This window comes from Mesorhizobium sp. WSM4814 (assembly GCF_055811595.1).
In genome coordinates, this window is record NZ_JBVVQT010000003.1 from 1 (window position 1) to 114,646 (window position 114,646).

102 protein-coding genes (1 of these 102 cut by a window edge) are annotated in these 114,646 nt (G+C 61.6%); 64 read left to right on the top strand and 38 right to left on the bottom strand.

The features are described from left to right. Nucleotides 1-189: 189 nt before the first annotated feature. Nucleotides 190-1,290 carry a 3,4-dihydroxy-2-butanone-4-phosphate synthase gene (ribB, locus tag AC0L2V_RS06435; protein WP_128245615.1) on the top strand — a complete coding sequence of 367 codons (1,101 nt, stop codon included), beginning with the start codon at nt 190-192 and terminating at the stop codon, nt 1,288-1,290. 62 nt (nt 1,291-1,352) lie between these two features. Here the strand turns inward: ribB and AC0L2V_RS06440 are convergent, their stop codons facing one another. After that, the gene (locus tag AC0L2V_RS06440) at nt 1,353-2,576 is read right to left on the bottom strand and encodes an MFS transporter (RefSeq protein WP_473519701.1); all 1,224 of its coding nucleotides are present in this window, start codon (nt 2,574-2,576) and stop codon (nt 1,353-1,355) included. A gap of 119 nt (nt 2,577-2,695) precedes the next feature. On the opposite strand from AC0L2V_RS06440, the gene AC0L2V_RS06445 reads away from it, so the two are divergent. From AC0L2V_RS06445 to dxs, 6 genes are all read left to right on the top strand, one after another. Beyond that, nucleotides 2,696-3,340, top strand: a complete 645-nt coding sequence (locus AC0L2V_RS06445; protein ID WP_473519702.1) for a TetR/AcrR family transcriptional regulator — start codon at nt 2,696-2,698, stop codon at nt 3,338-3,340. 181 nt (nt 3,341-3,521) lie between these two features. Then, on the top strand, nt 3,522-4,448 hold the full coding sequence (locus AC0L2V_RS06450) for a histone deacetylase family protein (protein ID WP_473519884.1): 927 nt from the start codon (nt 3,522-3,524) through the stop codon (nt 4,446-4,448). A gap of 3 nt (nt 4,449-4,451) precedes the next feature. After that, a complete protein-coding gene (locus AC0L2V_RS06455) occupies nt 4,452-4,703 on the top strand; it encodes an exodeoxyribonuclease VII small subunit (protein ID WP_023799340.1) in 252 nt (83 codons plus the stop codon). 110 nt (nt 4,704-4,813) lie between these two features. After that, the gene (locus tag AC0L2V_RS06460; RefSeq protein WP_023799339.1) at nt 4,814-5,080 is read left to right on the top strand and encodes a DUF2277 domain-containing protein; all 267 of its coding nucleotides are present in this window, start codon (nt 4,814-4,816) and stop codon (nt 5,078-5,080) included. A 10-nt stretch (nt 5,081-5,090) separates the two neighbouring features. After that, nucleotides 5,091-6,011 (top strand): pirin family protein, encoded by a 921-nt coding sequence (locus tag AC0L2V_RS06465; protein ID WP_473519703.1) that lies wholly within the window; start codon nt 5,091-5,093, stop codon nt 6,009-6,011. A 209-nt stretch (nt 6,012-6,220) separates the two neighbouring features. Then, nucleotides 6,221-8,161 carry a 1-deoxy-D-xylulose-5-phosphate synthase gene (gene dxs / locus AC0L2V_RS06470; RefSeq protein ID WP_473519704.1) on the top strand — a complete coding sequence of 647 codons (1,941 nt, stop codon included), beginning with the start codon at nt 6,221-6,223 and terminating at the stop codon, nt 8,159-8,161. A 100-nt stretch (nt 8,162-8,261) separates the two neighbouring features. Here the strand turns inward: dxs and AC0L2V_RS06475 are convergent, their stop codons facing one another. Next, complete coding sequence (locus AC0L2V_RS06475) at nt 8,262-9,125, bottom strand: LysR family transcriptional regulator (RefSeq protein WP_473508709.1); 864 nt, start codon at nt 9,123-9,125, stop codon at nt 8,262-8,264. Between the two features lie 98 nt (nt 9,126-9,223). On the opposite strand from AC0L2V_RS06475, the gene AC0L2V_RS06480 reads away from it, so the two are divergent. After that, nucleotides 9,224-9,886, top strand: coding sequence for an FMN-dependent NADH-azoreductase (locus tag AC0L2V_RS06480; protein WP_473508708.1), 663 nt, complete (start codon nt 9,224-9,226; stop codon nt 9,884-9,886). Nucleotides 9,887-10,006: 120 nt separating this feature from the next. Here the strand turns inward: AC0L2V_RS06480 and AC0L2V_RS06485 are convergent, their stop codons facing one another. After that, nucleotides 10,007-10,408: a GFA family protein gene (locus tag AC0L2V_RS06485; RefSeq protein ID WP_287178261.1), complete on the bottom strand. Its 402-nt coding sequence runs from the start codon at nt 10,406-10,408 to the stop codon at nt 10,007-10,009. A gap of 173 nt (nt 10,409-10,581) precedes the next feature. Between AC0L2V_RS06485 and AC0L2V_RS06490 the strand changes: the two genes are divergently transcribed. The 4 genes from AC0L2V_RS06490 to AC0L2V_RS06505 all read left to right on the top strand — a co-directional run bounded on the left by AC0L2V_RS06490 (nt 10,582) and on the right by AC0L2V_RS06505 (nt 13,570). Beyond that, entirely contained in the window at nt 10,582-11,376 is a 795-nt protein-coding gene (locus tag AC0L2V_RS06490; RefSeq protein ID WP_473519705.1) for a TlyA family RNA methyltransferase, read from the top strand. Beyond that, on the top strand, nt 11,373-12,614 hold the full coding sequence (locus AC0L2V_RS06495) for a class I SAM-dependent RNA methyltransferase (RefSeq protein WP_473519706.1): 1,242 nt from the start codon (nt 11,373-11,375) through the stop codon (nt 12,612-12,614). The genes AC0L2V_RS06490 and AC0L2V_RS06495 overlap by 4 nt, the downstream gene beginning before the upstream one ends. 85 nt (nt 12,615-12,699) lie before the next feature. Then, nucleotides 12,700-13,071, top strand: a complete 372-nt coding sequence (locus AC0L2V_RS06500) for an antitoxin Xre/MbcA/ParS toxin-binding domain-containing protein (RefSeq protein WP_027152353.1) — start codon at nt 12,700-12,702, stop codon at nt 13,069-13,071. Further along, the gene (locus tag AC0L2V_RS06505) at nt 13,037-13,570 is read left to right on the top strand and encodes an RES family NAD+ phosphorylase (protein WP_473519885.1); all 534 of its coding nucleotides are present in this window, start codon (nt 13,037-13,039) and stop codon (nt 13,568-13,570) included. The genes AC0L2V_RS06500 and AC0L2V_RS06505 overlap by 35 nt, the downstream gene beginning before the upstream one ends. 125 nt (nt 13,571-13,695) lie before the next feature. On the opposite strand, the gene AC0L2V_RS06510 is transcribed toward AC0L2V_RS06505, so the two are convergent. From AC0L2V_RS06510 to AC0L2V_RS06520, 3 genes are all read right to left on the bottom strand, one after another. Next, on the bottom strand, nt 13,696-13,977 hold the full coding sequence (locus AC0L2V_RS06510) for an AbrB/MazE/SpoVT family DNA-binding domain-containing protein (RefSeq protein WP_473519707.1): 282 nt from the start codon (nt 13,975-13,977) through the stop codon (nt 13,696-13,698). 43 nt (nt 13,978-14,020) lie between these two features. Further along, nucleotides 14,021-15,433: a metalloprotease TldD gene (gene tldD, locus AC0L2V_RS06515; protein WP_473519708.1), complete on the bottom strand. Its 1,413-nt coding sequence runs from the start codon at nt 15,431-15,433 to the stop codon at nt 14,021-14,023. Between the two features lie 242 nt (nt 15,434-15,675). Further along, the gene (locus AC0L2V_RS06520) at nt 15,676-16,317 is read right to left on the bottom strand and encodes an invasion associated locus B family protein (protein ID WP_473519709.1); all 642 of its coding nucleotides are present in this window, start codon (nt 16,315-16,317) and stop codon (nt 15,676-15,678) included. A gap of 354 nt (nt 16,318-16,671) precedes the next feature. Here AC0L2V_RS06520 and coxB point away from each other — a divergent pair, with 354 nt between their 5' ends. From coxB to rnhA, 11 genes are all read left to right on the top strand, one after another. After that, a complete protein-coding gene (gene coxB, locus AC0L2V_RS06525) occupies nt 16,672-17,550 on the top strand; it encodes a cytochrome c oxidase subunit II (protein WP_473519710.1) in 879 nt (292 codons plus the stop codon). Nucleotides 17,551-17,587: 37 nt separating this feature from the next. After that, complete coding sequence (gene ctaD, locus AC0L2V_RS06530) at nt 17,588-19,237, top strand: cytochrome c oxidase subunit I (RefSeq protein ID WP_419696255.1); 1,650 nt, start codon at nt 17,588-17,590, stop codon at nt 19,235-19,237. A 76-nt stretch (nt 19,238-19,313) separates the two neighbouring features. Further along, nucleotides 19,314-20,258 (top strand): heme o synthase, encoded by a 945-nt coding sequence (locus AC0L2V_RS06535; protein ID WP_023799324.1) that lies wholly within the window; start codon nt 19,314-19,316, stop codon nt 20,256-20,258. Between the two features lie 2 nt (nt 20,259-20,260). Then, on the top strand, nt 20,261-20,422 hold the full coding sequence (locus tag AC0L2V_RS06540) for a hypothetical protein (RefSeq protein WP_077381685.1): 162 nt from the start codon (nt 20,261-20,263) through the stop codon (nt 20,420-20,422). A gap of 8 nt (nt 20,423-20,430) precedes the next feature. Continuing rightward, nucleotides 20,431-21,072 (top strand): cytochrome c oxidase assembly protein, encoded by a 642-nt coding sequence (locus AC0L2V_RS06545; RefSeq protein ID WP_091596178.1) that lies wholly within the window; start codon nt 20,431-20,433, stop codon nt 21,070-21,072. A gap of 1 nt (nt 21,073) precedes the next feature. After that, nucleotides 21,074-21,955 carry a cytochrome c oxidase subunit 3 gene (locus AC0L2V_RS06550; RefSeq protein ID WP_027152361.1) on the top strand — a complete coding sequence of 294 codons (882 nt, stop codon included), beginning with the start codon at nt 21,074-21,076 and terminating at the stop codon, nt 21,953-21,955. A gap of 186 nt (nt 21,956-22,141) precedes the next feature. Then, entirely contained in the window at nt 22,142-22,528 is a 387-nt protein-coding gene (locus AC0L2V_RS06555; protein ID WP_287236991.1) for a DUF983 domain-containing protein, read from the top strand. After that, nucleotides 22,525-23,280 carry an SURF1 family protein gene (locus tag AC0L2V_RS06560; protein ID WP_473519711.1) on the top strand — a complete coding sequence of 252 codons (756 nt, stop codon included), beginning with the start codon at nt 22,525-22,527 and terminating at the stop codon, nt 23,278-23,280. The genes AC0L2V_RS06555 and AC0L2V_RS06560 overlap by 4 nt, the downstream gene beginning before the upstream one ends. A 97-nt stretch (nt 23,281-23,377) precedes the next feature. Beyond that, nucleotides 23,378-24,388: a 4-hydroxy-3-methylbut-2-enyl diphosphate reductase gene (gene ispH / locus AC0L2V_RS06565; RefSeq protein WP_027152363.1), complete on the top strand. Its 1,011-nt coding sequence runs from the start codon at nt 23,378-23,380 to the stop codon at nt 24,386-24,388. Nucleotides 24,389-24,393: 5 nt separating this feature from the next. Beyond that, nucleotides 24,394-25,356 carry a homoserine kinase gene (locus AC0L2V_RS06570; protein ID WP_023799317.1) on the top strand — a complete coding sequence of 321 codons (963 nt, stop codon included), beginning with the start codon at nt 24,394-24,396 and terminating at the stop codon, nt 25,354-25,356. Next, a complete protein-coding gene (gene rnhA, locus AC0L2V_RS06575; RefSeq protein WP_023799316.1) occupies nt 25,353-25,886 on the top strand; it encodes a ribonuclease HI in 534 nt (177 codons plus the stop codon). Before AC0L2V_RS06570 ends, rnhA begins: the two co-directional genes overlap by 4 nt. A 53-nt stretch (nt 25,887-25,939) precedes the next feature. Here the strand turns inward: rnhA and AC0L2V_RS06580 are convergent, their stop codons facing one another. From AC0L2V_RS06580 to AC0L2V_RS06590, 3 genes are all read right to left on the bottom strand, one after another. Beyond that, on the bottom strand, nt 25,940-26,419 hold the full coding sequence (locus AC0L2V_RS06580; protein WP_473519886.1) for a DUF2938 domain-containing protein: 480 nt from the start codon (nt 26,417-26,419) through the stop codon (nt 25,940-25,942). 117 nt (nt 26,420-26,536) lie between these two features. Further along, on the bottom strand, nt 26,537-27,037 hold the full coding sequence (locus tag AC0L2V_RS06585; RefSeq protein WP_128179878.1) for a peroxiredoxin: 501 nt from the start codon (nt 27,035-27,037) through the stop codon (nt 26,537-26,539). Nucleotides 27,038-27,158: 121 nt separating this feature from the next. Further along, entirely contained in the window at nt 27,159-27,965 is an 807-nt protein-coding gene (locus tag AC0L2V_RS06590; protein ID WP_473519712.1) for a protein-disulfide reductase DsbD domain-containing protein, read from the bottom strand. A gap of 168 nt (nt 27,966-28,133) precedes the next feature. Here AC0L2V_RS06590 and AC0L2V_RS06595 point away from each other — a divergent pair, with 168 nt between their 5' ends. Next, nucleotides 28,134-28,742 carry a YqgE/AlgH family protein gene (locus tag AC0L2V_RS06595; protein ID WP_023799312.1) on the top strand — a complete coding sequence of 203 codons (609 nt, stop codon included), beginning with the start codon at nt 28,134-28,136 and terminating at the stop codon, nt 28,740-28,742. A gap of 152 nt (nt 28,743-28,894) precedes the next feature. Here AC0L2V_RS06595 and AC0L2V_RS06600 read toward each other — a convergent pair whose 3' ends face one another. The 4 genes from AC0L2V_RS06600 to AC0L2V_RS06615 all read right to left on the bottom strand — a co-directional run bounded on the left by AC0L2V_RS06600 (nt 28,895) and on the right by AC0L2V_RS06615 (nt 33,218). Further along, on the bottom strand, nt 28,895-29,920 hold the full coding sequence (locus tag AC0L2V_RS06600) for a transglycosylase SLT domain-containing protein (protein ID WP_473508697.1): 1,026 nt from the start codon (nt 29,918-29,920) through the stop codon (nt 28,895-28,897). A 441-nt stretch (nt 29,921-30,361) separates the two neighbouring features. Continuing rightward, the gene (locus AC0L2V_RS06605) at nt 30,362-31,150 is read right to left on the bottom strand and encodes a class I SAM-dependent methyltransferase (protein WP_473519713.1); all 789 of its coding nucleotides are present in this window, start codon (nt 31,148-31,150) and stop codon (nt 30,362-30,364) included. 409 nt (nt 31,151-31,559) lie between these two features. Beyond that, nucleotides 31,560-32,003, bottom strand: coding sequence for a nuclear transport factor 2 family protein (locus AC0L2V_RS06610; protein WP_473519714.1), 444 nt, complete (start codon nt 32,001-32,003; stop codon nt 31,560-31,562). Between the two features lie 336 nt (nt 32,004-32,339). Continuing rightward, on the bottom strand, nt 32,340-33,218 hold the full coding sequence (locus tag AC0L2V_RS06615; RefSeq protein WP_473519715.1) for a LysR family transcriptional regulator: 879 nt from the start codon (nt 33,216-33,218) through the stop codon (nt 32,340-32,342). A 151-nt stretch (nt 33,219-33,369) separates the two neighbouring features. Here AC0L2V_RS06615 and AC0L2V_RS06620 point away from each other — a divergent pair, with 151 nt between their 5' ends. Then, nucleotides 33,370-33,633, top strand: coding sequence for a DUF4242 domain-containing protein (locus tag AC0L2V_RS06620; protein WP_091595957.1), 264 nt, complete (start codon nt 33,370-33,372; stop codon nt 33,631-33,633). 134 nt (nt 33,634-33,767) lie between these two features. Continuing rightward, entirely contained in the window at nt 33,768-34,790 is a 1,023-nt protein-coding gene (locus AC0L2V_RS06625) for an oxygenase MpaB family protein (protein WP_091595955.1), read from the top strand. 145 nt (nt 34,791-34,935) lie between these two features. On the opposite strand, the gene AC0L2V_RS06630 is transcribed toward AC0L2V_RS06625, so the two are convergent. The 5 genes from AC0L2V_RS06630 to thrC all read right to left on the bottom strand — a co-directional run bounded on the left by AC0L2V_RS06630 (nt 34,936) and on the right by thrC (nt 41,827). Beyond that, the gene (locus tag AC0L2V_RS06630) at nt 34,936-35,343 is read right to left on the bottom strand and encodes a DoxX family protein (protein ID WP_031254957.1); all 408 of its coding nucleotides are present in this window, start codon (nt 35,341-35,343) and stop codon (nt 34,936-34,938) included. A gap of 276 nt (nt 35,344-35,619) precedes the next feature. Beyond that, the gene (locus AC0L2V_RS06635; RefSeq protein WP_128245649.1) at nt 35,620-38,508 is read right to left on the bottom strand and encodes an EAL domain-containing protein; all 2,889 of its coding nucleotides are present in this window, start codon (nt 38,506-38,508) and stop codon (nt 35,620-35,622) included. A gap of 2 nt (nt 38,509-38,510) precedes the next feature. Beyond that, a complete protein-coding gene (locus tag AC0L2V_RS06640; RefSeq protein ID WP_473519716.1) occupies nt 38,511-39,107 on the bottom strand; it encodes a GNAT family N-acetyltransferase in 597 nt (198 codons plus the stop codon). 15 nt (nt 39,108-39,122) lie between these two features. Further along, nucleotides 39,123-40,415 carry a M16 family metallopeptidase gene (locus tag AC0L2V_RS06645; protein WP_023799302.1) on the bottom strand — a complete coding sequence of 431 codons (1,293 nt, stop codon included), beginning with the start codon at nt 40,413-40,415 and terminating at the stop codon, nt 39,123-39,125. Between the two features lie 14 nt (nt 40,416-40,429). After that, nucleotides 40,430-41,827, bottom strand: a complete 1,398-nt coding sequence (gene thrC, locus AC0L2V_RS06650; RefSeq protein ID WP_473519717.1) for a threonine synthase — start codon at nt 41,825-41,827, stop codon at nt 40,430-40,432. Between the two features lie 126 nt (nt 41,828-41,953). On the opposite strand from thrC, the gene AC0L2V_RS06655 reads away from it, so the two are divergent. Further along, nucleotides 41,954-42,628, top strand: coding sequence for a hypothetical protein (locus AC0L2V_RS06655; protein ID WP_027152380.1), 675 nt, complete (start codon nt 41,954-41,956; stop codon nt 42,626-42,628). Between the two features lie 38 nt (nt 42,629-42,666). Here AC0L2V_RS06655 and AC0L2V_RS06660 read toward each other — a convergent pair whose 3' ends face one another. Continuing rightward, nucleotides 42,667-43,356 carry an HAD family hydrolase gene (locus AC0L2V_RS06660; RefSeq protein ID WP_473519718.1) on the bottom strand — a complete coding sequence of 230 codons (690 nt, stop codon included), beginning with the start codon at nt 43,354-43,356 and terminating at the stop codon, nt 42,667-42,669. 175 nt (nt 43,357-43,531) lie between these two features. Here AC0L2V_RS06660 and AC0L2V_RS06665 point away from each other — a divergent pair, with 175 nt between their 5' ends. Continuing rightward, the gene (locus AC0L2V_RS06665; protein WP_023799298.1) at nt 43,532-44,665 is read left to right on the top strand and encodes a site-specific DNA-methyltransferase; all 1,134 of its coding nucleotides are present in this window, start codon (nt 43,532-43,534) and stop codon (nt 44,663-44,665) included. A gap of 236 nt (nt 44,666-44,901) precedes the next feature. Here AC0L2V_RS06665 and AC0L2V_RS06670 read toward each other — a convergent pair whose 3' ends face one another. Then, nucleotides 44,902-45,114, bottom strand: a complete 213-nt coding sequence (locus AC0L2V_RS06670; protein ID WP_287217479.1) for a type II toxin-antitoxin system VapB family antitoxin — start codon at nt 45,112-45,114, stop codon at nt 44,902-44,904. Nucleotides 45,115-45,298: 184 nt separating this feature from the next. On the opposite strand from AC0L2V_RS06670, the gene AC0L2V_RS06675 reads away from it, so the two are divergent. Further along, nucleotides 45,299-46,090 (top strand): transporter substrate-binding domain-containing protein, encoded by a 792-nt coding sequence (locus tag AC0L2V_RS06675; RefSeq protein WP_473519719.1) that lies wholly within the window; start codon nt 45,299-45,301, stop codon nt 46,088-46,090. Nucleotides 46,091-46,163: 73 nt separating this feature from the next. Here AC0L2V_RS06675 and AC0L2V_RS06680 read toward each other — a convergent pair whose 3' ends face one another. Next, nucleotides 46,164-46,775, bottom strand: a complete 612-nt coding sequence (locus tag AC0L2V_RS06680) for an HAD family hydrolase (RefSeq protein ID WP_473514673.1) — start codon at nt 46,773-46,775, stop codon at nt 46,164-46,166. 46 nt (nt 46,776-46,821) lie between these two features. After that, complete coding sequence (gene mutY, locus AC0L2V_RS06685; protein ID WP_287299186.1) at nt 46,822-47,958, bottom strand: A/G-specific adenine glycosylase; 1,137 nt, start codon at nt 47,956-47,958, stop codon at nt 46,822-46,824. A 55-nt stretch (nt 47,959-48,013) separates the two neighbouring features. Here mutY and AC0L2V_RS06690 point away from each other — a divergent pair, with 55 nt between their 5' ends. The 9 genes from AC0L2V_RS06690 to AC0L2V_RS06730 all read left to right on the top strand — a co-directional run bounded on the left by AC0L2V_RS06690 (nt 48,014) and on the right by AC0L2V_RS06730 (nt 61,548). Then, nucleotides 48,014-48,514, top strand: coding sequence for a DUF721 domain-containing protein (locus AC0L2V_RS06690; protein WP_473519720.1), 501 nt, complete (start codon nt 48,014-48,016; stop codon nt 48,512-48,514). 130 nt (nt 48,515-48,644) lie between these two features. Continuing rightward, on the top strand, nt 48,645-49,391 hold the full coding sequence (locus AC0L2V_RS06695; protein WP_091595939.1) for a DsbA family protein: 747 nt from the start codon (nt 48,645-48,647) through the stop codon (nt 49,389-49,391). A 117-nt stretch (nt 49,392-49,508) separates the two neighbouring features. Continuing rightward, on the top strand, nt 49,509-52,967 hold the full coding sequence (gene smc / locus AC0L2V_RS06700) for a chromosome segregation protein SMC (RefSeq protein WP_473519721.1): 3,459 nt from the start codon (nt 49,509-49,511) through the stop codon (nt 52,965-52,967). Nucleotides 52,968-53,139: 172 nt separating this feature from the next. Further along, complete coding sequence (locus AC0L2V_RS06705) at nt 53,140-54,126, top strand: NAD-dependent epimerase/dehydratase family protein (RefSeq protein ID WP_473519722.1); 987 nt, start codon at nt 53,140-53,142, stop codon at nt 54,124-54,126. 323 nt (nt 54,127-54,449) lie between these two features. After that, on the top strand, nt 54,450-54,746 hold the full coding sequence (locus tag AC0L2V_RS06710) for a hypothetical protein (protein ID WP_473519723.1): 297 nt from the start codon (nt 54,450-54,452) through the stop codon (nt 54,744-54,746). After that, nucleotides 54,746-56,272 (top strand): Wadjet anti-phage system protein JetA family protein, encoded by a 1,527-nt coding sequence (locus tag AC0L2V_RS06715; RefSeq protein WP_473519724.1) that lies wholly within the window; start codon nt 54,746-54,748, stop codon nt 56,270-56,272. The genes AC0L2V_RS06710 and AC0L2V_RS06715 overlap by 1 nt, the downstream gene beginning before the upstream one ends. Then, nucleotides 56,262-56,918: a DUF4194 domain-containing protein gene (locus AC0L2V_RS06720; protein WP_287327594.1), complete on the top strand. Its 657-nt coding sequence runs from the start codon at nt 56,262-56,264 to the stop codon at nt 56,916-56,918. The genes AC0L2V_RS06715 and AC0L2V_RS06720 overlap by 11 nt, the downstream gene beginning before the upstream one ends. Beyond that, entirely contained in the window at nt 56,915-60,358 is a 3,444-nt protein-coding gene (locus AC0L2V_RS06725; protein WP_473519725.1) for an SbcC/MukB-like Walker B domain-containing protein, read from the top strand. Before AC0L2V_RS06720 ends, AC0L2V_RS06725 begins: the two co-directional genes overlap by 4 nt. Beyond that, on the top strand, nt 60,355-61,548 hold the full coding sequence (locus AC0L2V_RS06730) for a Wadjet anti-phage system protein JetD domain-containing protein (protein WP_473519726.1): 1,194 nt from the start codon (nt 60,355-60,357) through the stop codon (nt 61,546-61,548). Before AC0L2V_RS06725 ends, AC0L2V_RS06730 begins: the two co-directional genes overlap by 4 nt. 124 nt (nt 61,549-61,672) lie before the next feature. On the opposite strand, the gene AC0L2V_RS06735 is transcribed toward AC0L2V_RS06730, so the two are convergent. The 10 genes from AC0L2V_RS06735 to AC0L2V_RS06780 all read right to left on the bottom strand — a co-directional run bounded on the left by AC0L2V_RS06735 (nt 61,673) and on the right by AC0L2V_RS06780 (nt 73,143). Continuing rightward, nucleotides 61,673-62,503 carry a BtpA/SgcQ family protein gene (locus AC0L2V_RS06735; RefSeq protein ID WP_473519727.1) on the bottom strand — a complete coding sequence of 277 codons (831 nt, stop codon included), beginning with the start codon at nt 62,501-62,503 and terminating at the stop codon, nt 61,673-61,675. After that, nucleotides 62,500-63,408 (bottom strand): PfkB family carbohydrate kinase, encoded by a 909-nt coding sequence (locus AC0L2V_RS06740; RefSeq protein ID WP_473519728.1) that lies wholly within the window; start codon nt 63,406-63,408, stop codon nt 62,500-62,502. Before AC0L2V_RS06740 ends, AC0L2V_RS06735 begins: the two co-directional genes overlap by 4 nt. A 3-nt stretch (nt 63,409-63,411) precedes the next feature. Further along, nucleotides 63,412-64,182, bottom strand: coding sequence for a glutamine amidotransferase (locus AC0L2V_RS06745; protein WP_473519729.1), 771 nt, complete (start codon nt 64,180-64,182; stop codon nt 63,412-63,414). A gap of 37 nt (nt 64,183-64,219) precedes the next feature. Then, the gene (locus AC0L2V_RS06750) at nt 64,220-65,311 is read right to left on the bottom strand and encodes a phosphotriesterase family protein (RefSeq protein WP_473519730.1); all 1,092 of its coding nucleotides are present in this window, start codon (nt 65,309-65,311) and stop codon (nt 64,220-64,222) included. Nucleotides 65,312-65,315: 4 nt separating this feature from the next. Next, on the bottom strand, nt 65,316-66,326 hold the full coding sequence (locus AC0L2V_RS06755; RefSeq protein ID WP_128172070.1) for an ABC transporter permease: 1,011 nt from the start codon (nt 66,324-66,326) through the stop codon (nt 65,316-65,318). Beyond that, complete coding sequence (locus AC0L2V_RS06760) at nt 66,323-67,120, bottom strand: ATP-binding cassette domain-containing protein (protein WP_287327587.1); 798 nt, start codon at nt 67,118-67,120, stop codon at nt 66,323-66,325. The genes AC0L2V_RS06755 and AC0L2V_RS06760 overlap by 4 nt, the downstream gene beginning before the upstream one ends. Before the next feature lie 74 nt (nt 67,121-67,194). After that, nucleotides 67,195-68,133 (bottom strand): ABC transporter substrate-binding protein, encoded by a 939-nt coding sequence (locus AC0L2V_RS06765; protein ID WP_292407422.1) that lies wholly within the window; start codon nt 68,131-68,133, stop codon nt 67,195-67,197. 116 nt (nt 68,134-68,249) lie between these two features. Continuing rightward, nucleotides 68,250-68,861 (bottom strand): cupin domain-containing protein, encoded by a 612-nt coding sequence (locus AC0L2V_RS06770; protein WP_128188114.1) that lies wholly within the window; start codon nt 68,859-68,861, stop codon nt 68,250-68,252. A 301-nt stretch (nt 68,862-69,162) separates the two neighbouring features. Then, nucleotides 69,163-70,917: a right-handed parallel beta-helix repeat-containing protein gene (locus tag AC0L2V_RS06775; protein ID WP_473519731.1), complete on the bottom strand. Its 1,755-nt coding sequence runs from the start codon at nt 70,915-70,917 to the stop codon at nt 69,163-69,165. A gap of 279 nt (nt 70,918-71,196) precedes the next feature. Beyond that, the gene (locus AC0L2V_RS06780) at nt 71,197-73,143 is read right to left on the bottom strand and encodes an acyltransferase family protein (RefSeq protein WP_473508673.1); all 1,947 of its coding nucleotides are present in this window, start codon (nt 73,141-73,143) and stop codon (nt 71,197-71,199) included. 540 nt (nt 73,144-73,683) lie between these two features. Between AC0L2V_RS06780 and AC0L2V_RS06785 the strand changes: the two genes are divergently transcribed. The 16 genes from AC0L2V_RS06785 (at nt 73,684) to AC0L2V_RS06860 (ending at nt 91,873) form a co-directional block, all read left to right on the top strand. After that, nucleotides 73,684-74,508 carry a class I SAM-dependent methyltransferase gene (locus tag AC0L2V_RS06785; RefSeq protein ID WP_473519732.1) on the top strand — a complete coding sequence of 275 codons (825 nt, stop codon included), beginning with the start codon at nt 73,684-73,686 and terminating at the stop codon, nt 74,506-74,508. Between the two features lie 4 nt (nt 74,509-74,512). Further along, complete coding sequence (locus AC0L2V_RS06790; protein WP_473519733.1) at nt 74,513-75,490, top strand: NAD-dependent epimerase/dehydratase family protein; 978 nt, start codon at nt 74,513-74,515, stop codon at nt 75,488-75,490. Beyond that, nucleotides 75,487-76,662, top strand: coding sequence for a glycosyltransferase family 4 protein (locus AC0L2V_RS06795; protein WP_473508670.1), 1,176 nt, complete (start codon nt 75,487-75,489; stop codon nt 76,660-76,662). The genes AC0L2V_RS06790 and AC0L2V_RS06795 overlap by 4 nt, the downstream gene beginning before the upstream one ends. After that, nucleotides 76,659-78,899, top strand: coding sequence for an AGE family epimerase/isomerase (locus tag AC0L2V_RS06800; protein ID WP_473508669.1), 2,241 nt, complete (start codon nt 76,659-76,661; stop codon nt 78,897-78,899). The genes AC0L2V_RS06795 and AC0L2V_RS06800 overlap by 4 nt, the downstream gene beginning before the upstream one ends. 113 nt (nt 78,900-79,012) lie before the next feature. Further along, nucleotides 79,013-79,486 (top strand): hypothetical protein, encoded by a 474-nt coding sequence (locus AC0L2V_RS06805; protein ID WP_287232607.1) that lies wholly within the window; start codon nt 79,013-79,015, stop codon nt 79,484-79,486. 100 nt (nt 79,487-79,586) lie between these two features. Continuing rightward, nucleotides 79,587-80,360 carry a hypothetical protein gene (locus AC0L2V_RS06810; RefSeq protein ID WP_473508668.1) on the top strand — a complete coding sequence of 258 codons (774 nt, stop codon included), beginning with the start codon at nt 79,587-79,589 and terminating at the stop codon, nt 80,358-80,360. Nucleotides 80,361-80,721: 361 nt separating this feature from the next. After that, nucleotides 80,722-81,531 (top strand): tyrosine-protein phosphatase, encoded by an 810-nt coding sequence (locus AC0L2V_RS06815; protein WP_473508667.1) that lies wholly within the window; start codon nt 80,722-80,724, stop codon nt 81,529-81,531. Between the two features lie 47 nt (nt 81,532-81,578). Beyond that, a complete protein-coding gene (locus AC0L2V_RS06820; RefSeq protein ID WP_473508666.1) occupies nt 81,579-82,319 on the top strand; it encodes a polysaccharide biosynthesis/export family protein in 741 nt (246 codons plus the stop codon). Between the two features lie 51 nt (nt 82,320-82,370). After that, nucleotides 82,371-84,743, top strand: coding sequence for a GumC family protein (locus tag AC0L2V_RS06825; RefSeq protein ID WP_473508665.1), 2,373 nt, complete (start codon nt 82,371-82,373; stop codon nt 84,741-84,743). Further along, complete coding sequence (locus AC0L2V_RS06830) at nt 84,631-85,890, top strand: tetratricopeptide repeat protein (protein WP_473508664.1); 1,260 nt, start codon at nt 84,631-84,633, stop codon at nt 85,888-85,890. The genes AC0L2V_RS06825 and AC0L2V_RS06830 overlap by 113 nt, the downstream gene beginning before the upstream one ends. Next, nucleotides 85,887-87,200: an O-antigen ligase family protein gene (locus AC0L2V_RS06835; RefSeq protein WP_473519734.1), complete on the top strand. Its 1,314-nt coding sequence runs from the start codon at nt 85,887-85,889 to the stop codon at nt 87,198-87,200. The genes AC0L2V_RS06830 and AC0L2V_RS06835 overlap by 4 nt, the downstream gene beginning before the upstream one ends. A gap of 237 nt (nt 87,201-87,437) precedes the next feature. Then, nucleotides 87,438-88,343 (top strand): sulfate adenylyltransferase subunit CysD, encoded by a 906-nt coding sequence (gene cysD / locus AC0L2V_RS06840; RefSeq protein ID WP_473519735.1) that lies wholly within the window; start codon nt 87,438-87,440, stop codon nt 88,341-88,343. A gap of 2 nt (nt 88,344-88,345) precedes the next feature. After that, on the top strand, nt 88,346-90,283 hold the full coding sequence (gene cysN, locus AC0L2V_RS06845) for a sulfate adenylyltransferase subunit CysN (protein WP_473508661.1): 1,938 nt from the start codon (nt 88,346-88,348) through the stop codon (nt 90,281-90,283). A 10-nt stretch (nt 90,284-90,293) separates the two neighbouring features. Then, nucleotides 90,294-91,109 (top strand): 3'(2'),5'-bisphosphate nucleotidase CysQ, encoded by an 816-nt coding sequence (gene cysQ, locus AC0L2V_RS06850; protein WP_473491839.1) that lies wholly within the window; start codon nt 90,294-90,296, stop codon nt 91,107-91,109. Between the two features lie 96 nt (nt 91,110-91,205). Then, a complete protein-coding gene (locus AC0L2V_RS06855) occupies nt 91,206-91,445 on the top strand; it encodes a type II toxin-antitoxin system VapB family antitoxin (protein WP_473491668.1) in 240 nt (79 codons plus the stop codon). Then, entirely contained in the window at nt 91,445-91,873 is a 429-nt protein-coding gene (locus AC0L2V_RS06860; RefSeq protein ID WP_473508660.1) for a type II toxin-antitoxin system VapC family toxin, read from the top strand. Before AC0L2V_RS06855 ends, AC0L2V_RS06860 begins: the two co-directional genes overlap by 1 nt. Nucleotides 91,874-91,923: 50 nt before the next feature. Here AC0L2V_RS06860 and AC0L2V_RS06865 read toward each other — a convergent pair whose 3' ends face one another. From AC0L2V_RS06865 to AC0L2V_RS06880, 4 genes are all read right to left on the bottom strand, one after another. Then, entirely contained in the window at nt 91,924-93,066 is a 1,143-nt protein-coding gene (locus AC0L2V_RS06865; protein ID WP_473508659.1) for a DegT/DnrJ/EryC1/StrS family aminotransferase, read from the bottom strand. A gap of 255 nt (nt 93,067-93,321) precedes the next feature. After that, the gene (locus AC0L2V_RS06870) at nt 93,322-94,245 is read right to left on the bottom strand and encodes a carbohydrate kinase family protein (protein WP_473508658.1); all 924 of its coding nucleotides are present in this window, start codon (nt 94,243-94,245) and stop codon (nt 93,322-93,324) included. After that, entirely contained in the window at nt 94,242-94,688 is a 447-nt protein-coding gene (locus AC0L2V_RS06875) for an RbsD/FucU family protein (protein ID WP_473508657.1), read from the bottom strand. The genes AC0L2V_RS06870 and AC0L2V_RS06875 overlap by 4 nt, the downstream gene beginning before the upstream one ends. Nucleotides 94,689-94,691: 3 nt before the next feature. Next, the gene (locus tag AC0L2V_RS06880; RefSeq protein WP_473519737.1) at nt 94,692-95,918 is read right to left on the bottom strand and encodes an ROK family transcriptional regulator; all 1,227 of its coding nucleotides are present in this window, start codon (nt 95,916-95,918) and stop codon (nt 94,692-94,694) included. Between the two features lie 268 nt (nt 95,919-96,186). Between AC0L2V_RS06880 and AC0L2V_RS06885 the strand changes: the two genes are divergently transcribed. From AC0L2V_RS06885 to bglA, 10 genes are all read left to right on the top strand, one after another. Beyond that, entirely contained in the window at nt 96,187-97,164 is a 978-nt protein-coding gene (locus tag AC0L2V_RS06885; protein ID WP_236388945.1) for a sugar ABC transporter substrate-binding protein, read from the top strand. A gap of 158 nt (nt 97,165-97,322) precedes the next feature. Then, nucleotides 97,323-98,387, top strand: coding sequence for an ABC transporter permease (locus AC0L2V_RS06890; protein WP_236388051.1), 1,065 nt, complete (start codon nt 97,323-97,325; stop codon nt 98,385-98,387). Between the two features lie 2 nt (nt 98,388-98,389). Then, complete coding sequence (locus AC0L2V_RS06895; protein ID WP_023802796.1) at nt 98,390-99,172, top strand: ATP-binding cassette domain-containing protein; 783 nt, start codon at nt 98,390-98,392, stop codon at nt 99,170-99,172. Between the two features lie 317 nt (nt 99,173-99,489). Further along, nucleotides 99,490-101,952, top strand: a complete 2,463-nt coding sequence (locus AC0L2V_RS06900) for a glycogen/starch/alpha-glucan phosphorylase (RefSeq protein WP_473519738.1) — start codon at nt 99,490-99,492, stop codon at nt 101,950-101,952. Nucleotides 101,953-102,010: 58 nt separating this feature from the next. Then, nucleotides 102,011-104,224: a 1,4-alpha-glucan branching protein GlgB gene (gene glgB / locus AC0L2V_RS06905; RefSeq protein ID WP_473519739.1), complete on the top strand. Its 2,214-nt coding sequence runs from the start codon at nt 102,011-102,013 to the stop codon at nt 104,222-104,224. A 36-nt stretch (nt 104,225-104,260) separates the two neighbouring features. After that, the gene (gene glgC / locus AC0L2V_RS06910; protein ID WP_077381220.1) at nt 104,261-105,529 is read left to right on the top strand and encodes a glucose-1-phosphate adenylyltransferase; all 1,269 of its coding nucleotides are present in this window, start codon (nt 104,261-104,263) and stop codon (nt 105,527-105,529) included. Then, complete coding sequence (gene glgA, locus AC0L2V_RS06915; RefSeq protein ID WP_287172733.1) at nt 105,530-106,972, top strand: glycogen synthase GlgA; 1,443 nt, start codon at nt 105,530-105,532, stop codon at nt 106,970-106,972. A 3-nt stretch (nt 106,973-106,975) separates the two neighbouring features. Beyond that, nucleotides 106,976-108,604: an alpha-D-glucose phosphate-specific phosphoglucomutase gene (locus AC0L2V_RS06920; protein ID WP_473519740.1), complete on the top strand. Its 1,629-nt coding sequence runs from the start codon at nt 106,976-106,978 to the stop codon at nt 108,602-108,604. A gap of 226 nt (nt 108,605-108,830) precedes the next feature. After that, on the top strand, nt 108,831-110,843 hold the full coding sequence (gene glgX / locus AC0L2V_RS06925) for a glycogen debranching protein GlgX (protein WP_473519741.1): 2,013 nt from the start codon (nt 108,831-108,833) through the stop codon (nt 110,841-110,843). Beyond that, nucleotides 110,833-112,509, top strand: coding sequence for a beta-galactosidase BglA (bglA, locus tag AC0L2V_RS06930; protein ID WP_473519742.1), 1,677 nt, complete (start codon nt 110,833-110,835; stop codon nt 112,507-112,509). Before glgX ends, bglA begins: the two co-directional genes overlap by 11 nt. Here the strand turns inward: bglA and AC0L2V_RS06935 are convergent. Then, on the bottom strand, nt 112,469-114,253 hold the full coding sequence (locus AC0L2V_RS06935; protein ID WP_473519743.1) for a pilus assembly protein TadG-related protein: 1,785 nt from the start codon (nt 114,251-114,253) through the stop codon (nt 112,469-112,471). The two genes, bglA and AC0L2V_RS06935, sit on opposite strands and share 41 nt — an antisense overlap. After that, nucleotides 114,254-114,646 carry the 3' portion of a TadE/TadG family type IV pilus assembly protein gene (locus tag AC0L2V_RS06940; protein ID WP_473519744.1) on the bottom strand. Its footprint extends 87 nt past the window's final position, so 393 of the gene's 480 nt are visible here — the last part of the coding sequence; its start codon lies beyond the right edge, outside the window; it ends in the stop codon at nt 114,254-114,256. It abuts the gene before it with no gap.

Here is a 114,646-nt window from a genome sequence, read left to right on the forward strand (position 1 = left end):
CGGGGGCTACCGCGTAACACTTTTGGGGGCTTGGGGCCCCGCGGGGGAGGGGTGTTGGGTCTTCGGGAAATAGGGGAGTAGGGGAGTATGTTAAGCGACCTGCCGAGGTGACAAACTTTCTTCTTTTCCCTATTCCCCTACTCCCCTACTCCCCTACTCCCCTACTCCCGCGAGCGAAGCGAGCACCTTATGCCTTACGACCAGAAGAAGATCGTCGAAGCCCTGCGCGCCTTCGAACGCGGCGAGATTGTCGTCGTCATGGACGATGACGGGCGCGAGAACGAGGGCGACCTGATCGTCGCCGCCGTCCATTGCACGCCGGAAAAGATGGCGTTCATCGTCCGCAATACCTCTGGTATCGTCTGCACGCCGATGCCGCGCGAGGAGGCCAAGCGCCTCAACCTGTCGCCGATGGTCGCCGACAATGACTCGGCCCACACCACCGCCTTCACCGTCAGCGTCGATTTCAAGCACGGCACCACGACCGGCATTTCGGCCGACGACCGCACATTGACCGTGCGCAACCTTGCCAACGGCAATGTCGGCGCCTCCGATTTCGTCCGCCCCGGCCACATCTTTCCGCTGATTGCGCGCGAAGGCGGTGTGCTGATGCGTTCGGGCCATACCGAAGCCGCGGTCGATTTGTGCAAGCTTGCCGGCCTGCCGCCGGTCGGTGTCATTTCCGAGCTGGTCAATGATGACGGCACCGTGATGCGCGGCCCGCAGGTGCAGGCCTTCGCCGAAAAGAACGGTTTGAAGCAGATTTCGGTCGCCGACCTCATCGCCTATCGGCAGCGCAAGGAAACACTGGTCGAGCGTGTCGCCTGTTCGGAGATCGACACGCCCGGCGGCAAGGCGCAGGTCTTCACCTACACGCTGCCCTGGGACTCGATGCACCATGTGGCGATCGTCTTCGGCGACATCCGCGACGGCGAGGAGGTGCCCGTGCGACTGCATTCCGAGGATGTTGTGACTGACGTCTTCGGCACCGGCCACAGGCTGGACGGCATCATGAAATCGATGGGCGAGCGCCGGCGCGGCGTCATCGTCTATCTGCGCGAAGGTTCCGTCGGCGTCGCCCATCAGGAACGCAACCGGCCGGCCGCCGGCGACCGCGAGGACCATGAAGAGGCGCGCCGCCGCGAAAGCGAATGGCGCGAGATCGGCCTCGGCGCGCAAATCTTGAAGGACCTGGGCATTTCCTCGATCAACCTGATTGCCTCGCGCGAACGCCACTATGTCGGCCTCGAAGGTTTTGGCATCCATATCGCCAAGACCGAGATTCTTTAAAACCGGTCTGGCGGCGCTGGCATACGTCCGGCCCCGCCGGGACCGGACGTAGAGGCGGACATTTATTCGGCAGGAACCGCGGCTGCGTCGCGCGCGGAGATGTCACTATCCGCCGTGGCAAGGCTGCGCATTCCGAGCAGCACGGTGACCAGCGCGACAGTGCCCGCCGCCACCGACACCAGGAAGCCGCTCTGTGCACCGAAGGCGTCCACCACCCATCCGGCGGCAAAGGAGCCGAGCGCCATGCCGATGCCAATGCCGGTCATGACCCAGGTCACGCCCTCGGTCAGCATCGCCTCCGGCACGCGCCGCTCGATCAGGCCGAATGCCGTGATGAAGGTCGGCGAGATCGCCACACCGCTAACGAAGACAGCCAGCGCCAGAAGCGGCACCGTGTCTGCGACAAGCAGCGGCAGCGTGGTGAGCGCGATGATGGCGATCGCGATGGCAAGCTGAATTTGCAGCGGTGTTTTCAGGTTCAGAGCGCCGAGGACGATGCCGACGACGAACGATCCGAGGGCATAGACGCCGATGACGAGGCTGGCGGCGCCCGGCTGGCCGAGCTCCTTGGTGATCGCCACGGTGCTCACCTCGGTGGTTGCGAAGGTCGCGCCGATGAAGATCAGGGCCAAGGTGATGATTTGGACGGGCCGCAGGCGGATTGCCGATCCGCGCGAACCCTGGTCGACCGGTCGCACGCGCGGCTCGGTCGAGCGCTGCAGGATGAGAGCTGTCGAGCCGAAGGCGAGGAACAATGTGCTCGCCAGCATTCCCGCTTCCGGGAAAAGCGCGACGCTCAGGCCAACCGACAGCGAAGCCCCGGCGATGTAGACCAGCTCGTCCGCCGCCGACTCGAAGGCGAACGCCGTGTTCATCTCGGGGCGATCCCGGAAGAGCTCTGTCCAGCGCGCGCGCACCATCGCTGGGATGCTGGGCATTGCGGCGGCCAGCAGCGCTGACACGAACAGTGTCCATATCGGCAAGTCCTGATTGGCCGCCGTAATCAGCACTACGAAGGCGAGCACGGAAATAACGGTGGTGGGCGCCACAATCCGCGCCTGGCCGAGGCGGTCCACCAGCCGCGATATCTGCGGCGCGACAAAAGCATTGGCCAGCGCATATGTCGCGGAGACGGCGCCGGCCAGCCAGTACTCGCCATGCGTCTGCGACAGCATGGCGACGATTCCGATCGGAGCCATGGCCATCGGCATCCGGGCGACGAAGCCGGCTGCAGCGAAGCCCTTGGCTCCCCTTGCCTTGAATATTTCGCGATAAGGATTGGGCATGGGAACACTCCTGGATTTTTGAGGCCGAGCCACTTATATACGCGGCGTATGCAAATCAGATAATGACATACGACGCGTATGTCAAATAATATACGAGACGTATGTGAAGGAATGAGCGAATGGGGCACAAACCACGCAGGGAGATGATCGCCGAAACCCGCGCCAAACTGGTCGCGGCGGCGCGCCATGCCTTTGGCACTGTCGGCTATGCCGAGGCCTCGATGGACGACTTCACCGCATCGGCCGGGCTGACGCGCGGCGCGCTTTATCATCACTTCGGCGACAAGAAGGGCCTTCTCCAGGCGGTCATCGCCGAGATCGACGCGGAGATGTTGGCCCGGTTGAAGATCGTCTCAGTCAGGGCGGACACTCTCTGGCAGGGCTTTGTCGACGAATGCACCGCCTATATCGAGATGGCGCTGGAGCCGGAGATCCAGCGTATTGTCCTTCGCGACGGACCGGCGGTGCTCGGCGATCCTTCGCAATGGCCGAGCCAGAACGAATGCATCCGCTCGATGAGCGAGAACCTTCAAAAGCTGAGGGACGAGGGAACCATCGTTGCCGTTGATCCCGAAGCCGCAGCAAGGCTGGTCAGCGGCGCCTCGCTACATGCCGCGCAGTGGATCGCAAACTCGGAAAATCCAGAAGCGACGTCGAAAAAGGCGGTGAAGGCGTTCAACGTGCTTTTGGAGGGACTGCTCAGGCAAGGCCGCAGCACTGGCGGTCCACAAGCACCGGTTGAGGTGGACAAATCGCCGGCCTGAGCCTGTATCAAGACCGCCAAAGGCAAGGCGCGACCTCGAATGGGACGGGCGAAGCGCGCCTCAAGATTCGGGCAGCTCGCGCCGGACCCAACCAGCACCCAACGCCTAAACCCTGTTGAACGTCTGCCTTTGGCGGTTGCAAAACATGGTCAAAGCCGCCGGGCGCGCCTATATCGGGGGCATGGTCACAAGGCTTTATACCCACCCGATCTTTCTCGAGCATATAACGCCGCCCGGTCATCCGGAGCGGCCGGACCGCCTGCGCGCCATCGAGCGCGTGCTCGACGACGAGGTCTTTGCGGCCCTCGATCGTGTCGAGGCGCCGGAAGGCGACGAGGCCACCATCCTCTACGCACACCCGCAGGAATTCGTCGAACGGGTCCGCGCCATGATACCGGACATCGGTATCGCTCGTGTTGACGCCGACACCACCGCCAGTCCGAAAAGCTGGCAGGCGGCCGTGACGGCGATCGGCGCTGCCAACGCCGCCGTCGACGATGTCTTTCGGGGCGACGTGGCCAATGTCTTTGTCGCCGCCCGGCCGCCCGGCCACCACGCCGAAAAGACCACGTCCATGGGCTTCTGCCTGTTCAACACCGCGGCGATCGCGGCGCGCTACGCGCAACGGCAGCACCAGGCCGAGCGTGTTGCCATCGTCGACTGGGACGTCCACCACGGCAATGGCACGCAGGATATTTTCTGGGACGATCCGTCGGTGCTCTATTGCTCGACGCACCAGATGCCGCTTTACCCGGGGACCGGGGCGGTGAGCGAAACCGGCGCCGGCAACATCGTCAACGCGCCGCTGGCGCCACAGACCGGCAGCGAGGTTTTCCGCGACGCTTTCCTGTCGCGGATCTTGCCGGCGCTCGACAATTTCGCGCCCGACCTCATCATCATTTCGGCTGGCTTCGACGCGCACCACCGCGATCCGCTGGCCGAGATCAACCTGACCGAGGACGATTTCGACTGGGCAACCGGCCAGTTGATGCAGCGCGCCGGTCGCCACAGCGGCAACCGGCTCGTCAGCCTGCTCGAGGGCGGCTACGATCTGCAGGGATTGGCATTTTCGGTCGCCGCCCATGTCGGGCGACTGATGAAAGGATAGACGATGGCTGGTGAGAGCAACGAAGACGTCAAGGCGATGAGCTTCGAGCAGGCGCTCGACGCGCTGGAGAAAATCGTCGATGATCTGGAGCGCGGCGACGTGCCGCTCGACCAATCGATCCGCATCTATGAGCGCGGCGAGGCGCTAAAACTCCATTGCGACCGGCTGCTCAAGGCGGCCGAGGACAAGGTCGAGAAGATCAGGCTTTCGCGCGACGGCAAGCCGGTGGGGACCGAGCCGCTGGATGCGGAGTAAGGCACGGTCCCGGACGATAATTTCGCCGTGCGGCTTTTCGACATGATCATGATTGAGGATAATACTCATCCCGCTTGAAACGGCTCCAGGACGAGAGGAGATTGCGAACGATGTGCAGAAACATCAAGACCCTGTTCAATTTCGATCCGCCGGCAACCGATGACGAGGTCCGCGATGCCGCACTTCAGTTTGTCCGCAAGCTGAGCGGAACGACACGGCCGTCGAAACAGAACCAGCATGCGTTCGATCACGCCGTCGAGGCCATAGCCGCGTCTGCGCGCGAATTGCTGGACAGCCTCGAGACGACACAGCATCCGCGCAATCGCGACGAGGTGGCGGCCAAGGCGAAAGCCAGGTCTGCACTCCGCTTCGCCTGAGGAAGACCGCATGAGCTTCTTCCCCGGAAACGACCCTCTGCCCGGTGACGCCTTCGCCAGCGACCAGATCGAGCTGATGGTTATTCCGAACGCCAAGGACATTGGCGGCTTTCAGGTTCGCCGTGCCTTGCCGACCGCCAGGCGTCGGCTGGTCGGTCCGTTCATCTTCTTCGATCGCATGGGACCGGCGATTTTGCGGGCCGGCCAGGCGCTCGATGTCCGCCCGCATCCCCATATCGGCCTGTCGACGGTCACTTACCTGTTCGACGGCAAGATCAGGCATCGCGATTCGCTCGGCACCGAAATGGTCATCCAGCCCGGCGACGTAAATTTGATGACCGCCGGTCGCGGCATCGTCCATTCCGAGCGTACGCCGCAGGAGCTGCGCGGTGCGCCGATGTCGGTTTCCGGCCTGCAGACATGGCTGGCGCTGCCGGACGATAAAGAGGAGGTCGACCCGATCTTCGAGAATACCGCGGCCATGCGTCTGCCCGAGATCGACGCTGAAGGCGTCAGCGGACGCGTTGTCATTGGCGCGTTTTCCGGGTTGCGGTCACCGGTCGTGACCGCTTCGGACACGCTCTATGCAGACCTCAGCCTGGCGCCCGGCGCCAGCGTGAAAATCCCAGCCGATGCCGAGGAGCGCGCCATCTATACGTTGGAAGGCGAGGTTTCGATCTCCGGTGACCGCTTCCCGGCAGAGCGGCTGCTGGTGTTCCGGCCCGGCGACGAGATCGTCGTGTCGTCGGAGGGTGGAGCGCATTTCATGCTGTTCGGCGGCGCCTCGCTCGGCTCCAAGCGCTACATCTGGTGGAATTTCGTGTCATCGTCGAAGGAACGCATCGAACAGGCGAAAGAAGAATGGAAGACAGGCCGTTTCGATATCGTTCCGGGGGATGAAGAAGAGTTCATTCCGCTGCCGAACGATTAATGCATGTCGCGCAAAAGTGTGCAGCGGTTTTGCGATAACGACATGCATAAAACAACAACCTAAAGCGCGTCGCGTGAGGTCGGTCGAACGCGACGCGCTTTAGAGCGCCGCGCGTCCTTTTTGACGCGTAAACGAAACCCTAACAGTTTGAAGCTATGCCGCGTCACTCGCACGCATTTACATTCGCCGGCCAGCAGCCTATTTCGCAGATGAATAAAAAGCAGGCCCCAGCACCAGTGAACGCAAAGCTCCATACGCCACTTCTCGACAAGGTCCGCATCCCGGCCGACCTCAGGACGCTTGACGAACGTCATCTGCCGCAATTGGCATCGGAGCTTCGCACCGAGTTGATCGATGCCGTGTCGCATACCGGCGGACATCTCGGTGCCGGGCTTGGCGTGGTCGAACTGACGGTGGCACTGCACTATGTCTTCAACACGCCAGACGACCGGCTGATCTGGGATGTCGGTCACCAGGCCTATCCGCACAAGATCCTGACCGGCCGCCGCGACCGTATCCGCACGCTGCGGCAAGAGGGCGGCCTGTCCGGTTTTACCCAGCGCGCCGAGAGCGAATACGATCCGTTCGGCGCCGCCCACTCCTCGACCTCGATTTCCGCCGGCCTCGGCATGGCAATGGCACGCGATCTCTCCGGGGGCCGCAACAATGTCATTGCCGTTATCGGCGACGGCGCCATGTCGGCCGGCATGGCCTATGAGGCGATGAACAATGCCGGCGCGCTCGATGCCCGGCTGATCGTCATCCTCAACGACAACGACATGTCGATCGCTCCGCCGACCGGGGCGATGAGCGCCTATCTGGCCCGCCTGGCGTCGGGCAAGGCCTATCTGGGCTTGCGCGATTTCGGAAAGAAGCTGACCTCCTATCTCGGCGAGCGCGCCGATCGCGCCATCAAGCGGGCGGTCGAGCATGCGCGCGGTTACGTCACCGGCGGCACGCTGTTCGAGGAAATGGGTTTTTATCACATCGGCCCGATCGACGGTCACAATCTCGAGCACCTGATCCCGGTGCTGAAGAACGTCCGCGACAATGCCGACGGTCCGGTGCTGATCCACGTCGTGACCCAGAAGGGCAAGGGCTATGGACCGGCCGAGGCGGCCGCCGACAAATATCATGGCGTCAACAAATTCGACGTCATCACCGGCGCGCAGGCCAAGGCGCCGGCCAACGCGCCGAGCTACACGAAAGTCTTTGCCGACAGCCTGATCCAGGAAGGCCGCGAAGATGATCGCATCGTCGCCATCACCGCCGCCATGCCGAACGGCACCGGCCTCGACCTCTTCGGCGAGGCGTTCCCGGCGAGGACTTTTGATGTCGGTATCGCCGAGCAACATGCGGTGACTTTTGCCGCCGGCCTTGCCACCGAAGGCTTCAAGCCTTTCGCGGCGATCTATTCGACCTTCCTGCAGCGTGCCTACGACCAGGTCGTCCACGACGTGGCGATCCAGAAACTGCCGGTGCGCTTCCCGATCGATCGCGCCGGCTTCGTCGGGGCCGACGGGGCGACCCATTGCGGCGCCTTCGACACGACTTTTTTGGCGACGCTGCCCGGTTTCGTCGTCATGGCCGCGGCAGATGAGGCGGAACTGCGACACATGGTGCGCACGGCGGCAAGCTACGATGACGGCCCCATCGCCTTCCGCTACCCGCGCGGCAACGGCGTCGGCGTCGACCTGCCGGAGCGTGGCTCGGTTCTCGAAATCGGCAAGGGCCGTATCGTCAGGGAGGGCACCAAGGTTGCGCTGCTTTCCTTCGGCACGCGGCTGCAGGATTGCCTGGCTGCGGCCGAGGAACTCGGCGCGGCAGGGCTTTCCACTACGGTCGCCGATGCTCGTTTCGCCAAGCCGCTTGACGAGGACCTGATCCGGCGCCTGGCCCGTTCGCACGAAGTGTTGGTGACAGTGGAAGAGGGCGCGATCGGCGGCTTCGCCAGCCACGTGCTGCAATTCCTGGCCCATGAAGGGCTGCTGGAAAACGGCCTGAAGGTACGCCCGCTTGTGTTGCCCGACAGCTTCGTCGATCACGCCAAGCCCGAAAAGATGTATGCCGACGCCGGGCTAGATGCCGCCGGCATCGTGCGCACCGTCTTTGTGGCGCTGGGACGCACCGCCAGCGCGCAAAGCGCCTGAATCAAAATCTCAAAGGCTTGCATCAGTTTGACGACCGGCGGTCGTAACTGACTGTTTGCGTTGTCATTTGGCATTCGCCTACGCAAGCGTTTGTGCGAGTTCAGGATCCGCCAGCGTGCCTTCGAGGAACGGCATTCATGATGGCCTCCGCCAGTCCTTCGAGGACGGAAGTATCGCCTTTCGATGCGGCAAATAGCCTGAACTGCGCTTCTGGCAACTCTGGCAGACCGTAGCTTTCGGGTACCCTGACCAGGCCGTTTCTCAGCTGACTGACGATCATCGGCGCTACAGCGAAGCCTGACATGGCAGCCGCCCTCAGGCTGGCGTTGCTGGTGCATATCATCACCGTGCGCTGGCTGATCCCGGCCTTGGCAAGCCGTTCAAGAGCAACTTCCCTGTAGGGGCAGGGTACCGGCAACACGGCCAATGGCAGCGGGTCCGGAAGATCCACGCCGGTATGATCCGCCCATGCCCAGACAAGAGGCTCGCGCCACAGGAGGCGCCCCATCTCCTCACCCTCACACTGGGATCCGAGCACCAGTTCGATGTTGCCCTCCTTCATCTTCGAGAGCAGCGCACCCGGAATCCCGACTTGCACCTCGACCTGCAATCCGGGGCGATCAGCGCCGAATGCCTGCAAGGCGCGAAGGATGGGGACCTGTGCGAAGTCTTCCGAGAGGCCGACGCGAACTCTGCCGTGAAAGGGTGCCTGCGCCAGATCGGCCAAAGCATCCCGGTTAAGGGCGAGCATCGCCCTTGCATAGGCGAGCAGGCGCTCGCCATCTTGTGTTATCTCAAACGAGCGCGTCGTCCTTTTGAGTAACGGCTTTCCGACCTGCTCTTCGAGACGACGCAGGTGCCCACTGACGGCCGACTGCGTAAGGTTCAGTCGCGCCGCTGCCCGACTGAAGCCGCTTTCGTCGAACACGGCGACGAACGTCCTGAGCAGGACTAATTCCAGCATATATTCTGATCCATGATGAATACTGTCGATAATCTCAATTTTTATATCGAATTAAAATATGACGCAATACGGTTCGTCACAATGAGCAAGGATGATCCATGACCAAGGTGCTGCATATCGTTTCCTCGCCCCGTAAAGAGCGTTCCGCCTCGCGTGAGGTCGCCGAGGCCTTTGTTCAAAGCTGTCGTGCTCGGCGACCCGACCTGGCGATTTCAACGCTCGATCTATGGGATGTCGACCTCCCCGAATTCGGTGAGGACGCGATGTTGGCCAAATATGCCGGGCTCAGCGGCACGCCGCTTACCCCTTCTCAACAGCAGGCATGGGCCACATTGCAAGAATTGGCGCAACAACTGCACTGGGCGGATATTGTCCTGCTGTCGACGCCCCTGTGGAATTTCAGCATTCCCTACAAACTCAAGCACTTCATCGACCTGGTATCGCAGAAGGACATCCTTTTCTCGTTCGACCCTGAACACGGGTTCGCAGGACTGCTCCGGGATAAGACCGCCGTGGTCGTCCATGCGCGAGGTCTCGACTATGCGGCGCAATCCATCACGCCGGCGCAGCGCTTCGACTTTCAAAAACCCTATGTAGAAGCGTGGTTGCGCTTCATCGGTATCGAAGATGTCCGCAGTCTAATCATCCAGAAAACCCTCTTTGGACCCGATATTGACCATGCGGCTCGCCAAGATGCACGGGCGGCCGCGTTACAGCTGGCGGAAGACCTGCTGTCGCAGACAACAGAGGCGATTGCATGATTACGAAGCGCTTGCTGCGGACAAGAAGGGCGGCTCTGGAGACTCGCCGGGAAGGTCGCCTTATGGTGCGACGGAGCACCCTCGGTTCGAGCCCGAGGGCATGTTTTCGCGCGACATGCACTAGAACCACATATCGCGCACGCAGCGACCATCGCCAGGCAGGTCCTCGAACGTGTGGAGACCATCGAAATGGTCGATTGGCAAGTCGGCGACGGTGTCAGGCGGCGCAAGCCTCACATTGACGGCGATCCGAGTGCGACCGGCGGCACTGGCGCGCAAACCACGCCAGGCCAGCACACAGGCGCATGTCGGACAGAACAGGATCTCGAGCGACGGGGCATCCTTTCCGGAGCGCGTATAAGCACTTGTCGGTCCCGCAAGACGGATGCGTTCGTCGACATAATCGTAAGCCCACAGCGCGCCATAGCGGCGGCAAAGCGTGCAGTTGCAGGCTGTGATCGAGCCGGGATCGCCTTCCAAAATCCAGTGGGCCGCGCCACAATGGCAGGTTCCGGTCAGCATTCGTCCTCCTCACGTTCTGGCAGCAACACGAGCATTGTTCCCAACATTGTGCCGGACCCAGTGCGATATTCAACAGTTTGTGGCGCGGCCTGATGCGCTCGCCGCTTTGGCGAGATGTTCGTTGTCTTCCCCAATATCCTTGCCTTCGTGACAGGCTTTCGCCATGAAGGCCGATGAACTCCCGTTTGCCAGCCAGCACACGCCAGCGGCTCGACGAAGTCCTCGTCGCGCGCGGCCTGTTTCCCAGCCGCTCTCGCGCCCGCGACGCGATCGAGCGCGGCACCGTGATGGTTGACGGCGTCATCGCCCGCAAGCCCGGCCAGACCGTCCGGGCTGATTGCCTCATAGAAGTCGATGATCCGGCGCAGGGCTATGTGTCCCGTGCTGCGCTGAAGCTGATCGCCGGGCTCGACTATTTCGACCTCGATCCAGCCGGCAGCGAAGCGCTCGACGTCGGCGCCTCGACCGGAGGCTTCACTCAAGTGCTGCTCGGACGTGGCGCGGCGCATGTCACGGCGATCGATGTTGGGCATGGCCAGATACATCCGGATATCGCCGGCGATCCGCGTGTGACTGTTATCGAGGGATTGAACGCCCGTGATCTTTCGACCGCCGATCTTGCCGATCGAATTCCGGATTTTATCGTCTCCGACGTCAGCTTCATCTCGTTGAAACTGGCGCTGCCGCCGGCGCTCGCCATTGCCAGGAGCGGCGCCAAAGCAATATTTCTGGTCAAGCCGCAATTCGAGGCGGGCCGCGAGGCGATCGGCAAGGGCGGCTTGCTGAAAGACCCATACGATGCCGCGCGGGTTGCCGGCCTGCTGCAGGATTGGCTGGACGGCGTCCCCGGCTGGCGCTCGCTCGGACTGCATCTGTCGCCGATCGAAGGCGGCGACGGCAACCGCGAGTTCCTGCTCGCCGGGATCAAGGACGCCGGTATCGAGAACAGGGGGATCGGAGGCCGATGACCGCGCGCTTCACGATCACACGGCTGGGCTCCCAGGGCGACGGCGTCGCCGAGACCGGAACCGGCGAGCTTTTCATTCCGTTCACGCTGCCCGGTGAAACCGTCACCGCCGCGCGCGAAAGGGACCGTGCCACGCTGATGTCGGTGCTGGAGGCTTCGGCGCTTCGCATCGACCCTGCCTGTCGGCATTTCACCGAATGCGGCGGCTGCGCCATCCAGCATCTCGAGGCCGAAGCCTATCATCGGTGGAAGCATGACAAGGTTGCGCATGCGCTCAACAGCAGGGGCATCAGTTGCGACATTGACGCGCTGGTGCCGTGCGCGCCGCAGACGCGCCGGCGCGTCGTGTTCACCGCCCGGCGCAGCGAGGCCGGCATGCTGCTCGGCTTCGTTCGGGCGTTGTCGTCCGAGATCATTTCCATCGAGGAATGCCCGATCTCGCTGCCGGAGATCGTTTCAATGCTCGACCGTCTGAGAGCACTCGCCGAACTGGTTTGCGCAACGACGAAATCGTTCCGCATGACGGTCACGGTAACCGGTTCCGGCCTCGATGTCGCGGTTCACGAGTCCGGCAAGCTCGGCGAGAACCAGCGCCGCGTCGCCTCCAATTTCGTCATCGCCCAGGGATTGGCCAGGCTTTCGATCGATGGCGAGATCGTCATCGAGCCCAAAAAGCCAGTTGTCACGTTCGGCAGCGTCGCCGTCGCGGTGCCGCCGGGCGCCTTCCTGCAGGCGACCGAGGCCGCCGAGCAGGCGATGGCCGACATCGTCGGCCGGCACCTCGCGCGTGCCAAAAAAATCGCCGATCTCTTCGCCGGCTGCGGCAGCTTCGCGCTGCGTCTCGCCGCCAAGTCGGAAGTCCATGCGGTGGAGGGTGACGCGGCAGCGCTTTCGGCGCTCGACCGGGCATTCCGTTTCGCCAGCGGTCTGAAGCGGGTGACCAGTGAACGCCGCGACCTGTTTCGGCGGCCGCTCACATTCAAGGAGTTGAATGCCTTCGATGGCGTCGTCTTCGATCCGCCTCGCGCCGGCGCCGAAGACCAGTCGAGGCAGATTGCCCGTTCCGACGTGCCGCTTGTCGCCGCGGTTTCCTGCAATCCGGTTACGCTGGCGCGCGACTTGCGCATCCTCGTCGACGGCGGCTACGCCCTGAAAAGCGTGACGCCGATCGACCAGTTCCTGTGGTCGCCGCATGTTGAGGCCGTCGCGCTTCTGGAGAAGCCGAAGCGAAGGCGGTAGCGAGTCCGCACTTGTTGAGCTTGAATTTCGCGTAAAATGAGCATACTTTGAACGTGTTCTGTTCAAAATGTGCGGGGAAACTGTTATGAATACCGCAGCTCTCGATATCAGAGCATCGCGCTTTGGCGACGAGCGGACGCCATTTCTTTCGGCAAGACGGGTGGCTGAACTGCTGGGCGTCAATCTGACCGAACTGGCGGGCCTGATCGGCGTCGCGCGCAACACGCTTGCCGCCAAGACCGGCGCGCGCAAGGTCGACGCCGCATTGAGTCCGATTGTCCGTATCCTTGCGATGGCAGGCGAGATGGCCGGCGATGAACAGCGTGCGGCGATCTGGTTCAAGCATCAGCCGATCCCCGGCTGGGCGGGAAAGACCGCCTACGATCTCGTTCGAGAGGGCAAGACGGACAAGGTGCTTGCCTATCTGGAGGCAGTCCGCTCCGGCATCTATGCCTGAAAACAGACTGAGCCTATGGCGCGCCTTCGTGCCGCGTTGGGCGCATCTGCCGCCTTCCGGCGAAGGAGCAGCCCGCTTTGGCGGTCGCTGGAATCCAGTGGGCGCCACGACGATCTATGCCGCGGGCGAGTTGTCCACTGCTTGGGCGGAGTACAATCAGGGCTTTGTCCAGCATCCGGCGCTGATTGCTAAGCTCGAACTTTCAGGCGCGCGGCTGGCCGACCTGACGGACGCTGATGTGCTGATCAAGCTCGGCGTCACGGCAGACATTCACCGATGTGAATGGCGCGACATCATGGATCAAGGCCTGGTGCCTGAGACGCACACGCTGAGAGATCGCCTGATTGCCGATGGGCAGCATGGCGTGATCTACCCCGCCTTCATGTCCCCCGGCGGCACATGCGTCGCGCTGTGGCGATGGAACGAGAGCAACACACCCCGTCTGAAGGTCATCGATCCCGACGATCGCTTGCCGAAAACGGCGGCTTCATGGCTTTAATGCATGTCGCGCAAAAGCATGCCCTTGGGCCTGGACCCGAGGGTGTGAAGCGGTTTTGCGATAACGACATGCATAAAACAACACCCTAAAGCGCGTCGCATGGGGCCGGTCAAACGCGACGCGCTTTAGGGCAGTTCGAACCGGCCGCGCCGCCGCGCTTCGGCCAGCACACCCGCGTCCATTTCTTCCAACGTCTTCGGCCTGTCTCTACGGGGCAGGGATCCAAACACGTCTTCTGGCCGTGTCTCGGCGAAGTCTGGTGCAGGCTTCAGTAGCACGCCCTGCGGAGTATCTTCGACCAGAAGACGTGTGCCGGCGTCCCATTCCCTCCGCTTGCGGATCGCGCTGGGCAGGGTGACCTGCCCCTTGGTCGAGACAGTGGTTACGAGTCTTTCCGGGTTGGCCATCGCGGCGCATCCTCTGAATGTAAGACAAAAACCGCAGCTTCTATCAAACCCGCGTTCCGCCAACCGTCATCTGGTTCATCCTGAGGTGCGGCTGGCCAACGCCGACCGGCACGCCCTGGCCGGCCTTGCCGCACATGCCGATGCCGGTGTCGAGCTTCATGTCGTTGCCGATCATCGCAACCCGATGCATGGCATCCGGCCCATTGCCGATCAGCATGGCGCCCTTGATCGGCTGCGTCACCTTGCCGTTCTCGATCATGTAGGCCTCGGTGCAGCCGAACACGAATTTTCCCGAGGTGATGTCGACTTGGCCGCCGCCGAAGGAGACGGCATAGATGCCGTTCTTGACCGAGGCGATGATTTCGTCCGGCTCCATGTCTCCTGAAGTCATATAGGTGTTGGTCATGCGCGGCATCGGCTGGTGCGCGTAGCCTTCGCGCCGTCCGTTGCCGGTGGCGTTCATGCCCATCAGCCGGGCGTTCTGGCGATCCTGCATATAGCCGACAAGCTTGCCGTCGTCGATCAGCACATTGCGGGCCGACGGCGTGCCTTCATCGTCGACGGTCAGCGAGCCGCGCCGCTCGGCCATGGTGCCGTCGTCGACGACGGTGACACCTTTTGCTGCCACCTGCTGGCCCATCAGCCCGGCGAAGGCCGATGTCTTCTTGCGGTTGAAGTCGCCTTCCAGCCCGTGGCCGACGGCCTCGTGCAGCATGACGCCCGGCCAGCCGCTGGACAGCACGATGTCAAAGGTGCCGGCGGGGGCCGGAATGGCCTCGAGGTTGACCAGCGCTTGCCGCAGCGCCTCCTTGGCGGCGTGTTTCCAGCTGTCCTCGACCAGGAATTCGCCAAACCCTTTGCGTCCGCCCATGCCGAAGGAGCCGCTCTCCTGGCGGTCGCCGTTGCCGACCACCACCGACACGTTGATCCTGACCAGCGGGCGGATGTCGCGCACCATCTGGCCGTCGGCACGCACGATCTCGACATGCTGCCAGGAGGCGGCGAGCGACGCCGTCACCTGCCGCACGCGCGGATCCTCGGCTCGCAGCCACGCATCGATTTCCTGAAGGAGCTTGGCCTTGGCCTCGAAGGAGGGCGAGGGGATCGGGTTGTCGTCGCCATAGAGATGGCGGTTGGTGCGGGCGGGAGCCGCAGCAAGCGTGCCGGAATAGCCGCTCTTGACGGTTGACACAGCGTCGGCCGCGCGCAGCAGCGATGCTTCCGAAAGATCGCTGGAATGCGCGTAGCCGCTCGCTTCGCCGGCGACCGCGCGCAGGCCAAAGCCTTGGTCTGTGTTGAAATTGGCGGTCTTCAGCCGGCCATTGTCGAACATCAGCGCTTCGCTCTCGCTGTATTCGAGGAACAACTCGCCGTCGTCGGCGCCGTTGATGGTCTCGGCGACGATCTGCTTGATGCGATCGTCGGAAATGTCGAATTGGCCGATCAGGCTGTTCATGGCGCGGTCCGTCCGTGGAAAGAGATTGTCCTCACGATGTAGGCGCGAAGGTGCGTCCAGACAATCGGCAATGACCATTGTCTGTGCATGACCCCGAAAATCGGAATCGATTTGCGGAAAGGATCATGCGCAAAATCGAAGCGCTACAGCGTCCTTTGCGCGTCCTTGAATGCGCGGCGCTGTAGCCAAAGGCGGTCCCAATCTCATTTTCGTCAGCAGGGTTTTGGGCCTCTCGCCCCGTCTCAAGGCAGCGCGGCGAAACCGTCGGCGAAACCCTTGAGCTCGACCGGAATGCCGATGCCTTCCTCCGGCGTCTGGAAGACGATGAAGGTGGCCGACGTTCCGGTTTTCAGCGTGTCGAGCAGCGGCTTTTCGAGAATGACCTCGGCATAGCAGCCGTCCTGGAAGCAGCGCACGAAATAGGCCCGGCCGATGTCCTTGCCGTCGACATTGAGGCCGAGCCCGTTGGGCAGCAGCACGCCGAGCGGCGCCAGCACGCGCAGGATTTCGGCCTTGTTGTCGGCGGTGCGCAGCACGACGACGGAAAGCCCCATCTCGGGACGGTCTTCGGCGACGACGTTCTGCATCATCACGCATTGTTCCGATGTGGCGCCAGCCGGCGTGTCGCAGATGATCGACCATGCGCCATGCGTCGTCCGCACCTTGCCGCTTGGCTGCGCGGCATTGGCCTGGCTGACGCCAAACGCGCCAACATAGGACAAGCCGATCCCAGCAAGGCCAACGCTAGACACGGCAGCGAGAAGGATGACTTTCGACAAGCTTCTCGAAAGCCCAAGTTTCGAAAGCCCAAGTTTCGAATGCCCAAGCCTCGAAAGCCCAAGTCCCCAAAGCCAAGAGTTCATGACGGCTCCATTGCGAATCACGGCACTTTAAGCCGCGCCAAGGGCAAGTAAAGGATGAGACCACTGCCGGCCTGCCTCGACCAAGGCAATTGTGCGCTTTTCCGTGCCAAATTCGCCCGAATTGCGACGGCCCGGCGCATTTTGCCGGGACACTCCGCCGCTCGGGCATTCGCGGGTCCGACACCGCCGCGGCCGCCGCCACAAGGCGCAGCCGCGCTTGCGCGCAAAAATGCCGCACGGTTTCCCCCGCTCCTTTCTTGCAGAGGCAAATAGAGTATGGTTTGAACCAGCCTCGGGACTATCCGGGATTCCCGTCCCGGCGTTGTTCGATATTCTTGCGGTCCGATCGCGAGGAACTGGGAGATAATGACGGCAATGAGAAAATTCCTAGCAGGCGCCAAACTCCTGGCAAGCGCTGCCGCCACACTGTTCACCGGTGCATCCGCCCATGCGGCCCAGCCTGCGCCGTGGGAGATGACCTTCCAGCCCGCAGCCACCGACATGATGCGGCAGATCGCCCGGTTCGAGGGCTATACGCTGTTGTTCATCGTGCCGATCACCCTCTTCGTGCTCTTTCTCATCGCCTATTGCATCCTGAAGTTTCGCGCGAGCGTCAACCCGACCCCGTCGCGCACCAGCCACAACACGTTGATCGAGGTGATCTGGACGGTTGGGCCGGTCGTCGTCCTGCTCCTGCTCGCCATCCCCTCGTTCCAGCTCCTGACCGCGCAATATACACCGCCGGAGGAAGCCAAGCTGACCGTCAAGGCGACGGGAAACCAGTGGAACTGGGACTACGAATACCAGACCGAAAACACGCTTTCCTTCAACTCGGCGATCCTGGCGGATACTGACCGCGCCGCGGCCGGCAAGGAGGACCGCGGCGCTTATCCGCGCCTGCTCGCCGTCGACAACGAGATGGTGGTGCCGGTCAACACCATGACCCGGGTACTGGTGACGGCGGCAGACGTGATCCACGCCTTTGCCATGCCGTCCTTCGGCATCAAGACCGACGCGGTTCCGGGTCGCATCAACGAGGTCTGGTTCAAGGCGGAAAAGGAAGGCCTCTATTACGGCCAGTGCTCGGAGCTCTGCGGCAAGGACCACGCCTTCATGCCGATCGCGATCCGCGTCGTCTCCGACGCCCAGTACAAGACCTGGCTGGCAGCAGCCGGCACCGACCTTCCCGGCGCCAACAAGGCGCTGATGGCCGAGGTCGACGGCAAAGACAAGGTAGCGGCCGCCGGCAACTGATGCCGCGACCAGAAAAGATCAGGGAACGGAGCCGAACATGGCAGACGCTGCAGCTCACGACCACGACCACAAGCCGTATCATGGCTGGGTGCGGTGGGTGTATTCGACCAACCACAAGGATATCGGCACACTCTACCTGATCTTCGCGATCATGGCGGGCTGCGTCGGCGCTGCCCTTTCGGTCGTCATGCGTATGGAACTGCAGGAGCCTGGGATCCAGATTTTCACCGGCCTGGCGCAGATGGTCTACGGCTTGAACGCCGACGCTGCGCTCGACGGCGGCAAGAACATGTACAATGCCTTCACCACCGCCCATGCGCTGATCATGATCTTCTTCATGGTCATGCCGGCGTTGATCGGCGGCTTCGCCAACTGGATGGTGCCGATCATGATCGGCGCGCCGGACATGGCATTCCCGCGCATGAATAACGTCTCGTTCTGGTTGCTGCCACCGGCTTTCATCCTGCTGATCATCTCGGCCTTCGTGCCGAGCGCGCCTGGCGCCTACGGCGTCGGCGGCGGCTGGACGATCTATCCGCCGCTATCGACCTCGGGCCAGCCCGGACCGGCGATGGATCTTGCGATCCTGTCGCTGCACATCGCCGGCGCCTCATCGATCCTCGGCGCCATCAATTTCATCACCACCATCTTCAACATGCGCGCGCCTGGCATGACGCTGCACAAGATGCCGCTGTTCGCCTGGTCGGTGCTGATCACCGCTTTCCTGCTGCTGCTGTCGCTTCCGGTTCTGGCCGGCGGCATCACCATGCTTTTGACCGATCGCAATTTTGGCACCACCTTCTTCGCGCCCGACGGCGGCGGCGACCCGATCCTGTTCCAGCACCTGTTCTGGTTTTTCGGGCACCCGGAAGTCTACATCCTGATCCTGCCGGGCTTCGGCATCGTCAGCCACATCGTCTCGACCTTCTCCAGGAAGCCTATCTTCGGCTATCTCGGCATGGCCTATGCCATGGTGGCGATCGGGGCGGTCGGCTTCATCGTCTGGGCGCACCACATGTACACGACCGGCCTGTCGCTCGACACGCAGCGCTATTTCGTCTTCGCCACGATGGTTATCGCGGTGCCGACGGGCGTGAAGATATTCTCGTGGATCGCCACCATGTGGGGCGGGTCGATTTCGCTCAAGACCCCGATGCTGTGGGCGATTGGCTTCATCTTCCTGTTCACCGTCGGCGGCGTTACCGGCGTCCAGCTTGCCAATGCCGGTCTCGACCGCCCGCTGCACGACACCTATTACGTGGTCGCGCATTTCCATTATGTGCTGTCGCTGGGCGCGGTCTTTGCCATCTTCGCCGGCTGGTACTACTGGTTCCCGAAGATGACCGGCTACATGTATTCGCCTGTCATCGCCAATACCCACTTCTGGGTTACCTTCGTCGGCGTCAACCTCGTCTTCTTCCCGCAGCATTTCCTCGGACTTTCAGGCATGCCGCGCCGCTACATCGACTATCCGGATGCGTTTGCCGGCTGGAACATGGTGTCGTCCTACGGCTCGTATATTTCGGCCGTCGGCGTGGTCATCTTCCTCTATGGCGTGTTCGAGGCCTTCCAGAAGAAGCGGGTGGCCGGCGCCAATCCATGGGGCGAGGGTGCGACGACGCTTGAATGGCAGCTGCCTTCGCCGCCGCCCTTCCACCAGTGGGAACAGCTGCCGAAGATCAAATAGGCTTCTGCCTGGGCGAATACTGAATCGCCGGTTCGCCCGGCGGTTTGGCCAACGGAATGATGGACTTTAAGTACGCATGGCCCTTGTCGACGACACCTTGACTGACGAACCGGGCTTTCGCATGTCGGAAGCGACGGCGGGCGATTTCTTCGCACTGTTGAAGCCGCGTGTCATGTCGCTGGTGGTGTTCACCGCCTTTGTCGGCCTGGTCGCGGCACCTGTGGCCATCAATCCGCTTCTGGCGGTGATCGCGATCCTCGCTATTGCCATTGGTGCTGGCGCGTCCGGCGCGCTCAACATGTGGTATGACGCCGATATCGATGCGGTGATGACCAGGACCGCCAGCCGTCCGGTGCCGGCCGGCCGCATCCGGCCAGGCGAGGCGCTGAGTTTCGGCCTGGTGCTGTCGGTGCTGTCGGTGATGACGCTCGGCGTGCTGGTCAATTGGTTGTCGGCGACGCTCCTGGCCTTCACCATCTTCTTCTATGCCGTCGTCTACACGATGTGGCTGAAGCGCTGGACCCCGCAGAACATCGTCATCGGCGGTGCTGCCGGCGCCATTCCGCCGGTGATCGGCTGGGCCGCGGTGACCGGAACCGTCAGCCTGGAAAGCGTCGTCCTGTTCCTGATCATCTTCCTGTGGACGCCGCCGCATTTCTGGGCGCTCGCCCTCTTCAAGTCCGAGGACTATGCCAGGGCCGGCATCCCGATGATGCCGAATGTCGCCGGCCAGGCTTCGACCCGACGCCAGATCTTCGCCTATGCGCTGATCCTTGCGCCGGTTGGCGTGCTGCCATGGGCGCTCGGCTTCACCACACCCGTCTATGGCGTCCTTGCGGTGCTGCTTGGCGCCGGCTTCGTCTGGTATGCGTGGCAGGTGCTACGGATGGCGGATGACGACCATGTGATGAAGCCAGCCAAGGCATTGTTCGGCTATTCGCTGCTCTACCTCTTCGCCATCTTCGCCATCTACCTTGCCGACTGCGTTGTCGGGCGCGCGCTGGCCACGGGCGGAGCATGACCATGGCCGACAAGAAGCTTGAACTCGTCACGCTGACGGAGCGCCAGCAGAAGGCCCGGCGCAACCGCTCGGTAGCCATCGGCTTGGCGCTGGCGGTGCTTGTCGTCATCTTCTACATCGCGACCGTCGTGAAATTCGGTCACAACCTCACCGGAACCATGTGAGGCTCAAGATGAACCGCCAAACAGTGACCAATCCTCAAAAGAAGAACACCAACCGCGTTGTCGCCGGCGTCTGCATCGCCTTTTTCGGCGGCATGATCGGGATGGCCTATGCCGCGGTGCCGCTCTACGCGATGTTCTGCCAGGCGACCGGTTACGGCGGCACTGTGAAACGCGCAACGCAGCAATATGCCGACCGGGTGCTCGACCGCGATATCACCATCCGTTTCGACGCCAACACGGCCGGCGTGCCCTGGCAGTTCGAGCCGGTCGCCCGCTCCGTCACCATCAAGATAGGCGAGACGGCGCAGGCGCATTATAGCGCCACGAACAAATTCGTCCGCGCCACCACGGCCCGCGCGACCTTTAATGTGCAGCCGGAATTTGCGGGATCCTACTTCAACAAGGTCGAGTGTTTCTGCTTTACCGATACGACGCTGAAGCCTGGCGAGACGCTGGACATGCCGGTCGTGTTCTATGTAGATCCCGACATCGTCAACGCGCCGGAATTGAAGGACCTGAAGACGATTACCCTGTCCTACACGATGTTCCCGGTCGAGAAGAACGAGAAGAAGAAGCCGGTCGTGTCGTCAGTGCCGGCCGAAGGCACAAGCAACAAAGTTTCACATACCGAACGAAGCCTCGGGGGTTGATATGGCAGACGCGCACGCAAAACCACAACATGACTACCATCTCGTCGACCCGAGCCCGTGGCCATTCCTCGGATCGGTCGGCGCGTTGGTCACCGCGATCGGCGGCGTCTGTTACATGCAGTATCTCAAGGGCGGCGATTTCCCGATCTTCGGCTTCAACATCGCCAATCCGTGGCTGTTCTTCATCGGCCTCTTGATCGTCATCTACACCATGTACGCCTGGTGGTCGGATACCATCAGGGAAGCGCATGAAGGCCACCACACGCGTGTTGTGTCGCTGCATCTGCGCTACGGCATGATCATGTTCATCGCTTCCGAGGTGATGTTCTTCGTCGCCTGGTTCTGGGCTTTCTTCGACGCCAGCCTGTTTCCCGGCGAGGCACAGCAATATGCCCGCGCCACCTTCACCGGCGGTGTCTGGCCGCCGAAGGGCGTTGAGGTCCTCGACCCCTTCCACCTGCCGCTCTACAACACCGTCATCCTGCTTCTGTCGGGCACTACGGTGACCTGGGCGCACCACGCGCTGCTTCATGGCGACCGCAAGGGGCTGATCAACGGCCTGGTGCTGACCGTCGGTCTCGGCATCCTGTTCACCATGGTGCAGGCTTACGAATACATGCACGCGCCGTTCGGCTTCAGGGATTCGATCTACGGCGCCACTTTCTTCATGGCGACCGGCTTCCACGGCTTCCACGTCATCATCGGCACCATCTTCCTGCTGGTCTGCCTGGTCCGCGCGATGAAGGGCGACTTCACGCCCAAGCACCATTTCGGCTTCGAGGCCGCCGCCTGGTACTGGCACTTCGTCGACGTGGTCTGGCTGTTCCTGTTCGCGTCGATCTATGTCTGGGCCTCGAGCGGCGCGGTCATCGAAGGCCACTGAAATCTTCCTGAGGAAATCGATGAGGCGGCTGCGGCGACGTGGCCGCCTTACCTTTTGGGGTGAAGGGCATTAAAGCGCGTCGCGGCTGAATGGATTCATGCGACGCGCTTTAAGTTCTTGTTTTTATGCATGTCGTTATCGCAAAACCGCTGCGCACTTTTGCGCGACATGCATTAAGGTATCGGAATGAGCGACGACAAGGCGATCTGGCCAGCAATCGATCCGATTTCGGCTGGCCTGCGCGGCCGCTGCCCGCGCTGCGGCGAGGGCCGGCTGTTTTCCGGCTTCCTCACCGTCGGCGAACGCTGCGCCAATTGCGGCCTCGACTATTCCTACGCCGATGCCGGCGACGGTCCGGCGGTGTTCGTCATCCTGATCATCGGCTTCATCGTCGTCGGTCTGGCGCTGTGGATGGAGGTGACGCTCAGCCCGCCACTCTGGCTGCACTTCCTGCTGTGGATACCGCTGACGCTGGTGCTTTGCCTGGGCGCGCTCAGGCTGATCAAGGGTGTGCTCCTGACGCTGCAATACCGCAACAAGGCGGCAGAGGGCAGGCTGGACCTCGGCGAATGAGCACGACATCCGCTTCGATTGCGGGCCGTTCGCGGCCGAAGACGGCATTGCTGCTTGGGCTTGGCCTCGTGCTGTTCTTCATCCTGCTGGCGCTCGGCACCTGGCAGGTCCAGCGCCTGTACTGGAAAGAGGGTCTTCTCCAGACCATCGACCAGCGCACGCACTCAGCGCCCGTGCCGTTGGCCGAGGTCGAAAAGCGGTTTGCCGCCAGCGGCGATGTGGATTACACGCCGGTGACGGCATCAGGCACCTTCCTGCATCAAGGCGAGCGACATTTCTTCGCGACCTGGGAAGGCCAGTCCGGTTTCGATGTCTTCACGCCCTTGCATCTGGAGGACGGCCGCTTCGTCCTGATCAATCGCGGCTTCGTGCCGTACGATCTCAAGGACGCAGCCAAGCGTCCGCAAAGCCAGGGTGCGGGCCAAGTGACGGTGACGGGGCTCGCCCGCAATCCGCTGCCGGCAAAGCCCTCGATGATGCTTCCCGACAATGATCCGCAGAAAAACATCTTCTACTGGAAGGATCGCGACGCCATGGCGGCCAGCGCCGGTCTGCCGGCCGGTGCGGGGCTGGTGCCATTCTTTATCGACGCGGACGCCACGCCGAACCCGGGCGGGCTGCCGGTCGGCGGCGTGACAATCATCGAGCTGCCGAACAGCCATCTGCAATATGCCGTAACCTGGTACGGCCTTGCCGCTGCCCTTGCCGGCGTCCTCATCTTCAGGCTTCGCCGCCCGGCGAAAGAAGAATGATCAGCACTGGTGCCCTTGACAGGGCAGGGGTGCGCACCTCATTTCGCGCCTTGAGTTCAAGACTTGAGTTCACGCTACGACCAACCGGCCGGGAATCATGCTTCACACGACCACAAAGCCACCGCTGACGATAAGGCTCTGCCAGCCGCGCGGCTTCTGCGCCGGCGTCGACCGCGCCATCCAGATCGTCGTGCTGGCGCTGAAGAAATATGGCGCGCCGGTCTATGTTCGCCACGAGATCGTCCATAATCGCTACGTCGTCGAGGGGCTGCAAAGCCTCGGTGCGGTGTTCATCGAGGAGCTCTCCGAGATACCGGCTGAGCATCGTCAGAGCCCGGTCGTCTTTTCGGCGCATGGCGTGCCGAAGTCGGTGCCGGCGGACGCCCAGGCGCGCAACCTCTTCTATCTCGACGCCACCTGCCCGCTGGTGTCGAAGGTCCACAAGCAGGCAATGCGCCATCAGCGGCTCGGCCGTCATGTGCTTCTGATCGGCCATGCCGGCCACCCGGAAGTGATCGGCACGATGGGGCAGTTGCCGGACGGCGCCGTCACCTTGATCGAGACCGAAGCCGACGCCGCGAATTTGGTGCCCGCCGACCCGCAGGCGCTCGGGTTCGTCACCCAGACGACGTTGTCGGTCGAGGACACCGCCGGCATCATTCGGGTGCTTAAGGATCGTTTTCCCGATTTGCATGCGGCGGCAGCGGAATCGATCTGCTACGCCACCACCAATCGCCAGGAAGCGGTCAAGGAGACCGCCGCGGGTGCCGATCTCTTCCTGATCGTCGGCGCTCCCAACTCCTCAAATTCGCGGCGTCTCGTCGAAGTGGCCGAACGCGCCGGCGCCTCGATGTCGCTTCTGGTGCAGCGCGCCTCCGAAATTCCATGGACCGAGATCGCCGGCATCTCGACGCTCGGTCTTTCGGCAGGTGCCTCGGCACCGGAAATCATCGTCGACGAGATCATCGATGCGTTCCGGCAGCGCTTCGACGTAACCATCGAGCTGGCGGTGACGGCGACGGAAACCGAGGATTTTCCGGTGATGCGGGTGCTGCGCGACGTCGAGCTGACGGCCGCCGACATGGCTTTCGTAAACGGGGCCGCGTAAGGTTCATGGCGGTCTACACCGACGTCAACGAAGGCGAGCTCGGCGCGTTCCTCAAGGCCTATCCAGTCGGCGATCTCCTGTCCTACAAGGGCATAGCCGAAGGCACCGAGAACTCGAACTTCCTGCTGCACACGACCAGCGGCTCCTACATCCTGACACTCTACGAAAAGCGCGTCGACAAGGCCGACCTGCCGTTCTTCCTCGGCCTCATGAGCCATCTCGCCAGGAAGGGCATTTCCTGCCCGCTTCCGGTGACCGCGCATGATGGCGACGTCATCGGAACGCTTGCCGGCCGGCCGGCGGTCATCATCACCTTCCTCGAAGGCGTTTCGCTGCGGCGGCCGACATCAGCGCACTGCGGCGAGGTCGGCAAGGCGCTGGCGGCGCTGCATCTGGCCGGCGCCGACTTTCCGATGACCCGTCCGAATGCCCTTGCCATCGATGGCTGGCGCAAGCTGTGGAGCGCCTCTCGCCCTCGCGCCGACGAGGTCGAGCCGGGACTGGCGGCCGAGGTCGATGCCGACTTCGCCGATTTCGAGAGGAACTGGCCGAACGGCCTGCCGGAAGGCATCATCCATGCCGATCTTTTCCCCGACAATGTCTTCTTCCTCGGCGAGAAACTGTCGGGGCTGATCGACTTCTATTTCGCCTGCAACGATCTCTACGCCTATGATGTCGCTACCTGCCTCAATGCCTGGTGCTTCGAGAAGGATTTTTCCTTCAACCTGACCAAGGGCACGGCGCTGCTTGCCGGCTACCAAAGCGTGCGGCCCTTGAGCGGCGAAGAGAAAGCTGCGCTGCCGATGCTGGCGCGCGGCTCGGCACTGCGCTTCATGCTGACCCGACTTTACGACTGGCTGATCATTGCCAATGGCGGGCTGGTCGTGAAACGCGATCCGACCGAATATATCAGGCGTATGCGTTTTCACCGGGCGATCAAATCTCCTTCCGAATACGGACTGACATGACCAAGCGCGTTGAAATCTTCACCGATGGTGCCTGTTCGGGCAATCCGGGGCCTGGCGGCTGGGGGGCTGTCCTGCGCTTCAAGGGCGTCACGAAGGAACTGTCGGGCGGCGAGGCTGCTACCACCAACAACCGCATGGAACTTTTGGCCGCCATCTCGGCGCTCAATGCGCTGAAAGAACCCTGTGCGGTCGATCTTTATACCGACAGCAACTATGTCAAGGACGGCATTTTCAGCTGGATCGACGGCTGGAAGCGCAACGGCTGGAAGACCGCTGCCAGGCAACCGGTGAAGAATGCCGAACTGTGGCAGGCGCTCGACGAGGCCCGCAACCGTCATCAGGTGATCTGGCATTGGGTCAAGGGCCATGCCGGCCATCCGGAGAACGAGCGTGCCGACGAATTGGCGCGGCTCGGCATGGCGCCGTTCAAGAACAAGACGGCCAGGCCCGCGCCCGTTTCGGCTGGGGAAAACACCCAAGCCAAACAGCCGGCAGCCAGGAAACTGCGCCGCTCGACCCAAAGCTACTGACCAGTCTGGGCTAGTGACCAGTCTGGACTACTGACCAGTCTGGTCCGCCATATTCAGCGGATCAGCAGCGCTGTGCCGAAAAGTCCGAGCGCGAACACAGTATGCGATACGAGGTTGAGGGCGCGGATCTGCATCGGGTTGGGGCGCTTTGACGCGGCCCAGCCGGCGCCCATGCCGGGCGCCAGCAGGAACCAGCCGGCGCCTACGGTGACGATGCCGAGGATGAAGGCCGGCAGGAAGGTCGGCGCGGCCATCCACGCCGCTCCCGCCAAAACGGCCAAAACGATGCCGTAGACGATGCCGACAAAATAGTGGAAGGCCCAGCCCAGCGCCGATTCATGCGCATAGGGTGCTGCCTCGCCGATATCGTCATGGAAGACCTTGCCGTCCCTCAGGTGCCAGACCCAGCGACCAACCAGTCCCCAGTTCGGCCGAGGCTGAGCAAACACCGTGTTCAGGAAAATCGCCCAGAGGTCCATGAGCGCCGTGGCGCCGATGCCGATCGCCACAGCGCGCCAGAAGTGGTCAAACATCATTGAGGTCCCCTAAAAGCAGGCAATTCCCGAACAGCGTTCTTTGCACGCCCAATTGGACGCGCGGCTGCCGAAACGAGCGCGATCGTCAGGCCAAAGGACCGCGGCAACCTCGGCCTATGCTGTCGCCAAAACGGAAAGCTGTCCGAGAATGTGAGCAGCACCGGATTCATCAACGCCAGGCTTTGTCTCGACATTGAGCGCGGCGACCTTGCCGTCGTCGACGATCATCGAAAACCGCTTCGAGCGCAGCCCCATGCCACCGCCGGAAAGGTCGGCGTCGAGACCGATCGATTTGACGAAATCGCCATTGCCGTCGGCAAGATAGAGGATCTTGCCTTCACCGCCGCTGAAGCGGGCCCAGGCGCCCATCACGTGGACATCGTTGACGGCGACGACGGCGATGGTGTCGACGCCGCGCGCCAGGATGGCGTCGTAATTGTCCAGAAAGCCGGGCAGATGGTTGTTGGAGCAGGTCGGCGTGAAGGCGCCGGGAACAGCGAACAGCACCACCTTCTTTCCCGAGAAAATCTCGGCCGTCGTGATCGCTTTTGCGCCGTCGGCAGTCATCGTCTTGAAGGTCGCTTGGGGCAGCTTGTCGCCAACGGCAATCATCATCGTGGTCCTCGTTTTGACAAATGGAAGGGAGTGTCCTTGCGATAGCGAATTCAGCCGTTTCCCGCAACTGTCGGGGTGGCCGGAGCAAGGGATGTTCGATCTGAACATCCTTTGCTGGGGATCAAGGGAACGGCAGCAGGCCTTCGACGGCGCCGGCCGCAGTTGTCAGCGTGTAGTAAAGTCCGCCATCCGTCGGCGTCGTCGTCGGTCTGTCGAGGATCGGCACGGTAAACACCAGCTTGCCGTCCTTTTCGCTGCGGGCCGGCACGCCGAACATGTAGTCCCGCTCGCCGGCGACGAAGAAATCCGCTGCTTTGGGATTGCCCGGAAAGCTCGCCTCGACAATCAGTGTCGCGCGGTCGCCCGGCAGGATCTTGACGCCGAAATCGGGTCTTGCGGGAGCAGGCAGCGTTGCAAGCGCCGCCTTCACCAAAGCGGCGTCTTCGACATTGTCCGGATCGGAGCCCGGATCGATGGTCAACTTTGTTTGCACCGGGATGCAGATCGTCTCACAAATTCCGAGAAAGATATCGGCAACGATGACGGCCGGCTCGTTCGGCGCCGACAGCGTGAACGTTACCGGCAGCGAAACCGGATGGTCGTAGCCGGCCCATTTGCCGGAGCCGTCGTTGTGGCGCTGGGGTGGTGGAAACGAAAACGTCGCGTTGGCAATGTTGGTGCTGGCCGAGATATCGATTTGCGGCGGCACGCCCGCGTCGCCCGGGTCGCGCCAGTAGGTTTTCCAGCCAGGCTTGAGCGAAATATCGAGGACGCCATGGATGCGTCCGGCTGTGTCGGGCTTGCCGCTGGTCACAAGGCGTACTTTGCCGCCTTCGCTTTCGTACCAGATCGACGAGGAGGCTGCGGCGGGAAGACCGGTTCCACATCCGACAGCGGCGCTGAGCAGCAGGACTTTCAAGCTTTGCATGGCGGTGATTTGAGCGTCCGTTCATGGCTGCGCAATGACTTCATGGCGTCGCTGCTATCATATTTGCGTGACCTCGGGCACAGCTTTGCGTGTCTTGGATGCACATCTGCGACCAAATCGCGCGCGGCGCATCTTTTCGGCGCTCCAGAAACGCGTTACGCTCCCCGCATGGACTTGTTGCGCCACAAGAAGATGGCTGCGGGACGCGGCTTTCTCGACGACCAGTTCCTGATTGCCATGCCCGGCATGAAGGACGACCGCTTCACGCGCTCCGTCATCTATATTTGCGCGCACAGCGACGAAGGCGCGATGGGCCTGGTCATCAACCAGACACAGCAGATGCTGTTTCCGGATCTGCTCGTGCAACTCGGCATCATGAACGAACAGGAGGCGATCCGCTTGCCCGCGCAGGCCCGCGACTTCGTCGTCCGCAACGGCGGACCGGTGGACCGCAGCCGCGGCTTCGTCCTGCATTCGGGCGACTACCGGGTGGAATCGTCGCTGGCCGTCTCCGACGACATTTGCCTGACCGCGACCGTCGACATATTGCGCGCCATTTCGTCGGGCCGCGGGCCTCGGCACGCGCTGATGGCGCTCGGCTATTCGGGCTGGGGCGCCGGTCAGCTGGAAAGCGAAATCGCCGAGAACGGTTGGCTGACCTGCCCGGCAAATGCGGAGCTTCTGTTCGATACCGACATCGAGCGCAAATACGACCGGATACTCGCTTCGATCGGTATCGACCTCGCGCATCTCAGCCTGGCCGCCGGTCACGCCTAATGCATGTCGCGCAAAAGCATGCCCTCGGGCTTGACCCGTGGGTGTGTAGCGGTTTTGCGATAGCGACATGCATAAAACGACAACCTAAAGCGCGTCGCGTGAGGCCGATCAACGCGACGCGCTTTAGAAGTGAAAACCCTATACCTGGCTGGTTACCGCCGCATTGCCATCGCCAGCCGTTTGCCCAGATCGTAGACGAGATTCTCGAAACCCGACGTCCAGGACAGGTCAGCCTGTTTCACGCGCGTTTCGACATCGCTGTATTTGCCGATGCGGGCTTCCAGGAAGGAGCGCAGGCGCTGGTGAAACTGGCCGACGGTGAGCTGTTTTCCCTCGGCCTTGAAGATCGCAATATTGAAGCGTGCCGCCTTGGGGAAGATTGTGCTGGCCGTGGCATTGGGCTTCTCATCGGCATTCGACAGGAGCGCTGCTGCCCCGTTGGTGCCAAGGAAATGGGGGAGGTAGAGATCCCTTTCATCCATGGCCTTCTCAAGACGAGCTTCGATGCGTTGCTTGGCCGCGAGAAGGTTCTTGGCCGCAAGTGCCGCCGACAGATAGGGATCGCGCCTGAATTCAAGGATGCGCTGTTCTTCGGCCTTGTCCTCGACGAAATGGTATTCGCGCTTGCCCTCGGGGCGGGTCCGGATCAGTTCCGCTTCGTCGCCCAGGCCGAATTCTGCACCGTACCTCTTCACCGCCTCGAGCCATGTCTGGTCGAGGAATTGCATAAGACCAAGCGCCGACCCTTTAGACGGGCGATTGTTGATGTCGAAGGAGGATTCCTTCTCGGCGATCGCAAAAAGCGTGTCGGCAGGAAATTGGGTGTCCTTGGCTGCACGAAGGATTTCGCTGGCGATGTGCTGCGACACCTTGTACTCGCCGAACTCGTGCATCGACATGCCGAGGACGATCTGTTCCGCGCCTTGGGAAAGGATGGAGACGGTGCCCTTCAATGCCTGGGCCAGCGTGCGTTCTCCCTCGCGTCCAGAGGTCGATATGGTGTCTGGATCGATGATGTCGAACTCGGGCGCGGCCGAGGGAAAACTCAGAGCCGAGAACGGAACAGCAGTGGCAACCGCGGCTTCGGTCACGCCGTTGACCAGGACTCCCGAATAGACCGGCCATGGCATGGCTGCCACGGTCGCCGCCAGGCCAAGCCCCGCCATCCTTTTCGACAAAGGCCGTCCGCCCGAAAGGACGAAGGCTCCGCAAGCAAAGAATTCAAATGTTCTTTGGAGTGACGCCAGGTCCCCCTCCGTTCCTTGTCTAGCCGCCCAGATATTTTGGGACAGGTCTATTTCCAACGTTGAGCCGTCAACGTCGAAAAAGACAAGAAGAACGGTCAGTGCTTCATTCAACTAGTCATGGATAATGGCGGCACAATGGCCACAGTGCGGCAAAATAATTCGAAATGTAAAACAAGCTGGTTTTAATCGAGCGCTGCGTAGCCGATGCGTTGCTTGTGAAGCCTCTCGATCGCGAGCAGAAATTTCCCTGAGGTGGTCTGCCCTCGACCGCAGCCGGGCAATCCTTTCGGTTCTCGAACGGCAGATTGTGAATGAGCAGCCATTCTCGGCACAATACACGATCGAACGAGTCCGCAGCTGGTGAGAGATCATTTAGCCTTTGGCTGTCGCCAGATTGGTGCTGAGCTCGAAGGCCAGTCCCGACCCGATCGTGTATGGCTGCAGCACGGGCGCACTCCCGCTCACGATCGCCTCCACGACGCGCTTGCGTTCCTGATCACCCAATTCCTTGGCTGACGAACTCATCCCGACCAGCGCCATCGTATTCAAATGCAGGAAAGGTACGCCTTCCCCGAAATGGATGGTGCGCGAAACAATCCTCGATCGGACCTCGTGGAAGCCGGCGTCTCGCAGCAGCGCCTCAAGTGGAGCCGCTTCCCCGAAGCTGTACCGCTGATCGGCGATGGCGCCCAGATGGCGCTCTGCGACGCGGCGCAGGTCGCGAAAGAACGGGATTTCGTCGTCCGGGCGCCACGTGGCGATTGCCAGCCTGCCACCCTTCGTCAGCGCGCGACGCATCTGCGCCGCCGCCGCGGGTTTGTCAGGAAAGAACTGCAGTCCTTGCTGGCAGACGACCACGTCGAACGTCTCACCACTACGCAGAGGCAACTCGCCGGCATTGCCCTGGCGCCAGTCGACGGCTGGTTCTACAGCCCGCGCCACGGCAAGCATGTCCGCGCTGACGTCGACACCGACGATAAATCCGGCTCCACCGAGCCGCTCTCTTGCAACGCGCGCCACTATTCCTGTTCCACAAGCGATATCGAGTACGCGATCGCCTGAAGACAATTCCAACTCGTCAAGAGCCATCTCGGCCCATGGACGGAAGAGAGGGCCGACGAGCCACCGCTCGTACATCTCCGGGAAACTTACCTGGTTCATTGCGTAGTTTCCATCCGACCATTGTGACCCTTCACCCGCGCTAGATCCAACGGGACCCATCGCACCTGAACAATCTATGCGGCTTTCGGGCAGTCAGGCTCGCATAGGCGAAGCGGCCGAAGAATGAGGGTCCGCGCCTGGCGTTTCGAGGATCCGAAAGGCGCGACCAGGCTCGGCAACGTGGCCCTGACTTCAGGCGTTGCTTTCAGCCGTTTTCAACCGTCTGTAGCGAGCAGGGCGCATGACTATGGCAGATCTACTCCACCGGCACCAACAGGTGCTCGCAAGGCGCGTCGGGCCACGTCTGGCGCCATAGAATGACGTTCTGCGTCGACGAGAAGCGAAAACCCTTCAGCGGGCTTTGGACCTTCAGCCAGAGCGCTCCGTCGGGATGGCAACACTCTTCGCATCACGCGGCTTCGCCGCGTGCAAGGGCCGCCGCCTGCTCCAGACTCACGCCCTTGACCAGGGGGTCTGCGTGCCGATGCACCAGGCGCCATTCCGCCTCTTCGCGGCGATAGACCAAGGTAACCCGCAGCGGCCAATCCTGGGCCGGCAGACCGCCGACCTCGACATGCGGGCGTTCAATGATCGCGAGGACCACCATGTCGGCGGAACCATAGGTTTGAAGAAGTTCGTGCTCGAAGGTCCCGTTCTTGAAAAAGCGGCCCATCGCCTCGATCCGCTCCGCAGTCAGTTCAGAAGCCCGCGTGGGCTTTCCGCCGAATGGAGACATCAGCAGGAAGTCCCCGGTATGTGGGATCACCTCGTAGTACTTCGTTATCTCCCCGCGCATCAGCGCCGAATTTGCTTCCGCAGAACGCTCGACGAGATCGGCAACCGTCTGGTCCATGGCAGGCTCCGCAAGAGCCTGTGCCGAGGCGTTCGTTAATCTTGCAGCTTCTGACAATGCCACGCCAGCGCTTGCTGCGGCGAGAAGGGAACGTCGTGATACTGGCATGCGGGTGGCTCCTGCATCTGTTTCCGATGCGAAGCGCGCCTTGCGCTGCTCCGCTTGCTCAGGAGATCGCACTTCGATGATGCTGAATCCAGTGATATGATTTCATCGACATGCTGAACAGGATTGATCTCAACCTCCTCGTTCTGTTTGCGATCGTGCACGACGAGTGCCACGTGGGCCGAGCGGCCGAAAGGTTATCAGCAAAGCTCAAGCCTCAGCGCTAAACGCCTAGCCTGGCCAATCGAACGTCTGGGCAGCTCGGACCATTGCCGCCGTCGCCGGGCTATAGGGCCGGCCGGGAATGCTAGCCAGGGACACCGTGCGTGCCACCGCGGGTTCGATCAGCGGACGCTGCAAAAGTTCAGGCGATGTCACCGAATATTCAGGCATGAAGGCGAAGCCGATCCGCGCCAGCACCATTGATTGGATCCAATCCTCGCGCTCGGAACGAAAGCGGGCATAAAGGCTGACGTTTCTTTCCCGGCACGCACCCATTACCAGGTCCCGCATTTCGCAGGACAGACGATCGACATAGGGTTCTTGAGAGAGATCGACCAACTTGATTGCATTGAGGCTCGCAAGCCGATGATCCGGCGCGAATACGACGACGTAACGCTCACTGTAGAGATCATGGACGCGGAACGCCGCTCCCAATCCCTCCAGCGGATTGAGAACGGCAACATCGAGATCGCCTTGCTCGAGCCTGTTTTTCAGTTCCTGAACGCTCGCCTCGCTAACTTCAAGCTCGACGCCATGATAGTCGCGCTGGAACTTTGCGAGGAACCGGGCGAGTTTCACATGGCCGATGGTCGACATGACGCCGAGGCGGATCGGCACCTGGTTGAGCAGCCTGAAATTGTCGGCAAGCGTTCTGGTTGCGTGGGCCTCCTGCATGATCTGCTGAAGATGCGGCAGAATGGAGCGCCCGAACTCACTCAGGAGGACGCGCTTTCCCTCGCGGTGGAACAAGGGCGCGCCAAGCTCATCCTCGAGCGTCTTGACCGCTTTGGTGAGCGCCGGCTGAGACACGTTGCAATCGGAGGCGGCTTTGGTGAAGTTCAGCATCTTCGCGGCGGCAAGCACGTAGCGGACCTGAAACATCTCCATGGCGAGCCCTCCCGAGGCGGTTCCACGAAACGACATTGTAATCCTTTCATCGATAACTGTCGGCTATCGATCGATAGAAAAAATGTCGTTCTCTTTCGCCCGCAGCTGCGTTCAACTCCTGTGGTCACTTTTCACAGGAGGAGATCTGGAAATGACTGTCTACATGGTGGAACGCGACCTCAAGGGCATCAGCATGGAAGCTCTGGGAAATGCGCAGAAGGCGGCGATCAGCAAAGCCGCCGAGATGACCTCCAACGGCACCGACATCAGTTATCTGCGCTCGACCTTCGCACCGGAGGACGGGCGCTGCATGTGCCTGTTTGACGCTGCCTCCGATGTCGACGTGAAGCGTCTAAACGACGATGCGGGGCTGCCCTATCACAGAATCGTGCCGGCGCTCGATCTTACCCCATAGGGCCGGCGCGACCGGGCTCGTGATGGCTGTCCGGGCCCGGTGTTCTTGCGGAGTTATGCAGCGCGCCAGTTTGAATCTTTGGAACGACGGAAGGGCCAAGACGTTCGTGCTGCATCCGCCAGGAGAGTCGGAGCATGTTTGGCAATTCGGGCACCCTTCCTCTGCCTCGCCTGCTTGAGCGTCGTGTGGACACCCTTGCGCTGTCGTTCATGCGCCAGCGGCTCGGATCTCAGATGGACTTCTCGACCCCGCAGGGCGAGCCGGCGCTGTTGCCGCCCAACTCGGTGTCGTGGCGTATTTTCAAGAACCCGGTTGCGCTGTTCATCGGCGGGGCTACCGCGGTGTTGCTCGAATTGGCAGAGCCGCGGGTTCGCGACGCCATTTGGCAGCACAGCACATTCCGCTCCGACGCGCTCCGACGATTACGGCGCACCGGCCTCGCCGCCTTGGTCACGGTCTACGGTCCCCGGACCAAGGCCAAGGCCATGATTGAAGGCGTGGTCAGGATGCATGGGCGCGTTTCAGGCCGAACCAGCGAAGGTGAGCCATACCACGCCACCGACCCGGAGTTGCTGGACTGGGTGCAAGCGACGGCCGGGTTTGGCTTCATGGAGGCCTATCACGTCTATGTGCATCGACTGCGTTTTTTCGAACGGGATGCGATGTTCGCCGAGGCTCGCCCCGTCGCGCTTCTCTATGGTGCGGTTGACGCGCCCACGTCGCAGGCCGAGCTTTACGCGCTGTTCGACGCGATGAGGCAAAGACTCGTCGCATCGCCGATCATCCTGGAATTCCTGCAGATCATGGAAGACGTTCCCGTCTTGCCAGGAATGGCTCAACCGCTTCAGCGGCCATTTCTGAAGGCGGCTGTCGAGATCCTGCCCCGCTGGGTCCGCAAGCGGTTGGCACTCGGCGACCACTGGACGTTGAAGCCGTGGGAGCGTGCTTTTGTGAAGACGACGGCTGCAATCTGCGAGCGCATCGTGCTCCCTTCATCTCCGGCCGTCCAGTCGTGCCGTCGCCTCGGTCTTCCCGAGAACTATCTCTATCGCCGACAGAAGGCACCTAGACACGAGCAGCACGGTCGCGATCATGCGGGATTTGATGCCCGCATAGGGGAAAGCGACGGGTTAAAAGTGCGGCAATGGCCGCCCTAAGGGCGCGTATCTCGTGTTGGGGAATGTCCAGTGAAGGGCCCGAAAGCGACGATCAGCGGAGCCGGAACTTCCTATCATTTCGACCTGGCAGGCTGTCGGACATGCTCCGCTGGTAGCCGCCCAGCAAGTTCCCTCGCGATCCTGTTCAGGGCGTCGCGAGGCCGGTCCCGCGACGAGCCGCATCGACGCTCCACGCGCCGCCTCCCGCGAAAAAGAAGTACAGGAAAATGAAGCAGTAGAGGATCGACGAGTCGCCCTCGTTGACAACCGGAAAGAAGTTTTGCGGCGCATGCGCCATGAAATAGGCGACCGCCATGTTGCCGGACAGAATGAACGCGACGGGCCGGGTGAAGAGTCCGAGGGCAAGCAGCGCGCCTCCGATCAGCTCGATCAATGCCTGGATCACAATAAGCCCCGACAGTTGCATCGGCTCGGGAGCGGGCGGAAAATTGAAGAGCTTTTGAGTTCCGTGCTCCAGAAACAGCAGCGCCGACATGATCCTCACGACGCTTAACCACACCGGAGCCCAGGCAGAAATCTTGTCGAAATTCATCAGTTGGGCCTCCATCATGACCCGGTGATTCCGGGCAGCAGGCTGAATTATCAGCGGGTCAGCTCTTCGCACCGATTTCGCGAAGTCGGTATGATGCACAGCGCGAGCCGTAAACCAATACTCCCAGTTCACAGTCGCGTGACCGCCGGTCGTACTTTTGATGGAGTGCCGAGCCGCGGGAGCTGAGACCTTGCCGATGCGCTCCAGCGGGTGCCAATCGCCAGGCTCATGCCGCTCAAAAAGGGCAGCGGTTTTGGGACAACGACATGAACAAGATCAAGCCCGGGTCAGCGGATACTGTTCCTTCAGCGTCCTCAGCACCTGATCGCCGGGCATCGGCGCGCCGAACATGAAGCTCTGCACATATTCGCAGCCCATCTGGCGCAGCTCGAGCGCATCGCTTTCGTCCGAAATGCCCTCGGCCACGACCGAAAGGCCGAGTTCATGCGCCATGTTGACCATCGATTTGAGCAGCACCGCGCGCTTCGGTGTGGTGTCGTCGACAAAGCTCTTGTCGATCTTGATCGTGTCGAAGGGAAAGCGCGTCAGATAGGCCAGCGATGAGTAGCCGGTGCCGAAATCGTCCAGCGACAGGCCGATGCCAAGCTTCTTCAGCTTGTTCAGCACATGGGCTGTCTGCTCGGGATTGTCCATCACCAGCGATTCGGTGAGCTCGAGCCGGAAACAGCGCGGCTTCAGATTGGCCCGCGCGATCACCGAGCGGACGTCGCTGACCAGATCGCGGCGGATGAGCTGTCGGCTGGACAGGTTGACCGAAACCGACAGCGGCGCGTCGCCGATCTGCTTTTGCCATCCCGCCAGATCTTCGGCGGCCTGTTGCATGGCGAACAAGCCAAGCTGCACGATCAGGCCGCAGCTCTCGGCGACCGGGATGAAATCGCCTGGCGGGATCATGCCGCGACGCGGATGATCCCAGCGCAAAAGCGCCTCGAAGCCGGCGACACTGCCGTCTTCCAGCCGCACGATGGGCTGGTAGGCGAGTGTGAATTCGCGCCGTTCGATGGCGCGGCGCAGGTCGGACTCGAACTGCAGCCGGTCGGTGCCGACGGTCCGGAAGGCGGGTCGGAACGGTTCGATCCTGTCGCCGCCAAAACGCTTGGCCTGGTGCATGGCAAGCTCGGCGTCCTTGACCATGTCCTCGGCCGAACTCTGCGCCGAGGTCCAGGTGACCAGACCGATCGAGGCGGTCAGCACGATCTCGCGCTTGGCAAAGGTAATCGGATTGTTGATCGCATGCTTGATGGCATCGGCAACGGCTGCGATGCGGGCCGGGTCCTGCTCGGAAAGCAGCATCAGCGCGAACTGGTCGCCGGCAAAGCGCGACAGCGAATCCTTCGGCTTGAGCAGCCGGTGCAGCCGGCGCGCAACAGTGAGCAGGATGGTATCGCCGGCCGAGATGCCGAGCCCGTCATTGACCTGCTTGAACCGGTCGATGTCGATGACGAAGACGGTGGGACGGACCTTCTCTTCGGTGCGCGCGATCGAGATGATCGCCTCCAGCCGGTTCATAAGCAATTCGCGGTTCGGCAGGCCGGTCAGATTGTCGTGCACGGCATCGTGCAACAGCCTCTCCTCGGACTTCTTCTGCTCCGTCACGTCGACCATGGTGCCGACGCAGCGGATGACCTCGCCGTCCGATCCGATCACCGGCCGGGCGCGCAGCGAAAACCAGTGATAGTGCCCGTCGGCGCCGCGCAGGCGGAAATTCTGCGACACCCGGCCGCGCCGGTGTTCGAGCACCACGTCGAGCGTCGTACGGAAGGTGTCGCGGTCGTCGGCATGGAGTACCGGCAGCCAGTTGCGGGCAGCGCCGCCCAGGCTGTCGGGCGCAAGGCCAAGCTGGATGCTGACATCCGGCTTGGTGACGACGCGGTCGCGCATCACGTCCCAGTCCCACACCGTGTCGCCCGATCCGGCCACGGCCAGCGCCTGCCGTTCGAGATCGGAGAAAAGGCCCTGATGCAGCGCACCGCCGGCAAAGGCGTGCTGCATGACGGTGAAGCCGATGAGCAGGATGATGAGGATCAGCCCGCCGCCCAGTGCCGGCTGGGCGATGTCATTGTCGAGCATGCCGGTGATCGCCATCCACGACCCGCATAGCCACAACAGCACCATGACCCAACTGGGCACCAGCATGATGGCACGGTCGTAGCCGCGTATGCCGAGGAAGATGATCAGGCCGAGGCCGGTCAGCGCGGTGGCGGCAAAGGACAGCCTGGCGATGCCGGCGGCGACCGCCGGGTCGACGATTGCAACGCCGGCGATCAGCAACAGCCCCAGAATCCAGACCAGCGCGCCGTAGCTGAAATGGCCGTGCCATCTGTTGAGGTTGAGATAGGCGAACAGGAACACCACGAAGGTCGCTGCAAGCGCCACCTCCGTTCCGGCCCGCCACATCTGCTCGTTGCCGGGCGATATTTCCAGGACCTTGTTGAGAAAGCCGAAATCGATGCAGATATAGGCGAGCACCGCCCAGGCGAGTGCTGCGGTTGCCGGGAACATCGAGGTCCCCTTGACGACGAAAAGGATGGTCAGGAACAGCGCCAGGAGGCCGGCGATGCCGATGACGATGCCGCGAAACAGCGTGTAGGAATTGACCGAATCCTTGTAGGATTCCGGCTCCCAAAGATAGACCTGCGGCAGTTTGGGCGACGCCAGTTCGGCAATGAAGGTGATCACCGTTCCGGGGTTCAGCGTCACCCGGAACACATCAGCGTCGGGGCTGCTCTGGCGGTCAAGCGCGAAGCCCTCGCTGGGCGTGATCGCGGCAATCCGGGTCGAGCCGAGATCCGGCCAGAAGATACCGGAATTCACCAGCCGGAAATGCGGTGCGACGATCAGCCTGTCGAGCTGCTGGTCGGTGGTGTTGGCAAGCGCGAACACCGCCCAGTCGCCGGTCGAGCGCGCATCATTGGCCTCGACCTCGATGCGCCGCACGATGCCGTCCGGTCCCGGAGCAGTCGACACCTGAAAATTCTCGCCCTGGTTGCGGTAGATTTCGACGGCGCCCGAAAGGTCGAGCGCCACATCGTCTCGGGCAATCTTGATCGGTTCGACGGCGAAGGCCGAGGACGCCGCGCAGAGCACGACGATTGCCGTCAGCACAAAGGCGAACAACGACCCGATTCGCAGGAAATTCGTCAAAATCAGTCCTTCGTTTCCGCGCCCGGCGGATCGTCCTCGATCCGGGCGTAGAGGTAGTGGTCCTGCCAGATGCCGTTGATCCTGAGATAGGATCGGAGAAGTCCTTCGCGCCGGAATCCGGCTTTTTCAAGCACGCGGATCGACCGGGCGTTGTCGGGAATACAGGCAGCTTCGATCCGGTGCAACCTCAGCGTATCGAAGGCGAAGCGCGTCACCACCTTGACCGCGTCGGTCATCAGGCCACGGCCGCTGTAGCGCTCGCCGATCCAGTAGCCGATATGGCCGCTTTGCGCGACGCCGTGGCGGATATTGCCGAGGGTGATTCCACCGACAAGCTTGGTGTTGCTTTTGTCGAAGATGAAGAAGGCTATGGCCGTTCCCTGCGCATAGTCTTCGCGATAGCGGCTGAGGCGATGCCGCCAGGCCGTGCGGTCGAGCTCGTCGGGGTTCCAGCGCGGCTCCCACGGCTCCAGGAAGGCGCGGCTTTCCCCGCGCAGCACCGACCATTCCCGATAGTCGTTGGTCAGCGGCACGCGCAGCGTGACCCGGTCACCCTTCAGTGCCGGCAGGTCACGGCGAAAGAAAGGGAGCGCGAACATGACGCTTTGATGGACTTAGCCGGCGAGCTTTCGGGCCGTGGTCTGCGTGCCCGAAAGCGACTCGAGGACCGCCTCATAGGGAGCGAGCGTGCCCACCGGTCCGACGGCAGTCAGCGTCGGCTTGGTCGAAAACAGCCGTGACGAAAGGTCCGTCAACCGCTCGACCGTCAGCGCCGACAGCCGTTCCATCAGCTCTTCCTTGGCGATCGGCCGGCCGAACAGAAGCATTTGCCGGGCGATCTGCGAGGCGCGGCTGGCTGGGCTTTCGGCAGACATGATCAGGCCTGCACGGTACTGGGCGCGTGCCCGGTCGAGTTCCTCCTGCAGGATGTTCTCGCCGACCTTCTGCAACTCGCCGATGACCACCGGCACCAATTCGGCGATGTCGCTCTGCCCGGTCGCGGCATGGACGCCGAATATGCCGGTATCGGAAAAACCCCAGTGGAAGGCATAGACCGAATAGCACAGCCCGCGCTTTTCACGGACCTCCTGGAAAAGACGCGACGACATGCCGCCGCCTAGGATCATCGACAGGACCTGCGAGGCGTAGAAGTCGCGTACATGATAGGCGCGGCCCTCGAACCCCAGCACGATCTGCGCGTCCATCAGGTCGCGGTCCTCGCGGAAATCGCCGCCGACATATTGCGCATATTGCGGCATGGTGTTGTCGGACTTGCTGCGGAAACCGCCGAGATGCTTCTCGACCTCGCGCACGAAGTTGTCGTGCTTGATGTCGCCGGCGGCAACGACCACCATGCGCTCGGCGCCATATTGCCGTTCGATGAATTTGTGCAATTGCTTCGAGGTGAAGGATTTGACGGTTTCCGGCGTGCCGAGGATGGAGCGGCCGATCGTCTGGTGGCGGAAGGCCGTCTCGGTGAAGTGGTCGAATACGACGTCGTCGGGTGTATCGTGTGCGGCGCCGATCTCCTGCAGGATCACATGCTGCTCGCGCTCCAGTTCCTGCGGGTCGAACTCGGATTCCTGCAGGATGTCGGACAGGATATCGACGGCCAGGGGCACGTCGTCGCTCAGCACCCTGGCATAATAGGAGGTGGTCTCGACACTGGTGGCGGCATTGATCTCGCCGCCGACATCCTCGATTTCGGAGGCGATCTCGAAGGCGCTGCGCCTTCTGGTTCCCTTGAACGCCATGTGTTCAAGCAGGTGGGCCATCCCGTGCTCTTCGCTACGCTCATTGCGGGCGCCTGATTTGATCCAGGCGCCAAGAGCGACGGATTCGAGGCTTGGAAGGGTTTCGGTGGCGACTGTCAGGCCGTTCGACAGACGGCTTACCTCAACACCCATATAGCTGATACTCCCTAATTTGCCGCCCGCGTGTGGCGGCTAACATAATCTTCCACCATTTTCAGGTCGGATGGAAGTACCGTGTATTTTTCCTCTGAAGTCATCAACCCGCCTAGCCATGCGGGCAGGGCAGGCGACACGCCGCTGGACGCTTCGACGGCGGCCGGGAACTTTGCCGGATGGGCGGTGCCCAGCACCACCATGGGTACGGCATTGGTGGCTCTTGCAACCGCGACGTGCATGGCCGCGGCCGTGTGCGGGTCGAGCAGATAGTTGCTGGCTGCGAGCGTCGAGCGGATCGTGGCGGCGACTTCGTCCATGGTCGAACGGCCGGCGTCGAATTCGGAGCGGATCCTGGCGATCTCGCCCGCTTCGATGGTGAAGGCGCCAGACTGCTTGAGGCCGCTCATGTAGCGCCGCACGGTAGAGGCATCGCGGCCGGCCGCCTCGAACAGCAAGCGCTCGAAATTCGAAGAGACCTGGATGTCCATCGACGGCGACGTGGTCGAAAAGACGCCTTTCGTGCGGTACTCGCCGCTCGACAGCGTGCGCGCCAGAATGTCGTTGTCGTTGGTTGCAATGATCAGCCGCTCGATCGGCAGCCCCATCTTCTTGGCGGCGTAGCCGGCGAAGATGTCGCCGAAATTGCCGGTCGGCACCGTGAACGAAATCGGCCGGTCGGGCGCGCCGAGCGACAGCGCCGATGAGAAGTAGTAGACGATCTGGGCCATGATGCGGGCCCAGTTGATCGAATTGACGCCGGACAACGAGACCCGGTCGCGAAAACCGTGATCGTTGAACATGTCCTTCACCAGGCCCTGACAATCGTCGAAATTGCCTTCGACCGCCAGCGCATGGACATTTGCGGCGATGGACGTCGTCATCTGCCGCTGCTGCACCGGCGAGACCCGGCCGTGCGGGAAAAGAACGAAGATGTTGGTGCGGTTGCGCCCGGCGAAGGCATCGATGGCGGCCCCGCCGGTATCGCCGGAGGTGGCGCCGACAATGCTGGCGCGCTGGTCGCGTTCGGCAAGCACATGGTCCATCAGCCGGGCGAGAAGCTGCATGGCGACGTCCTTGAAGGCAAGCGTCGGGCCATGAAAGAGTTCCAGAACGAACATGTTCGAGCCGGTCTGCACCAGCGGGCAGACCGCCTCGTGACGGAACGTCGCATAGGCTTCGCGCACCAGGCGTTCGAACACCGGCATCGCGATCTCGCCGCCGAGAAACGGCGACAGCACGCGGATGGCGAGGTCGGGATAGGCAAGGCCGCGCATCGCGCGGATCTCAGCTGCCGAAAACTGCGGCCAGGTTTCAGGGACATAAAGTCCGCCATCGCGCGCCAAACCCGCCAGCACAGCGTCGGAAAATCCAAGCACGGGCGCTTCCCCGCGGGTACTCACATAGCGCATCGTCATGTTCCATTGCTGCCGGGCGGTATGTCCGCGGCAAAGTGGTTAATTTCCGTACTTGCTCAGTCGCATTTTTGCCGCGCGGTTGATATACGTCACCCGCTTTGCGAGAGGGAAGTGCAGTTCATGGCGTTTCATACATTTAACGGTCGTTTTGTCGCGGGTCTGGCGCTCGCCGGCTTTATGCTTACCGCCGCCGGCTGCCAATCAGGCGGCAGTAGCATGCTGGGCTTCGGAAAGAAGGACACGACACCGCCACCACCGCCGGACCCCAAGGTTCTCGCCAGCCAATTGCTGGCCTATTGTCCGAAAGTGACGCTGCGCGACGGCACCGCCTTCTTCAACACCTATGCCAAGGGCAGCCAAAAGCCCAAGAAAAAAGCCGCCACCCTGGATGCAGAAGCTGCCGCGCTTGACGCGAGCAGCGGCCAGCAGGATGATTCCGCCAAGATCGTCTATCAGGCTTCGATCACCGATGTGACCCGCGACTGCATCCGCGCCAACGGCTCGCTGACGATGAAGATCGCCGTCGCCGGCAAGGTCGTTCCGGGACCGATGTTCAGCCCTGGCACCATCACCATGCCGATCCGTATCGCTGTGATGCATGGCAAGGAGGTCCTTTACTCGCAGCTTCATCAACATCAGGTCCAGGTTACCAATCCCTCGAGTGCCACCCAGTTCGTCTTCACCGATTCGAACGTTGTCGTTCCCGAGCCCACCGCGCGGGACTATCAGGTGTTCGCCGGCTATGACGAAGGCCCGCCGAAGAAGACCGACAAGAAGGTTGCCGCGGCCGAATAGCCGCGGCTTTGGATCTGCGCGTCCATTGGACGCCTGCTTCACGCATCCGCCGACCACTCCGACAGGGCGGAGATTACGCTTTTCAGTTCCGCCCAACGGCGGATGACCGTTTCGGCGCCGGCCTCGGTCAGCGCGTCGGCATGCCCGGGATAGCTGTGCGCTGCTCCGGTGAAGCCGATCACACGCATGCCGGCTGTCTTGGCGCCGGTCACGCCATGCACGGAATCCTCGATGACGAAGGTGTTCGCCGGATCGGCCTGGAGCGTTGCCGCGGCAAAGAGAAACACGTCGGGCGCCGGCTTGGATTTCCCGCTTGGTGTTTCCAGCGAGGAAAAAATCCGGCCGCTGAAAAACGGCAGCAGATGCACCTTCTCCAGCATGAATTCGATCCGCTCGGTGCGCGAATTCGAGCAGATGCAGCGCGGCGCCGTCACCGCGGCGACCGCCTCGTGCACCCCGTCGACGGCGCGCACGTCGCTGCGCAGGCGGCGGTCGACCAGGTCTTCGGCGCGATCGATCAGCGAGGCCTGGAATGGGACGCGGGATTTTTCCTCGACCCGCATCATGATGTCCTTGAAGGTCAGCCCGGCATAGGTTTCGGAAATCTCCTCGGCCGATATCTCGTAGCCGGCCGACGTCAACAGCTCGGCTTCGATGCGCGCGGCGATGATCTCGGAATCGACGAGCACGCCGTCGCAATCGAAGATGACAAGGTCTGGCTGGGGCATAGCGATCCGGAAAGCGGGAGGGAGGAGGCTGGGACGGTTCAGGCGGCGCGGCATACACCAACAGGCCGATCTTCGCAAATTACCCGGGGTCTGCACCCCAGGCCTTCACCGATTATTTACGCTGATCGGTAACCATAACAGGGAGTAAACAGTAACGCGTGCTTTGGGTGTAACAATGTCTGCCGTGCGTCTTCTCGACGAGCTTTCCCATGCTCCCCAGCAATCTGAATGGCTCGATACGATCCTGAAGGGCGATTGCGTCGCCGCGCTCGACCGGCTGCCCGAAAAATCCATCGACGTGATCTTTGCCGATCCGCCCTACAATCTGCAGCTCGACGGCGATCTGCACCGGCCCGACCAGTCCAAGGTCGATGCCGTCGACGACGACTGGGACCAGTTCGCAAGTTTTGAGGTCTACGACGCCTTCACCCGGGCCTGGCTGCTGGCGGCGCGCCGCGTGTTGAAGCCCAACGGCACCATCTGGGTCATTGGCTCCTACCACAACATTTTCAGGGTCGGCGCCAAGATGCAGGATCTGGGGTACTGGATCCTCAACGATGTCGTCTGGCGCAAGACCAATCCGATGCCGAATTTCCGCGGCCGCCGCTTCCAGAACGCCCATGAGACGATGATCTGGGCCTCGCGCGATCAGAAGGGGAAGGGTTACACCTTCAACTACGAAGCGCTGAAGGCGTCGAACGACGACATCCAGATGCGGTCCGACTGGCTGTTTCCGATCTGCACCGGCGCCGAGCGCCTCAAGAACGAAAATGGCGACAAGCTGCATCCGACGCAGAAGCCCGAAGCGCTGCTCGCCCGCATCATGATGGCCTCGACGAAGCCCGGCGATATCGTGCTCGATCCCTTTTTCGGCTCCGGCACCACCGGCGCGGTGGCCAAGCGCCTCGGCCGCCATTTCGTCGGCATCGAGCGCGAGCAGGCCTATATCGACGCCGCCAACGAGCGCATCGATGCAGTCCGGCCGCTGGACGGCGCTGCGCTTACCGTGCTTACCGGCAAGCGCGCCGAGCCGCGCGTCGCTTTCGTCAGCCTCATCGACACCGGGCTGATGCTGCCGGGCGCCACGCTCTACGACGCCAAGAAGCGCTGGGCGGCCAGGGTGCGCGCCGACGGCACTGTGGCGGTCGGCGGCAGCGCCGGATCGATCCACAAGATCGGCGCGGAAGTGCAGGGGCTGGATGCCTGCAACGGCTGGACCTTCTGGCACTATGAGCGCAGTGGCGGCCTGACCCCGATCGACGAGCTTCGCCGCATCGCCCGCCTCGGCATGGAGCGGGCAGGGGCCTGACGATAACCGCTACAGAGGTCTCGTTGCACATCGTCTCCGGGGGGAAGCAGGACCGCGCTTGGCCTGTCCTTTCGCCGGGTTGCTCCTTGATGCCGCACACACACCTGTGCTGAGAAGACCAGCGCTCGTCGGTTGGAATCTCACGATCATGCAAGTCGCAGATCGCAGACCGAGGTAACGAACCATCGGGTCTGGCCGTATTGCGGAGATGACCGATTCACACGGGACTGTCGCGATCATCGCTGCTGATCGGGCGAACGGCCTTCCCGCATGGCCTCAAGATCGCCATCCCAGCCGGCGCCGGCAAGGGCCGCGATAGCCGTATCCTGCCGGTGCTGGCGCACCAGAGCGCGCAGTGCCGCCTCAATCGTCGCTTTCTTGGTCTTGAGACCGGAGGCGGCCATGGCCTCCGCGATCAGTTTGTCGTCGAGTTCAATGTTGGTTCGCATGGCTGCGCTCGATGTGTATGAACTCGACTAAGATATATACATTCTGCTCCTGACCCACAAAGCCGTCACAAACGAAAGCCGCCCTCGGAGGGATCACCGCGAGCGATTCCCCTATGAAGAGTTATTGACCTTTGCCCACCGTTTCTCGAATGTTCGATTCTCTTATCCATCGGAGACCAGATCCATGAAAGCTCTTGCCTCGCCGTTTGTCGCCGCCCTCGTCATGGGTTTATTGGCCTCTCCGGCGATTGCGCAGAACACCGGCGCAGAAAACCAGCTTGATGCGGTTATCAAGAACGGCAAGCTGCGCGTCTGTACGACCGGCGACTACAAGCCCTTCACCTTTCATGACAAGCCCGCGAACAACTACCAGGGCATCGATATCGATATCGCAAAATCTCTGGCAAGCTCACTAGGGGTCGAGGCGGAATTCGTTGCGACTACCTGGAAAACATTGCTTGCCGATTTTACGACCGGCAAGTGCGACATCGCGATGGGCGGTATTTCGGTGACCCTGGAACGCCAGAAGCAGGTGTTCTTCAGCGAACCCTATCTCGTCAACGGCAAGGCGCCGATTGCGCGCTGCGAGGACGAGGCGAAATTCCAATCGATTGCCGACATCAATAAGCCGGATGTGACCGTGATTGTTAATCCCGGCGGGACCAATGAGAAATTCGTCCGTGAAAAACTCGGTGACGCTAAAATTGAGATCTACCCGGACAACGTCACGATCTTCCGCCAAATCCTTGACGGCAAAGCCGATATCATGATCGCCGAATCGGTCGAAACCGAGTTGCAGGAGAAACTTCACCCCGGCCTTTGCGCGATCAACCCCGAGAAGCCGCTCCAATATGGCGAAATGGGTTATATGCTTCCTGAGGGTGCCGTTGTCTTCAAGGCCTATGTCGACCAATGGTTGCATCTTGCCAAGGCGACGGGTGAGTTCGATCGCATCTACGCCTCACACGTCAAGTAGCGCGCGAGACGGATCCAATGGCAGCGCCGTGGACCGCGCTTCTCAGCGACTGCGGTCAGGCCCGTCACAGTGATCACACTCTGACCCCCAGGCGATCGAGGTCCGCCGCGAGCGTCTTTGCGTCGGTGAACAGCACCGACTGCCAGCCGGCCGCCTTGGCGCCGTCGACATTCTTTTGGCTGTCGTCGATGAACAGCGTGGCCGCGGGCTCGAGGCCGAACGCGGCGACGTGATGGTCGTAAATGCCGCGATCCGGCTTGATCATGCCGATCTCGCCCGAAATGGTCACACCGCGCGGGCGGTTGAGAAAGTCGAAACGCTGCCGGGCTTCGGCAAGCGTGTCTGACGCAAAATTGGTCAGCATGGTGACGTCGTGGCCGCTCTCGATCAGCTTGTCCATGAGCTGGACGCTGTCGTCGTAAGCGTGCGGCACCATCTCGTGCCAGAGGCGGCGGAAGTTGCGGATGTTTTCGGCGTGGTCCGGGTGTTCGGCGATCAGCAACGCCTCGGCCTCTTCCCAGGTGCGGCCGCGGTCCTGCTCGATGTTCCAGTCATGCGTGCAGACATTGTCGAAAAACCACTTTCTCTCCTCGGCATCCGGAATGATACGGCTGAACGGCAGGTTCGGATCGTAGTGGATCAGCACTCTGCCGATGTCGAAAACGATGTGGCGGATTTCGGTCATTCTTGTCCTCGTTCAATGCGGTTCAAATGGGGGCGACGCGGGCGATTCAATGTGCGCGCTGCTTCTTCGTCGCGCCCGGTATCGCTGCTTCGATTACCTTTTTCATGACGGTGGGCAGTGCTTCGCCGGAAATTTCGTCGGCCAGCGACCAGAAATGACCCGCTGGGGCGGCGACATCGGCCATCGCTTTGAAGATTTCGAGTTCGAGCGCAAAATGGGTGAAGACATGGCCAATCTTCCCGGCTGGCCGCCAGTTGCCGGGGAAGGGCGCCGCCGCCGCTGTGGTGCCGCCGTCGATCCGCGCGGTCCAGCCGGTCGTCGGCACTTCGGTCATGCCGCCGAGCAGGCCCTTATCCCCACGTTTGCGCAAAAGGATGGCGCCATCGCCGCGTACGGCAACGAAAGCAGCCCCGCGCCGCAATGGTTTCTCGCCCTTCGGCAGGCGGACAGGGAAGCGTTCGGCATCGCCGGAAATAATGGCGCTGCAATCCTCACGCAGCGGGCAGAGCCCGCAGCGCGGCCGCCGCGGCGTGCAGATCGTCGCGCCGAGATCCATCATCGCCTGGGCGAAATCGCCCGGTCTGGTCGCTGGAACCATGCGCTCGACATAGGTGCGTATGTCGCTCTTGGCCTCGCTCAGCGGCGTGACGATCGAAAACAGCCGGGAAACCACCCGCTCGACATTGCCGTCGACGACCGCGGCGGGCTGGTCGAAGGCGATCGCGGCGATCGCCGCCGCCGTGTAGGCGCCGATGCCGGGCAGCTCTCTCAAGCCAGCTTGCGTATCCGGAAACCTGCCGCCTTGCCGCGCGACGAGGTCGGCGCAGGCCTTGAGATTGCGCGCGCGGGAATAATAGCCGAGTCCGGCCCAGGCCTTCATGACGTCTTCTGTCGGTGAAGCGGCCAACGCCTCGATATCGGGCCATTTCTCGACAAAGGCCCGGAAATAGGATTTTACGGCTTCGACCGTGGTCTGCTGCAGCATGACTTCGGAAAGCCAGACCCGGTAGGGATCGGGTCGTATGCCGCGTGCCAACTCGCGCGGCGCAATGCGCCACGGCAAGTCGCGGTGATGCCCGTCGTACCAAGCGAGCAGGCGGGACGCGATCTCGCCGCTGTCTCTGGATGCGGCTTTGCCGCTGTCGCAGGATGCGGTCTTGCGGGTCTGGTCGTGCAGTGCCATTGATCGAGGACTGGCCTAACCGATGTATGGTGAAGGTCGTGACTGGAGAACGCACATGGCAGGGAAAAGGCCCTTCGGCAATCCCGTTCCGGTGAGTGATCTCGCAACCCAGATCCTCGATCCGGTGCTGCGCAAGCGAGCCGGCATTTCGATCGGGCTCGTCCAGTCATGGGAGGAGATTGCCGGGCCGCGGCTTGCCAGCCGTTCGCGCCCTGAAAAGATCCAGTGGCCGCGCCGCATGCATGAAGATGATCCGTTCGAGCCGGCGGTGCTGGTCATCGCCTGCGAAGGCATGGCGGCGCTCCATCTGCAGCACGAGACCGGCGAGATCATCAACCGGGTCAACGCCTTCCTCGGCTTCAACGCTATCGGCCGGATCAGAATCGTGCAAAAGCCGGTCACGGTTGACAAAGGCCGGCGTAAACCAAGCATCCGGCCGCTGACCGCGGCCGAGAAGGTGAAGCTGTCGGGCACTGTCGGAATGATCGAGGATGATGGGCTGCGCGCCTCGCTGGAGCGGCTCGGCGCCACCATTCTCGGTCAAAAGAAAATATAATCTCGCGCTTTCGTGATCGCGTACCCAGGATTTGGCGATTGGAATGGGGACGGCGATGCCTTAATTCGCGCCAACTCTCGCCTTTTCTAGCCTTTGCATTGCAAAATCCAACCATTGTCAGGTGATTCGTATGCCCCGTCTTTTGTCCCGCAGAAACCTCCTGTCGTCACTGGCCGCCATTCCGGCGGTGGCTCTGCTCGCCGCCTGCAGCGACTCGGGCGAGAAAGCCGTGGCGGAGGATGTGAAGCCTGCGGCCCCAGCCGATGCGATGAAGCCGGCCGATCCGGCAAAGCCGGCCGCTCCGGCCGCGGCCAAGGCGCCTGAGGCCCAGGGCACGGTGGACATGGCTGCCTTGCTGAAGCCCGGCGCACTGCCCGACATGCAGCTCGGCAAGGACGACGCGAAGGTCGCCATCGTCGAATATGCCTCGATGACCTGCCCGCACTGCGCGCATTTCCATGAAACCACCCTCCCGGCGCTGAAGACGAAATACATCGATACCGGCAAGGCCCGCCTTATCCTGCGCGAGTTCCCCTTCGATCCCAGCGCTGAGGCCGGTTTCATGCTGGCGCGCTGCTCCAAGGACAATTATTTCCCAATGGTGGACGTTCTGTTCAAGCAGCAGGCGAACTGGGCAGGTGTCGCCAATACCAAGGACGCCCTGCTGCAAATCTCCAAGATGGCCGGTTTTACACAGGAGTCGTTCGAGGCCTGCTTGACGGACCAGAAACTTCTGGACGATGTGAGGTCGGTCCAGAAGCGCGGCGCCGATGAATTCAAGGTCGACTCGACGCCGACCTTCTTTATCAACGGGAAGACCTACAAGGGGGCGCTGTCGATTGAGGAAATCTCGGCCATTATCGACCCTCTGCTCTGACGTCTCGGCAGCGCCGAAGCGGCTGCGCTTCGGCGTGCGCAACTTTTTGTTGCGCCGCGAGTTCTTGTCGCCAAACCGCGGAACACTTTTGCAGAACCCGCTTTTGGGGCGGCGCGAATGAAATTCTCGCGCCTTCGCCTGCTCGGTTTCAAGTCGTTCGTCGAACCCGGTGAGTTCGTCATCGAACGCGGCCTGACCGGCATCGTCGGCCCCAACGGCTGCGGCAAGTCGAACCTTGTCGAGGCGCTGCGCTGGGTGATGGGCGAAAGCTCGTACAAGAACATGCGCGCGTCCGGCATGGACGACGTCATCTTTTCCGGTTCCGGAACGCGTCCGGCCCGCAACACCGCCGAAGTCACGCTTTTCCTCGACAACAGCGACCGTAGCGCGCCCTCGGCCTTCAACGACGCGGACGAGTTGCAGGTTTCGCGTCGCATCGAGCGCGAGGCGGGTTCGCTCTACCGCATCAACGGCAAGGAAGCCCGCGCCAAGGACGTGCAGCTGCTTTTCGCCGACCAGTCGACCGGCGCCCGTTCGCCCTCGATGGTCGGGCAGGGCCGCATCGGCGAGCTGATCCAGGCCAAGCCGCAGGCGCGTCGCGCGCTGCTGGAAGAGGCGGCCGGCATTTCGGGTCTGCACACACGTCGCCACGAGGCAGAACTGCGTCTGAAAGCGGCCGAACAGAATCTGGAACGGCTGGACGATGTCGTCGGCGAGCTGGAAAGTCAGATCGAAAGCCTGAAGCGCCAGGCTCGCCAAGCCTCGCGCTTCAAGAACCTGTCGGCCGATATCCGCAAGGCTGAAGCGACGCTGCTGCATCTGCGCTGGACGCTGGCCAAGACGCAGGAAGGCGAGGCGCGCTCGGCGCTGGCGATCGCCACGGCACTGGTCGGCGACCGCGCCGCCGCCCAGATGGCTGCCGCCAGGGAGCAAGGGATCGGCGCCCATCGGTTGCCGGACCTGCGCGACGCGGAAGCCGCCGCCGCTGCCGCCTTCCAGCGCCTGTCGATCGCCAAGACGCAGATCGAGGAAGAAGCGGGCCGCATCCGCGCCCGCCAACTGGAGCTCGACCGCCGGCTCCAGCAGCTCGACGGCGACATCGTCCGCGAGGAGCGGATGGTCCGCGACAATGCGGATATTCTTGAGCGTCTCGCCGCCGAAGAAACTGCGCTCAACACCGAGAACGCCGGCGCCGCCGACCGCGATGCCAGCACCCGCGCGGCGGTCGAACAGGCGGCTTCGACGCTTGCCGCCAGTGAAGCCAAACTCGCCGAGTTGACCGCCGAACGGGCGGAGGCCGCCGCCTCCCGCAACCAAATCGAACGAACGCTGCGCGACACCGCAGAGCGCCGCGACCGTTTCGCCCGCCAGCTCGCCGATGTCGACCGGGAATTGTCCGATATCGCCTCCAGGGTCGCCGGCCTGGCCGATCCCGCCGAGAAGCAACTTCTGGTTGAACAGGCGCTGGCGCTGCTCGAGGAAACGGAAGCCGCGGCGATTGCCGCCGAACAGGCTGTCGCCGAGGCGCGCGCGGCGGAGAGCGCCGCCCGCCCGCCGGTTCAGGATGCAAAGGCCGAACTGGCGCGAATCGAAACCGAGGCCCGCACGCTGGCCAAGATCCTGAATGCCGCGAGCGGCGACCTCTTCCCGTCCGTGCTGGAGCAGATCAGCGTCGAGCGCGGCTACGAGACGGCGCTGGGCGCGGCCCTTGGCGAAGATCTCGACGTGCCGCTCGACCGCAGCGCGCCGGTGCATTGGGGCCAAAGCGAGGTCCAGCCCGGCGACGCCGCTCTGCCCGAAGGCATCAAGAGCCTTGCCAGCGTCGTACGCGCGCCGGCGCAACTCGCCCGCCGATTGGCGCAGATCGGCATCGTCGACACTGCTGAGGGAAGACGGTTGCAGGCGCAGCTTGCTCCCGGGCAGCGGCTGGTCAGCCGCGAAGGGGCGCTCTGGCGTTGGGACGGATTCACCGCCAGCGCCGACGCGCCGACCGCCGCCGCGCAGCGGCTGGCGCAGAAAAACCGGCTGTCCGAGCTCGACGCCGAGGCGGTCCAAGCGAACCGCATCCTGCGCCAGGCCGAAGAGGCCCTTGCCGATGCCGAGCAGGCGCTTGCCCAGGCGAGCGAGGCCGAGCGCAACGCCCGTCAGGCCGGGCGTGATGCCCAGCATGGGCTGGACGCCGCCCGCAACGCGCTGGCCGAGGCCGAGAAGGCCGGCGGCGAGCTGTCGAGCCGGCGCGCCGCACTTGACGAGGCGCGCGCGCGCGTCGTCGACAGCCATGAAGAGACGGCCGCGGCTTTCGTCGAGGCCGAGATGCTGCTGCAAAGCGCACCCGATCTCGGTGATCTGCAGTTGCAGCTCGAACAGTCGGCCGCCAACGTCGCTCGCGACCGCGCCACCCTTGCCGATGCCCGCGCCGTCCATGAAGGCTTGAGGCGGGAAGCCGAAGCGCGCTCGCGCCGCCTCGACGCCATCGGCGCGGAACGCCGCAACTGGCTGGAGCGCGCCGAAAACGCCTCGACGCAGATCGCCGCACTCGGCGAACGCAAGGCCGAGGCCGAGGCCGAACGCGAAAGGCTGGCCGACGCCCCCGACGAGATCGACGCCAAGCGGCGCGCCTTACTGTCGCAGCTTGCCGAAGCCGAAAGCCTGCGCCAGGCCGCCGGCGACCGGTTGCAGGAAGCGGAAAACAAGCAGTCCGAACTGGACAAGGCCGCGACATCAGCGATCCAGTCGCTGGCCGAGGCGCGCGAAACCCGCGTCCGCGCCGAAGAGCGGCTGACCGCTGCCGATGAAAGACGGCTGGAGGTCGAGGCGCGCATCCAGGAAACGCTGAACACGCCGCCGCATCTGGTCATCCGCCACACCGGCCTGGAGGCCGACAGTCCGATGCCGGAGATGACTGAGATCGAGCGTCAGCTCGACCGGCTGAAGATCGAGCGCGAGCGGCTCGGCGCTGTCAATCTGCGCGCCGAGGAAGAGCAGAAGGAACTGTCCGACCGGCTGGAGACCATCGTTTCCGAACGTGAGGACATCATCGAGGCCATCCGCAAGCTGAGGCAGGCGATCCAGAGCCTGAACCGCGAAGGCCGCGAACGGCTTCTGGCTGCCTTCGACGTGGTCAACGGCCATTTCCAGCGCCTGTTTTCGCATCTGTTCGGCGGCGGCACGGCGGAACTGCAACTGATCGAGTCCGACGATCCGCTCGAGGCCGGTCTCGAAATCCTTGCGCGGCCACCCGGCAAGAAGCCGCAGACGATGACGCTGCTTTCCGGCGGCGAGCAGGCGTTGACGGCGATGTCGCTGATCTTTGCCGTGTTCCTGACCAATCCCGCGCCGATTTGCGTGCTCGATGAGGTCGACGCACCGCTCGACGATCACAATGTCGAGCGTTTCTGCAATCTGATGGACGAAATGGCGGCCACCACCGAGACGCGCTTCGTCATCATCACGCACAACCCGATCACCATGGCCCGCATGAACCGGCTGTTCGGGGTGACCATGGCCGAGCAGGGCGTCAGCCAACTCGTGTCGGTCGACCTTCAGGCGGCCGAGGCCCTGCGCGAGGCGAGCTGATGCGTCGACCGCGCAGCTTGTCGGTAGCGCCTATTGGGGCTTTCGGCTAAAACACGAATTGGACTGGGTCGGTTCCGTTCATTCTGATGAGCGTTTTGATGTTGCGCATGATCCTCTCCGAAATCGATCTCGATTTCGCGATCATGTGCCAGCATATGCGTGGAGAACTTTGTTGCCTGTACTTGTCACGGGAGCCGCAGGATTCATCGGCAGCCATGTTTGCCATCATCTCCTGAGCAGGGGGGAAGCGGTCGTCGGCGTCGACAATATGAACGACTATTACGACCTGGCGCTCAAAAAGGGGCGCCTCGCCCGCTTGCAGCCTTACAAGGATTTTTCATTTCACCAGATCGACATCGCCGAACAGGGCGCTCTTGCCGACTCTTTGGCCGGGCAAGGCATAGTCAGGATCGTCCATCTCGCCGCTCAGGCGGGTGTGCGCTATTCACTCGACAATCCGAGGCTCTATGTCCGTTCCAATGTTGTCGGCCATCTCGAAGTGCTCGAATTCTGTCGCGCGCAGCCCGCATTCGAGCATCTGGTCTATGCCTCGTCGAGCTCGGTCTATGGCGGCAACCGCAAGGTGCCGTTCAGCGAGACCGATCAGGTCGACAAGCCCGTCTCGCTCTACGCCGCCACCAAGAAGTCCGATGAATTGATGAGCCACACCTACGCCCATCTCTTCGGGGTGCCGCAGACCGGTTTGCGATTTTTCACCGTCTACGGTCCCTGGGGCCGGCCCGACATGGCCTATTGGATATTCACCAAGGCAATGCTCGAAGGCAAGCCGATCCGGGTGTTCAACAATGGCGAGATGTGGCGCGATTTCACTTATGTCGAGGATGTGGTGAGAGCTGTCGTTGCCGTGCTCGACAAGCCGCCATCGGCTGAAGTTCCGCCGAGCAGGCTCTACAATGTCGGCAACAACCGGCCGGTGCGGCTCGGCGATTTCATCGACGCTCTGGAAAAACTGCTCGGCGTAAAAGCGATCCGCCACAGCGAGCCGATGCAAAGCAGCGATGTCGAGCGGACCTATGCCGACATGACTGCGCTGGAGCGCGATTTCGGCTTCAAGCCGAGCGTTTCGACAGAAGACGGGCTGAAAAAATTCGTCGACTGGTACCGGTCGGAATGGGCTGCGGGATCAACGACAACGTGACTGTCGCGTGAGTGCGCCTTGGGTCTCCGCAGAAGAGAGACGGCGCAACTCGGCGCGTGAGATTGCATCATAGGACAGTCGGCGCTGACAATCCGGACTGCCCGGAATACCGGGCGCCCATAGGACAACCACTTCAGGAGCGAGCAGACCCGCCAGCCTAAACGCGACTGCTCTCAACTAAAAACAAATCTGTATTAACATGGAAGACGCAAATTGCACACTTGTCGACTATGCAAGATTTGCGGATATTCTTGAGGGCACATGTCCCGACCTACACGGGATGGAGCCAGGGTGGGATTGAGCGTATTTCAGCAAGAATTTGCATGGAACTGCACGCAGGTGCCGCAGCGTGGCGCCTTGCCTTTGAGGACTTGCTGCCGGTGAAAGGCGGGCTCGTTTCGTGGACTCTCGATGATCCGCTGGCCTATTCCGATGATGGCGGTCTTGAATCAATGACTGAGATTTTGCGGGAAGCCCTCAATACGCTGTGGGTCATCACTCCACACCTGCAGCGCCGAGGCCTTCCGCCCCATCATCGCCATACGCATGATTCTTGGCGATTTGCCAGTATGAACGGGTTAACACTTGCCACCTGTCCGTTTGTGCTGGAGGCCCACTGATGCTGTTCGGCCAACTCAACGCAGATATCTTCACGCTCTTTTCAGGGTCCAATCGCCATCTTTACGAGCATGTGCTCGTCAAGATTTACGAAGACTTCTTCCGATCGGACTTGCGTTTTCCTACCCAATCTGAAGTCGTCAGTCTAATCTATGAGCGGCTGGGTCATAGCGCTGAGCTTTGGCGCGAAGACGAGACACCGGTCACATTTGACCAAGTCGTTACAGGCAGAGGTCGGCGTATAAGAAGGCGGAGCTTGGAGATCGCCGACACCGGGGCGAGCAGCGAGGCTATGGTACGCGCCCGCCACATTTACATTCGGCTGCTCGCTACCGGTTGGCTCGAGGAAACGCGCTACGGGCTCAAAGTGACGGTCGACATGCCGCCCGGCGCCATGCGCCTTGCAGAATTCCTATGCGCCCTTCGTGAAGGTATGTCTGAACAACTCGGCGGCTTGGTCGTTCAAGTCAGGAATGAACTAGAAGCATTGCAGGTCAATGCGCGCGACAATGCCCTTGGCCTGCACAAGGCGGCACGTGATGCTGCGTCCTTCGGTCGGTATCTCCGCAGCGTACTCTCCGCCTTGCGGGAGGTCGATCGGCAGGTCCTCGCAAGCGACAGCATCGGCCGGCGGCTGCGACATTATTTCGAGGATTTCGTCGAGCGCGTGCTCCTCCAAGATTATGCCGTGATTACAACCACTTCGCACCCCTATCGGTTTCGCCATCGCATATTTGCTGCGCTCGACGCTCTTGAGGATTCAGTTCTCGACATCGGTGTACTCACCGACGCCTATCTCGAGGCGCGGCTTGCAAAGGACTTACCGGCCGCCCGCGACATCGTGTTCGACGATCTCTCCAAGATCCGCCGCGTGTTTCAGCGCATAGAAGAGGCGTTCGAGCGAATCCAGCAGCATCGCGCGCGTCTTGAGACGCGTCTTCGCAATACCGTGCGTTATGCCGGACGACGCAGTGGCAGTTTCCTTATGCGGAGCGAGCCGCTGCTGCTGCAGCTCGACAAACTGCAGGAATCGCACGGCCGCACGCTGGGCATCCCAGGGCCCCTCGAGCCGCGCCAAAGCCCGCTCTCGCCGTTTCTGCTCGCGCGGTCGCGCAATGCTCGCGCGCCGATAGTCAGCGGCATTCTCCTCCTCCCGTCGGCGGACCCCTTACGCGAGTTGCGCAAGCGGCTCGAGCGCGAACATCTTGACCGGCTGACGGTCACCTCTGAACAGGTCAGCCGCTTCGTCGAGCGGCGCGTACCACCCTTTGGCGAAACCGAGGCGGCAAACTTCTGGATTGACACTATAGATGATTTCCTCGCCTTTGAGGCGCTACGCCTTGCCGTGGCTGCAAGCGGCGATACTCCGGAAGACGTACATCAGCTTGTTGCCCATCTCCGCGAGAGCTTCTCGTTTCAGCGATCCGATGGGGCCGGTGTCGATAATGCTTGGCTTGCCTGCAATGGTTTTCGCGTCCAGCGCAAGGATGACCGCGTCACGCTGGAGGGGCACGACCATGCTAAGTGAATTCGCCGCGCTCGAAGCGCATGATCCGCGGCGCATGCAACGCGCTACCCAAGTTATTGGCCATCTCCTTCGCTATCAATTCATCCATGTCGAGGATCGCGGTTCGTCGACTCTCCTTGAAACGCTTCTTAGGCCGGATACCGAACGTCTGGTCGGTAGCTATTTTGAGGTGGCAGGTTACCGTCTTGTCGTGCGCGAAAGCGAAGGCTGGGCTGGTATCCTGCCAGACACCGAGCTGATCAGTCCGCCCCGCATGCGAATGGATGAAACATTGGTCCTTCTCCTTCTTCGCCGGCTCTGGGAAGAGAGCATCCAGGAAGGCGACGTCCAGCGTCACGGCAGTGTGCTGGTCACCCTTAACGAAGCCTATGACGCTTATCAGGACATGGTGGCGCGGGCTCGCCGACCCGCGCTCACCGTGACCGACTTCCGCAACGCTATCCAGGCGCTTGAACGCCGGGCGATCGTGCGGCTCGGCGCCTATGACGAGGAGGTTCAGGATATGGAACTTACCATAAGAGCGTTGGTCGCAACCGTTACTGGGGAGGACTTCCTGACTCATTTGGAAGAGCTGCTCGCGCGCCCCGAATATCAAGACGTCAGTCGTCACGCGGATTTGGCCGAAGAAAGTGGAGCTGAGTCATGATGCAACTCAGCCGCATCGTCCTGGTACAATGGCACCTATTTGGTCGCGAGGATCTCGACATCTCGGGCGATGCCGCGATTCTCGGCAAGAACCGCTCGGGCAAGTCAACTCTCATCGATCTCATCCAAACGGTAATGACCGGCGGCTCACGCCGCTATTATCGCTTCAATCGTTCGGCTGGCGAGAGCAGCGGTGGCCGGTCGGAGCGGACACTGCGCGGTTATTGTCTGGGCCAGCTCAACGAACATGAATTTCTCCGAGAGGAGGCGGTCACCCATATCGCACTTGTGTTCGACGATCCTGATGGCTTGCGGCCACCGGTCAGCGTCGGTCTCTGCCTAGAAGCGACACTACAAGAGGATACGCAGATCGTTGGACGCTATGTCGCGCCTGGCATTCGAATTGATAGCACTTTGCTGATCGAATCGATCGGTGGCGGCCACTATCGCTCGGCGCCCTGGACGCTCGTACATGAGCGGCTTAGCCAAGCTTGCGCCATCAAGGGAACGACATTGCTTAAGCCCGATTCCCCGCGCAATCACATCCGCGAATATATGCGGCTGCTTTTCACGGGCCGTCGACCGACAGACGCCGAGAGATTTGCGCGAGCCTTCGTGATGGCGCTCTCATTCGAGGACATGCGCTCGGTCGAAAGCTTCGTGCACAACTTTCTGCTTGAGAAGAACGACATCGACATCGGCGAACTGCGCGAATCGATCCAACGCTATCGCGACATCCAGAAAGACATACACGAGCTCGAACGGCGGCTCTTAGCGCTACGCGCACTCCAAGCACTGGTGGAAACCTTTTCCAGTCTCCTAGAGCGTGAGGAAGTGGCGCGCGGTGTCGAGCGTCTCGCTGCGCTCATCGAGGCAGGCTCGGTGCTGCTACTCAATTTGGCCGCACGCCGTAAGAATCGCGCAGCACTTGATGACATCAAAGCCGAGATCGGCCGGTATGATGACGAACTGGGTTTATTGCGCGACGATTATGAGAGCCTCCAGACCCAGATGGCCGCGCAAGATGCAGCAAGTCAACGGTCGGTCGTGACGAGCGAGCTCAAGGCTCTCGAACACGCACGCACTGCTGTCGCGGAACGGTTGCAGGCGCGCTTTCTGGGCGTCGCGCGGGCCGCAACCTTGCTCGACGCGAAGGAGCGCCTCGCACCGCTCAAAATGGGTGTTCTGATTCAGGCTATCGAGGCCATCAAGACTAAGACTGATGGTCTCAGTCCGCCGGCATGGCCACGCGACCCACATGAAATGGAGCGGCTCATCGCGGCGGCACGTTATGCGGCTGAGGCCAATCTTCCCAAGGTGCTTGAACGGCGCGACGAAGCCATCACTTGGCGCAGGAATATCCAGAACACGGTTGATGATCTCGTCGAGCGGCTCACGCGCGCTCGCAGCGGACAGGTCGCACTCGAGGACCGCACGTCGCGCCTAATGGAGGTGCTCGAGCGGGAAGGCATGCGGCCGCGCGCACTTTGCCAGATCACCGAAGTCGTTGACGAGGAATGGCGCGAGGCCGCCGAAGCTCTCCTCGGGCGCGACCGCGAAGCGATCATTGTCGACCCAGACCATGCGGCTCGCGCAGTCGAGATTTTGCGGGGAGGGCGCGATTCTTACCGAGGATGTCGAGTGGCCAATACCCGCAAGTTGGCCGGCCTGCCACGCCACGCCGATGCTGGAACACTAGCCAGTATCCTGCGAAGTGACGATCCTCTCGCCATGGCCTTCATCATTTTTCGCGCCGGAACTGTCCGCCTCGCCGAGACACAGTCTGAATTGCTGAGCGGCGGTCGAGCTATCATGCGCGACGGAGCCTATAACGACGGGATCGTCGTCTCGATTATGCGCACCCAAGATCTGAAGATCGGCAAAGCTGCTGCACCACTGATGCAAAACGAACTCACGCACCAGATTGAGGAGCAGCGCGGATTGATCGCCAATCACGTGGCAGCTGAACGGTTTCATGATGACATCGGCAAACGCCTTGAAGCCATGATGGCGCCAATCACGCCGGAGCACAGCCTCGACCAACTATCGATGAAGATAGACCAACTCGACGAGCGGCGCATCGAGCTTCAGGCACGACTTGATCGTATTGCTGCGACCATCGACCCGGCTCTCAAGGCGGCAATCGAGAAGACGATTGCGCAACTTCGTGAATTCGAGGGTGAAAAACAAACACTGATCGAGCGACGCGGAGCCTTGACCTCCGAAGGAGCAGAGATTGAGCGCCGTCTCGGTGCCGGCGAGGGGCAGCCCGGATCCTGGCTGTGCCTGACCGCGCGTCGTCGGCTGTTTCGCGGACGGGTAAGCAACAGAGCACAATTAGTGATGCTTCGAGATAACTATCGCGCCCAGCGACCGCGAGCGCTTGCGCGAGTCATGCAGGATATGGCGCGTCAGGCCGAAGAGGCGAAGGACGCTTATCGAGCGTGCGAAGGTGAAATCCGCGAGGCGCTTGGCCATTATCGCGTAAATTTCGACAACAGCGCACCTGTAGCGATGCAGGGCAAGATCACCGCGGAGGTCAAGCCTTGGGTCGCTGAAAATGTCATCGCGCTCGAGGGCAACGAACTCATTCGTTATCGCCGGCAGGCCGATGAAGCAGCAGACCAAATCAGTCGTCTGTTTCGCACCGCCTTCATAAATGAGCTCAATACCCGCTTCAATGACCTGAAAACTGAGCTTGATAATCTCGGGCGCGCCTTGAAGACGCGTCCGCTGCATGGCGAGATCTATACTCTTCACGCGAGGCCGAAGGAGGAGTTCGCTGCCTTACATCGTCTGGCGCGCGAGAGCGAAGAAAATGAGGACCTGTTCGGCGCCCTGTTCGGCCGCGGCAGCCCGCGCAACGAGGACCATGCTCAGGCGTTGGCCGAGGTTGAGCGGCTGCTCAGCGATCAGGCGCTCGATTTCTCGGCCTATCAGGATTACCGGAACTATTTCACCTTCGACCTGCGCATGCAGGACATCGAGAAGGGGCGCCAGACCAGCTATGACCGACGTCGAGGCGTGGCGAGCGGTGCCGAGCGGCAAGTACCCTTTTACGTCGTTATCGGCGCCGCACTCTCGAGCATCTACCATGGTGCCCGCCGCCAGTATGACCGCGCCGATCTAGGCCTCGGGCTCGCAGTGTTCGATGAGGCCTTCAGCAAGATGGACGGCCCCAATCAGCGCACACTACTCGATTTCTACAATGATATAGGGCTTCAGGTGGTGATCGCGGCACCATCTGAGAAGCGGTCAGTGGTCTATGAAAATCTTGATAGCATCGTTGATGTCTTTCGCCATGGCGACATCGCAACTGCTGAGACCGCACGGATTAAGCCGCATGCACGTATCCAGATGCGTGCCGCGAATCCTCAGCATATGAGCGACGAGGACCTCGCCGCTAAGTTCGACATATCTCGCTCGGATGCTGCCGAATGAAGCGGCGCGCGTTCATCGATGTCTCGGCATTACTCGATGACCTTCTTAATCGCCTCGAGTCCAAACCCACCGCGACCAGGCTGCTCGCCTATATTGACGACGACGGCTTCGCAAGTGTGCTCGATCGGGACCGCTTCGAACGCGAATTGGAAATGGTAAAGCGGACGGGCGGCATCCAGATTCAACGGCGTCGGATAGATGGCGATACTGTGATCGCCCATGTCCGATTGACCGATCCTATGGCGTTGTATGCTCACCTCGGACGTCAGCCCGGCCAACAACGTGCAAACGATGCGCTTGCGGGAATTCGTCGGCGCGCCGATCTGCCGGAACGCGCCCAAGCACTATTCGATGAACTCGCCGATTCTTGGGCGCGTGGTGTAGGCCGGTTCGGGCTGACACCAGGTGACGTTGATTCATTAACTAAGAGCATCGATCTCGTGCTGGCGATTGTGCAACGCGCAAAAGAGCCATCAGCCAGCCCGATCGACTTCCGATCCTTCAGCCGACAATCCGGCGCCGACAGCAAAGCCCTCGAGCGGATGAGCACTGCCGTCGCGGCCTTGCTGTCACGGCTCCATCCAGAGCATTCGTCGTCGATGGGCCTTGATGTCGACGAACTGCTCGCGACCTTTGGTATTTTGAAGACGCCGCATCCTTTGCTGCTGAGCGGCCCGCTAAAAATCGCGGTCATGCCATTGCCCGATCTTGCTTACTACGGCGTCCCGCCGGACCAAGGGGGGCAGATTCAGCTCTCAGCCGAAGTTGGTTATGTCCTTACTATCGAAAATTATGTCTCGTTCATAAGACATGTTCGCGAGGTCAACGCTGACAGGTCTGGCCTCGTGATCTACACTGGTGGTTTTCCGGCACGCGCCCATCTGCATCAAATTGTCCGGCTTGCCACAGCGGCCGGCGCCCCAGCATTTCATTGGGGCGACATGGATGCAGGTGGCGTTCGCATCTTCAGGCACCTCGAAGATGCGCTCGCTCCATCTGGGATAGTGCTTCGGCCGCACCTTATGGAGCCATTACTTCTTCGTAGGCATGGGATGTCGTCGAAAAATCAGCGTCGACTTGCTGCCGGCGTTTGCCCGGCTAGTGCCATTTCGGCCCTTTGGGATCTAATTGCCGAGACCGCCTTGGCGCATGAACAGGAAAGCCTGGCGCCTGTGCGACCCGCACCGTGATGGGACCTTGGCAACTGCCCTAGATAGTCGTCATGTCGTTTGTGCTAAGTTGTTGATGTGAACGTGGGCGGTTAGTTGCCTTGGCCCCTCGCGCCACAACCAGCATGGCATCATTGCCGCTCGATCATCGCCTCAGCCCACTCATGAAGGTCTTTACACGGGCAGGGTCGACCTGGTTCCACCAGACGCCGTCATGCTTCAGCGCGCTGGCGATGATGATCCCATCGACGATGCCAAGGATATCGTTGGCATTGTCGGGCGTCACGCCGCTGCCGACCAGCGTCGGCAGGCCTGCGGCCTCTTTGATCATGCTGATATAGCTCAGATCCGCAGCGTGCCCGGTGCGTTGACCGGTCGCGATGATGGCGTCGGCGTCGAAGAAGACCAGATCCTTGACCAGTTCCTTCACCGGGCGGTCAAAAACGATCGCGTGCGCGCCGTGCTTGACATGAGCATCGGCGAAGACGCGGATGCCGTTGGCGCGCAGCCTGGCGCGGTAGCGTGCTGCGCGACCGGACTCCCCCTCGACAAAACCCTCATTGGCGACATAGGCATTCGCCCATTGATTGACGCGGATAAAGCCCGCGCCGGAGGCGCTGGCGATCGCAAGGGCAGGGATCGCGGCGTTAGCGAGCACATTGATGCCGACCGGCTTGCCGAACTCGCGGCGGATACGGTCGGAAATAACCGCCATATAGGCCGCTGTCTCCGGTCCGATATCGTCAGGTTTGGCAAACGGGATGTCGCCATGATTCTCGACGATCACGCCGTCGCATCCGCCATCGAGATAAGATCTCGCATCGTCCAGACCGCGCTGATAGATCGCCTCGACCGCCTCGCCGTCATAGCGCGGCGCGCCGGGAAGCGGCGACAGGTGAACGACGCCGATCACCACCTTGGTGCGGCCGAAAAGTTCTACGAGCGCGTCGCCGCCTGATTGACCGAGTTGGGTCATGAGAGCTCCGTTTGATCGATGAGCGCCGCCATTTCAGACGCGGAAGGACAGGATATCAATGTGCCCGGGCGAGTCACCGCAATAGCGGCAGCCGCGAGCGCGAACTTCAGCGCTGGGGCAACCGACATTCCCTTGGCAAACCCGCCGGCCAGACAGCCGCAAAACACATCGCCGGCGCCGCTGGTGTCGAGCGCCTCGACACGTGGTGCCGGCAAACGAAACGATCCTCCCTGGTACGGGCCAAGGGCGAGACAGCCTTCCGCACCGAGCGTGATCACGACTGTCTCGGCGCCTTTGGCCGCCAGCGCGTCGGCGGCGGCTGCCATGTCATCCTGGCCGGTCAGCGCTTTCGCCTCGGATTGATTCACCACCAACACCTGCGCCAGGCCGAAGTCAGGCAGAGCCGCCGCATCGATAGGACTGGCATTGAGAACGGTGCGCGCGCCATTTTCCTGTGCTGCCCGCAGGCAGGCATCTATCGCGGCGCCTCGCAGGTTTCCTTGGCAGACAACGATGTCGCCAGACGCGATTCGGCCCGCAAGTGCGGTTTGTGCGATCGGATCGAACGCCTCGCTGCAGGCGACGCCGCTGACGATGAAGTTCTCGCCGCCGGCCCCAATGACGATGGTCGAGCGGTCGCTTGGCAGGTCGAATTCAATCGCCTCGAGGTCAGACAACTCCCTGTCGAGGCGGCTCCTGATCCATGCGCCTGCGCGGTCCTTGCCGAGCGCCGTCCAAAACGTTACCGCAGCACCCGTGCGCGCGGCGGCAACCGCCTGGTTTGCTCCCTTGCCGCCGAGGCCGTCGGCGTAGCTTCTGGCGTTCAAAGTCTCGCCGGCGGCAGGGAAGCGGCCGACGCGAAAAATCGTGTCGACGCAGGCATTGCCGACGACATGGACATGCATCGCTCAGCTCTCACTGATCGCCCAGCTCAGCATCTGCTCGAACAGGGTTTTGTAGCCTTTCCAGGCGATGAACTCCGGTGGCAGCCAATGCGGCCCGACATCGGACGTCCAGGCCACAGTGCGGCCCTTGCCATAGTGACCGGTGACGAGCAGCGGCAGCGAGCCATAATCCGACGACACGGTTGCCAGGACTTCCGCCCCGTCTTTCAGCGTCACCTCGTTGAAGCCGAGCAGGACTGGCCAATCCGACCCGAGACCCCTGAGGATCGGATGGTCCGAGGAGCCTTTCAGGACAGGCGAAAACCCTTCCGGCACCTCGACGCGGTCGTCGAAGGCGAGGCAGCTCACCGGCAGCACCTCCTCGACCGGCGTCTTGCGATAGCGCGCGCCGCCATTGATGCCCTGGAAACTGTAGTAGCCGCCGAACATCAAAAGCCCGCCGCCGTCGCGCACATAATCGCGCAGCAGCCGCAGGCGGTTCGGCGTCGGCTTGGAGTGAACCCAGGTGTCGGGATGCAGAAGCAGCGTGTTGGCGCCGATGTCGGAGAGCACCACCGCGTCATAGGCCGAAAGCGCTTCCATTGTTTGCGGAAAGCTGCGCTGTGCCTCATGCGCCGGCATGAAGGTCACGTCGAAGTCGGTCGCTTTCAGGGCCGTCAGCAATTCGTCCGCCCCGGTGTGGTAGGTGACCGTCGGAAACTGGTCGAAGCCTTTGATATGGGTGGCGGTCGACACCCAGGATTCACCGGCAAGCAGGATCTTTTTCTTGGACATTTGAACTCCGTCGTAAGTCTCAGCCGTAAGTCTGGGCTTAATTCCGCCGCGAGAACACGGCTTTCGGATTGGCGATCAGCATGCGGTCGATGGCTGGCTGCTCGACGCCATGCCGTTTCAGGCGCGGTATGAAATGCTTGAGGATGTAGCCGTAGCCGAAACCCCCGAAGCGGGTCAGCATGATCTTGAGGAACACATCCTGCGACAAGAGCAGGCGATCGCCGAAGCCGGCCTCGACAAGTGCCGCGATTGCCCGCGCATTCTCTTCGTCGGAAGGCGATTGCGCGTCCTGATCGGTATAATAATAGTCCATGCCGATCATGTCGTATTCCAGAAACGCGCCGCGCCGGGCGAGGCTTGTCTGGTAGTCGAGATCATTGTGACTGGGGTTCATGTGGCAGAGCACAGTGTGGCGAAGATCGGCGCCCTCGGCCTCCACGACATCGAGCACATCGTGCGCCAGCCGCTCCCAGCCGGGCAAATGGATCGACAGCGGCACGCCGGTGATGCGCGAGGCCCGCGCCGAAGCTCGCAGCGACTTTCGTTCCTCCGAAGTAAAATCCTTGCTGACGCCGATCTCGCCGATCAGGCCGGCCAGGATCGGCGGCTGCGTTTCGCCGCCGCCGACGTCGTTGACGATGAACTCGGTCACCGCGTCGACATCCATCGCCTTCAGCCATTGGGGATGGGTGTGCTCCAGATAGAAGCCGGTGCCCATGACGATCTTCAGGCCGGACATGCGGCTGATGCGGGCGAGCTTTTCCGGCTCGCGGCCGATGCCGATATTGGTCGCGTCGACGACGGTGTGGCCGCCGAGCGCGCGATAGCGTTGCAGCTCAGACAGCGCCAGGTCACTGTCATCGAGCGAAACATTGTCGCGATTGACGTAAGGGTTCATGCGCAATTCGCCGATGATCTCGATGTTCACCGGCTGCTCGGCGAGCGCCATGTCGTCGGGATGACAGGGACATTTCCAGCTGCGCGCGCCGTCGAGCAAGATGTGCTCGTGCATCAGCGTGACGCCCATTTCTTCGACCGGAACGGGGCCGAGAACGGTCATCACATGGCCGGTATCGACTCCGATCGCCAGCCTCTGCCTGGGAGCCGCGTCATCGAAAAGATCACTCATGGGCTCAACGGCTCCGCACGGCGCCGCGGAACAGGCGGAAGTTCAGCCAGATGGCGATCAGGATGATCGTTCCGGTGACGATCGGCGTCAGGAAAGGCGACAGATGTGCCAGGATCAGGCCATTGCCGATGACGGCCACGGTAAGCGCGCCGAGAACGGTGCCGACGATCGTTCCGCGGCCGCCGAACAGGCTGGTGCCGCCAAGCACGACGGCAGCGATCACTTCGAGCTCAAATCCTTGTCCGGCATTCGACGATCCGGATCCGAGCCGGGCAGCAATGATGATCCCCGCAAGAGCTGCCGCGGCGGCGGAAATCACGTAAACGAAAAGCGTCGTCAGCCGCGTGTTCACGCCGGCGCGCCTGACCGCTTCGGCGTTGGCTCCGATGCCGGTCACGTAGCGGCCGAACGGCGTCTCGTTGAAGGCGATATAGGCGATCGCCAGGATCGCCAGCGCGATCAGCGCCGGCGCCGGCACGCCAAGCAGCCAGGCGCGGCCCAGCACCGTGAAAGGGCTGCCCGGCTCGATGGGGATGGAGTAGCCGCCGGTGATCAGCAGCGCCACGCCACGGATCACCGAAAGCCCGGCAAGTGTGACGATGAAGGCCGGGATGCCCTCATAAGCGACGAAATAGCCCTGCACCGCGCCAAGCAAGGCGCCCAGCGCAAGCATGGCGAGGATGACCAGCGGCCATGGCAGGCCCAACTGCAGCAATGTCGCCGACAGCGTTGCCACCAGCGCCAGCACGGAGCCGACCGAAAGGTCGATGCCGCCGGTGGTGATGACGAAGGTCATCGCCGCGGCGACGATCAGCAGCGGTGCCGACTGCCGCAGGATGTTCAGCAGGTTGGGCGACGTCAGAAAGGCGTCCGTCGCCACCGAGAAGATGACGCTAACGATAAGAAAGAACAGCGCGATCGACACGACACTGCCGTTGGCGAGCACCGCATCTCGCCATGTGGATTCGCGGACCCTTCGAGACTGCGCGGAGCGGGTCGAAGTCGCTTCGCTCATGCTGGCGCTCCATCGCGATAGGCGTTGGTGGCCGAACGAGCGTTGAACTTGCGGCCCACGATCAGGTTGACGACATCCTCGATATTGGTTTCGCCGATCAGTCGCTCGGCGACGTTGCGTCCTTCGTACATGACCTGAATGCGGTCGCATACGAGGAACAGATCCTGAAGCCGGTGGGTGATCAGGATGACACTGACGCCGCGGGCGCTGACGGTGCGGATCAGGTCCAGCACAGCCTCGACCTCGGCGACGGCGAGCGCCGCCGTCGGCTCATCCATAATCAGCACGGACGGCTCGAACGAGGCGGCGCGGCCGATCGCGATCGACTGTCGCTGTCCGCCGGACAGGTTTTCGACCTTGAGCCGCGTGTCTGATATAACGATGCCGAGACGGTCGAGCATCTGGCGCGTTTGCTCGTGCATGCGCTTCTTGTCGAGAAACGAAATGCCGGCGATGCGGCGGCGCGGCTCGCGGCCGAGAAAGAGATTGCCGGCGACGTCGACCGTGTCGCAGAGCGACAGATCCTGATAGACCATCTCGACGCGCGCCGCACGCGCGTCCGCCGGCGAAGTGAAGGTCACCGGCGTTCCATCGATCTCGATCGTGCCGGCATCGGGAACCACCGCTCCCGACAGCACCTTGCTCAACGTCGACTTCCCGGCGCCATTGTCGCCGACAAGCCCCAGGACCTCGCCCGGCCTCAGCACCAGCGACACGTCATCGAGCGTCTGAATGGCATTGTAGCGCTTTGAGATGCCGCTCATCCGCACCCGATAGGTCTCGCCACTGCTCATCTTGGATCCCACGGGATTGCAAAGCGTCCGCGGCGTAGCCCTTCGCGGCGCCGCGGACGGGTCATCGATGCAGTCTACTGGAACATCGCGCGGTATTGTTCGACATTGTCCTTGGTCACGATCGTCACCGGAATATTGATGATCGGCTCGACCGTTTCGCCCTTCTTGAGCTTGACCAATGCTTCGACAGCGGCCTTGCCTTCGCCGGCAGGGTCCTGCTGGACGACTGCCACCACCCAACCATCGTCAATGCCCTGAATGACCTGCTTGGTCAGGTCCCAGCCGAACACCTTGACGTCGCCGGTGCGGCCTTGGCTGGTTACGGCCGAAACAGCGCCGAGCAACGCCGGCTCGCCGGTCGCATAGAGCGTCGTCATGTCCGGATTGGCGGTCATCAGATTCTCCGAAGCGCTCATCGCGGTCTCCTGGACATTCTGGCCGTCGACCGTGTCGAGGAAGGTGATATCAAGGCCGCTGTCGGTGACCGCCTTCTTGAAGCCGTCGAGCCGCTGGTTCTGGATGAACGAATTGAGCGCCCCGACAATGCCGATCTTGGCAGTGCCGCCCATCTCCGACTTGACATAATCGGCATAGAATTTGCCGATATCCTCGCCGGCCTTGGCGTTGTCGACGCCAATGAACGCAACATTGTCGCCGTCGGGGATCTGCGCGTCGATGGCGATCACGGGGATGCCGGCCGCCTTCGCGGCGGTGATTGCAGGCTTGACGCCGTTGACGTCGATGGCGACCAGAATGATGCCGTCGACCTTTTGTGTGATGTAGTTCTCGATCGCGTCATTTTGCGCGCTCGGCACGTTGTTGGCATTGAAGATGACCAGCTTGGCGCCGGCGGCGTCGGCCGCCTTCTGGGCGCCCTCGTTGATCTGGTTGAAGAACAGGGCCTGCTGGTTGATGTTGACCAGAGCGAACGTATCGGCGAACGCCGATCCCATCGCCGTCGAGCAAATGGCCAAGACGGCGGCGCAACGGAAGAGAAGCTTGAACGGACGCATTTTCGGTTCCCCTTGCTTGCGGGCCAATCCTGTTAGGCTGGCCCATTGGTGCTACAGGCACAAGGCAAGCATTCAAGAGACTTGAATATTTGTCAACGAATTTGATCTCACAGCCGTCAGAAGGTCGCTGGTGTGTTGACCCAAAAAATACTGGCTCTCTCCTTGCCGATGTTGCGGTAATGGTGCGGCAGCTCCGACCTGAATACGAACGCATCGCCGGTGGCGAGATCATGGCTCTTGCCATCGACGATCAGCTTGATCCGGCCGGCAAGCACGTAGCCGACTTCCTCGCCGACATGCTGGATGGGACCTTCGCTCTCGCCGTCTGCCTCGATATGATGGATGTTGCACTGCAACAGGTGTCCGGGCGAATATGGAATGATGCGTTCGAGCGAGATGCCCTCGCCGCGCCTCAGCGCGTCGAGCGAGATCAATGGCCGCGCGCCTGCGCGGAACACGATCGCCTCGTCATCGTCGACCTGTTCGAACATCCAGCCGATATTGGTCTCCAGAGCTTCGACCAGGCGGTGAAGCATGGGCAGGGATGGCGAAGCCTTGCCGTTCTCGATCTTGGACAGAAGGCTTTCAGAGCAGTGCGCAGCTGTCGCCAGCGTCTTCAGCGTCATGCCCCGCGTCTGGCGGGCGAGGCGCAACCGCGTTCCAAGCCGCGCGGCATTTACGGTGGCGTCCGTTTCGGACTCCGGCCGTCGCCGATCGATTTTGTTCATCCGTTCGCCAACCATTCAACAGTCATGGGACAACTGTCGCGCGAGCAAAAGACAGCCGCGACCGATTTGCAAGTGGTGATCTGTCAATTTCGACCTGGCCGTCCCTCGATCGAACCCAGCGCCGACTGAAACAAAAAAACGGTCCTGCATTGTTCTCCAACCGTCTTTTCCTCGACGGTAAGGATGCCCGAGGCCGTCGAGGGGGACATATTGGATCCGTCCTCGATCGAAGGCGGTGTACAGGCGTTGGCCCGTCTACATCAAGCGGCAGGCTGTCACGTCGGGGAGGCGGATCGCAGTGTCACCGACTCTCGACCCAGGCCCCGCCCTGCCATTGCCACTCGTGGTACCCGTCCGCTTCCGGCGTAAGGTTCTGGATGCGGGCGCCTGGAAAGCCCTTGAATGTCGGGCGGCTAGTCCCTTCCGAAGCAGAGAGGGGTCTGGTGGTCGAATTTTCGGAGCGCACGTTGATCAGCGATCCGACAAAGCGCCTTGTGTCAAGCGTGGTGCCCTCCCTTTGGCCGGCGATCGTCAGGCCGTCGACGATCATAGCGCCGGCGCCGTAGCAGCGGAACGCGCTGTAGCCCTCCGTTCCGCCATCCGACAGCACCAACCGCATGCCCTTGATCGTCATCTGCCCCCCGAATTGGTAAGCTTGGAACGGCGTCCCGCGTGCAGTGCAGGTCACGTTGCTGAAACTCCAGTTCGCAGCCGGCGTGGGCGATGCCGAAACTTCCACTGCGGTAATGTAGCGGGTGGCGAACTCGCAGTCGGAAATTCTGACTTCGTTGACGTAGTGGATCTCGTCATTCGGCGAATACAGTGCCCGCGCCGTCTCACCAGCATTGACCCGCGCTCCGGTGATTGTTGCACCACCGACATTGGCGGCCGATCCCTGCAGCCAGATGCCTGCCCTGGACGCGCCGTTGCATTCGACGCCCTCGACGCTGACATTGGCCGCGGCGCCGCGAATGCCGAGATAGAGATCGGTGACGTTGTTGCTGAAAGTGCCGCCGGAGACCATGGCATCCCGGACGCTGTTGATGGAAATTCCGGCCTTCGGCAAAGTCCGGTCCGAGTTGCTGGTCTGTCCGCGCACCGTTGCGTTCGTGATGGCCAGGCCTGACCCGTTGACTGCATAGATCCCGTTGTCGCGCGGTGAAATCAGAACGGGATCCGTGATGCGGATGTTGCGGTTGTTCGCGCCATAGACCATCAGCGCGTAGCAGCCTGTGTCGTCTTTGCCCCCCACAAGACCGGCATTGTGGACTACGGCGCCGCGGATCTCGCTGTCGCGGACATTGCTTTCAAAGTTGATGCCCTGCTTGATGTGTGTGGCTTCAGCATAGAAGCCGGTCACAATCACGTCGCGGACTATCGCCCGGGCGGCGTCATCGGGTTCCCACGCTGCGCTGTTGATGCCAATGACGGCAGCGTGTGCGCCGAGATCCTCCGGGTCCAGCGAATTGCCAGGCCGGGAAATGCCGCGCAGGCCGTTGATGCGTATGTGCTGGATCTCGAGGTTCGAGCGGCTCTCGTTATAGACTAATATCCACCACGGCGCCTTGAAGTTCTGGAGTTCGACGGTGTCCAGCTTGAAAGAATCGATGCCGGCGGTTGCGGTCGGGCTGAGGGCGAACTTCATGAATGCACCGCCGTTGTAGCCGGTCGATACGCTATTCCCGATGACCTTCAGATCGCCAACGGCGACCCTGGAGACGTCGGTGGCGGTGAAGACATAGTAGATCTGGTCCGACCCGGTGATGTTGATGACCGATCCGTTGCCGTCGATGGTGCAGTTGGCCGGAACCGTTATCCCGGGATGGCCCAAGGCCTTCAGGTCCGTCGACGACCAGTTGTAGACCCCGCGCCGGAACATCAGTGTCCCACCTCCCGTGGCCGCGATCCGGGCCATGGCATTGACAAAAGCGGCTACGTCCGTTCCATCGTCGCCGAAGACGACAAGGCCGCCTGGCGCGTGCGGGTATCCGGGTTGGGGGCGCTCGAGTTGACCGACGGGCGAGGTGGCGGCAGATCCGGCCGCCAAGGCCGCCACGGCTCCAAGCGCTCCTGTCAGCAGGTGGCGGCGGGTGGGGGAGAATTTGTCATCCGGTGGCATGCGGGGCTCGCGCTTTCTGCAATCGCACCGCATTCGGCGCCTGCGGTCACCGGTCGGATATCCACCGGTCGAGATGACGGCCGAACCGAGCGTTCGTTGCCAGCCTGACGGCAAATAGGTGGCAGTGCTCACGGCAAACGAAACACCGACATCAAGAAGCACAGATTGCGGCGAGGTGAAGGCCTTTTGGAGAGCCTGACCATCGATACAGAAAGCTCAGTGCTGCGAGGCCAGCGCCGCGCTGAAGATGGCGCGGAAGCGGAACAATTCCGCTTTTGCGATGTGGCTCGCGTCAGCGAACATGGATCGCCCGTCCAGGACATAGTTGCATCGGCTTGAATCGCACAGCGCGGTGTCGGGCCGCGCGAAGCCGATGTCGCCCCGGCTCTCGAAGTGCCGGATGATTGCCCCGTATTGCCGTTGGAATTCCCCGGCCGGCAGAGAGGCCGGTTTTTCCAGCGGCCGGCCGAAGGCGAGCTCGCGGCTCATTTCGGAAGGAAGATCCCAGCCTGGATAGGCGATCGGGCCGATCAGGACGACTTTCTTGCCAAACCCACGCAGGCGGTCGATCAGGTCGTCGAGCCCGCCGACGAGTGCCCGGTCATTGCTGTTGTCGACAGTCTTGCCGTCCGCATCGACCAGCGCGTCCGCGGCATGTTCCCACGTCAAGCCTAGGATGACGGTCTCGGTGTTTGCCAGTTTGCCGAGTTCGGCCAGGTTGCCGGCGGCGACAGCGATGCACTCGCGCGAGATATTGACGGACACCGTCGGCAGGCAGCCATTGGCCGGAACCAGCAGGCCGGGCAGGCCCGCCTCGATGAAGATGGAGTCCCAGACGGGCGCATACATCTGAGCATGCGAATTTCCGAGCAGGACAATTTTCGCATCGGCGGGATTGCGCGACGGCAGGTTGAGCACGCAGGCGCGCGACTGGCCCAGGCGCAGGAAATTCGAGACCGGGCAGCGATAATTGGTGCCGACGGCAGCATTGATGGCGGCTGCCTCGCCGCTCATGCGGCCGGGCAGCCCGTTCGACCAGATCAGCACCGACGCCGCCACCGCGAGCGCCGCGGCCCCGCCGGCGGCGGCGAGGAACACGGTTCGTGCCGCGATGGTTTTGCTGCGGAAGGGACGCTCAACAAATCGCCAGGAGAGGATGGCGCAGATCGTCATGCCGGCGACGGCAACCGCCATCTCGCCGAGATTGAGATCACGGACCAGGTAGTATTGCGAGAAGACGATGAACGGCCAGTGCCAGAGATAGAGCGAGTAGGAGATCAAACCGACAAAGGTGAGCGGACCGAACGCCAGCAATCGGCTGATGGGCGATTGCTTGCCTTGGCCGGCGGCAATCACCAATGCCGTGCCGATCACCACCGGCAGGGCGACGGGAATGGCACCGTATTTCTGCAGGGGGCTGACAACGCCGATGACAATTGCGGCCGCTCCGATGGATCCGAGCAGGCCGGCAACGGCTCCTAGCGGCATCAGGCGGAGCGGCAGAAGTGCGGCCATGGCGCCGGCCCCAAGCTCCCAGGCCCGGGTCGGCAGCAGGAAAAACGCCGGCGATGCGCCGCCGACTTTGAGGGCCAGGATATTGGCCGCCAGGGACAGAAGCGTGAGCATGGCGATTGCGGGAAAGGTGGCGCGCGGCCAGAACCGGGCTAATGCTGCAATCAACAGGGGAAAGATGATATAAAACTGTTCCTCGACGCCCAATGACCAGACGTGCAGCAGCGGCTTCGCCTCGGCGGCCCTCGAAAAATAATCCGTATCGCGCCAGAAATGGATGTTGGCCACGAAGCCGAGCGTGGCGAGCATGCTCTTGCCGTAGCCGATCAGGTCGGCAGGCAGCAATAGGGCAATGGCGGCCAAGGTGGTGAAGAACAGCAGCAGCACGAGGGCCGGCATGATCCTGCGGACGCGACGTTCATAAAAGCGAATAATCGAGAACTGCCCTTTGAGCGCCTCGCGCCACAAGATCAGCGTGATCAGATACCCCGAGAGCACGAAAAAGATATCGACGCCCAGATATCCTCCCGGCAGCCATGACCTCGACAGGTGAAATGCAATCACTGATATGACGGCGACGGCGCGCAGCCCGTCGACGTCCGCCCGATAGCCAATGAGGTGCGAATCCGCGCTTCCGACTCTGGTGTGCATGTTGAAGGTTCAGGGTCCCCGGGGCTGGTCCCCGTCTATAAAAGAACCAGAGCCGGGGCGCTACTCCAAGCTGCTGCGATAATTGTCATCTGCGGACGGGACCGCTGGGAGCGAGAGAAACTCAATGCAGGTAAGGGGTGCAAGGGCGTTTTGCGCGGACGAAATTCGCGCGATTCGAATTCTCGTGATCTGAACTTGACGAGGCAACAGACGGTAGCGTAGCTGTTCGCCAGAACAACGTCCTGGCCAAAGTGTGATCGACGATGTGCCGCTTTGAGGCGATGGGCAGCGTATTACCTCTCACGAGCGCCGGAAACAACCTGCCTTGAATGACGGACGGGAAAGCATGCAAGCCTGTGACGCGAAAGCGTTGTCGCGCTCGTCGAGCTGAGCATTGATGGCGGCTGTTGTGGGCGTTTTCGAGAAATCGACGGGAGAGCGAGATCGTCGTGACCAAGAACGTGCCGCCTCACGCAGTTGTTGCCGGAAAACCACGGGGATTGATCCAGCATATGGTTTCTCTCGATGCCTGAAGCGGCCATGACTTGGGAAGACGCCGTCCGCTGGTGCATGAGCGAGCCTTCGATGAAAGAGCTCGCCCGCGCCGCCTATTTCGACGATCCGGTCGTGGCCGCGCAGCGCTATCATGAAAGCGCAGAGTTCGATGCGGTTCGCAGCATGATCCCGCGCAAGGTCGGCCGTGCTCTCGACCTTGGCGCCGGCAATGGCATCCTCTCCTATGCCCTGGCGCGCGAGGGCTGGTCGGTAACCGCCGTCGAGCCCGATCCCAGCGCCCTTGTCGGTGCCGCCGCAATCCGCACGCTTGCCGACAAAACAGGCACGCGCATCGATGTGATCGAAGCGTTCGGCGAGGCTATCCCGTTGACCGCCGCCGGCTATGACCTGGTCGTCGCCAGGCAAGTGCTGCATCACGCGCATGATCTTCCGGCGTTCTGCGGTGAGGTTGCGCGCCTCTCTCGCGAGGGCGCGACGTTCCTGTCATTGCGCGACCATGTGATATCCGGGCCGCAGCAGCTGGAACCGTTTCTGCGCTCTCATCCGCTGCATCACCTCTACGGCGGGGAGAACGCTTTCACGCTGGCGGCCTACCGCGCTGCGTTGCAGGGGGCGGGGCTTACGATCGATCGCGAAATGAACTCTTTCCAATCGGTTGTGAACTATGACCCGATGACGGCCTCCGAAATTCGCGAAAGGCTCGCGGCAGTCTTCGGCCCAGTGTCGGGGCTGGTCCGCGCGGCCCTGTTCCCACTGCCTTTCGGTGCCGTTGCCCGAGCAGCGGCATTGCTGGACCGCCGGCCTGGGCGCCTGGTCTCTTTCCTTTGCTACAAGCAAGGGAAGGGCTGATCTGGTGGCGCAGCTGAAAGAGGCGAGGCCTGTTTGGGTGACTGGAGCCGGCGGCTTCATTGGCCTGCATTTATCGCGATTTCTTGCCGGAGAAGGCCATCATGTCCTCGGCTTCGGCCGAAGCGAAGCCCCTGGGTTCGCGGCGACGACCGGCGGCGGCGCATTCTTTTCCGGCGGAGTGACCGCGCAAACGATGGACGCGGCTCTCGCCGTACACGGCCGCCCGGCAGCCGTTTACCATCTGGCAGGCGGCGCTACCGTCGGGCAGTCGATTGCCGATCCGCTGAAGGATTTTGAACAAAGCGTCGTTTCCGCGGCTTGTGTCCTCGATTTCCTGCGTCGCCACGCACCCGATGCCTCAGTCGTTCTGGCGTCCTCCGCCGCCGTCTATGGCGGCGGCCACTTCGGCCCCATCAGCGTCGATGCCGCACTCGAGCCGTACTCACCTTATGGTCATCACAAGCGAATGGTTGAGGAGCTTGGCCGGTCGTATTGTGCCGCATACGGCCAGCCGGTCTCGGTGGCTCGCCTCTTTTCGGTCTATGGAGAAGGATTGCGCAAGCAACTGCTCTGGGATCTCTGCGGCAGGCTCGCGGCAGGCGAAACCGACATTGTGCTTGGCGGCACGGGTACGGAAATGAGGGATTGGCACCATATCTCGGACGTTGTGCGGTTGATCCATCACATTTTGCCTGCCGGCGAACCGCGCTTCGCCATCTATAACGGCGGTGCGGGCGCTGCTGCACCCGTCAGCACGATTTCCAGCATGGTTCTGGAGGCCTGGGGAGGGAACCATCGCCTCTCGTTTTCTGGAAAGTCCCGTCGGGGCGACCCTGTCAATCTGATCTCGGATCCATCCGGCGTCCCGGAGGGGCTTCAGTTGCGGGTGCCGCTCAGCAGGGGCATTGCTGGCTACGTCGATTGGTATCGCGCTGAAATTCTCGCCGAGCCGGTCGGCCATTTGCGACGCTCCGCGCCTTGATTACCGTCGGCTTCACTCTCATCGGCCGCGGAGCGTGGTCAGGCGGCGAGTCCTATCTACGCAACATGCTGAGCGTCATCGCCTCCGAGCTGCGTGGCAAGGTGCAGGCGAAACTGTTTCTCACACCCGAGCAGCATTCAAGCATTGGCGCGTCCTTCGATCATATGTTGGCCGCACCCGCTCTCGTTGATAACCGGGTCACGGGCGCCGGCCTCGGCAGGCGAGGGCTGATCGCACTCGCTGGCGGAAGTGACCGTGCCTTCGCGGACCTTGTCGCTGTGCAAGGTATCGATGTTGTCTTTGAAGTCGCCCAGTGGTTCGGCAACCGGTTTCCAATACCGGTCGTTTCCTGGATTCCGGATTTCCAGCACCGTCGCCTGCCGCACCTCTTTCCGCGTAGCGCCTGGTGGCGCAGGGATCTCGGCTACCGCCTGCAGACGTCGGGAAATCGCACCATAATGCTCTCGAGTGGGGATGCGCTGGCGGACTGCGAAACATTCTATCCAGCCTCGCGCAACAAGACCGCCGTCGTACGCTTCGCTATCGATCTCGATCCAGGCGCCATTTTGGCGCGTGCCGATGAGGCGCGCCAGGCGCATGGGCTGCCCGAGCGTTTCTTCTTTCTCCCCAATCAGTTCTGGGTCCACAAGAACCACAGGCTGGTCATAGAGGCATTGAAGCATATAAACCAGATCGGAGCGCTGGCCTCCTTGCCGCCGGTAATCCTCTCCGGCCGCACCACGGATCCCCGCGATCCGACGTTTTTCAAGCGTCTGATGGGCCTTGCTGAAACAGATGGACTCGGAAGCCATTTTCGACATCTAGGCTTGATTCCCTATGACGATGTCGTCGCCCTGATCGGTGTCGCGGACTATCTCCTGAACCCTTCGCACTTCGAGGGGTGGTCGACCACGGTCGAGGAGGCGAAGTCGCTGGGCACGCCGATGCTGCTGTCCGACATTCCACTGCATCGCGAGCAGGCGCCGGAATCGCTCTTCTTCGCACCCGATAGCGCGAAAGCGCTGGCACAGCGTCTCCTCGAAGCTGGGCGGCGCCCCCGCTTGGCCCGCGACAGTGTCGCCGTGCTGCAAAGTCGGCAACAAATGCGCCGCCGAGACTATGCCGCAGCGCTCCTTGCTTTGTTCGAAAATGCCGGAGGTGTTACCCCATGACCGAGCGGATCGTCAGTTTTGTCATGAGCGGCGGTATTGGCTCACGGCTGTGGCCGCTGTCGCGCGAGGACAATCCCAAGCAGTTCCATGATTTTTCCGGCGATGGCTCGATGCTGGTCAAGACGTTGCGGCGGCTTACGGCGCGGCCGGACGGCGAAACGCCGGTCTTCCTGATTGCCTCGGAGCGGCATGCCGATCGCGTCCACGCCGATCTCGCCGGCATCGACCTTTCCGGCGGCGGCCCCTTGTTCGAGCCGACCGGACGCAACACCGCCGCCGCCGTCGCCTTGGCGACCCTGCGAACCCTCTCCGAATTTGGCGACAGCCTGGTGCTGGTGGTGCCGTCCGATCATGAGATCACGACCGCGCGACAATTCTGGCAGAGCGTGGAAAACGGCACCGCGGCGGCGCGTGCCGGCCGGCTGGTGGTATTCGGCATCAAGCCCGGCCACCCCGAAACCGGTTACGGCTATATCGAGATCGCCGGCGAGAAGGATGGCATCTGCGATGTCTCGCGTTTCGTCGAGAAACCGGACCTCGCGACCGCGCGGAGCTATCTGGCGGCCGGCAACTTCTACTGGAACACCGGCATCTTCCTGTTTCGCGCCAGCGCCATGCGCGACGCCTTCACGGCTTTCGAGCCCGAAATCTGGAAGGCCACCGAAAATGCCTATCAGGCGGCGACGTCAGATCTTTCCGGTCTCTATATGCCTCTGGAACTCTACGCCGCCATTCCGTCGACGTCGATCGACTATGCGATCATGGAGCGCGCCAGCCATATCGCCATGGTGCCGGCCGGCTTCCGCTGGAACGATCTCGGTTCCTGGCAATCGCTGCTCGATGTCGGCCCCTCCGACAATGACGGCAATGTCATCGTCGGCGATGTCGTCGCCATCGACTGCGAGAACTCCTACATCCGCAGCGACAGTCGCCTGCTCTCGGCCATTGGCTTGAAGGACGTTGCCATCGTTTCGACCGCCGATGCCACCTTCGTCGCCCCGGTCAGCCGCAGCCAGAACGTCAAGAAGATCGTCGAGCAGCTCGAAAAGAGCGGCCGGCTGGAAACCAGGTTCACGCCCGCTGACGACCGCGTCATCGAAAGCGGCGCCTGGCGCCGTCGTGTGCACCACTGGCTGTTTGAAGAGACGGTGCCGCTATGGTCGACGGTCGGGGTCGATGAGCGCCATGGCGGTTTTCACGAGGCGCTCGGCTTTGACGCCACACCGCTGAAGAAGCCCAAGCGCATGCGCACCATGGCCAGGCAAGTCTACGCCTTCGCTGTCGCCAGGGCGCGCGGCTGGGACGGGCCCGCCGATCGGTTGATCGGCCACGGCCTCGAATTCATGGCCAGGAACGGCCGCACCGACAATGGCGGCTGGGTGCGCACGCTCAATGTCGACGGCACGGTGGCCGACGCAGCCGAGGATGCCTATGATCATTCCTGCGTGCTGCTGGCGCTGGCGCATGCCCATATGGTCGGCAATCCTGATGCATTGCGGCTTGCCGAAGAAACGTTTTCGTTCCTCGACGCGCATCTCGAGGATCACCGCATGACCGGCTTTCTCGAAACGTCGAGCGGCGTGGGCGAACGCCGTTCCAACCCGCACATGCATCTGCTCGAGGCTTTCCTGGCCTGGCATCAGGCGACCGGCGAACTCGCCTATCTTCGTCGCGCCGCGCGCATCGTCGATCTGTTTCGCAGCCATTTCTTCGATCCGGAAAGCTGGACGCTGGGCGAGTATTTCGATGCCGAGTGGAGGCCGGCGGAGGGCGAGAAAGGTGCCTGGACGGAACCCGGCCACCATTTCGAATGGGCCTCGCTGCTGGTCGACTTCACCGGGCGCAGCGGCCAGAGTGACCTGGCCGGCTTTGCCAGAAAGCTCTATGCGTCGGCCATCGCCAACGGCCTCAATCGCGCCACCGGCCTCGCCTATGGCGCCGTCTCGCGGCAAGGCTTGCCGCTCGACCTTGTCTCGCGCAGTTGGCCGCAGGCGGAAGCAATCAAGGCGGCGATTGCATTGGACGGTTCGGGCGGCCCCGACCTCAAGCCCGAGATCGAAGCGCGTGTCGGCCGCCTGTTCCGCTGGCACATCAATCCGGCGCCGCTCGGCCTGTGGATAGACCGGATCGACGAGCGAGGCCGCTCGCTGGCGACCGATGTGCCGGCAAGCATCTTTTATCATCTGGTTTGCGCGCTGACCCAATATCTTGACAGCACCGCCAGCGAAGCACGATAGGGCAGTTGACGGAATTTCTTCGATTGAAATGGATGCCAGGCGACGATAAGTCGTCCGGACGTCTCCGCCAGAAGTGATAGAGACATGCTTGGCAGCGGCGGGAGTGAGGATTTTTGTCGTTCAAGAAATTAAGCTTTTTGGCACTCCTTGCCCTGGCGTTTGCGGTTGGCTTCTTTGCCATCATCGTGGAAAAAGGGGCGCCTCGTCGTCCCCCACCCCCAAAGCCACAAGCCGCGATAGAGCCGTTTGATGGCAAGCTTTTCATCCAGGCGGTCGATGATCTTCGCGTCGGCAACCGCAAAATTGTGCTATGCGGCGTGGCGTTTACCAAGCCTCAATCTCTGCGTGCCATCGTAACGGACGCGGCGCGGCGGGACTACCAGGGGCTCGCCCTGACTTGCAAGCCGGTCGGCATGGGGACGCCTTGCGACGGCAATGTCGCCTCAAAGTTTGGTGATGCCGTCGTTGTGCAATGCCTCACGTCCGATGGCGCGGATTTGGCCGCCAAACTTGCCGAGAATGGCATCTTGTGCGGACAGCCGGCGCAGGCAGGTTCGACCTACAAATCGTGCTTGTCGGGTTCGTAGTTCTCGCCATCTGCGTGTCATAAAACGAAAGACAGAATGTGCGATAACACCCCACGTCAAACAGAGTCGACCATAATCCCTGTACCAAAGCATCGGCGCGATGACGGTCAAACGCCACGAAATAAACTTGCCTTGCCAACAATTTTCGCAGGGGGCCGGCACGAAAAATGGTAGATTCAAATCCGGCAAGCGAGTGTGTCCAATGAAACACATGAGAAACCAAAAAATCATCTCGCATAAGCGAAGCGGGTTGGAATCAAAGCGAAAAGCTGTTACGCGCTTGTTCAATACCTTCGCCCTGGGGAGGGGCCGAGGTGCGGCGGGACAAAAAGGATCGAAACGAATGAACCTCACTGTAAAAGTTGCGTTGGCCGGATTTGTCGCCTCGATCGGTTTCGGCCCGGTTTCGTCTTTCGCTCAGGATGCGTCCGCTCAGGATGCATCTTGCACCTGTACGACACCCTATCAGGGAGCGGCGAGTTCGATTGGTTCCATAGGGCACGCCAATGGCGACGTAATGGTTTCGCAAGCCGCCGGCTATGGCCCGGCAAAAGCGGGAAATGCGCTGGATTTCGGCAGCCGCATAGTGGTCGGTGCCAAGGGGGCTGCCTCCGTTAATGTCGGTGGCTGCAACCTGGAGGTGCCTGCGAATTCAAGTCTCGACATTTCCCGTGTCGAGAACAATATCTGCCTGAAAGTTGTGGGCTCCGAGCAGACGGCTGCCGCCGTGAGTTCCGAGCATACGGGTCAGATTGGCGCGGGCGGAAACCAGTCCTGGGTGCCGCTCGGTATCTTTGTGGGCATGGCTGGTACGGCTGGTATCCTTGCTGCAACGCAGGGTGACGGCGACGACGCCGGCCCGGTCAGCCCTTAAGGCGCCCAGTAGGCAATATAGCAGAACCCATGTGACTACCTCTGCTATATTGTATGGCCGGTGCCTCTGTGTAGCTTTTGCGCGGCGGCTCGAGTCGGGATATTGATGGAATCCGTCAACCATACCGCTCTATCACCTGAGTCGAACCTGAATGCGCTCCGTCGTGGGCGGATTCGTCTCGCCGGGAGGCACTGTGACGGGTGGTGCGGCAGTGCTGATAATTGGTTTGCACGCTGTCAGCGAATAGCTTGAATCCTTCCGTATTGCACGACCTTGACAAATGCGTCATTCGCTCAGGTGCGGGTGGCGCTTTTGCCTTTCGGTTGGGAGAAGTCGTCAGTTTGCTTCAGCGCGGCCACCCATGATCGACCTGCATTCCCATATCTTGCCCGGTCTTGACGACGGCTCGCCCAGTCTTGCTGAATCGCTGGAAATGGCGCGGCTGGCGGTGGCCGATGGAACGACGCATATGGCATGTACGCCGCATATCGTGCCAGGCATGTACGAAAACGGATCGGCAAATATCGCCCGCGCAGTTCAAGAATTGGAACAGGCGCTGCGCAGTGCCGCAATACCGCTTGCGCTTTACGTTGGCGCCGACGTGCATATAGCTCCGGATCTGCCGGAGCAATTGGCGCTGGGCAGCGTGCCGACCTTGAACAGATCTCGCTATTTTTTATTCGAGCCGCCGCACCACGTTCTGCCGCCAAGGCTGGAAGATTTCGCTCTGCGCCTCATAAACGCCGGGTTCGTTCCGATTCTTACCCATCCTGAGCGGCTGACATGGATCAAGGCAAATTACGAAACTGTTGAGAACTTGAATGCAGTGGGTTGCCTAATTCAACTTACCGCAGACTCGATTGTTGGTGCTTTTGGACGCACGGCGCTTTACTATTCGGAAAAGCTGATTGACGAGGGTAGGGTAGATATTATCGCTTCGGACGCCCACGGCGCCACCCGCCGTCGCCCTGGGCTTTCGCAGGCGGTTGCCGTTGCCGCGAAGCGATGTGGGGAAGATGAGGCCCGCAATATGGTGTTGAAACGCCCAGGCGAAATATTGGCGAACCGGCCCCTCGAGCCGGTCGGAAAGGCACGCTCGAAAAAGCCAAGCCCCGGCAACGTCGGTCGCTTTGCAGGATTGGGTCGCCTGTTGAAGGGTGGGGCAGCGTAATGGGTGTGTTTCATTTCGCAAAAAATTATACAGGCGCGATATGTGCCTTGCTCGCTTCGCTCTCGATGTCTGCCTGCACGAGCACCTCGTCAACGACATCATCGTCTTCGCCGACATCGGTCGATGCGCTGCAACTGACGTCATCGTCGGCGCCGCTTTCCAGCGGCGGCGCCCTGCAGGTCGTAAAGGAGCTGCCTGCGCAAAACAGCCAGAACGGCAACGAGCAGCCTTTGTCGCCTAACGATGTGCTGGATGTGAATGTGTTCCAGGTCGACAATCTGAACAGAACCGTTCAAGTCGACGCTGGCGGACAAATTTCGCTTCCACTTATCGGAACCGTCACCGCGGCTGGGAAGACCGTCCGTCAGCTGGAGCAGGAAATCGAAACGGCCTACGGCGCCAACTATCTGCAGTCGCCCGATGTGTCGGTCTTCGTCAAGGAATCGATCGGACAGCGCATTACCGTCGACGGCGAAGTCACCAAGGCTGGTATTTTTCCGGTGTCGAGCAATTCGTCTCTCATCGATGCGATCGCCCTTGCCGGAGGGTTCAATGCTGTTGGCGATGCGAAAAAGGTCTTTGTCTATCGCAATGTCGGCCAAAATACTCTGGTCGCAAATTACAATGTGGAGCAGATTCGCGCCGGCAAGAGCCGCAACCCACGCATCTATGGTGGCGACAAGATTGTCGTCTTCGCCTCGAAATCGAAAATTGCCATGAACAACCTCAAGGACGCCCTCGGCGTCGCCTCGAGTGCAGCCAGAATTGCGGTCGTCCCGGGATTGTAAATCACGGCCGGTTAAAATTAAGCCCAGAGACAAACCCAAGGTTGTCACGCAATGCTCGATCGCAATCGACAGCATCAAATTGCAGGCCCCGGACATGGCCAAGCCTTGTCTGCCGACCTGTATTATGACGGTGCGCAAAACTATAACCCCTATGGTCGCGATCACTCCGAGCAGGACGAGCGCTTCAATCCACTCAAACTGTTGTTTTACGCTGTCCAGTATCGGTGGCTGATACTGATGATGGTAGCGGGCGGACTTGTTGCTGGCGTCGTCGTAACCATGATGCAGACGCCAAAATATCGGGCGACAACGCAATTGGAAGTGCTGGTTCCGTCCGCCAAGGTGTTTCAGGACATTGAGGTGGTTTCTGAAACCAGCGACATGCGCGCCTTTCAAACCGCTCGGGAAAAGCTGAAGAGCCGGGCTTTGGCGCAGCGCGTGGTGTTCCAACTGGGGCTTAGCGAAAAGCCGGACTTCCTGTTCCCGACCCCGAATTTCTCGCCTAGCAACATTTTCTATCGTGCGTTCGGAATTTCCAAATCGCCTTCCATAGAGGAGAAAACGCCGGAGGAACGTGAGGAAATTGCGATAGGTCGGGTTATGAATGACCTCACGGTCACTCTTGTCACGAACACAAGCCTGCTGTCGATTGCGTTTGTCGACCAGAACCCGAAATATGCAAGTGATATAGCCAATCAAGTTGCGCAAAGTTTTATCGACCAGCGCCTCGATCAAACCAGCGAAACGTCCGACCTGGCGCGGCAATTCATCCAAGAACAGGTCTTGCAGGTAAAGCAAAAGCTTCAGAAGTCCGAAGAGGAACTCGTCGCCTATGCAAAGGATGCGGGCATCACGATAACCGGCGAAGAAAAATCGCTGATAGGGTCGAACATTGAGACTCTCAACACCGCGCTCGCGACAGCAATCCAGGAACGTCTCGATGCCGGACGGATGGTGGACCAGATAGACAAGGGCCGCGGATCGAGTCTCGGCCCAGTTCTGGAGAGCGAAGGTCTGCAGAAAATCACCGAGAAGCTGTCGGATTTGACCAGCCAATACCAGCAGAAGTTGGGTATATTGAAGCCCGGTTTTCCAGAGATGCAGCAGCTTCAGGCGCAGATCAAGGAACTGCAGCGGCTTTATAACAACGGCGTTTTGACGATAACCGATTCACTGCGGCAGAAATACCAGGAGGCTCAGAACAAGGAAGCCGACCTTAAGGCAAAACTTGCCGAGATGGAGATGCAGCAAGTCATCTTCAACGATAAAAACATTAAATACACAATCTTGAAGCGAGAAGTCGATTCGAACCGCTCGCAATATGACAATTTGATTGCCAAGTTGAACGAGGTCGGCGTGAGCTCGGAGCTCAAGACACAAAGTGCCGCAATCGTCGATTTCGCGACGCTGCCCAATCGCCCTTATTCTCCACGATTGACCATCAATCTTGCGGTCGCTCTGGCTCTTTTCCTGGCGCTCAGCGCGTCAATTATTTACATCATCGAGTTGTTGAACAACACCTTCACCAATCCTGAGCAGATCGAAAAGGAACTGGGATTGGCGATGCTCGGCATCCTGCCGCTTGTCGATGACCGGGAACTCATGGCCAGCATCGCCGACCCAAAATCAGGACTGTCCGAGGCCTACCGTTCGCTTCGAACATCGCTTCAGTTTTCCGGGGCCGAAGGCGCGCCGCGATCGTTGCTGGTCACGAGTTCGGAACCCTCCGAGGGCAAGTCGACCACCTCGTTCAAGCTTGGACAGGATTTTGCCGCGCTCGGTGCCAGGGTTCTCATTGTCGACGGCGATCTTCGAAAACCCAACCTTCACCGGCTGTTTGGACTCGACAACACGATTGGCCTGAGCAATCTCTTGACGAACACCGTCCGCAAGGAGGATCTGGCAAGCATTTTCAGGGCGACGAAATATCCCAATGTGACCGTCCTGACTTCCGGAACGATCCCGCCGAACCCCGCGGACCTTCTCTCTTCACCAAAGATGGCGCTGATCATCACCAATCTCGGCAAGCGCTTCGACCTTGTCATAATCGATGCCCCGCCGGTCGTCGGCCTTTCAGATGCGCCCATCCTCAGCCGGCTTGCCGAGGGCACATTGATGGTCATTTCTACCAACCAGGTCACGCGCAAGTCGGCGAAGACAGCGTTGAAGCGCTTGCGGGCCGCCGGCGCGAATGTGGTCGGAGCCGCGATGTCGAAGTTTGCAGTGAACAAGTTCGATTACAACTACGCCTACAAATACATGAACTACCAGTATTACGACTATGGCACCCCGAAGCTTGAGGGCAAAGTCGATGACGGAGCAGACCAGCCCGCTTATGCAAAATCTCCGGCGTTCAGGCGTTTGGTTCGCCGCATCCGTTCTAGTATTGGCGGCTTCGTCGATCGGGCTAAGTCGGTTTCTTGAAACCGAAACGCCAACCGTTTCCCTCGCGCTGGACCCGTTGAACGTCAATGCCTTGATAGGCGAGATTACTCACGACCTGAACGATACAAGCAATGCTCCCGATCTCGACGCCATGCTTGCCAAGCTCGAAAGCGCGCTTCGCTTTGACCTTGCGGACGCACGTCTCTACAGCCTGATCGGCGAGATCAAGTACCGGAAGGGTGAAAAAGATCAGGCCTATGAGTTTTTCGATCAAGCTCGAAATTTATCCAAGACCGAAATCCTCGCGCTCCAGAGGTCAATAGGCCGCTCCATCGAAATAGGCGATCTGTCCGGGGCCGTCCGCGAGATCGATATTTTGCTGCGGCGATGGCCAGATCAATTTGCGGCGATCGCCGAGGGGCTGCCGACAATCCTCTCGAATCCCGATGGATATCAGGCTGTGCTGGCAGCCATCAGGGCCGCGGCGCCCTGGAGGTCCAATCTGTTGGTCACGCTGGGGAAAACCCCCGACGGGCTCGATTTCGCAAATCGGTTGCTGCTCGATTTGACTGGGTCAAGTGCGCCACCAAACTCGAGCGAGGTGTCCTATCTGATCCACAGCTATTTTGGTCAGAAAAAATATGAACAAGCGTATCGGTTGTTTCTTTTCAGTCTGTCCGATCAAGAACGGAAATTGGGCGGATACATTTTCAACAGCGCATTTGAGCCTCTATCCAGCGGCAAACCTTTTGATTGGCAGGTCGGCGATCAGTCGGGTCTCGAAGTTACGCTTGCAACGGCTCAAAATGCGGTTGAAGGTGAGGGGGGGGCGACGGTCCGCTTCCTGAATACGCCGGTCAAGAACGCAGCGCTTCAGCAGTATATCCAACTGCCTCCTGGCTCCTACAAGGTTTCTCTGGTTGCGTCTGCAAGAAACCTGAAGCTTCCAAAGGAGTTGTTCTGGTCGATCAGGTGTGTGGGGCCTGCTGGCGAAATAGCGCGGTTCCATATACCGGACGGTACATACAATCGTCAGGCGCTCAGTCAGGAGTTTTCGGTTGGGCCGACTGGGTGCCCCATGCAATTATTGAAGCTGGAAACTGCCGCCATTGCCGAGAGCTGGCGCTTTCGCTATGTCGGCACATTGGTAATGCACAAATTGAGCATCGAGAGACTTTCATCTTGAGCGACCGGCCATCGGAATGGGATAAATATCTCCTCGGATCGGTTCTGTTTATAGCGCTGCTGATCGGCGGCGGCACTGCAAGCGGGCTTTACACGGACACGCTGATCGAGGTTGCGGCAATTGTCTCGGCAGCGGCGGTCTTTTCACAGGCCTCTGGCCAAAGGACGCCCCATTCCGTTCTGTGGCTGCTTATCTTCGTTGTGGCGCTGGCCGTTCTGCAGATCATTCCGTTGCCTGCGGCGATATTCAGCGGATTGCGACCGGAACTGCTGCTCGCAGACTCCGAGCTTGTAGGGGAATCCGAATTTCGTTTCGTCAGTGTCGGCGTTGGACGGACGATCGAATGTCTGTTGTATCTGGTGGCGTTGGCGGCGTTTTTTTTGAGCGTTTTGCGTTTGCGTGCCGAGCAAGTCCCTGCGCTTCTGCCGTTCTTTTTTATGGGTGTTATCTGTAACGGCTTGGCAGGCGCGATTCAATATTCGCTCTCGGACGACATTGCCATAAAGGGATTGTTGCCGTTCACGATAAACGCCGGGCTTTTTGCCAACGAGAATCATTTTGCAGCATTGCTTTTCGTGTCTATCCCCTTCGTCGTTTATTATGGTCTGTTCCGAGGACATCTTTTGTCGGGATCGCTCGGGCTGGCCACGCTTTTGCTGCTCCTTTTGGCTGTCGGTTCGCGTGCCGGCGTTCTGATCGGATTAGCGATCACCGTGCTGTCCATAGTCTTTCTTTCAACGCGTTCCAGGGTGAGTGGACTCAGCATCGTTGCCGTTTTCATAGCACTTTCAGTGTTTACGATAGGCGCATGGACGAAGATCGAGGCCGAAGCGATTGACCCGGATTTCGGGCGAGGAGAGATTGCTCGCACCACCATTGAGGGGATCAAAGAGAATTGGGCAGCCGGCGTTGGGTTTGGAAATTTTCAAAAGGCCTACCAGATATATGAAAAGGAAGGGATGATTTTCAGGCAATATGTAAATCATGCTCACAACGAGTATCTTGAAATCGCTTTCGAAGGCGGAGTTCTTGCTGTTCTATTGATGGCGCTTTATTTCGTGATTCTTTTCATGGCGCTTGCTAGAGTTCGTCGCGATCCCCTTCAAAAGGCGGCGTTTCTCTCCGTGTTTTTTCTTCTCATTCATTCACTCGTCGATTATCCGTTGCGGACCGAGGCGCTTGCAATGACGTTTGCCGTCATGAACGCCATTATCTTCCACAAAGGATTTGCAGCCCGCCAGAAGAGTGAATTGATCGAGATCGACCACAACGGTGAAAAGTTACTTGTTCCCATTGGAACGCCGTCCTAGCGCCATCCTGGCGATGGCCCTGCGATCTGGGCAGGAATTTCCGGGTTCTGGTCCCTGCGTGGAAAATTCATTCTCGAACCACTCCAGCGCAGGTCTGTCTTGCATTGTTATAGATAATGGCGATCTGCTAGAACGCCTGCACGAAAACCAGAAGTGAAGCTTGATCCGGGCCGCTGAAAAATTGCGCCTGATGCATCGATGCAAGATCCGGCCGGCACGAGAGAACGCTTAAAGTCCATGAACATCGCGCTTACGCATCTGCAGCGGCTTGAAGCCGAATCCATCCATATCTTTCGCGAGGTTGCGGCGACCTTCGCCAAGCCGGTCATGCTCTATTCGGTCGGCAAGGATTCCTCGGTGCTGATGCATCTTGCGATGAAGGCGTTTTATCCGGCCAAGCCGCCCTTTCCCTTTCTCCACGTCGACACGACCTGGAAATTCCGCGAGATGATCGCCTTTCGCGATCAGATGGCGCAAAAGCTCGGCTTCGATCTCCTGGTCCATGTCAACGGCGATGGTGTGCGCGATAATATCAATCCCTTCGACCATGGCTCCAACACCCATACGCATGTGATGAAGACCGTGGCGCTGCGCCAGGCGCTCGACAAATACGGCTTCGATGCAGCCTTCGGCGGGGCGCGACGCGACGAGGAGAAATCGCGCGCCAAGGAGCGGATCTTCTCTTTCCGCAATGCCCAGCACGTCTGGGATCCGAAGAACCAGCGGCCGGAGATGTGGAAGATATTCAACACCCGCATCGCGACCGGTGAATCGATCCGGGTCTTTCCGTTGTCGAACTGGACCGAACTCGACATCTGGCAGTACATTCTCCAGGAAGACATCCCGATCGTGCCGCTCTATTTCGCCAAGCAGCGGCCGGTCGTCGAACGTGACGGCATGCTCATTCTGAGGGATGACGAACGCATGCAGTTGCGTCCCGGCGAGACGGTGGAGAACCGGCTGGTGCGATTCCGCACGCTCGGCTGCTATCCGCTGACCGGTGCGATCGAATCGGCCGCCGACACGCTGGAGGCCATTGTCGGCGAAATGCTTACGGCGCGCACCTCCGAACGGCAGGGCCGCCTGATCGACCGTGATGAAGCCGGCTCGATGGAAAAGAAAAAGCGCGAGGGGTATTTCTGAGCATGCGCCACATCACGGCCGAGAGCCTCGCCCCCACCGACGGCATTCGCGACTATCTGGCGGTGCAAGAACAAAAATCGCTGCTGCGCTTCCTGACCTGCGGTTCCGTGGACGACGGCAAGTCGACGTTGATCGGGCGCCTGCTTTCGGACACCAAGCAGATTTTCGAGGACCAGCTTGCCGCGCTCGAGCGTGATTCGCGCAAGCACGGGACGACGGGCGACGACGTCGATTTCGCGCTGCTGGTCGATGGCCTCGAGGCCGAGCGCGAGCAGGGCATCACCATCGATGTCGCCTATCGCTTTTTCGCCACGCCAAAGCGCAAGTTCATCGTTGCCGACACACCCGGCCACGAACAATACACCCGCAACATGGCGACGGGCGCGTCGACCGCCGATCTGGCCATCGTCCTGATCGACGCCCGGCAGGGCGTGCTGCGCCAGACAAGGCGCCACTCGATCATCGCCTCGCTGCTTGGCATCCGGCACATCGTGCTCGCCGTCAACAAGATCGATCTCGTCGGCTTCGACAAGGTGGTGTTCGAACGGATTGTCGCAGACTACGCGCAGTTCTCACGTGAACTCGGTTTCCAGTCGATCGTGTCCATTCCGATGTCGGCCCGCTATGGCGACAACGTTACGGGCCGTTCCGATAAAACAGAATGGTATTCCGGCCCGACGCTGATCGAACATCTGGAAACCGTGTCAGTCGATGAAGCCGTTGTCGAACTGCCGTTCCGTTTTCCGGTGCAGTATGTGAACCGCCCCAATCTCGATTTCCGCGGTTTTGCCGGCACGATCGCCTCCGGCTCGGTCGCACCGGGCGACGAGGTCGTTGTCGCCAAATCCGGCAAGTCCGCTCATGTCAGGCGGATCGTCTCGCATGGCGGCGATCTGAGCCAGGCGGTGGCGGGCCAGGCCATCACCCTTGTTCTCGACGACGAGGTCGAGGTCTCGCGCGGTAACATGCTGGTGTCGCCGGCGGCGCGGCCGCAGGTCGCCGACCAGTTCGCCGCCAACATCGTCTGGTTCGACGAGCACGCGCTGCTGCCGGGCCGCTCCTATATCCTGCGGACCGAGACCGATCAGACCAGCGCCACCGTCACCGACCTGAAATACCGCGTCAACGTCAACGATTTTGCCCATGAGGCGGCCAAGTCGCTGGAAATGAACGAGGTCGGCATTTGCAACATCTCGACGCGGGCACCGATCGCCTTCGATATTTTCGCCGAGAACCGCACGACCGGCGCCTTCATCCTGATCGACCGCATCACCAACGCCACGGTCGGCGCCGGCATGATCCTGCATTCGCTGCGCCGCGCCGAGAACATCCACTGGCAATCGCTCGATGTCGGCAAGCACGGCCGCGCCGATCTGAAGAACCAGCGGCCCGCAGTGTTCTGGTTCACCGGGCTCTCTGGCTCGGGCAAGTCGACCATCGCCAACCTTTTCGAGAAGAAGCTGTTCGCCACCGGCCGCCACACCTACATTTTGGATGGCGACAATGTCCGCCACGGGCTCAATCGCGATCTTGGCTTCACTGACGCCGATCGCGTCGAAAACATTCGCCGGGTGGCCGAAGTGGCGCGCCTGATGGCCGATGCCGGGCTGATCGTCATTGTTTCCTTCATTTCGCCATTCAGCGCCGAGCGGCGCATGGCCAGGGAATTGATGGCCAGCGGTGAATTCGTAGAGGTGTTTGTCGACACACCCTTTGAGGAATGCGCCAGACGCGATCCGAAGGGCCTCTATGCGCGGGCGTTGAATGGCGAAATCAAGAATTTCACCGGCGTCGATTCACCGTATGAAGCCCCGGAAAATCCCGAAATCCATCTCAAGACACTCGGCAAGTCGGCCGAGGAGATGGTAGAGGCCCTGGAACTCTGGCTGAACGAGCGCGACATTGCCGAAAACCAATACGATAGCGGCGGCGGCATCTGACGACGAAGCGATGCTCGGGGTGTTCGAGCGCCTTGCCCTGGCGGCGGGGCGAGAGGTGATGCGTGTTTTTGATGCCGGCTGCGCGGTCGATCAGAAATCAGACGCCTCGCCGGTGACCGAAGCCGATCGCGAGAGCGAAAAGATCATTCTCGCCGGGCTGCGCGCCGCCTTCCCCGATATCCCTTGCGTGGCTGAGGAAGAGGCATCGGCCGGCATCGTGCCGCCCGACCTCGATGATGCCTTCTTCCTGGTGGACCCACTCGACGGCACCAAGGAATTCGTCAACCGCAGGACCGACTTCACCGTCAACATCGCGCTCGTTCGCCACGGCGTGCCGGAGATCGGTGTGGTCTTTGCGCCATGCACCGGACGCTTCTTTTCCGGCCGGCCGGGCAGGGCGGAAGCAATCGATGTCAATGGCGATTACCAGATCATCGGCCGTCGGCCGATTTCGGCCAGAACGGGCGTGGCGCCACTGACCGTCGTCGCCAGCCGGTCCCACAATACGCCCGAGACCGAGGCCTATATCCGCACGGTGGGCGCTGCCGAGATCGTCTCGGTCGGCTCGTCGCTGAAATTCTGTCTTGTCGCCAGCGCCGAGGCCGACGTCTATCCGCGCTTCGGCCGCACCATGGAATGGGACACCGCGGCGGGTGACGCGGTGCTGCGCGCCGCAGGCGGGATGACGCGCTCGCTCGATGGTCAGCCGCTGGCCTACGGCAAGCGCAACCAGAGCGATGACGTGGATTTTGCCAATCCGCATTTCATCGCCAGCGGGAAGAGCGCGGGCCAACCTGACGCCGTGCGAGCGCGTCCTCGAAATTGACGGAAGCGCTCCCACAAAACCTTATGCTCTCCTGATGGACGGTTGCCATCGCGTGTTGGCGTTTTTATATTTACGTCTACACGGGGAAATTGGCTAATGCCGCTCAACATTCGCAGTGAAGAGGTAAACGTGCTTGCCGAAAAACTGGCAGCACGCACGCGCTTGAACAAGACGGCTGCCGTGAAGCTGGCCCTGGAGAACGAATTGCGCCGCGCCGAAGAGGCGATCCCACTGTGGGAGCGGCTGAAGCCTTTGCGCGCGAAGATTGCGGCCTATCCGGACACCGGCCTTGCGGCGGACAGGGCGTTTTTCGATGACCTCAGCGGCGACTACTGATGTTCGTCGAGGCGTCTGCAATCATCGCCATTATGACGGAAGAGCCTGAGGCCGAGAACCTAGCGGCCGCGCTGGATGCCGCACGCTCTCCACGGCCGATCACATCAGTCGTGGCTGCATGGGAGGCGACAGTTGGGCTGTTTCGCAAAAAGCGCATTCCCATGGCAGAAGCTGAAGCGCGCGTGCAGGAGTTCCTTGAAGCGGCCGGGGTCCAGCTTATGGCGATATCGAGCCGTGAGTTGACCGTCGCGCTGCAAGCCTTCGATCGCTATGGACGGCACCGCTATCCGGACGCTGAACGGAATAGTGCGCTCAATCTTGCCGACTGCTTCCATTATGCCACGGCGAAATCCTACCAGGCGCCGATCCTGACCATCGATGCGGGATTTGCGCTTACCGATGTCACGACTGTGGGTATCAAAACCTGATATTTACGCGGGAGCGCTACCGGCTAGATCGTAGTCGTGCGCGTGAGACTCTACGCGGCGGCGATTTGCGCCGAATTCGAGCCGATATAATTGCGGATCGTCTCGATGATCCGGTCCTGGTCGGCTTCGCTCAGATAGGGATGCATGGGCAGGCACAGGATACGCTTCGGCAGCTCCTCAGAAACGGCAAGACCTGTCGGCGTGCGCGGATAGTCGCGGTAGGCGATCTGGCTGTGCAGCGGCTTCACATAATAGATCACCGACGGGATATTTTTTTCCCCGAGATGCGCCTTCAGCCCGTCGCGCTTCGGCGTCTCGATGGCATATTGCGCCCAGGCCGAACGGCCGCCGTCCAGGTTGCGCGCTGCCTTGACGATGTCGCCGAGGCCTTCGGCATACCGTTTGGCGACCGCTTGCCGGGCAACCATTTCGTCTTCAAGAATGGCCAGCTTCTCGACCAGGATCGCCGCCTGCAGAGTGTCGAGCCGCGAATTGATGCCGACGCGGACATTGTCATATTGGGTTTCGCCTTTGCCGTGGAAGGCGAACGAGCGAAGTTGCTCGGCCAGCGCATCGTCATTGGTGAACATCGCGCCGCCGTCGCCATAGCAGCCGAGCGGTTTTGCCGGGTAGAAGCTGGTCGAGCCGACCGCGCCGAACGAACCCAGCATCTTGCCGTCGCTCGAGCCGCCGATCGCCTGGGCGGCATCTTCGATCACCATCAGCCCTTCGCGGTTGGCGATGGCTATGATCGCCTCGTAATCGGCGGCGAGCCCGAACAGGTCGACGGGGATGATCGCCCTTGGCCTCAGCCGGCCTTCCGCCTTGATCATGGCGATGGCCGCTTCGAGGCTGGCGATGTCGATATTGTAGGTCTGCGGATCGACATCGATGAAAACCGGCTCGGCCTTGGCCAGCGCCACCACTTCCGCCGTGGCGGCAAAGGTGAAGCTCGGCACGAACACCGCGTCACCTGGACCGATGCCGGCCGCAAACAGCGGCAGCAGCAGCGCGTCGGTCCCGTTGGCGCAGGCTACGACATGCTTGGTGCCGACATAGGCAGCGAGCTTGTTTTCGAATTCGGTGACCTCAGGTCCGAGAATGTAGCGACCCTCGTCGACGACGCGGTCGATGGCGGCTTTCAGCCTGTCGCGGATTCGTTCGCGCTGCGCGCCTAGATCGATGAACTGCATGTCGGCCTCAAAAGGGGGACTAGCCAGATAACCGGCCGCTGGTATCAGACTTGGCGCGGCCGAGAAAGCTGCACGGACCAAACCACAATTGCTCAAATGTCGCAGCCTGTTACCTCTCAGTCCGACAGGTCCGCATCAGACGCCGGAAATCCGGGGCTTTGTAGCGCGCGACACGGCCTTCGTGTCGCACGCGCTCGGCTGGGCGAAACATAAAGTGATCGACGTCCTGCGCATCCTCAGCGCATCGCCGTCCAATCAGGCGATTTCATGCCGCCAGGGCGGATTGGCGCCGGCCCGCGACACGGTTACCGCCGCAGCCTTGGCGCCGAGCGCCAGCGCCTTGTGGATGGCGTCGTCCGACAGATTGGCGATCGCCTCCTTTGACAGCAGGCCTTGCTCGTGCAGCGAGGCCAGGATGCCGGCGTTGAACGTGTCGCCGGCGCCGACCGTATCGACCACCTCGACCTTGTCCGGCACGACCGTGACCTTGTGATCCCTGGTGTAGCCGATGGCGCCTTCGCTGCCATGGGTGACGACGATCAGCATCGGGCCGCGCTCCAGCCAGTTGCGGACGACGTCCTCGTGCGAGCCGGCTTCGCCGAACCAGTTGAGGTCCTCGTCCGACAGTTTCACGATGTCGGCCATGGCCATCATCGAGCGGATGCGCCTGAGATGCTTGGCCTTGTCCGCTATGAAATTCGGCCGGATGTTGGGGTCGAGCATGATGACGCGGCGGCTGTGCTCGCGCCGCATGAATTCCTCGTAGGCGGATCCGGCCGGCTCCGAGATCAGGCTGATGGCGCCGAACAGCATGGCTTCGATCTCGCTGCCGAGTTTCGGCAGATCGTCGATGGTCAGCATCCGTCCGGCTGTGTTTTCATCGTAGAATGTGTAGGTCGCCTGGCCGTTGTCCAGCCGCACGAAGGCGAGCGTGGTCGGCCGGGGCGATGTGTGCGCATAGGTGGAACTGACTTGGCTTGCGTCAAGCGCGTCCTTGAACTGGCTGCCGAACAGATCCGTCGACAGGCCGGAAAAGAAACCGGCGGGCGCTCCCAGCCGGCCGAGCGCTATTGCCGTGTTGAACACCGCGCCGCCGACATAAGGGGCAAAGGCCGGCTCGCCCTCAGTCGTGGTGCGTGGCAGCATGTCGATCAGGGCTTCGCCGCAACAGAGGATCATGATTTCCTGGTCCCCGGCGGATAGATCACACCCTTGCGGATGATGATGTTGGCGTAGAGCCGCGGCTCGCTTGTCGCGACGATCGCGTGTGCGGACCTGACCCGTTGATAGAAGTCGGCGCCGGCGAGCGCAACCACCTTGCGGCCCGGAGCACGCTCGGCGCAGATCGCCTCCATCTCGTGATGAACGGGATCGGCAAGCAGGGGATCACCTTTGACCGAGGCGCGAAACAGCGCCTCCGGCACCGCGTCATCGACAGGCAATACGCTGAGGATGGCGTCGAGCATCGGAGCAAGATGATGACCGTCGGCGCGGATGAGCCGGTGTGCCTGCTCCTTCGCCGGGTAGTTTCCGTCGACAAGGGCGATCTCGTCGCCATGACCCATGGCACGCAGCGTCGCCAGCAGCTGTGGACCGAGCAGCACCGGGATTCCGATCAGCATCGCTCAGGCACTCCTGGAAATCGTGGTCGAGCCGATGAGGAAGCGCTCGGAAAGCGGCAGGCTGGCACCGCCCAGGGCACGTGCATGAATGCCGACAGTCCCCTCGCGCACGGCCGGAAGCTTCAGGCCTTCACCGTCGATCTTGCCGATAGCATCGATAACGGCATCGACGAGCCGGCGCCGCACGGCCTTCGGCATCCATCCGTCGACCACCGCCGCCTCGAAATCGATAACCGATGACGCCGCCACAATGGCATAGGCGAGCGCCTGCGAGGCGCAAACGATCCAATCGTCGAGCTCGACGCCGATTTCGCCCCAATCCTCCGGTGACGTCCACAGATGTGAGGCTTCGACGCCGCGCGCGTTGAGTGCCTTTTCCAGCATGGCGATCGACGCCACGCCGATCAATTGGGTCGGCTTGCCGTCCGGTCCAGGCACCGGCATCGAACCCAGCGCGCCGGCATTGCCGGTCGGTCCGCCGAAAAGGTGACCGTTCAGCACGATGCCGCCGCCGGCGAAGGCACCGATATAGAAATAGACGAAGTCGCGTGCCGTGCCGGCTTTGCCGAACACCAGTTCGGCGCCGCAGGCAGAGGTGGCGTCATTTTGCAGGTAGACGGGGAATTCGCACCGTGCCTGGATGTCGGCGCGGATGTCTCGGTGGCGCCATTCGTCCATGACGTCGCGCGGCGCACCTGCCGTATCGGCCCAGCTCCACAATTCGAACGGCATGGCAATGCCAAGTCCGGCAATGCGCTTGTCCTGCGCCGGGGTGAGTTCGCCACGCATCGTCTTCATGCCGGAGGTGACGAACTCGACCGTCTCGCGCGGTGCCGGATAGCGGTAGGAATGCTGCAGCATCGAGCGCACATTGCCGAGAAAATCGATCAGCACGAGTTCGGCGCTGCGGCGGCCGATCTTCAGGCCGATGAAATAGGCGCCATCGGGATTGAGCGCCATCGGAATGGAAGGTTGGCCGATCTTGCCGCGCAGCGGCGCCTGGCGGACAAGAAGGTTGTCCTCCTCGAGCTCGCGCATGATGACCGAAACGGTCTGGGCCGAAAGTCCGGTCATGCGCGCAATGTCGGACTTCGCTAGGCTGCCGTGCTGACGCACCAGCGACAGTACCAGCCGCTCATTGTGGTCCCGCATGCCGCTCTGGTTGGTGCCGCGGTGAATTCGGCTTTTGGCTGCCTCGGGCGAACCGTGCCTTGGTATGCCGGTCTCCACCCCTTCTCCTCCCTTCGTTTCCCTTAATGCTTTTGGCCAGAATGAGTGACCGACGCCACGCTGTCAATAATAAATAAGAGTGATTTAATTATTGACAGGACCCTCAGTCTGGTATTCTCTTGGGGCAAGCGTCCACGCTGGGAGAAGTCGCTGGATGCTCATGCGATGCCGGTTGGCCGGCATCCGAACTGGTCCCACTGGGAGGAAAATCGTGACCAAGACAGCACTGCTAAGATCCACCGTTTTTGCCGCGGCCGGACTGGGTCTGATGGCATTCACCTCGGCTGCGTCCGCCGCCGATGTCGGCGCCTGCCTGATCACCAAGACCGACACCAACCCGTTCTTCGTCAAGATGAAGGAAGGCGCGAGCGCCAAGGCCAAGGAACTCGGCGTCGAACTCAAAGCCTATGCCGGCAAGATCGATGGCGACAGCGAGAGCCAGGTGGCGGCGATCGAAAGCTGCATCGCCGACGGCGCCAAGGGCATCCTGATCACCGCGTCGGACACCAAGGGCATCGTCCCGGCGGTGAAGAAGGCACGTGACGCCGGTCTGCTGGTGATCGCGCTGGACACGCCGCTTGACCCGCTCGACGCCGCCGACGCGACCTTTGCGACCGACAATCTGGAGGCCGGCAAGCTGATCGGCGCGTGGGCCGCAGCGACGCTCGGCGACAAGGCGAAGGATGCCAGGATCGGCTTCCTCGACCTGACGCCCTCGCAGCCGACGGTCGACGTCCTGCGCGACCAGGGCTTCATGATGGGCTACGGTATCGACGTGAAGGACCCCAACAAGATCGGCGATGAGGATGATCCGCGTATCGTCGGCCACGACGTCACCAACGGCAACGAGGAAGGCGGCCGCAAGGCGATGGAGAACCTCCTCCAGAAGGATCCCGGCATCAACGTCATCCACACCATCAACGAGCCGGCAGCCGTCGGCGCCTACCAGGCGCTCAAGGCCGTGGGTCTCGAAGGCAATGTGCTGATCGTGTCGGTCGATGGCGGCTGCCCCGGCGTGAAGTCGGTCGCCGAGGGCGTGATCGGTGCGACCTCACAGCAATATCCGCTGCAGATGGCGGCACTCGGCATCGAAGCGATCGCCGCTTACGCCAAGGACGGGACGAAGCCCAAGCCGACCGAAGGCAAGGATTTCTTCGACACCGGCGTCAACCTCGTGACCGACAAGCCCGCGGAGGGCGTGAAGTCCATCGACACCAAGGAAGGCCTCGCCAAGTGCTGGGGCTGATGCCGGTCTGACGGGCAACAGACCGAAGCGGCCAGGGGCTTGATCCCCGGCCGCTTCGGGTGGACGATGCGGAAATCGCAAGCGCGAACAATTCCGGCGGCAGATCGGGAACGGTTGGACGGGCGTCGGCGCGTAGCTGAAGCCTCATGGGAGGAAACATGTCTCAGGTTCAGGAATTCGAAAAGGCTCTCGCGAACAGCGAGACAAGCGTTGCTGCTTTTGACGAGCATGGCACGTCGCTCGTCAAGCGCATCCAGCATTTCCTGCATTCCACTCCGGCTGCGGTGCCGCTGATCGTGCTGGTCCTGTCGATCGCTGTCTTTGGCGTCACGATCGGAGGACGGTTCTTTTCGTCCTACACGCTGACGCTGATCCTGCAGCAGATCGCCATCGTCGGTATTCTCGGCGCCGCGCAGACGCTGGTCATCCTGACAGCCGGCATCGACCTGTCAATCGGCGTGATCATGGTGATTTCGGCCGTGATCATGGGCAATTGCGCGGTCACCTATGGCCTGCCGACCTTGCTTGCCGTGGTGATCGGGCTTGCCGCCGGCGGGGCCTGCGGGCTGCTCAACGGGCTGCTGGTCGCCTACATGAAGCTGCCGCCCTTCATCGTCACGCTCGGCACCTGGAACATCGTCATGGCCACGAACTTCATCTATTCGGCCAATGAGACGATCCGTGACGCCGACGTCGACGTCCAAGCCCCGCTGCTGCATCTGTTTGGCCTGAACTTCAAGGTCGGCACGGCGGTGCTGACGTTCGGCGTCATTGCCATGGTCGTGCTGGTGCTGTTCTTGTGGTACGTGCTCAATCACACGGCATGGGGCCGTCATGTCTACGCTGTCGGCGACGATCCGGAGGCAGCGAAGCTGTCGGGCATCCAGACCAAGAAGGTGCTGATCTCGGTCTACACGCTTGCCGGGCTGATCGCCGCTTTCGCTGCCTGGGTCTCCATCGGCCGCAACGGCTCGATCTCGCCGTCCGCTGCCGTCACCGACTACAATTTGCAGGCGATCACCGCGACGGTGATCGGCGGCATTTCTCTCTTCGGCGGGCGCGGCTCTATTCTGGGCACGCTGTTCGGCGCGATGATCGTCGGCGTCGTTTCTATGGGCCTCAACATGCTGGGCGCCGATCCGCAATGGAAAGTGCTGCTCACCGGTGTGCTGATCATCGGCGCCGTGGCGATCGACCAGTGGATCAGAAAGGTTTCGGTGTAACCATGACCCAGGAGCCCATCCTCACCGCGCGCGGCCTCGTCAAGCGCTACGGCCGCGTCACCGCACTGAACAGCTGCGACTTCGATCTCTATCCGGGAGAGATCCTGGCCGTGATCGGCGACAATGGAGCCGGCAAGTCGACGCTGATCAAGGCGATCTCGGGCGCCGTTGTCCCGGACGAGGGGATCATCGAGTTGGACGGCAAGCAGGTGCTCTTCAAGTCGCCCATCGAAGCCCGCGAAGCCGGCATCGAAACCGTCTACCAGAACCTGGCGCTGTCGCCGGCGCTGTCGATCGCCGACAACATGTTCCTCGGTCGCGAGATCCGCAAACCGGGTTTTCTGGGCGACTGGCTGCGCATGCTCGACCGCCCGGCAATGGAAAAGCGCGCCCGCGACAAGCTCACCGAACTTGGCCTGATGACCATCCAGAACATCAGCCAGGCCGTGGAGACGCTCTCGGGCGGCCAACGCCAGGGCGTGGCGGTGGCGCGCGCCGCCGCCTTCGGCTCGAAGATGGTCATCATGGATGAGCCGACGGCGGCGTTAGGCGTCAAGGAGAGCCGCCGCGTGCTCGAACTGATCCTCGACGTGAAGAAGCGCGGCCTGCCGATCGTGCTGATCTCCCACAACATGCCGCATGTCTTCGAGGTGGCCGACCGCATTCACATCCATCGGCTGGGCCGTCGCCTCTGTGTCATCGATCCCAAGCAATATACGATGTCGGACGCCGTCGCCTTCATGACCGGAGCGAAGCTTCCGCCGGAGGCGGCACTGGCGGCCTGATGCATGTCGCCCAAAAGTGCGCAGCGGTTTTGGGATGACGACTTGCATCGAACAAGAAATGCATGTCGCCCAAAAGCATGCCCTCGGGCGCGAACCGAGGGTGCGCTGCGGTTTTGGGACGATATGCACATAACTAAGACTCTAAGATGCGTCGCAGACGCCGCCCAAACGCGACGCACTTCAAGTTGCTAAAACTGCCGCTGGGTAAGCTTCCCCGCGGCAATCTAACTCGATTGAACGCATAACAATATGCGCTAGCATGGGCTGGGAGGAATGGTGAAAGCCGGTATGATCATGGCAACCGCACGAGAGGCAGCATGACGCGCGCGATGACATCCAAAACTCCCATTCTCGAAAACTCCGATCCCAAGGCGCTTGCCGACGAAGTCTTGAAGGCCCTCAAATACAGGCTCGGCAAGGGGACCAGTGTCGCGACGCAATACGACTGGCTCACCGCCTCGATAAAGGTCGTGCGCGACCATATCGTCGATCATTGGATGCAGGCAACGCAAGAGGCCTACGCCCATCAGGAAAAGCGCGTCTATTACCTGTCACTGGAATTCCTCATCGGTCGCCTGATGCGCGACGCCTTCTCCAATCTCGGCCTGATGGACAATATGCGCGAAGCGCTGCGATCTCTCGGCGTCGACCTCGACCTCATCGCGGCCCTCGAACCAGATGCAGCGCTTGGCAATGGCGGTCTCGGCCGGCTCGCCGCCTGCTTCATGGAAAGCATGGCAACCGTCGACATTCCCGCGCATGGCTATGGCATTCGCTACGCCAATGGCATGTTCCGGCAGGAAATCCATGGCGGCTGGCAGGTTGAGCTGCCCGAGACCTGGCTCGATCACGGCAACCCCTGGGAGTTCGAGCGGCGCGAACGCTCATTCGAGGTCGGCTTCGGCGGCTCGGTGGAATCGATCACCTCGAAGGACGGCAGGCTTGAGCGCCACGTCTGGAAGCCGATCGAACATGTTCTGGCGGTTGCCTACGATACGCCGGTGGTTGGCTGGCGGGCCAACCGCGTCAACACGCTGCGGCTCTGGTCCGGCATGCCGATCGATCCGATCCTGCTCGACAAGTTCAACGCCGGCGACCACATCGGTGCGCTCGCCGAAAGCAACAAGGCCGATGCCTTGTCGCGCGTCCTTTACCCTGCCGATTCCCACAAGGCCGGTCAGGAGCTGCGCCTCAGGCAAGAGTATTTCTTTTCCACCGCATCGTTGCAGGATATCATTCAGCGTCATCTCAGCCAGTATGGCGACCTGCAGTCGCTGCCCGACAAGGCGGCGATCCATCTGAACGACACCCATCCGGCCATCGCCGTGCCCGAGCTGATGCGCCTGTTGATGGATGTCCACGGCATGGATTTCGATCAGGCCTGGAGCATCACCAAGCGCACTTTCGGCTACACCAACCACACACTGCTTCCAGAGGCGCTCGAAAGCTGGCCGGTGCCGCTGTTCGAGCGGCTGTTGCCGCGCCATATGCAGATCGTCTACGCCATCAACGCCGAAGTGCTGCTGGAGGCGCGCGCCTCCGATCAGTTTTCTGACGAGCAGATCAGCCAGATCTCGCTGATACAGGAAAACGGCGAGCGCCGGGTGCGCATGGGCAATCTGGCGTTTGTCGGCTCGCACTCGATCAACGGCGTCTCTGCCCTTCACACCGAGCTGATGAAGGAAACGGTTTTTGCCGAGCTCCACCGACTCTACCCCGACCGCATCAACAACAAGACCAACGGCATCACGCCGCGGCGCTGGCTGATCCAGTGCAATCCCGGTCTCACCGCGCTCACCCGCGAGGCGATCGGCGACCGCTTCCTCGACGATATAGACGCGATCAAGGAGCTCGATGCCTTTGCCGACGACGCCGCCTTCCGCGACAAGTTCGCGGCAGTCAAGCGGGCGAACAAGGCCAAGCTCGCCAATCTCGTCGCCGACCGCCTCGGCATCAGGATCGATCCCTCGGCGCTGTTCGACATCCAGATCAAGCGCATCCACGAATACAAGCGCCAGCTCCTGAACATCCTCGAAACAGTCGCGCTCTACGACCAGATCCGCTCCCATCCCGAGCGCAACTGGATTTCACGCGTCAAGTTCTTCGGCGGCAAGGCGGCTCCCAGCTATCACAATGCCAAGCTGATCATCAAACTCGCCAACGACGTCGCCAAAGTCATCAACCGCGACCCCGCCGTTCGCGGCTTGCTCAAAGTGGTGTTCGTGCCGAACTACAATGTCAGCCTGGCCGAGATCATGATGCCGGCCGCCGATCTTTCGGAGCAGATATCGACCGCCGGGATGGAAGCCTCCGGCACCGGCAACATGAAATTTGCGCTGAACGGTGCGCTGACCATCGGCACGCTCGACGGCGCCAATGTCGAGATCAAGGAATGCGTCGGCGACGACAACATCTTCATTTTCGGCCTGACCACCGAAGAGGTCGCCGAGCGGCGCAGCAACGGCTACGATCCGCGATCGGTGATCGAAGCCTCTCCCGAACTGGCGCAGGCCGTGGCTGCCGTTTCGACGGGCGTCTTTTCGCCTGACGATCCGGAACGCTATCGCGACCTGATGAACGGCCTCTATCAGAGCGACTGGTTCATGGTCGCCGCGGATTTCGATGCCTACGCCTCAACCCAGCGCGATGTCGACGCCGTCTGGCGCGACAGCCCGGATTGGTACGCCAGGGCAATTCGCAATGTCGCCCGCGTCGGCTGGTTCTCGTCCGATCGCACGATCCGCCAATATGCGAAAGAAATCTGGAACGTGCCCGTCTGATATGATTGCATGAGGCCACGAACAATGTGGTCCGGGTGCCGGGGAGGGTCACTGCCTGATGAGGAAGCCGCGCGCGACCGCTGCGACAAGCGGGCCGGATGGACTGGCGTCAGCCGGTGATGTCGCGGCAATTGTCGCCGGCACGCATGGTGATCCTTTCGCTGTCCTCGGTGTGCACGAGGTCGACAAGGGCTTTGTCGCCCGCTGCTTCGTCCCTCATGCCGAGTTCGTCACTGCCTATACGCTGACCGGCAAGAATGCCGGCGAACTCTCCAGGCGCGACGAAGGCGGCTTCTTCGAGGGCAGCCTGTCGCTCAGAAAGCGTCAGCCGCTGCGCTATCACGCGCGCAATGCCGGCGGTGACTGGTGGCTGACCGATCCCTATTCGTTCGGTCCGGTACTGGGTCCGCTGGACGACTATTACATCGCCGAAGGTTCGCACCTCAGGCTGTTCGACAAGCTCGGGGCGCATCTCATCGATCACGAGGGTGCATCCGGCGTGCATTTCGCCGTCTGGGCGCCCAATGCAAGGCGCGTTTCGGTGGTCGGCGACTTCAACGAATGGGACGGCCGCAGGCATACGATGCGCGTCCGCCGCGACACCGGCATCTGGGAGTTGTTCATCCCCGACATCGGCGCCGGACGGCCATACAAATACGAGATCATCGGGCCCGATGGCGTGAGGCTGCCGCTGAAGGCCGATCCGTTCGCTTTCAAGTCCGAACTGCGACCGGCCACCGCTTCGGTGACGGCGCTTCCGCCGGCGCATCAATGGGGTGACGAGGCGCACCGCGATTTCTGGCGCAACGCCGACGCCCGCCGCGAGGCGGTGTCGATATATGAGGTCCATGCCGGCTCCTGGCAGCTTCACGACGACGGCAGCTTCCTGTCATGGGACGAGCTTGCCGACCGGCTGATCCCGTATGTCGTCGACACGGGTTTCACCCATATCGAATTCATGCCGATCTCCGAACATCCCTATGATCCGTCCTGGGGCTATCAGACGACGGGCCTCTACGCGCCGTCGGCCCGCTTCGGCGATCCGGACGGTTTTGCCCGGTTCGTCGACGGCGCCCACCGCGCCGGCATCGGCGTCGTCCTGGACTGGGTGCCGGCGCATTTTCCGGTGGACGCGCATGGCCTGGCCAATTTCGACGGCACCGCGCTCTATGAGCATGCCGACCCGCGCAAGGGCTTCCATCCCGACTGGAACACCGCGATCTACAATTTCGGCCGGCGCGAGGTGGTCTCGTTCCTGGTCAACAATGCGCTGTTCTGGGCCGAAAAATACCATGTCGACGGTTTGCGCGTCGATGCCGTCGCCTCGATGCTCTACCTCGACTATTCGCGCAAGGCCGGCGAATGGATTCCCAACGAAAAAGGCGGGCGCGAAAACCTCGAGGCGGTCAGCTTCCTCCAGAGGATGAACAAGGAAGTCTATGGTCATCATCCGGGTGTGATGACGATCGCCGAGGAATCGACCTCATGGCCAAAAGTTTCGCAGCCGGTGCATGAGGGCGGGCTGGGTTTCGGCTTCAAGTGGAACATGGGCTTCATGCACGACACGCTGGAGTATTTCTCCAAAGAGCCGATTTTCCGGAAGCATCACCACGGCGACATCACCTTCGGTCTGGTCTACGCCTTCTCAGAGAATTTCGTGCTGCCGCTCTCCCATGACGAGGTCGTGCACGGCAAGGGGACGCTGCTTGGCAAGATGGCCGGCGACGACTGGCAGAAATTCGCGACGCTGCGCGCCTACTACGCCTTTATGTGGGGCTACCCCGGCAAGAAGCTGTTGTTCATGGGGCAGGAATTCGCCCAGCGCCGCGAGTGGAGCGAGGCGCGCGCACTCGACTGGAACCTGCTCGATTTCCGGGCCCACCGCGGCGTCTGGCAGACGGTGCGCGATCTCAACTATCTCTACCGCTCACGGCCGGCGTTGCATGCGCGCGATTGCGAACCGGAGGGCTTTTCCTGGCTGATCGTCGACGACAGCGCCAACTCGGTCTTTGCCTGGCTGCGCAGCGCGCCGGGCGGAAACCCGGTCGCCGTCATCTCCAATTTTACGCCGGTGCCGCGCGACAATTACCGCGTGCCGTTGCCAATGGCTGGAAGATGGCGCGAGATCATCAACACGGACGCTTTCGACTATGGCGGTTCCGGCAAGGGCAATGACGGTGCCGTCGAGGCTCGGAAGGAAGCAGGAGGCATCTCGGCGACGATGCTGTTGCCGCCGCTGTCGACGATCATGCTCGAATTTGCTCCGGACTAGCCGATGTCTCGCAGCGCGTAACTTGGGAGGATAAGAATGGCAGAGATAAAACGGACCCAGCCGCTGGCGCGCGATGCCATGGCCTATGTTCTGGCCGGCGGCCGTGGCAGCCGCCTCAAGGAATTGACCGACCGGCGCGCCAAACCGGCGGTCTATTTCGGCGGCAAGACGCGCATCATCGATTTTGCGCTCTCCAATGCGCTAAATTCCGGTATTCGCCGCCTCGGCGTGGCCACCCAGTACAAGGCGCACTCGCTGATCCGCCACCTGCAGCGCGGCTGGAACTTCCTGCGGCCCGAGCGCAACGAGAGCTTCGACATCCTGCCGGCCAGTCAGCGCGTATCGGAAACGCAATGGTATGAGGGCACGGCCGATGCCGTCTACCAGAACATCGACATCATCGAGGCCTACGGGCCCGAATACATGGTCATCCTGGCCGGCGATCACGTCTACAAGATGGACTATGAGCTGATGCTTCGCCAGCATGTCGACGCCGGCGCCGACGTCACCGTCGGCTGCCTCGAAGTGCCGCGCATGGAGGCGACCGGCTTCGGCGTCATGCATGTCGACAAGAAGGACACCATCATCTCCTTCATCGAGAAACCCGCCGATCCGCCCGGCATTCCCGACAAGCCGGATTTTGCCCTGGCCTCGATGGGCATCTACGTGTTCAAGACCAAGTTCCTGATGGAGCAGCTGCGCCGCGACGCGGCCGAACCGGGCTCAAGCCGTGATTTCGGCAAGGACATCATCCCCTATGTCGTCGAGCACGGCAAGGCGATCGCCCATCGCTTCGCCAAATCCTGCGTGCGCTCGACCGCCGAGAACGAAGCCTACTGGCGCGATGTCGGGACCGTCGACGCCTATTGGGAAGCCAATATCGACCTCACCGACATCACGCCCGAGCTCGATCTCTACGACCGCGACTGGCCGATCTGGACCTATGCCGAGCTGAAGCCGCCGGCGAAGTTCGTGCATGACGAGGATGGTCGCCGTGGCTCGGCGGTATCCTCGCTGGTCTCGGGCGATTGCATCGTCTCAGGCGCGTCGCTGAAGCGAAGCCTGATCTTCACCGGCGCGCGCATCAACTCCTATTCGACGCTCGAGGACGTCGTCATGCTGCCCGACTGCCAGGTCGGCCGCAGCGCGAGATTGAAGCGCGTGGTGATCGATCATGGCGTCAGGATTCCCGAAGGGCTCGTGGTCGGCGAGGATCCCGTCCTCGACGCCAAGCGCTTCCGCGTTTCCGAAAAGGGCATCTGCCTCGTCACGCAGGCCATGATCGACAAACTGGGACTGTCGTGAATGCAGGTCCTGTCGGTCACGCCCGAAATATTCCCTCTGATCAAGACTGGCGGGCTTGCCGACGTGACCGGCGCGTTGCCCATCGCGCTCGCCGGCAAGGGCGTGGCGATGCGCACGCTTGTTCCCGGCTATCCCCAGATCATCGATGCCTTCAAGAAGAAAAAACCCGTTCACCACTATCCGCTGCTGCAAGGCGGCAAGGCTTCGGTCCATGCCGTCCAGATCGCCGGGCTCGACCTGTTCGTGCTCGACGCGCCGCATCTGTTCGATCGCCCCGGCGGCCCCTATGGCAATGCCACCGGCGCCGACTGGCCGGACAATTGGCGGCGTTTCGCGGCCCTGAGCCAGGTTGGCGGCGACATCGCCGGCGGCGCCGTCTCGGGTTACCAGCCTGACATCGTCCATGCCCATGACTGGCAATCGGCGATGACGCTGGCCTATATGCGCTACGGCAAGGCGGTCGGCACGCCGTCAATGATCACCGTCCACAATCTCGCTTTCCAGGGCCAGTTCGGCGCCGGCATCTTTGGCGAACTCGGCCTGCCGGCGGCGGCCATGGCGCTCGACGGCGTCGAATATTATGGCGGCGTCGGTTTCCTCAAGGCTGGCCTGCAGGCCGCCTGGGCCATCACCACAGTCAGCCCGACCTATGCGCAGGAGATCCGCTCGCCGGAATTCGGCATGGGGCTCGATGGCCTCATCAACATGCGGTCCGTCGATCTCTATGGCATCGTCAACGGCATCGACACCGAGATATGGAACCCTGAAACCGACAAGCATCTGGTCTCCAGCTACACGGCCAGGACGTTGAAGGCGCGGCACCCCAACCGGACCGCCGTCGAGGATCGTTTCAACCTTGACCGCGACGACAGTCCGATCGTCTGCGTGATCAGCCGGCTCACCTGGCAGAAGGGAATGGACATACTGGCAACGGTCGTCGACGGGATTGTTGCGAGGGGTGCCCGCCTGGCGATCCTGGGGTCCGGCGACGCCGGCCTGGAAGGCGCGCTGCTGGCCGCCGCCGCCCGCCATCGCGGTCGCATCGGCGTCGTCGTCGGTTATGACGAGGCGCTTTCCCACACCATGCAGGGCGGCTGTGACGCAATCATCATACCGTCGCGCTTCGAGCCTTGCGGACTGACGCAGCTTTACGGCCTGCGCTATGGCTGCGTGCCGGTCGTCGCCCGCACCGGCGGTCTTGCCGACACCGTCATCGACGCCAATGAAGCGGCGATTTCGGCAGGTGTGGCGACCGGCTTCCAGTTCGCACCCGCCGATGCCGGCGCCTTGCTGCACTCCATTCGTCGGCTGGTCGCGGCGCACGCCAACCCTGCGATCTGGACGTCGATGCAGCGGCAAGGCATGAAGGCGGATGTGTCGTGGGATAAAAGCGCAGAAAAATACCTCGAACTCTATCGCTTGCTGCTTTCGAAAAGGGCTTGACGCATGATACGCACCGTCGCCACCAAACCTTATCTCGACCAGAAGCCCGGCACATCCGGGCTGCGCAAGAAAGTGCCGGTGTTCCAGCAGGAGCACTATGCCGAGAACTTCATCCAGTCGATTTTCGATGCGCTGGACGGGTTCGAGGGCAAGACGCTGGTGATTGGCGGCGACGGCCGCTTTTACAACCGCGAGGTCATCCAGAAGGCTCTCGCCATGGCGGCGGCAAACGGTTTCGGCAAGGTGATGGTCGGGCAGGGCGGCATCCTGTCGACGCCGGCCGCTTCCAACATCATTCGCAAATACAATACCTTCGGCGGCATCATCCTGTCGGCCAGCCACAATCCGGGCGGCCCGCACGAGGATTTCGGCGTTAAATACAATGCCGGCAATGGCGGCCCGGCACCGGAAAAGCTGACCGACGCGATCTTCGCCAAGACCAAGATGATTTCGAGCTTCAAGACCGCCGATATCGGCACGGTCGACCTCGACACGATCGGTACCGTCGAGGCGGGTGGCATGACCGTCGAGGTGATCGACCCGGTCGCCGACTATGCCGAGCTGATGGAAAATCTGTTCGATTTCGATGCGTTGCGTGGGCTGTTCAAGTCAGGCTTCCGCATGCGCTTCGACGCCATGCATGCCGTGACCGGTCCCTATGCCAAGGAGATCCTGGAAAACCGGCTCGGCGCGCCGAAAGGCACCGCCCGCAACTTCGTTCCCCTGCCGGATTTCGGCGGCCACCACCCAGACCCGAACCTGGTCCACGCAAAGCACCTCTATGACGAGATGATGGGACCGGATGCGCCGGATTTCGGCGCCGCTTCCGACGGCGACGGCGACCGCAACCTGATCATCGGCAAGGGCATTTTCGTCACCCCGTCGGATTCGGTGGCTATGCTCGCCGCCAATGCTCATCTGGCGCCGGGCTACAAGGCTGGCCTGAAAGGCATCGCCCGCTCGATGCCGACCAGCGGTGCAGCCGACCGCGTCGCCGAAAAGCTCGGCATCGGCATCTATGAAACGCCGACCGGCTGGAAATTCTTTGGCAATCTGCTCGATGCCGACATGGCGACGATCTGCGGCGAGGAAAGTGCCGGAACCGGCTCCAACCATGTCCGCGAAAAGGACGGGCTGTGGGCCGTGCTTTTGTGGCTCAATATCCTCGCTGCCCGCGGCGAAAGCGCCAAGCAGATCGTCACCGAGCACTGGGCCGCCTATGGCCGCAATTACTACTCACGCCATGACTACGAGGAGGTCGAGACCGACCGCGCCAATGCGCTGGTCGACGAATTGCGGGCCAGGCTCGCTTCCTTGCCCGGCACCAGCGTGCGCGGCATGAAGATCGCCAGCGCCGACGATTTCGCCTATCACGACCCGGTCGACGGCTCGATAGCCAGGAACCAGGGCATCAGGGTGCTGTTCGAAGGCGGATCGCGCGTCGTCTTCCGTCTCTCCGGCACCGGTACCTCGGGGGCGACGCTGCGCGTCTATATCGAGCGCTACGAGCCGGACAAGTCCAGGCACGATCTCGACACGCAGGAGGCGCTTGCCGACCTGATTGCGGCAGCCGATGATATTGCCGGGATACGCAGCCATACCGGCCGCGCCGAGCCGAGCGTGATTACGTGAGTTTGGTTGACAGCCGGCCGTCTGAGTTCGGCCTGCGTTGCGAGGCTCCCCCTTCTCCCCTTGTGGGAGAAGGTGGCCGAGCGAAGCTCGGTCGGATGAGGGGTGTTCCAGCTTGGCGCACACCTTTGCTCAAATCGCCCAAGCCTCGTTTCTTCCAGCACCCCTCATCCGTCTCGGCGCTGCGCGCCAATCCACCTTCTCCCACAAGGGGAGAAGGGGTCGCCGTATGAACTCACTCGGTGCCACCGTCACCCGCGGCGGCATCCGCTTTGCCGCATGGTCGTCCGCGGCCAGCCGGCTCTGGGTCTCGATCTTCGATGAGCAGGGAGAGAGGGAGATCGACCGGCTCGAACTCCAGCCGGAAGGCGAGGGCGTTCACGCGCTTTTCGTCGCCGGCCTCGCCGCCGGCACCCGATACGGATTTCGCGCCGATGGCGATTATACGCCCGAGAACGGGCTTTGGTTCGATCCCGACAAGCTGCTGGTCGACCCCTATGCCGTCGAAATCGACAGGTCTTATGTCTATGACGTCAGGCTCGCCGCGCGCCGGGGCGAGGGCACGGACACTGCGCCGCTGCTGCCGAAGGCGATTACCGCCACCCTGCCGCGGCCGGTGCCCGTCTTGCCGCCGCTGTTCCAGCCCGGTGGCCTGATCTATGAAGTGCCGGTGCGCGCCTTCACCATGCTGCATCCCGACATCCCGAAGCACCAGCGCGGGACGGTTGCAGCCCTTGCCCACCCGGCTATCGTCGAGCACCTGAAAAAGCTCGGGGTCGGGGCGGTCGAACTGATGCCGGTGACGGCATCGATCGACGAGCGGCATTTGCCGCCGCTCGGGCTGCGCAATGCCTGGGGCTACAATCCCGTGACCTTCATGGCGCTCGATCCGCGTCTGGCGCCCGGCGGTCTCGCGGAATTGCGGCAGACGGTTGCCACGCTGCGTGGGGCCGGCATCGGCGTCATCCTCGATCTTGTCTTCAACCACACCGGCGAAAGCGACAGGCTTGGGCCGACGCTGTCGCTGCGCGGCCTCGACAGCCGCGCCTACTACCGGCATCGGCCGGACGGCAGCTTGATCAACGACACCGGCACCGGCAACACCGTCGCTTGCGGTCATCCGGTCGTCAGGGAAATGGTGCTCGACACGCTTCGTCACTTTGTCCGCCATGCCGGCGTCGATGGTTTCCGCTTCGATCTGGCGCCCATTCTGGGGCGGGTCGATGGCGCGTTCGACGCCGCTGCGCCACTGCTCATGGCTATTCGGGATGATCCGCTCCTTGGCGACCGGGTGCTTATCGCCGAGCCATGGGATATCGGCCCGGACGGCTATCAGCTTGGCAATTTTCCGCCGCCCTTCCTCGAATGGAACGACAGATATCGCGACGACATCCGCCGGTTCTGGCGCGGCCATAGCGGCATGGTCGGCGCGCTGGCGACCCGGGTTGCCGGCTCATCCGACCTGTTTGCCAAGCCAAGCCAGCAGACGAGCCGCAGCGTCAATTTCATTGCCGCGCATGACGGCATGACGCTGGCCGACATCGTTGCCTACGAGCACAAGCACAATGAGGCCAATGGCGAGCAGAACCGCGATGGCCACGACGACAACCTATCCTGGAACAATGGCGTCGAGGGCGAGACCGGCGACCGGGCGATCGTTACGGCCCGTTTCGATGACCGGTGTGCGCTGCTGGCCACGCTGTTTGCCTCACGCGGCACGATCATGCTGACCGCCGGCGACGAATTCGGCCGCACCCAGAAGGGCAACAACAACGCCTATGCGCAGGACAACGAGATCACCTGGCTCGACTGGGCCGGGCGCGACCAGGCGCTGGAACAATACGCCGTTTTGCTCGCCGCGACGCGTCGTTGCGTGCCGGCGCTTTTCGACACGCGCTTCCTGACTGGAGAGCCGCCGCCCGGATCAGAACAACCGGACGCGGTCTGGCTCACTGAAACCGGCACGCCGCTCGACGAGGCAGGCTGGCGGGATCCGGGGCGGTACCGCCTGGTTATGATGCTCGGCAGCGATGATTGCCGATTTGCCGTTGTCATCAATGGCGATCGCCGGGCGTGTATGTTCACGCTGCCAGGGCGCGACGGATTTCGCTGGCAGCCAGCCATCGAAACACCGGACGGCGCAGCCGGCATTTCACGGCCGGTGCCGGGGCGAACGGTGATCTTCATGATCGAACACGAAGCCGCGCAGGCTCAGATAAAGGAGAACCCGAGTGGCAAGTGACCACGCCGAGTGGTGGCGCGGCTGCGTCATCTACCAGATCTACCCGCGCTCCTTCCAGGACACGAGGGGGGACGGCGGTGGCGATCTGCGTGGTATCACATCGAGGCTGGCGCATGTCGCATCGCTTGGCGCCGACGCCGTCTGGCTGTCGCCCTTCTTCAAGTCGCCGATGGCCGATATGGGCTATGACGTCTCCGACTATACAGCCGTCGATCCGATGTTCGGCACAGCAGAGGATTTCGATGCGGTGGTCGCCGAGGCGCACCGTCTCGGCCTGAAAGTCATTATCGACCAGGTTCTGTCGCATTCGTCCGACCGGCACGAATGGTTCGTCGAAAGCCGCGCGAGCCGCGATAACCCCAGGGCGGATTGGTATGTCTGGTCCGATCCGAAGCCAGATGGCACCGCGCCCAACAACTGGCTGTCGGTCTTCGGCGGCCCCGCCTGGGAGTGGGACGCGACCCGCAGGCAATATTACATGCACAATTTCCTCGCCTCGCAGCCGGACCTCAATTTCCACAATCCGGAGGTTCAGGACGCCTTGCTGGAAACGGTGCGGTTTTGGCTGGAGCGCGGCGTCGACGGGTTTCGCCTCGATACCGTCAACTACTATGTCCATGACCGCTGGCTGCGCAGCAACCCGCCGCTGGCGTCAAGCGTCGCAGGCACCAACACCGAAACCAATCCGTACCTCTATCAGGAGCATTTGTTTGACAAGACGCAGCCCGAAAACCTGGCTTTCCTCAAGCGGTTTCGGGCGCTGCTCGACGAATTTGAGGGCCGCGTCGCTGTCGGCGAGGTCGGCGACGAAGCCCGTTCGTTGCAGACGCTCGCCGCCTACACCAGCGGCGGCGACAAGCTCGACATGTGCTACACATTCGACCTGCTCGGTCCGCAATTCTCGGCGGCGCATGTGCGTGGCTGCGTCGAAGCGTTCGAGAGTGCTGTCTCCGACGGCTGGGCCTGCTGGGCGTTTTCCAACCACGATGTCGTTCGCCATGTGACCCGATGGACAAGGCCCGGCGGCGACCCGGAAAGGACGGCGAAGTTCTCCATCGCGCTGCTGTCATGCCTGCGTGGATCGATCTGCCTCTATCAGGGTGAGGAACTCGGGCTGGAGGAGGCGGAATTGGCGTTCGAGGATCTGCGCGATCCTTACGGCATCCGCTTCTGGCCGGGGTTCAAGGGCAGGGATGGCTGCCGCACGCCGATGGTCTGGGAGAAGGGCGCCAACAATGCCGGTTTTTCAATCGGCAGGCCGTGGCTTCCAATTCCGGAAAGCCATCGCGCCCGCGCGGTCGATGTCCAGAACGGCGAGGAAAAGTCAGTTCTGGCCAGCTATCGGGCGATACTGGCGTTGCGCAAGCAGCATGCGGCGCTGGTACAAGGTTCGATCCGCTTTCTCGATGCCGAGGGCGATGTGCTTGTCTTCATTCGCGAAGGCGGCGGCGAGAAGCTGCTGTGCGTTTTCAACTTCGCCGAGGAGCCGGCCAACTGGCCGTTGCCGCAGGGTATCGATGTCGCAGAGACGATCGACCTTGGCGCTGGTGCCGCCTTGCAGGAAAAGATTCTGTCGCTGCCGCCGTTGGGCTGCTTTCTCGGACGAGCCGGCTGGTCTCTCCAGCTCACTGAACAAGCACAGAGCGCCCGCAAGTCGCGCCCATGACCCGGACATCGGCCTCGCCGACGCGCACGCCCAGCGCCCCAAGCACGTTGTAAACCAATTCGTCGACCGGCGCCGTCACGCCGTTCAGCAGCGCCACCACTGCCGGCTTCACGGTTCCGAGCAAGGCGGTTACATCAAGCCCGAGGCCCAGCGCACTGACCGAAAGCGACAAATTGTTGACCAGCGACGTGGTGAGAGATTGCGTCAGGTTCTTCGTCGAGGCGTTCTTTATCGTCTTGCTTGCGATGTCGGTGCTGTTGAAGGTCAAGATCGTCGGATCGTTGTTGGCGATCTCAACGGCTGCAGAACCATTCACGCCGATCAGATTGAGGGTGAGAAACAGAAGCTTCACGCTGACCTGCGCGATTTCGGCATTTTGAAACGACTGTGGGTTGCTGAAATCGGCGAAGGCGGAGGGGCTGTTATCGGCATCGCTGGCGCCAAGGTGCAGCGAGGCAAGGCCCGGACGTGCGGCAATGGTAACTTTCAAACTGTCGGGGTGCCCCGTCGGGCAGCTGATGTCGGTCAGCTTGGCTTCGGCAGAGGCCACCTCGACATGCAACGGCAGTTTGACGGCCAGCAGGCTGATGCCGCCACCGAGAGTCGCATTGCTGCCGCCGACGGACGCCACCAGCTTGATCCGCGTCTGCGCCGTACGCACCACAGCACCCTTCTCGCCGATTGTCAGCCATGGCGAGAATTGTGCAGGTTCGCCGATTGCAATCGCAAGCGTGGTGGAGGCAAGCCCCGGAATGGCGGCTCCGAGATTGAGCTCGACCTGCTTCGAGCCGTTGGCCAGTGCAGCAGCGGTGGTCAGCATGCCCATGGCGCTGGCGTCGACCGAAAAGCCGGGCGACTTTTGCCCGAGGCCCAACTGGCCCATTGATCCAAGATCGACAAGATGATTGAGCGGTATCTTGACCGTGTTGGTGGTCCTTGACGCGATTGTCTGCAAAGCCAGCTTGCTGGTGCTGCCAACGGGTGAAACATTGGCCATGGCGGTCGCAATCTGGCCCACCGTCGCCTTGGAAGCCAGCACCTCCGAATAGCTGACACCCGTCAGCTGCATCTCAACGGCAAGGGCATCGATGAACGAAAGCAGGTTCACGTCGGCAGCGATCAGAGCGTTGTAGTCCATGACGCTGAGCGCGATGTTGCCGCCCAGGAACTTGCTGAGAAGAGCGTTGAGGATACCGCCGTTGACGCTGAGAAGCCTGGACCCGACCGAGAACATCGCCTGCGGCGCTATGCTGGCCACGGCTTGGGTGCCGATCACCGGCGTAGGGATAAGCGAACTCGCGAAATAGCGCGCAGGAACCTTTTTCAGCGTGACATGGACGGCGTTGTAGGGCGTTTTGCCGGCCTCGAAGCGCTTGTCGACGCCGAGCGACGACTCTGCTGAATATCGGCCGCGGGTGACCGACACGATAGCCTTTCCAAGGGCAGGGGTGATCGTCTGCCCTGCCTTCTGAACAACTATGCCCGGCATTCCGTTGTCGCCGAGCGTGGTCACCACCGCGGCTTCAATGTTGTTGATGTTGGAGGCGGCGGTGATTGCCGCCAGATCGACCAGCGACTGAGCCTCCCGGCGCTCCACATAGATCGAGCCTTCATCGATGGCGAAGGCGGCCAGCGCCAGCGCGAACGGTGCGCACAGCGCCGTCATGACGGCGAAGTTCGCCGTCAGGTCGCCAAGCATCGAGCGGGCGACCCGGCCGATCCTGCGCGCCAAAGTTTGCGACATTCAGATGCCTCCAACCCGGATTGTCGACTGGCGTGAGATCGTGGTGCCAGGCATTGGCAGTGCCGGGAACAGATTCCAGACCGGCAGGTTGCGGGCATCATATTGGATGGACACGACGAACTGGTTTCCGTCGGCCGTGCTGTCCTTGGCCTGGTAAGTCAGCTTGTCGGAATCGACGAACGGATATCCCGCGGCATTGGTGGTGACGAAACTGGTCACCAGCGCCTGGCGCTCAACTTCGTTCAGCCCGGCAATCGCCGTGCGTGCGGCGTCCGCTGCGATCTGCTGCACGGAGTGACTGGCGCCAAAATAGATGCCATATGCAACCATTCCGAGTAATAACAAGATGAAAATCGGCGAAAGCATCGCGAACTCAATCGCGGAAGTTCCGGA

Excerpts from the sequence above, each read along its gene's own strand:
- ribB (WP_128245615.1), top strand. The coding sequence starts at position 190 with ATGCCTTACGACCAGAAGAAGATCGTCGAAGCCCTGCGCGCCTTCGAA.
- AC0L2V_RS06440 (WP_473519701.1), bottom strand. The coding sequence starts at position 2,576 with ATGCCCAATCCTTATCGCGAAATATTCAAGGCAAGGGGAGCCAAGGGC.
- AC0L2V_RS06445 (WP_473519702.1), top strand. The coding sequence starts at position 2,696 with ATGGGGCACAAACCACGCAGGGAGATGATCGCCGAAACCCGCGCCAAA.
- AC0L2V_RS06450 (WP_473519884.1), top strand. The coding sequence starts at position 3,522 with ATGGTCACAAGGCTTTATACCCACCCGATCTTTCTCGAGCATATAACG.
- AC0L2V_RS06455 (WP_023799340.1), top strand. The coding sequence starts at position 4,452 with ATGGCTGGTGAGAGCAACGAAGACGTCAAGGCGATGAGCTTCGAGCAG.
- AC0L2V_RS06460 (WP_023799339.1), top strand. The coding sequence starts at position 4,814 with ATGTGCAGAAACATCAAGACCCTGTTCAATTTCGATCCGCCGGCAACC.
- AC0L2V_RS06465 (WP_473519703.1), top strand. The coding sequence starts at position 5,091 with ATGAGCTTCTTCCCCGGAAACGACCCTCTGCCCGGTGACGCCTTCGCC.
- dxs (WP_473519704.1), top strand. The coding sequence starts at position 6,221 with ATGAATAAAAAGCAGGCCCCAGCACCAGTGAACGCAAAGCTCCATACG.
- AC0L2V_RS06475 (WP_473508709.1), bottom strand. The coding sequence starts at position 9,125 with ATGCTGGAATTAGTCCTGCTCAGGACGTTCGTCGCCGTGTTCGACGAA.
- AC0L2V_RS06480 (WP_473508708.1), top strand. The coding sequence starts at position 9,224 with ATGACCAAGGTGCTGCATATCGTTTCCTCGCCCCGTAAAGAGCGTTCC.
- AC0L2V_RS06485 (WP_287178261.1), bottom strand. The coding sequence starts at position 10,408 with ATGCTGACCGGAACCTGCCATTGTGGCGCGGCCCACTGGATTTTGGAA.
- AC0L2V_RS06490 (WP_473519705.1), top strand. The coding sequence starts at position 10,582 with ATGAACTCCCGTTTGCCAGCCAGCACACGCCAGCGGCTCGACGAAGTC.
- AC0L2V_RS06495 (WP_473519706.1), top strand. The coding sequence starts at position 11,373 with ATGACCGCGCGCTTCACGATCACACGGCTGGGCTCCCAGGGCGACGGC.
- AC0L2V_RS06500 (WP_027152353.1), top strand. The coding sequence starts at position 12,700 with ATGAATACCGCAGCTCTCGATATCAGAGCATCGCGCTTTGGCGACGAG.
- AC0L2V_RS06510 (WP_473519707.1), bottom strand. The coding sequence starts at position 13,977 with ATGGCCAACCCGGAAAGACTCGTAACCACTGTCTCGACCAAGGGGCAG.
- tldD (WP_473519708.1), bottom strand. The coding sequence starts at position 15,433 with ATGAACAGCCTGATCGGCCAATTCGACATTTCCGACGATCGCATCAAG.
- coxB (WP_473519710.1), top strand. The coding sequence starts at position 16,672 with ATGAGAAAATTCCTAGCAGGCGCCAAACTCCTGGCAAGCGCTGCCGCC.
- ctaD (WP_419696255.1), top strand. The coding sequence starts at position 17,588 with ATGGCAGACGCTGCAGCTCACGACCACGACCACAAGCCGTATCATGGC.
- AC0L2V_RS06535 (WP_023799324.1), top strand. The coding sequence starts at position 19,314 with ATGGCCCTTGTCGACGACACCTTGACTGACGAACCGGGCTTTCGCATG.
- AC0L2V_RS06540 (WP_077381685.1), top strand. The coding sequence starts at position 20,261 with ATGGCCGACAAGAAGCTTGAACTCGTCACGCTGACGGAGCGCCAGCAG.
- AC0L2V_RS06545 (WP_091596178.1), top strand. The coding sequence starts at position 20,431 with ATGAACCGCCAAACAGTGACCAATCCTCAAAAGAAGAACACCAACCGC.
- AC0L2V_RS06550 (WP_027152361.1), top strand. The coding sequence starts at position 21,074 with ATGGCAGACGCGCACGCAAAACCACAACATGACTACCATCTCGTCGAC.
- AC0L2V_RS06555 (WP_287236991.1), top strand. The coding sequence starts at position 22,142 with ATGAGCGACGACAAGGCGATCTGGCCAGCAATCGATCCGATTTCGGCT.
- AC0L2V_RS06560 (WP_473519711.1), top strand. The coding sequence starts at position 22,525 with ATGAGCACGACATCCGCTTCGATTGCGGGCCGTTCGCGGCCGAAGACG.
- ispH (WP_027152363.1), top strand. The coding sequence starts at position 23,378 with ATGCTTCACACGACCACAAAGCCACCGCTGACGATAAGGCTCTGCCAG.
- AC0L2V_RS06570 (WP_023799317.1), top strand. The coding sequence starts at position 24,394 with ATGGCGGTCTACACCGACGTCAACGAAGGCGAGCTCGGCGCGTTCCTC.
- rnhA (WP_023799316.1), top strand. The coding sequence starts at position 25,353 with ATGACCAAGCGCGTTGAAATCTTCACCGATGGTGCCTGTTCGGGCAAT.
- AC0L2V_RS06580 (WP_473519886.1), bottom strand. The coding sequence starts at position 26,419 with ATGTTTGACCACTTCTGGCGCGCTGTGGCGATCGGCATCGGCGCCACG.
- AC0L2V_RS06585 (WP_128179878.1), bottom strand. The coding sequence starts at position 27,037 with ATGATGATTGCCGTTGGCGACAAGCTGCCCCAAGCGACCTTCAAGACG.
- AC0L2V_RS06590 (WP_473519712.1), bottom strand. The coding sequence starts at position 27,965 with ATGCAAAGCTTGAAAGTCCTGCTGCTCAGCGCCGCTGTCGGATGTGGA.
- AC0L2V_RS06595 (WP_023799312.1), top strand. The coding sequence starts at position 28,134 with ATGGACTTGTTGCGCCACAAGAAGATGGCTGCGGGACGCGGCTTTCTC.
- AC0L2V_RS06605 (WP_473519713.1), bottom strand. The coding sequence starts at position 31,150 with ATGAACCAGGTAAGTTTCCCGGAGATGTACGAGCGGTGGCTCGTCGGC.
- AC0L2V_RS06610 (WP_473519714.1), bottom strand. The coding sequence starts at position 32,003 with ATGGACCAGACGGTTGCCGATCTCGTCGAGCGTTCTGCGGAAGCAAAT.
- AC0L2V_RS06615 (WP_473519715.1), bottom strand. The coding sequence starts at position 33,218 with ATGGAGATGTTTCAGGTCCGCTACGTGCTTGCCGCCGCGAAGATGCTG.
- AC0L2V_RS06620 (WP_091595957.1), top strand. The coding sequence starts at position 33,370 with ATGACTGTCTACATGGTGGAACGCGACCTCAAGGGCATCAGCATGGAA.
- AC0L2V_RS06625 (WP_091595955.1), top strand. The coding sequence starts at position 33,768 with ATGTTTGGCAATTCGGGCACCCTTCCTCTGCCTCGCCTGCTTGAGCGT.
- AC0L2V_RS06630 (WP_031254957.1), bottom strand. The coding sequence starts at position 35,343 with ATGAATTTCGACAAGATTTCTGCCTGGGCTCCGGTGTGGTTAAGCGTC.
- AC0L2V_RS06640 (WP_473519716.1), bottom strand. The coding sequence starts at position 39,107 with ATGTTCGCGCTCCCTTTCTTTCGCCGTGACCTGCCGGCACTGAAGGGT.
- AC0L2V_RS06645 (WP_023799302.1), bottom strand. The coding sequence starts at position 40,415 with ATGGGTGTTGAGGTAAGCCGTCTGTCGAACGGCCTGACAGTCGCCACC.
- thrC (WP_473519717.1), bottom strand. The coding sequence starts at position 41,827 with ATGCGCTATGTGAGTACCCGCGGGGAAGCGCCCGTGCTTGGATTTTCC.
- AC0L2V_RS06655 (WP_027152380.1), top strand. The coding sequence starts at position 41,954 with ATGGCGTTTCATACATTTAACGGTCGTTTTGTCGCGGGTCTGGCGCTC.
- AC0L2V_RS06660 (WP_473519718.1), bottom strand. The coding sequence starts at position 43,356 with ATGCCCCAGCCAGACCTTGTCATCTTCGATTGCGACGGCGTGCTCGTC.
- AC0L2V_RS06665 (WP_023799298.1), top strand. The coding sequence starts at position 43,532 with ATGTCTGCCGTGCGTCTTCTCGACGAGCTTTCCCATGCTCCCCAGCAA.
- AC0L2V_RS06670 (WP_287217479.1), bottom strand. The coding sequence starts at position 45,114 with ATGCGAACCAACATTGAACTCGACGACAAACTGATCGCGGAGGCCATG.
- AC0L2V_RS06675 (WP_473519719.1), top strand. The coding sequence starts at position 45,299 with ATGAAAGCTCTTGCCTCGCCGTTTGTCGCCGCCCTCGTCATGGGTTTA.
- AC0L2V_RS06680 (WP_473514673.1), bottom strand. The coding sequence starts at position 46,775 with ATGACCGAAATCCGCCACATCGTTTTCGACATCGGCAGAGTGCTGATC.
- mutY (WP_287299186.1), bottom strand. The coding sequence starts at position 47,958 with ATGGCACTGCACGACCAGACCCGCAAGACCGCATCCTGCGACAGCGGC.
- AC0L2V_RS06690 (WP_473519720.1), top strand. The coding sequence starts at position 48,014 with ATGGCAGGGAAAAGGCCCTTCGGCAATCCCGTTCCGGTGAGTGATCTC.
- AC0L2V_RS06695 (WP_091595939.1), top strand. The coding sequence starts at position 48,645 with ATGCCCCGTCTTTTGTCCCGCAGAAACCTCCTGTCGTCACTGGCCGCC.
- smc (WP_473519721.1), top strand. The coding sequence starts at position 49,509 with ATGAAATTCTCGCGCCTTCGCCTGCTCGGTTTCAAGTCGTTCGTCGAA.
- AC0L2V_RS06710 (WP_473519723.1), top strand. The coding sequence starts at position 54,450 with ATGGAACTGCACGCAGGTGCCGCAGCGTGGCGCCTTGCCTTTGAGGAC.
- AC0L2V_RS06715 (WP_473519724.1), top strand. The coding sequence starts at position 54,746 with ATGCTGTTCGGCCAACTCAACGCAGATATCTTCACGCTCTTTTCAGGG.
- AC0L2V_RS06720 (WP_287327594.1), top strand. The coding sequence starts at position 56,262 with ATGCTAAGTGAATTCGCCGCGCTCGAAGCGCATGATCCGCGGCGCATG.
- AC0L2V_RS06725 (WP_473519725.1), top strand. The coding sequence starts at position 56,915 with ATGATGCAACTCAGCCGCATCGTCCTGGTACAATGGCACCTATTTGGT.
- AC0L2V_RS06730 (WP_473519726.1), top strand. The coding sequence starts at position 60,355 with ATGAAGCGGCGCGCGTTCATCGATGTCTCGGCATTACTCGATGACCTT.
- AC0L2V_RS06735 (WP_473519727.1), bottom strand. The coding sequence starts at position 62,503 with ATGACCCAACTCGGTCAATCAGGCGGCGACGCGCTCGTAGAACTTTTC.
- AC0L2V_RS06740 (WP_473519728.1), bottom strand. The coding sequence starts at position 63,408 with ATGCATGTCCATGTCGTCGGCAATGCCTGCGTCGACACGATTTTTCGC.
- AC0L2V_RS06745 (WP_473519729.1), bottom strand. The coding sequence starts at position 64,182 with ATGTCCAAGAAAAAGATCCTGCTTGCCGGTGAATCCTGGGTGTCGACC.
- AC0L2V_RS06750 (WP_473519730.1), bottom strand. The coding sequence starts at position 65,311 with ATGAGTGATCTTTTCGATGACGCGGCTCCCAGGCAGAGGCTGGCGATC.
- AC0L2V_RS06755 (WP_128172070.1), bottom strand. The coding sequence starts at position 66,326 with ATGAGCGAAGCGACTTCGACCCGCTCCGCGCAGTCTCGAAGGGTCCGC.
- AC0L2V_RS06760 (WP_287327587.1), bottom strand. The coding sequence starts at position 67,120 with ATGAGCAGTGGCGAGACCTATCGGGTGCGGATGAGCGGCATCTCAAAG.
- AC0L2V_RS06765 (WP_292407422.1), bottom strand. The coding sequence starts at position 68,133 with ATGCGTCCGTTCAAGCTTCTCTTCCGTTGCGCCGCCGTCTTGGCCATT.
- AC0L2V_RS06770 (WP_128188114.1), bottom strand. The coding sequence starts at position 68,861 with ATGAACAAAATCGATCGGCGACGGCCGGAGTCCGAAACGGACGCCACC.
- AC0L2V_RS06780 (WP_473508673.1), bottom strand. The coding sequence starts at position 73,143 with ATGCACACCAGAGTCGGAAGCGCGGATTCGCACCTCATTGGCTATCGG.
- AC0L2V_RS06785 (WP_473519732.1), top strand. The coding sequence starts at position 73,684 with ATGACTTGGGAAGACGCCGTCCGCTGGTGCATGAGCGAGCCTTCGATG.
- AC0L2V_RS06800 (WP_473508669.1), top strand. The coding sequence starts at position 76,659 with ATGACCGAGCGGATCGTCAGTTTTGTCATGAGCGGCGGTATTGGCTCA.
- AC0L2V_RS06810 (WP_473508668.1), top strand. The coding sequence starts at position 79,587 with ATGACGGTCAAACGCCACGAAATAAACTTGCCTTGCCAACAATTTTCG.
- AC0L2V_RS06815 (WP_473508667.1), top strand. The coding sequence starts at position 80,722 with ATGATCGACCTGCATTCCCATATCTTGCCCGGTCTTGACGACGGCTCG.
- AC0L2V_RS06825 (WP_473508665.1), top strand. The coding sequence starts at position 82,371 with ATGCTCGATCGCAATCGACAGCATCAAATTGCAGGCCCCGGACATGGC.
- AC0L2V_RS06830 (WP_473508664.1), top strand. The coding sequence starts at position 84,631 with ATGACGGAGCAGACCAGCCCGCTTATGCAAAATCTCCGGCGTTCAGGC.
- cysD (WP_473519735.1), top strand. The coding sequence starts at position 87,438 with ATGAACATCGCGCTTACGCATCTGCAGCGGCTTGAAGCCGAATCCATC.
- cysN (WP_473508661.1), top strand. The coding sequence starts at position 88,346 with ATGCGCCACATCACGGCCGAGAGCCTCGCCCCCACCGACGGCATTCGC.
- cysQ (WP_473491839.1), top strand. The coding sequence starts at position 90,294 with ATGCTCGGGGTGTTCGAGCGCCTTGCCCTGGCGGCGGGGCGAGAGGTG.
- AC0L2V_RS06855 (WP_473491668.1), top strand. The coding sequence starts at position 91,206 with ATGCCGCTCAACATTCGCAGTGAAGAGGTAAACGTGCTTGCCGAAAAA.
- AC0L2V_RS06860 (WP_473508660.1), top strand. The coding sequence starts at position 91,445 with ATGTTCGTCGAGGCGTCTGCAATCATCGCCATTATGACGGAAGAGCCT.
- AC0L2V_RS06865 (WP_473508659.1), bottom strand. The coding sequence starts at position 93,066 with ATGCAGTTCATCGATCTAGGCGCGCAGCGCGAACGAATCCGCGACAGG.
- AC0L2V_RS06870 (WP_473508658.1), bottom strand. The coding sequence starts at position 94,245 with ATGATCCTCTGTTGCGGCGAAGCCCTGATCGACATGCTGCCACGCACC.
- AC0L2V_RS06875 (WP_473508657.1), bottom strand. The coding sequence starts at position 94,688 with ATGCTGATCGGAATCCCGGTGCTGCTCGGTCCACAGCTGCTGGCGACG.
- AC0L2V_RS06885 (WP_236388945.1), top strand. The coding sequence starts at position 96,187 with ATGGCATTCACCTCGGCTGCGTCCGCCGCCGATGTCGGCGCCTGCCTG.
- AC0L2V_RS06890 (WP_236388051.1), top strand. The coding sequence starts at position 97,323 with ATGTCTCAGGTTCAGGAATTCGAAAAGGCTCTCGCGAACAGCGAGACA.
- AC0L2V_RS06895 (WP_023802796.1), top strand. The coding sequence starts at position 98,390 with ATGACCCAGGAGCCCATCCTCACCGCGCGCGGCCTCGTCAAGCGCTAC.
- AC0L2V_RS06900 (WP_473519738.1), top strand. The coding sequence starts at position 99,490 with ATGACGCGCGCGATGACATCCAAAACTCCCATTCTCGAAAACTCCGAT.
- glgB (WP_473519739.1), top strand. The coding sequence starts at position 102,011 with ATGAGGAAGCCGCGCGCGACCGCTGCGACAAGCGGGCCGGATGGACTG.
- glgC (WP_077381220.1), top strand. The coding sequence starts at position 104,261 with ATGGCAGAGATAAAACGGACCCAGCCGCTGGCGCGCGATGCCATGGCC.
- glgA (WP_287172733.1), top strand. The coding sequence starts at position 105,530 with ATGCAGGTCCTGTCGGTCACGCCCGAAATATTCCCTCTGATCAAGACT.
- AC0L2V_RS06920 (WP_473519740.1), top strand. The coding sequence starts at position 106,976 with ATGATACGCACCGTCGCCACCAAACCTTATCTCGACCAGAAGCCCGGC.
- glgX (WP_473519741.1), top strand. The coding sequence starts at position 108,831 with ATGAACTCACTCGGTGCCACCGTCACCCGCGGCGGCATCCGCTTTGCC.
- AC0L2V_RS06935 (WP_473519743.1), bottom strand. The coding sequence starts at position 114,253 with ATGTCGCAAACTTTGGCGCGCAGGATCGGCCGGGTCGCCCGCTCGATG.